Source organism: Bacteroides sp. Ga6A2 (assembly GCF_000702225.1).
GTDB lineage: Bacteria > Bacteroidota > Bacteroidia > Bacteroidales > Bacteroidaceae > Ga6A1.
On sequence record NZ_JNKX01000001.1, the window covers coordinates 173,015 to 255,637 of the forward strand.

Below are 82,623 nucleotides of genomic sequence, written 5' to 3' on the forward strand. Positions count from 1 at the left end.
AGGCAGTCGAGAAACAGTTCTCGTTCTCAGCCCTGCCGTTCAGCACCGAGGAGTTGCTTGCCTGCACGCACGATTGCGACCTTCCGGAATCGTCAGCCACATGGGTCGAGACCAACGCCGCCGTTATGGGACTTGGCAACAGCAGTTGCGGCCCGGGTGTCTTAAAGCAGTTTGCCCCAACCGAGGGCGACTATCGTCTACATTTGAAACTTTATACACGATAAACAGAAAACAGTAATGATAAACAGAAAATCTTTAGTCGGAATCCTTGCCCTCGCGCTCTCTTCGGCAGCGTGGGCAGGCATTCCGCCAACAACTCAGGTTCAGTATCTTAGCGGCCACGGCTGCGACGATATGGTTCAGTGGGACTTTAAGTGCTCGGGCGGAAACAACTCGGGCAAGTGGACAAAAATAGGAGTTCCTTCGTGCTGGGAGTGTCAGGGCTTCGGAACATTCCAGTACGGAATGAAGTTCTACGGAAAGGCCTTTCCCGAAGGCATAGCCGACGAGAAGGGCGAATACAAGTACGAGTTCAACCTACCTGCCGAGTGGAACGGCAAGGAAATATATCTGGTGTTCGAGGCTGCCATGACCGACTGCAAGGCGCAGATTAACGGCCGAAAGGCAGTTGGCTTGCATCAGGGCGGATTCTACCGCTTTACAGCCGATGTTACCGACCGCGTATTCTTCGGTTCAAAGAAAAATGTGCTCACCGTTCAGGTTAGCAAGGAGAGCGAGAACGCCGGCGTAAACCTCTCGGAGCGTCGTGCCGACTACTGGAACTTTGGCGGACTTATTCGCCCTGTTTTCATGGTGGCTCGCCCGGCTCTCAATATCCATCAGATTTCTATTGATGCCAAGGCCGACGGACACTTTACCGCCATCTGCGAACTTAACCGCGCTCTTGAAGGTGCAAAGATACGCACCGAGATTTTTGACATGAATGGCAAGAAGATGGGCAGCAACGAAACTGCCGTGAGAGGCGGAAGCGACCGCTGCGATGTAGATTTCAGCGTGAAGGGCATAAGCCAATGGAGTGCCGAGAAGCCCGTAAGATACGAGGCCCGATTCACACTTATTGATAAAAACGGAAAAGAACTGCATCTTGAGAAAGAGAAGTTCGGCTTCCGCACCATCGAGGTTCGTGCCAACGACGGACTTTACATCAACGGCATGAAGATGAAGGTGCGCGGAGTGAACCGACACAGTTTCCGTCCTGAGAGCGGTCGCACGCTCAGCAAGGCAAAGAACATCGAGGATGTCGTCCTCATCAAGAGCATGAACATGAATGCCGTTCGTCTGAGCCATTATCCTGCCGACCCTGAATTTCTCGATGCCTGCGATTCGCTCGGACTGTATGTAATGAGTGAACTGACTGGCTGGCATGGTCATCACGAGACAGCCGTGGGCAAGATTCTTGTAAAAGAGATGGTTACGCGCGATGTGAACCATCCTTCGGTGATATGGTGGAGCAACGGAAACGAAAAAGGCTGGAACGACGAGCTTAACGGCGAGTTCCATCTCTACGACCCTCAGAAGCGTCCCGTAATCCATCCGCAGGGCAACTTCGGAGGCTTTGAGACGATGCACTACCGTTCTTACGGCGAGACGCAGAACTATCTTCGCAAGCCCGAAATATTCATGCCTACGGAGTTCCTTCACGGTTTGTACGACGGTGGCCACGGAGCAGGTCTCGACGACTATTGGAAGATGATGTACAAGCATCCCCGTTGTGCCGGAGGCTTCCTTTGGGCGTTGGTTGACGAGGGCGTTAAGCGCGTTGACATGAACGGCTTCATCGACAACGTGGGCAGTTATGGATGCGACGGTCTTGTAGGTCCTCATTACGAGAAAGAGGGCAGTTACTATACTGTAAAAGAAATATGGTGTCCTGTTCAGATTGCGGTCGAAAACGGCATCATCAATATCGAAAACCGATACGATTTTACCAATCTTAACGAGTGCAAGTTCAAGTGGCAATGGGTTAAGTTTGCCGCTCAGAACGGCAAGGCAAAGAACGGTGAGTTCACCGTTGTCAAGGGCGGCGAACTGAAGGGGCCGGATGTTGCGCCTCATTCATCGGGCTCGCTCAAGCTTCCTGTAGACAAATGCGATGGGGCAGAGGCTCTCTATATCACGGCATCAGACCAATACGGAAACGAACTCTTCACTTGGAGTTATCCTGTCAAGAGCCAGCCGTGGATTGCCGGAAAGTCGGGCGCAAAGGCGCAGGCTTCCGAGGCTGATACAATTCTTACGGTAAAGGCTGGCGATGCCGAATATTCGTTCAGCAAGAATAACGGCTATCTCTTGGGTGTTAAGGCTGGCGGAAAGTCGTTCAGTTTCTCAAACGGTCCTCGTGCCGTTGTTGTGCGCCGCGAAGACCGTTCTATGGACCAGTTCTACAACCACGACGACAAGGACGCAAAGCAGAAGGAGCGTCTGTATGAACTCTTCCCAGAGGCTGCACAGTTTGTAGGCTTCCTGAAGGAGGAGAGTGGCGACAGCCTTGTTGTTACGGCTCAGTACCGACTCGGAAACATCGACAAGGCTCGCTGGGCATTTGCGCCAGACGGCTCGGTAAATCTTCAGTACACATACAACTTTAGCGGAGTTGTGGATATGATGGGCATCGCCTTCGACTATCCCGAGACAAAAGTCAAGAGCAAGTCGTGGGTTGGAAGCGGTCCTTACCGCGTTTATCAGAACCGCATAAAGGGCACACAATACGGCTATTGGCAGAACGACTATAACGACCCAATTCCGGGTGAGTCGTTCACATATCCAGAGTTCAAGGGATATTTCGATAACGTTGATTGGATGAACATCGAAACAGCCGAAGGCACAATCTGCCTGAAGAACAACACACCAGACGTATACATCGGCGTATATCAGCCACGCGACGGTCGCGACCGCCAGTTGTGGACATTCCCTGAAACTGGAATCTCGGTGCTCAACGTTATTGCGCCAGCCCGAAACAAGGTCAATTCAACCGACTTGTGCGGCCCTCAGTCGCAGGCAAAGTGGGTTGACGGTCCGGTAAACGGAAACATAACATTAAAGTTCAAATAAGAATCCCACTTTTTGGGGTTGGGTTTCGCGCCTTGATTGCCTTTCGGCTTTCAAGGCGTTTTTCTTAATTCAAAATTCATAATTGATAATTGGAGTAAGTTGAAAATTCTGAACCGATAGATAACTTTGGACTTGTAACGGACAATTTCGTCAGAAATTGTCCGAACGTCGTAGGAACGTCGTAGGAACGTCGTAGGAACGTCGTAGGAACGTCGTAGGAACGTCGTAGGAACGTCGTAGGAACGTCGTAGGAACGTGGTGGGAAGGTAGAAGGAAGATATACGCAAGGTATACGCAAGGTATACGATGGGTAGTTGAAATTCTGAATAGGATTTGCATCTTGATTGAAAGAGAATTTTGTTTGGATAACATATTTCTTCCGAAATTCCTCTTGTTTGGAAGAAATATATTACATTTGCAGCATGAATGAGGATTCAAGAGAAACATACCATACTGAAGAATACGACGAGTACTACGCTTGCCTTGATGCAAAAACGCAGGCTAAGTTCGATTATGTTGAATCTATTATAAAGAATCAGTATGTTGTAAACAAAAAGTTTGTAAAGAATCTCGAAGGCACGGAGTTCTATGAAGCAAGAGTATCAGTTGGAACCAATGAACATCGCACTATACTTTTCGCTATCGATTCTCGTTCATTTATAGAAAGTAGACGGGTGCTTTTTTTGAATTCGTTTCTAAAAAAAAGTACCAAACAATATAAAAGTGAGATTGAAAATGCAAGAAGAATTTTGAATAAATATGTTTAGGAGGAAAGGAAAATGATAAAACTTGACGAAAAGAAATTGGCTAAGCTGAATAATGGCTCAAAGCATCTGACTGAGAAATATGGAGAGAAGGGGTCTCCAAGTCGCGAGGAATTCGAGGCAAAAGCCAAGGCTTGGTATTATGCCGAATTGTTGCGCGACGAACGCAAGCGTCAGAAACTTACACAGCAGCAATTAGGAGAGCGTATAGGAAAGAAACGCGAATATATCTCGGCTCTTGAACAAGGACAGACCGACATGCAACTTTCGACATTCATGCTTATTGCAAATGCGCTTGGACTTAAGTTCTCGTTGGTTGTTGACTGATTGCTTTTGCTTTACGCGTGGCTAAGATAAATCTAAATAACACATAAAATGAAGAACATCATAATACTTGTCTTGTCTATTGTGCTTATGGCATCGTGTGCAAGTTCTAACCGTCTGACAACTCGGATTAGATATGCCAACAGAGACAGCAAACATCGCTTTTATGGAAGCGATAAGCATTACGATGCCCATTATAGTCGTTCCCCAGAAGGGAAAAGAGACAGAGAGCAAGTGTTTTATGTCGTAGATACAATAAAGATTACCGACCCTCTGATTATCAGCGAAAAGGGTAATATGTTTGTGCTGTCGCAGTCGGCTTACGAAAAGAATCCCAAAAACATCAAAAAACTTTACAGAGAAACAGATGTCTATATTGTTTGTGTGGACGAATCAGACTTTTACGATTTCTTGTCTTCAAAGCACAAGGCACGTTATCGAACCTTTCATGAACAATTCTATTCAGAAACAGAATCAGTTACAATAAACGGCAAGCAATGTTATAAGTTTAAATCGCCAGATGTGTCTTTTGTCTTAGGCTTGATAAAGGTTGGTTTCTTTAATGTCCGAATGACCCAATCGTGTGGCGATTGGTACAGACTTTATAACCGCCAATATATGAACTCTTATTACCGAATTGTCTTCCCGATTCTGAAAAAGAATAGATGTTCACTTTTTTTCTCTAATCAACTCTAAGCCAACAGATAAACCGCATACAAAGCGGCGGCAATAAGAGCCAGCAAGCTAACGAAAGAGATGATGACTGTCAGCATCATATAGACCAAAACACGGCGCTTCGAATAGCCCGTCAACTGCTTCAGCGTGATGAGAATCATCATAATTGCCATCAGCTTTAGTATTCTTGAGCTTAACAGATGCCCCGCTATCGAAAAAATGCTGTACGAGTTGGATATATACACAAGCGCCACCACAAACTCCGAGAACCTTAGCCGCTCGATATTTGGTGTGGTGCGAAAGAAAAAGAACATAGGTACCGACAGCAGAATCATAGTGAACAGATGCGACACCGTAGGGTTCGACTTGTAGAACTCGAAGAAAGCCGAGGTGTAGTGCCTCAATCCCTTCAACACCTTCTGGTTGTTTTTTATCGATATTACTACGTCGCTATTAGGGTCGATGCCTTCTTCTTGCAGAATCTTCTTCGACTCGTTATCGTCTATCATCACCTCTATTGCCGACTCTTCCTTGTGCTTCTTGTCAGGCACGAATCCCGATTCAACCAACAGCGACACGGTTGCCATAATAAAGAACATCTCGAACGGCGGAAAATATGCCGAGTGCATACCTCTCAGATAGTCGCGAATCATGTAGCCCGGTCGCAGGATAAGGTCGCGTATGCTGCGGAACATACTTCGGTTTCCAAAGCCCCACACGTTAAGAAACAACTGTATGGTGTTGGTAAACGAGAACTGTCCAATGCCGGCCGACTGACCGCAGCGTGGGCAGTAGTTGCCCACGAATGTCGTGCTGCACGATGCACACTCGTGGCTCTCGTCCGACATCGGGTCTACTCTGTGTGGCCGGTGCTGCCAGATGCGGAATGAGCGCAGCCAGATGCCTCGCTTGCGCTTGTTTAAAACGTATGATGTTGCGCTTGTCAGTTTGCTGATGCTTATCGGTATTGCTCTCATTTTTTTGCTGTAGATGTCTGCGTTATTATGTCATGCTTTGGCGTGTATGTGCCATAATTGAGTGGCAAAAATACAAAATACATTTGTTTCAAGGCAGAAAAGTGGCTTGAAAAAGATTGCCTGAAGATGATTTTAGTCAAATAGGCACGAAATGGACATAAACAAAAAACTGGCAGAAACCAAAGGCTCTGCCAGTCTCGTATATAATCACAAATTCTTATTCAGTTTAGAAAACCCATCCAAGGTGGAGTGCAGGCTCTGAGTAGAAGCCAATAGAACTGTTGCTCCAGTTGGTTTCGTGTTTTTCTGTTTTGTTTTCATATTTCACTTCATAATCCTTGGTTGCGCGTCTGGTGAATGACAAACCGAACTCAGCACCTACATAAAGCTTCTTGTAGATGAAGAAGTTTGCACCAGTGAAAGCGCTGAGGCTGAATATAGTAGAGCAATTGTCGTAATTGCTATCTCCCATAGTCCAGCCAGTTCCAAGACAAACGCCCGAAATTTCTGTGTCGCCAAGTTTTGCACCTCCGAATGTAGTCTCGATGCCAAGCTGACCACCTGCGTACAAGTCAAGACGACCAACTGAAGCAAAGTGATTTTCAATACCCAAGTCGATAGAGAATGAACCAGAGTACTTGCTTACGTCTTTTTTCTCAATCTTGTCAGATGAACTGCTGTATCCGAATCCGAGGTTTACACGAGCGGCGTTCTTGTCATTGAAGAAGTATCTTGCGTTGATAGAACCGCCATTCAACTTGATTGTGTTGAAACTGTTTGAGAATGGGTTAAAGCCAACCTCTACTGCGATATCGCCTTCCTCAGCCTCATATTGTGCGTTTGCGCATAGAGAAAATACTGCAACAAGTGCAGAAAGAATAATTCTTTTCATGTTTTAGTTTTAATGTTTTTCCTACTCTAATTCAATTGAAAATGTTCAACGGTAACGGGTTTTCGGAATCCCCTCGTCCGCCAATTGCGGTGCAAAAATAATCCACAAAATCTAACCGACAAAATTTTCTTGTTATAAAAATCTCTTTTTTTACTCAAAACTGTTTTATATTTCTTAATGATGAATCTGCAATAATTAACAAATTTAAAAATTTGAATATCCGAACCATTTGTTTGTATATTGTTTTGTGCGACAATAGCAAGGGGGTAGTAAGGGGATAGCAAGGGGATAGCAAGGGGTAAGGTTCGAGTGAGGTAGGTAATTCAAAATTCACAATTCATAATTCAAAATTTACAATTCGGGAAACTTGAAATTTGAAAATTGAAAAAGTCCTTTGCTTCTGCCTAATTTCCGCGCTCGATTTTCAGCCAGCGACCAGAGTTCGGTCGCGAAATTTCGGTAGCATGAAAAGACGCGAGTTATGCGTAATCTGGCAGCTTTTGATGTATGTGCAAAGCAAAAATCTCTATTGAGAACAGAAATCTTACTTTTTACTTGCAAATGTACTATTTTTTTTTTTTTTTTGTACCAACTTTGCGGCTTTTGCTATGAAAAAATAGGAATGTAAAGCACAAGGTTATACTCTTGTAAATAGTTGGATAATAAAAAAATATGAACAAAGATGTAATCACAAATCTTAAGAAAATGATCGACGTAAACACGCCGGTCATCTACATACACGACTACGATTTTACCCGAGTCGATTTCATACTCAAGGAAACTTTGGGTCCAGAGACCGAGATTCGCGAGTGGTCGCCAGCTTTTGGCTACCAGCAGATAAAGCAGATAAAATTAGACGATGAACTTAATCTTTTTAGAGATGAATTCGCGGCAGGCAAGGATGCAACGCTAAATGATGTGCTTAACACTTTGTTGTCGGAAGAATACTTGAAAGAGCCAACTTATCTTCTTCTGCGTGATATTCACGAACTTATCGACGACATTGAAACAAAGTCGCTGATACAGATGCTTGCTCAACGAAAGCTCTACGACTTGGATTTCGACCTTACGATTATCATCAACTCGTCGTTGCTTTATGTGCCGAAGGAGATAGAAAAATACGTTTCATTCCTCGAAATTCCGTATCCTACCGACGATGAAATAAAGATGCTGATAAAACAGCATGTCGACACCAACGGCTACAATAAGGAATTTAAGGACGAGCACATCAAGAACCTTATGCCGTCGCTGAAGGGTATGACTCTTTTCGAGATAGACCGAATGTTGGATATGGCTATGAGCTCGGGCGGTACGCTTACCGACGAGGACAAGGAGATGATTCTTCGCCACAAAAAACAGATGGTAAAGAAGTCGGGAATACTTGAACTCGTTGATTCTCCCGAGAAAATAAGTAGCATTGGCGGTCTCGAAAATCTGAAGAAATATCTCGAAAAGAAATCGAAGATAATAAAGAATATTGGCGAGGCAATAAATGCCGGCGTTACTGTGCCAAAAGGCGTTTTCATTGTCGGAATGCCCGGCTGCGGAAAATCGCTCTGCGCCAAGGCTACGGCAGCACTTTTCGAGTGTCCGTTGCTGAAACTCGATATGGGCTCGCTTATGGGCAAGTATCAGGGCGAGAGCGAGAAAAACCTGCGACAGGCAATAAAAATTGCCGAGGCTGCCGCACCGTGCATTTTGTGGATTGACGAGATTGAAAAGGCGTTTACTGGTGTAGGCGGTAGCGAAGTCCTTACGCGAATGTTCGGATATTTCCTTTCGTGGATGCAGGAGAAGACATCGAGCGTGTATGTTCTTGCTACAGCCAACAATGCTGCCAACCTTCCGCCCGAACTGAAGCGAAAGGGCAGATTCGACGAGATTTTCTGCGTAAAATTGCCCGAAGATAAGGAGCGCAAGCAGATTTTCGAAGTGCATCTGAAAAAACGCAAGAAAGAAGGCATAAACATATCTGATGCTTTGATTGAGGCGACCAAGGGCTTCAATGGCGCGGATATCGAATCGGTCGTGAATGAGGCTGTCGAGGACTGCTTTGTAAACAAGAAGGATCTAACCGACAAAATTTTGTTGGATATAGCAGAAAATACCGTTTCCATTTCAAAATCGTGCCAAAAGCAGATTAAGGATATGGATGAGATATTTGAGGAATCTAAATTTAAAACCGCATAAGTATGGAAGTAAATCAAGAGAAATTGAGTGAGATTCTGAACGATTTTCTAAAAGGCTTCGAAGAAGCACAGAAACAGAATCCGAATATCGACGTAGACCAGTATCTTGCCGAGAAAGTTGCTCAGTATGGCATTGACGGACTGCAAGAGGAGGTTAAAACCTCGTCGGAATTCATAGACGAACTCGACCGCAATACTGCAAAGGTACTCGAAGACACCAAGAAAATGCGCCTTGACAGTTGGATGGAAAAGAACATCTACGAGAATATTCCGGAGAAAGACCGCGAGGAGGTTGCAAATGGATTGAAGACAGCCGCAGAAGTTATATTAGAAGAATCAACTAAAGAATATAAGGAGGAAATGTAATGTTTGAATATACTACTTTTAAGGATGTTTTTAGTCTTCTAAAAAGCGCATCGGATATACGCGAAAGCGTAAATACTACTATTTTAGCCAAGAAGGCGGAAGTTTTTGATAAGATTAAAATGGTAAGAGAATCACAGGTAGTAAAAGACTACCTTGAAGGTGATATCACAGGCAACACCGCAGCAAAGAAACTTACTGCCGCTGCACTTGCTGTTGCCAACAAAAAAGGGTATATAAAGTTGCCCGAAAAATACTCAAATCCAGAGTCTATTGCCACAATATCTGATAAGGCATGGGATACAATTAAACTCGGGCATGATGTAGCCACAGGCAAAACAACTGCCGACACAGCTGCCGACTATATTGTAAAGAAAGGGGCAGCAATGTTAAAGACGGTTGCTGACAAAGTTATAACTCCTGCTATTGAAAAAGGAAAGGCTGTTGTTGCAAAAGCTATTACTTCTGCAATTACAGCCGTGTATCCGCCAGCAGTTGCTCTTGCACCAGTAGTGTATACTACGGTAAATTATGTTGGCGAGGGAGTTAAACAGTTTGTTCATAAGGGTATAGATAAAGTCGCTAAAGCCGCAACGCCAATACTCAAGAAAGCCATAACAACGGTAAAGAGTGGTTGGGAGAAACTGAAAAATTGGTTTAAAAGAAAAGTTTCGCCTTATAATATTGAAGATTTAGTAATAAAATGAGATACATCAACAAATCAAAGCCCATAAGGTTTAGTCTCCTTGTTGGTGGAAAGGAGTGCCTTGTCGTAGAGGATGTGAAGAAAAACTTCAATCTAAGTGACCTTTACGACAGCCTTATTAATCAAAACCTTGCGAAGTGGCTTTCGCAGATAGGCAAAACGGATTTGCTCGAAAAGATAGAGAGCATTTCCAAAACCGATATGCTTACGCAAAAGATAGGTCTATACAATCTCTTTGCGCCCAACAAACTGTCGTCAGATTCGCCAAACATAGGTACGGTCAAGGAACTTCTTGTTAAATGTTGTATCACGTTCGATGATTTAAAAGGTACACAGTATGCAAGGAATATTGAGTTAAAGAAAACCGCAATCGAAAATGTTGACGATGAAATAATTAACCGTTGGTGCGAATCTGATTTGGAACTTCTGAAGTATGTATATTCAAAGAAATCGTACAATGTTCTTAACGAACGAAATAGCAGAACGCTAATAGATAAGAAAATTGTCACCGATAAGAACTTGATACTAAAAATTGCTGTAGATAAGAATCTTAACGATATCTTAGAACGCAACTGTGAATATGATATAAGGGTCGGCGATACAGTCTTTGAGATGATTTGTGTAAAGGGGTGTTATGGTGGCGACTTCTACATTGGCAAATATCCTGTTACACAAAAGCAATGGAAAACGGTGATGGAATATAATCCTTCTTGTTTTACTCTTGGTGGTTATAATTTGCCAGTCGAAAATGTATCAGTGGATGACTGCCAAAGGTTCATCAATAAACTAAACATGATGACTGGGGAAAAATTTCGTTTGCCGGAAATCGAAGAGTGGAGGTATGCCGAAAAAGGAGGAAACAAAAGAAGTGGCTTTAAATATAGTGGCAGTAATAGTATAACTGAGGTGGGGTGGAACTGTAGCAATTCGCGCGGAGAAACTCACACTGTAGGGCAGAAGAAACCAAACGAGCTTGGCATTTATGATATGTCTGGCAATGTAAGAGAGTTATGTAAGGATAGTAAATTTGGTGGTTATTTTTCGTGTGGTGGTTCTTACGACGATTATGCAGAGAATTGTTTGATTTCTCATAGTGTAAATCCCAATTCGAGACGTGATAATCAAGGTTTACGCCTTGCACTAAGTCTATAAAACTAAAACAGCCATTTCGATGGTGAAAACTATCGAAATGGCTGTTTTTATTTATTGTTACTGCTGTACTCTTGCGTTTCTCAGTAGCCAGCGACCAGATATCGGTCGCGAAAATTCGCCTTAATAGCAAAATCAGCAAATTTTCGACAGACTATTCGTAGTACTTTTGGCGTTTTAGCCATAGTTTGAAAATGGAATCGTTGATGGCTACCGTCTGTCCGTCTATGTCTATCAAATCCTTTTTTTGCAACGATTTTTTTACCGACTGAATGTTGGGGGACGATATCAGACGGTATTTCTTTATCACGTCCTTGCGGCTGAAGCCTGCCGATATTCCGTCGGCTACGGCTCTCAGAAAATTTACTTGCAGTTCCGACAGCTGTTCAACCTCCCTTTGGTAAAACACCTTGTTCTGCTCCAAAAGGTCATCTATCGCTCCGCTTATGTCGCTGTCTGTAACGGTATTGTCGCATTTGTACCACACCAGCCACGACAAATGTTGAACGTACGACGACAGATTCTCGGTTGCCTCGCATATCGTGGCGGCTTGTTTGGCTGTTATGCTCTTGCCGCTGTCGTTGAATTTCTTGCAGATGAAATCAACCCACTCCTCGGTGTCTATTTTCTTCAGAAACATCATGTCGCCAAACTTGTAGAAAGGCATGCTCTTGTCGTTGAAGATGTTCTCCATCAGATGTTTCTTACTTCCAAACATGCAGTAGGTAACGTTCTGCTGATGCTGCCACACCGAGCGCAGCTTCTTCTGGAAGGTAACGGCATCCGAGAAGTCGGCAATCTGCTGAAACTCATCGAGGCACACCACAATCCTTATGCCTTTCTTCTGCGCAATCTTCTCGGGCAGTTGCAGAATGTCGGTTTCCGTATCGTCTTGCGGATTCCACTCAAACGAGAGCGAGAAGTCGTTCATCGGGTCTGAGCCGAACGAGAATTTCGGCGAGATGTTAGACAGAAATGTCCTTGCCATCTCTACCCATTCTTCGAGTTTCGAAGAGGTCTGCTTTATTACAGCCGATGCAAAGGAATGATAGAATTCGTACTCCGACTTGCATTGAAAGATGTCGATGAAAACGCATTTTATCTCTGTGCCCGAAGTGCTTGTACGGCTCTTGCCAATGTCGCCGATAACCTTTTTTACGAGCGATGTCTTTCCCCAACGGCGCGGCGAGATAAGAATTGTGCTTATGCCGTGCGTAAGGTTAGCGGTGAGGCGCTTGGCGTCTTCCGTTCGGTCTGTAAAATAAGAGCCTTCGGCAGCCTTGCCAAAGACAAAAGGATTCTCTTTAGCCATATTAGTTACTTTGTTGCTGCAAATATAAGTAATAACTCTATTAGTAACAAACTTATTACTAAGAATGTTGTTACTAATGAAGTTCATTCATAATTCACAATTCAAATTGACAAATTGGAGAGAAGCTTGAGAATTGAATTTTGAAAGTTGAAAAAACTATCAATGAAGGGGAAGATACGGAGATGTTACGTTCTGGTAAGCCGATAGCAAGGGGATAGTAAGCCGGAAGTAAGCCTGAAGTTTCGTTCAGGGTACGTTCAAGGTACGGGGAAGTAAGCCGGTAGGAACGGGGTAGCTACGGGGTAGGAACGGAGTAGCTACGGGGAAGGTTCGGACAAGCAAGCCAAATAATAATCGACAATTAAAATTGAAAACTTGAAATTTGAAAAAGTCGTGGTTTCTGTGCGGATTCGGGGGGGCTAATCCTTCGGGATGCCTTCGGGATTCGTTCGGGATTTCCGCGTTTCCTTGCTTCTACCGAATTTCCGCACTTGCCCTGTGGTCGCAGTTCTTAAGAAAAAGAGCTATATTAGTAGATGAAAAATGCTTTTTGATATGAATCAATTTAATGGTCTAAAATAAGATTTATTATGATTTATTTTTAAAATTCTAAATACTTTATATAAATTTGCAAATAAATTAGAGTAAAAAGAAAAATAAATAACAAAACTTGTGTTTCCAAGTAGCAATGCCTGAAGCTTTTAGATGGCGTATAGTATGAAATGAGTGGGAAGTTTATCTTTTCTACCTGTAAACACTAATCAAACAAATATGAAAAAATTATCGTTACTTTTATTGTTGTTTCTCTCTTTTGTATCTTGTAAAAAAGAAGAAGAGGAAAGAAATATATGGTATGAAGAGACTAGTTTTGTATTTCATTCAAGAGAGTGTAAATACATGTGGGCATTCAATGTTAGTAAGACTGAAAAACCATATTATGGCATAACAACTATCGAAAGAAAATACATAGGCAGCAAGCAGTCTGTAAGTGTTCAGAATTATACTCTTGAGTTCACAACTTGCAATGTAGGCATGGATGCAATAGTATATGACAATTTTAACTACAAGGAAGCATACGATTCTGGCGATGAGGAGATATTATTCAGGATTCCAGTATATAGGGCTTTATGGCACAGAGATAATCCTATGCAGGATGCTCCAGATAAAATAATTGAAGCAAAACTTTCTGCTTATTTTAATAAACAAAAAACTACACGCATGTGGATTGAGTGTGTAGATTATCGTACAACCCCAATAAAGGACATCAAAATTACAGCATCAGCTGATATAAATGATGTAAAAGCAGGCGAGTCGCTGAACAAACAGTTTCTTGTAGATGGATATCCAATGTATCACGATTTTATTATCACATCAAACAAAGACCTCATTACCGACCCAAAGAAAATATCAGACATCACTATAGACCGTTATTTGTATAACAGACCTATGGCTCCTGCTGACATGAGATTCAGATTTGTAGATGATTTTGATATCAAGGCTCCAGTTGAGACAGCTTTTACGGTCGAAATCACTACGCTCGACGGTCATGTTCTTAAGTCCGAAACTCCTTTGGTAATATTAACACCGAGAGCAAAATGAAGTTGTATACTATAAATATGGGGGAGAAGTTTATCTTTTCTCCCTATAAACCCTAATCAAACAAATATGAAAAAAATATCGTTACTTCTATTGTTGTTTCTCTCTTTTGTATCTTGTAAAATAGAAGAAGATGATGGTTTATTTCCTGAAGAAATTAGTTTTGATTTTCATTCAAGAGAGTGTAAATACATGTGGGCAATCAATGTTCGTAAAACAGAATCTAAGGTTGATGGCTTTGATGCATCATATATCGAAAGAAAATACATAGGCAGCAAGCAGTCTGTCTGTGTTCAGAAATATACTCTTGAATTCACAACTTGCAATGTCGATATGGATGTAGTAAATTATGGCGATAGTTTAAACTACAAGCAAACATACGATTCTGGCGATGAAGAGATATTATTCAGAAATCCAGTATATGATGTGTTGCGGTTCTGTGCAAACTCTATGGAGGATGCTCCAGATAAGATAATCGAAGCAAAACTTTCTGATTATTTATATAACCGAAAAACTACACGCACGTACTTTAAACACATAGATTATCGTACAACTCCAATAAAGGACATCAAAATTACAGCATCTGCTGATATAAATGATGTAAAAGCAGGCGAGTCGCTGAACGAACAGTTTCTTGTAGATGAATATCCAAGTTTTCACAATTTTATTATCACATCAAACAAAGACCTCATTACCGACTCAAAGAAAATATCAAACATCACTATAGACCAATATTTGTACTACAGACCTATGGCTCCTGCTGCCATGACATTCAGATTTGTAGATGGTTTTGATGTCAAGGCTCCAGTTGAGACAACTTTCACGGTCGAAATTACTACGTTCGATGGTCATGCTCTTAAGTCCGAAACACCTTTGGTAACACTAACACCAAGAGAAAAATGAAGTTGAAAAACGTCAGTCGTCTGATATTGCTTTTTTCTATATTCTTTACAACCGTCTTGTCTGGTTGTGTTGAAGAGATTGATTACAGCCACTACAACCAAAGGCAAGTGGTGGTGAACTGTATCCTCACAAGTGATTCTGTACAGCATCTGTCACTCACTTATTCAAACGAGTTGCACAACACCATCTATGACGAGGTGGAGGATGCAACAGCCTTGTTGTATGAGGACGGCTATCTTGTAGGTACATTCAAAAAGTCGGCCTATGCAGAATGGGTGTTGAAATACCGCCCTAAGTTTGGACGAAACTATCGGCTTGAAGTAAAGGTGGAGGGCAAAGAAACCATTTATGCCGAAACTAAGTTCCCGAAGGAATTGCGCGTGTATCGAGAATATGAAAGGGATACAATTGGAAAACTTGCCTTTAATGTATCTGGCGAGAAACCGTATTGGGTGTTCTCCTTCGACAAAGGCGAAGATACAATAATGCATCCAATAGTTATAGAAGACAGGTTTCGCTTCATCACTGAGATAGGAACTGACTGTCCTGATGCAGATGATTTTAACAAATATGTTTATGACGAAGAATTTGCTGGATTGTATGACAGATATATCAGGATAGTTCCATCTCAAATAGGACAAACGTTTAGGTTGTATGACTTGTATTCGTGTGTAGTTTTTTTCAGATGCGTTTCAGACGAATATGACAAATACTTAAAGAGCAGTCTGTTAAAGATGATGGTTTTCAGTTCGACTGACGATCCAACCCAATGGCTTGACGAGACCGTTGTTTACAACAACATCAAAAACGGATTAGGCATTTTTGGAGCGTACCATGACATCAAAATAAACTGTAATTCATACTGACATGAGAAAAATAATAATCACGGCATTTGTAATCCTGACTAATCATGTCTATTGTCAAAATAATGAAAATAAGGACTCTCTCACTCTGCAAGAAGTCACGGTTACAGCAAGCTCTCCCGTATCCAAAGGTAGCACGTTCGTATATGATGCCAGTGAGGCAGTAAGGACAATATCTGTATTAGGCGAGCCTGATGTATTGCGGCACATCAGCAGTTTTCCGGGAGTTTCGGCAGGAATAGACGGCACGTTGGGACTATTCGTAAGAGGCGGCAACAATGGAAGCAACGGGTTGTATCTTGATGATGTTCCGCTCTATGTGTCATCTCATCTTATGGGACTAGTGTCTGTGTATCCTCCCGAGGTGGTGGATAATGTCACCTTCTGTCAGGGAGGAATGTCTTCATCCAAGGGCAATTTGTCGTCAGCACTCCTCGATGTAAAGGCAAGACGGCAATACGGTTCGGCATACAGCGGTTCTGTGTACCTGTCGCCATATATATGTGGAGTGTATCAGAATCTTCCGATAAAGAAAGGTAAAACATCTTTGCAGATTTCGGGCAGAGTTACGGTCCTTCCGTACATTCTCAACTGGTTCAACAAATCAGATGATGATATGAATATCGACATCTACGATTTCTGTGCAAGATTGGACAGTAAACTGTCAGAATGTAGCACGCTGGATATGATGTTTTTCCATACCAACGACAACTTCGACTTTACTAATGAAGATGAGCGGAATTTAGGACAACGATGGAAGTCTACCATAATGAAAGTTGGATGGAGATTCTATATAAATGAGAAATTCAATCTCAAAGCCGTTGCATACCGAAATAATGTGTATTCTGGTCAGAAGTCAATCTATTTCGACGATTATAGCAATGCTGAAAAATCACACATTCAGTTATACACATCATTGACAGAATGGTGCGCGTCATCAACACTCAACTGGAATGTGTGCAAAGGACTTTCATTTGGCGGTGGTCTGTCTTCGCAGGTACAGAACTTCACGTTAGGCAACTATGAGTATATACGCGATGTAGATAGAGACAGAAGAAACGAACAGAAAGAAAAAAGCACTCTTAATGTGATATATGCCGATGTGAAATACAACATCGGGCAACTGGCAGATGTCAGCATAGGTGCAAGACAGGTGTTTCAGAACATCAATCATCGGCACAGAAGCGGAACAGACCTTCACGCCATTAGCCATTGGTACATAACCGAAAACTACGGCGTGGAACTGACCTACGACAACATGAAACAGTACTATCATGTTTTGGAAGGACTCCCTTCGGGATGGTCAATGAATCTTATGAAAGCAAGCGACAACGATTATCCTGAAGAAAAGACAAGCCAATTTTATGCCGGACTGTTTGCAGGCAAAAAGACATCTGTATATGATTTGAAAGCCACCATCGGCGGTTATTATCGTACGATGAACGGTATTATCTCGTACAAGGATGCCCGAAATGCGTTTGGCTTCCTCACTACCGAGTTGAAAGACGAAGTATGTCAAGGCAAAGGCAAGTCTTATGGCATGGAAAGTTCGGTATCCTTAATGTCAAAGAATATTCAGGCAACGCTGTCGTACACGCTGTCTAAGACCGACCGCACGTATCCTGAGATGAATAGGGGAGAATCATTCCCTTTCAAGTTTGACCGACGCCACATTCTCAACTTTGAGGGAACGTGTGTAGTTGCCCGAACCAATGGCGAGGAAAAATCGTACGAGCATAGCATCGGCTGCGCTGTCTCTTATTCATCGGGCAATCGCATAACAATACCGATAGGAACTTACAAAGGCGTAGCACCTCCATATTGGGAACGCTCAAAAGATGGACTTATTCATTCTGATGAGTTCTTCTTTCAGATATACGACCGTCAATACATGTCGGATGTCAACGTGATAAAGATGAAAGACTATTTCAGAACAGACATCTCATATTCAATGAAGAGGAGAGGAAAGATATTCACCAACGAACTCTCTTTGTCTGTCTATAATGTGTTCAACAGACACAATCCGTACACCATCTTTCACGATGAGGGAAAGTGGAAACAACTCAGCATTGTCCCAATTATGCCTTCCATAAGGTGGGGGCTAAGTTGGTGAGCAATAAGTGCTACCCCTTTTTCCCTCCCGACAGATATTCGAAGCCGAAGCGGCAGCGCAGACAATCCTTACGGTCGCAGTACATCGTTTTTAGTTGCAGAAGAGCCTGACTGTCGGCCGCCTGCGACACCTTTATTCCGCAGTCTGCCCAGCAACGCATAATGTGGTTGTTCTCGGCAGGCAGTTCCTCGAGCAGGGCGATAGCCTTGGCACATACAGCCTCGTTGCCCAGATGCTTTCCGTAGGCATAGAGCAGAGGCACGATGGTGTTTATAACCACCAGTCTGCGGCTGCTTAGCGACAGTTTGTGCTGACGGTTCTCCGACAACGTGGCAAAGTTACAATGCGTCTGCCAGTAGGTACTCACGCCGCCGTCGAGAAGTCTGAGCAGGGCATCCGTATTATCGGCGTCGAGAATGTGCGAAACGCTTATAGCCCCACGGTTGTACAGACTGGCAAGCTGCGCCAGACGGATGTGCGGAAAGTTGGCAGGCCGCATCCGCAGATATTTCCACAGATGAGGCTCTATCGGCTTCAGTCCGAACTTGGCAGAAAGAAACCTGTATTCGGCAGAAAGCCGCTTGAAGTATTCGTCATTTACGATGGCATCCTTGTAAGCCTTCGGCAGATAATTCTCGTCCAGAAATCCAGCCTGTCCAAAGAATATAGCCTCTATCTGCAACAGATTGTCGCGATGCTTGCCCAGCGCGCCGTATGGCACATTCTTGGCCCACAGTTCAAAAGCCTCGCCGTTAACCCCAAAGCCGAAGTTGCGCGCAAGCGCTATGAAGAGCGAGTTCTCCCAGTCGCTGTTCGTTGCCTTCTGATATGCCTCTATGCGCTCCGACTTGGCCGAGAGCCGTTCTATGCATAGCGAGTTGAGCCAGCCGTGTATTTTAATAGGCGGAATCTGCCCAACCGACGAGAAGCAGGCAGGGTAGTGGAGCGACTCGCTCAGTTCGCGGTATCTGTCGAGAAGATGCGGCGGACATTCGAGTTTCATCTGCGGAATATCCCTTCCGCTGCTGTTCGTAATCTTGGTGTCTATTACCGATGCTATGTGCAGAATAACATTGTCGTAAGCCTTGTTTGTGTCGTGCTGATGCCTGAACCAGTCTGACGAGCGTTCGTGAATCTCAACATTGCCAGCCCACATCACGTCGCCAATCTTTATGCGAGCCTGAAGGAAGTCGGGTCCTGCATGAATGTTAGGCTGACCGCAGTTTATTACCTCGACAGGAAGTCCGTCGGTAGTTCGTAGTTCGCTAAGCGGAAATATCTTGTGTTTCCAGACATAATACAGTATTTTTTCCATGCGCATCGGATTTTTGTTTAGGTGCTACGCTTGCAAATATATGCAAAAAAGTGTGGGTAGCAACGCTTTAGATGTCAAAAAATCATAAAAAATGCCGTAGATGTGTTAAAAACTCAAAAAAATAGTGTAAGTTTGCACATATTTTTTACGATAAAAATCATGAAGATTGCATTAATAGGTTACGGAAAAATGGGCAAGATGATAGAGCAGATTGCCCTTTCAAGAGGTCATGAGATTGTTTGCATTATAGATATCGACAATCAGGACGACTTTGAAAGCGATGCTTTCAAGAGCGCAGATGTTGCTATCGAGTTCACAGCTCCGATGGTTGCCTACAATAACTATCTGAGGGCTTTCAAGGCAGGCGTGAAGGTTGTTTCGGGCTCAACAGGATGGATTAAGGAACACGGCGACGACGTGAAGAAACTCATCGAGCAGGGCAACACTCTGTTCTGGGCAAGCAACTTCAGCGTTGGCGTTGCCATCTTTAGCGCAGTAAACAAATATCTTGCAAAGATTATGAACCAGTTCCCAGACTATGATGTAAAGATGGAAGAGGTTCACCACATTCACAAGCTCGACCACCCAAGCGGAACGGGCATCACCCTTGCCGAGCAGATAGTAGATAACCTCGACCGCAAGAACGGCTGGGAGATTGGTACGCTTACCGCTCCCGACGGCACAGTTTCGGGCGAGGCTGAACACGCAGCCGACAAACTCGTTATCGACTCTGTTCGCCGTGGTGAAGTGCCGGGAATACACAGCATAACATACAACAGCGAGGCAGATCAGATTACCATCACGCACGATGCGCACAGCCGACAGGGATTCGCCCTCGGAGCAGTTCTGGCAGCCGAGTTTACCGCAACGCATACTGGTTTGTTGACTACTGACGATTTATTCAATTTCTAAGACTGATGAATTTATTTAATAGCAATTCCGAAACAAGGAAGAAAGACCCTACAAAAAAGCCTGAGTGGATTAAGTTCTCTATCATAACACTCTTGTACCTCATATTTCTTGTGTGGGTGCAGAGTTGGCTCGGACTCATTGTCCTTCCGTTCATTTTTGATGCCTATATAACAAAGAGGATTAACTGGACTTGGTGGCGCGACTCAGACAGCGACCTCGTGCGCGGAATAATGAGTTGGGTAGATGCCATAATCTTCGCACTCGTGGCGGTCTACTTCGTAAATCTCTACTTCTTCCAGAACTACGAGATACCGTCATCATCGCTCGAGAAATCGCTTTTGGTAGGCGACTATCTCTTTGTGAGCAAGATGAGTTACGGTCCACGCGTGCCACAGACACCGCTCACCATGCCGCTTACGCAGCACACAATGCCGGTGCTTGGCTGCAAAAGTTACATCGAGTTCCCGCAGTGGGAATACCGCCGCGTAAAGGGTTTCGGAAAGGTAGAACTTAACGACATCGTGGTGTTCAACTATCCGGCAGGCGACACCGTTGCGCTCAACGTGCAAGACCGCGACTTCTATAAGTATGTTTGTCTTGCAACCGGCTATGAACTGCACAAGAACGAAAAGATTCCGCCAATGGACAGCCTTAGCCGTACAGACCAGCGCGTTCTGTTCGACTTCCTCTACAACGAGGGCAAGAAGAGCGTTCTTGCACATCCCGAGGTTTACGGCGAAGTCGTTGCGCGTCCGGTAGACCGCCGCGAGAACTACGTTAAGCGATGCGTTGGATTGCCGGGACAGACACTTCAGATAAAAGACCGCATAATTTATCTCGACGGCAAGCCGAATAAAGAGCCTGACAACGTTCAGTACAGTTATCTTGTAAGACTGAAGGGCGAACTTCCGCAGGATTTCTGCGATGAGTACGGCATCACGCTCGAAGATAGGTCTGTGTATTACAGCGATTACGGAGTAAACGTCATGCCGCTTACCGAGCGCGCCTACAACGCTCTGAAAAACCGTCCCGACCTTGTTGAGGAGATGAAACTTGCTCCGTCGACCAGCGACGACGGCGTTTATCCGCTAAACGCAAGTTACGGATGGACACGCGACAACTACGGTCCGATATGGATTCCTGCCAAGGGCAAGAGCATCGACCTTAACATCGACAATATCGCCATCTACGAGCGTCCTATCAGAACATACGAGGGCAACAAACTCGAGATTAAGGGCAATAAGATTTTCATCAACGGAAAGGAAGCCAAGAAGTACACCTTCAAAATGGATTACTATTGGATGATGGGCGACAACCGCCACAACTCGGCCGACAGCCGCTATTGGGGCTTTGTGCCAGAAGACCACATTGTGGGCAAGCCTATCGTTGTATGGCTCTCGATAAACCCAGAGAAGGGATTCCTTACCGGCATAAGATGGAACCGCCTGTTTAAGTGGGTAGATAACATTAAGTAATAAATGAAGAAAACTGCCATAGTCCTGCTTGTTACAGTAGCCTTGCTGTTTGTGCTGCGACAATTTGTCGTGGTTCCCTATTCTGTGCCTTACGAGGGCATGGAGCCTACCTTGGGCGAGGGCGAGAGGGTGCTTGTGAACAAGTGGGGCTATGGTTCATCTTCTTCGGACAAGGCAAAGACCGTTGAGCGTGGCGCAATAATGGTGTTCCACAATCCGGCAGAGAAGCCCGATGTGGCTATCGACGACCGCGCCGTGTTCATTGCGCGTATATACGGACTTGCGGGCGACACGCTGATGCTAAACCACCAGCTCGTTCCGGTTGATGTTCCGCCGGTAGATGTGCATCTGAAGAGGGTATATCACTATCCGGCATTGTGCGAGGAGAGGATGCTCGCCATTGTCGATTCGCTCGGCATAAAAGACTCGTTTGTGGGCAATGGACAGAGCAGCCACAGCCGCCAGTTCAACTACGACGAGATTCTGAAGGTGCGTGCCGCCATAAACCGTGCGTTCACCTTGGTCTGCACGTCGCCCGATGTACCTACAAACTGCTATCCATATGTTGTTCCGAAAAAGAACGGCGTAGTGCCAGTAACACTCTGGAACATAACACTTCTGTGCAATACGATAAACTATCACGAAGGTCGCAAGGCTGTTATAAAGAACGGACAGCTCTTTGTTGACGGAAAACTCACGAAGCAATACACCTTTACCCAAAACTACTATTGGGTGATGTGCGACAATATGCTGAATCTAAATGATTCGCGCCTGTTCGGACTCGTTCCGGAGAGCCATCTGGTTGGAAAAGTCTGGATGGTATATTGGAAGAAAATCAGAACTATATGACAAATATTCTTTTGGCAACCGCCTATCTTGCGCCCGTCCAGTATTACAGCAAGCTGAACAGGGCGGACATCGTCACGATTGAACTTTTTGAACATTACATAAAGCAGAGTTATCGCAACCGCTGTATTATTGCAGGCCCCGAAGGTGCGCAGTCGCTCACTCTGCCCGTAGAGAAAGCACCCAACCACGGAAGCATAAAAGATGTGCGCCTGAGCGACCACGGCAACTGGCGCAGGCTGCATTGGAATGCCCTTCAGTCGTCGTACATGACCAGCCCTTTCTTTGAGTATTATGCCGATGATTTCGCGCCATTCTACGAGAAGAAATATGACTTTCTGTGCGATTTCAACGAGGAGCTGATGCTCTTGTGCTGCCGTCTGCTCGACATCGACATTGAGGGCAAACTCCGCCATACCGATACCTATCGTTCAGACCTTGCCGACGGCGAGGTTGACTTGCGCAACGCCATCTCGCCAAAGTGCGATTTCACCGCCGATGCTAACTTCGAAGCCAAGCCTTACTATCAGGTATTCAGAGAGCGCACGGGCTTTATTCCAAACCTGAGTATCGTAGACTTGCTTTTTAATATGGGTCCCGAAGGACTTTTGTATCTGTAAATCAGAAATATAAAATCATGAATAAAGTTATTCTTAAATCGTTATTTGTACTATTTATTTGTGTCATCTCGCAAAGCGCGGTGGCGCAAAAGCCGTATGGCATTTTTGACGAAAAGACTGGTACGCTTACTTTGGGCTACGGCAAAAGACTACCCAATTGTGCTAAAGAATTAGACGAGGATGGGTTTTGCGTTGATGACGTTACTGAGGAGACGAAAAAAATAAAAAAAATAGTAATTAAGAAGTCGTTTGCTCACTACAAACCGAAGGATTGTAGCGGAAGTTTCTCTGGTTTGGTTAATTTGAAAGAGATAAAAGGACTGAAAAATCTTAATACATCTGAAACTACGGATATTAGTGGCATGTTTGAAGGTTGTGAATCTCTGACAAGTCTCGATTTGAGCCATTTCGACACTTCTAAGGTTACAGATATGAGTTTTTTATTCCATGAATGCCTTTTTCTAAAAAGTCTTGATTTGAGTCACTTCGGTACTTCAAAGGTAACAGATATGAGTGATATGTTCGAAGGATGTATGTCTCTGTCAAGTCTCGATTTAAGCCACTTTAATACTTCAAATGTAACGGATATTGGTGGCATGTTCAGTAGTTGCATAAACTTAGCAAATCTCGACATCAGTAGTTTTAAAACCGAAAATGTTACAAGTTTATCGTACATGTTCAATGATTGTAAATCTCTGACAAGTCTCGATTTAAGTCATTTCAACACTTCAAATGTCAAGTATATGGACAATATGTTCGATGGTTGCATAAACTTGGCAAATCTCAATATCAGCAGTTTTAAAACCGACAGCGTTACTAATATGGACAGTATGTTTTCAGAATGTTGTGCTCTGACAAACCTTGATTTGAGTCATTTTAATACCTCAAATGTTACAGAGGTGAATTGGATGTTCAGTGGTTGCATAAACTTAGCAAATCTCGACATCGGTAACTTTAAGACGGAAAATGTTACAAAAATGGACAGTATGTTTTCAAAATGTCGTTCTCTGACAAGTCTTGATTTAAGCCATTTTGATACTTCCAAAGTAACAGATATGAGTAATATGTTTGGTGGTTGTATCAATTTAAAATCTCTTGACATTCATAGTTTCAATACCGAAAATGTAAAAGCGATTGATGAAATGTTTGAGGACTGCAAATCTCTGTCTGGACTTGATTTGAGTAGTTTCAAGACAGATAAAGTCTTTGACATGACGGAGATGTTTTCAGGATGTAGCAGTCTGACAGCCCTTGACATTAGAGGCTTCAATACCGAGAAAGTTACAAGAATGAATAATATCTTCGAGGGTTGCAGCAACCTGAAATTCGTCACGGTAGGAATGAAATGGATGATTCAAGACGAAGACGTTGTGGTAGATTTGTTTTCCGACAGCCCGAACGTGAACCTGATACAAGTTTTAAGATGAATTTAAGACGTAATAATCGGGCGTTAAGTATAAACAGTAATTTCAGAAAGCATGAAAGATATTAGCAACATCACAAAACTAATACTTGCCATATTTGTGGCTATAATCTCGCAAAGCGCGGTGGCACAAAAGCCGTATGGCATCTTCGACAAGGCAAAAGGAACGCTTACGCTGGGCTATGCAGCCCGTTTGCCGAGGGGGGCGGTGGCAATAGACGAGAAGGCTCTGATAAGCAAGTTCGGCGAGCCGGAAACGCTTGAAAAGGTGGTGATAGACAAGTCGTTCGCCGGCTTCAGACCCAAGACGTGCGCCGAGTGGTTTATGAACTGCGAAAGTCTGACGGCAATCGAAGGACTGAGATTTCTCAACACCTCGGCAACAACGAGCATGAGAGCCATGTTCTACCGCTGCCTCAAGCTCGAAAGCATAGACGTGAGCCACTTCGACACGCGCAACGTAACGGACATGAGCCAGATGTTTTTCTGCTGTGCAAACGTGCTGAGGCTCGAAGTGGCTGGCTTCAACACACAGAAGACAACCGACATGAGCGAGATGTTCTACGGCTGCGAGAATGTTAAGGCTCTCAATGTGAGCCGTTTCAGTACCGAAAAGGTGAAAAACATGACAGGGATGTTTAACGGTTGCACGAGTCTTGCGAGTCTTGATGTGCGCAGTTTCCGCACCGCGATGGTTGAGGATATGAGCAAGATGTTCTGCAACTGCGAAAGTCTTGCGAGCCTTGACGTAAGCAGTTTTAGCACGACAAACGTAGCGAATATGCGAATGATGTTTTGCGGTTGCAAGATGCTCAAGACGCTCGATGTGAGCCGTTTCGATACATCTAACGTTGAGAATATGAGCGGCTTGTTCGCTGGCTGCGTGGGTTTTGCGAGCATCAACCTAAGCAATTTCAAAACCGGGAACGTGACCGATATGAGCGGAATGTTCGACAACTGCAAGAATGTGAAGATTCTCGACTTGTCGAAATTCAATACCGAAAAGGTGGAGAATATGCACGACATGTTCGAAGGATGCAGCAGTCTTTCGAGCCTCGACATCAGCAGTTTCGACACGCGCAGCGTAACCAGCATGAAGACGATGTTTGCCGGTTGCCGCAGTCTGAAGGAACTCGATTTGAGCCACTTCCGTACTGAAAAGTCCGAAGATATGAGTGGTATGTTTAAGGGTTGCGACGCTCTTGAACGCATCAATTTGAACAGATTCAGCACGGCAAATGTATCGACAATGCAAGCCATGTTCTATGGCTGTAAGAATCTGACAAATATCGACTTGGGCAGTTTCGACACCCGTAAGACTGGCAGTATGGCAATGATGTTTGGAGAGTGCTCAAAACTAACCACAATCTATGTTGGCAAAAACTGGAAATACGCCAATAAAAAGGCCGAAATGACCGCAGGCTGTCCAAAGATTAAATGGGTTCAGAGAAAATGAAAGGTTGGGTTTGGGCGGTAGCCGTCTTCTGTCAAGCCGAATTTCCGAATTCGGCTTTGGAAAAAATGGGAATTTGCAATTCCCACCGCTAAAAACTTTACGCATATCTTTTTGCCGCTTTGCGACAATGGGAGTATCATGAAATGATTATTCGGAATGACGCTGAAAGCGTCACCTCTCAGTAACCGCAGTATTCGTAGAATCTGCGGACAGAAATGATATGGATATTTTCGACCCTGAAAGCGGTCGCCCATTGCGACAGATGGGGCACTCTTTCAGAGTGCTTTCCGTTTATTGGTCTTATTCCGCAGGTCGTTCCGACCTACGGTTACTTAGCGAAGACGCTTTCAGCGTCTATAAGAACTGTAAGAATTATTCGGGATAGTCTCGGGTTTCATTCGGGTTTTCAGCATCTGTAATAGTAAAATCGACAGTCGGCAAGGATATCCTGAACTCGATAAATAATTGAATTATGAATAGTTTCCCTACCCATAGATGCCCTTCATAAGATTTTAGGCGAACATAGAACCTTTTGGCTATCCTTTGAATAGCTTCTCTGTACCTTTCAGCTTGCTTGGATGTACCATAGATGTACCTTTCAGCTTGCTTGGATGTACCTTGCCACTATTTTATATTTACAAAAAGAACAATTCGTATCATAATTATCCTTTACGGCTCCTCGGCAATTATGAATTGTTAATTGTCAACTGTGAGTTGTCATTTATCTCAGTTTTTTCAATTGTCAACTTTCTCTAAGTCCATTGTCAATTGTGAATTGTCAATTCTCAAGTGTATATAATCGTCGAAATCTTATCTTCCGCAAAGACCTCTTGTGCCACCGCTTGAAGCGTCTCGGCAGTCAGATTGTCGATGCGCTTGAAAAGTTTAGCCTGACTCTCGAACTTACCGTAGTGCAGAAAACATTTTGCCGCGCTCAGAATGGTGTTCTCAAAGTTGTCGGTAGCAACGCCTATCTCGCCCTTTATCTGCCTCTTTGCCGAAGCAAGAACGGCGGTAGACAGAGGTTTGTTGCACAAATTCAACAATTCGCTCTTAACCAGACGGATGCACTTCTTGTGGTCGTGCTCGTCGCAGCCAAAATAGATGCAGAATGCACCCGTATCCGTGTAGCTCGTGATGTTGCTCTCCACGCTGTAAACCAGTCCGCGTTTCTCGCGCAGACTGATGTTAAGGCGCGAATTCATGCCCGGGCCTCCTAAGATGTCGTTGAGCAGATACAGAGCCGTGCGCTTCTCGTCGTAGGCATCGAATCCTCGTCCGCCAATCATCACATGCGCCTGATGCGTGTCCTTGTCAATCACGATGTTCTGGGCAGAGTAGGGCAGAGGTTTGCTGCGTCGTTTGGCAGAGCGTGCCTTCAGATAGTCGCTCTGCTGTTCAATAGTCATACCGTACATGGCATGGTTTACTGTCTGGTTGCCATATCCGCCCATGTACTTCTGCGCCAACTTCACAACCTTGTCGAAATCAACATCGCCGCGCACAAAGAAAACCATGTTGTCGGGCGTGTAGAAGCGTTCCGTCCATCTTAGCGCATCGGCTGTGGTGTATTGCTTCAGCAGAGCCTCGTCGCCAAGGATGTTTCGTCCCAGCGGATGATTCTGGAATATCAGGTTTTCGAAGTCATCGAAAATCAGTTCGGAGGGTGAGTCCTTGTAACTGTCAATCTCGTCGAGAATCACCTCAACCTCCTTGTCAATCTCGTTCTGCGGAAAAACGCTGTTGAACACAATATCGGCAATCAGTTCGGTGGCGCGTGCCAGATGCTCCTTCAGAATGGCGGCATACACCACCGTCTCTTCCTTGTTGGTATAGGCGTTGAGGTCGCCGCCCACCGTCTCCAAACGGTTTATTATGTGCCATGATTTGCGGTGCGTAGTGCCCTTGAACACCATGTGCTCGCAAAAGTGAGCCATTCCGCTCTCCTCGGGCATCTCGTCGCGCGTGCCGGCATCTATTGCCAGTCCGCAGTAAACAACGTTTGTAGATGATGGGGTGTGTATTATACGCAGTCCGTTAGGAAGCGTAAAAGTACTGTATTGTGTATCCATTAAATGCGCTCAAAAAAACTTTGCAAAGGTACTAAGATATTTGATATTTTTTTATTGAAATACCGAAAAAAATATTTATGTTTGCGCTATGGAAAGAATAGGAGTTTACTGTTCATCTTCGGTAAAGATTGACAAGAAGTATTTTGACGCCGCGCAGCAGCTTGGCGAGTGGATAGGCTCAAACGGCAAGTGGCTTGTTTACGGCGGAAGCAACCGCGGAACAATGGGAACGCTGGCATCGGCAGTTAAACAGAGCGGCGGAAGGGTGATGGGCGTTGTGCCCACGGCTCTCGAAGAGAGAGACATAGTGAGCGACGACCTCGATGTAAACTTCAGGTGCGAGAATCTGAGCGACCGCAAGGACATAATGATTCAGGAGAGCGACATACTCGTGGCTCTGCCCGGCGGCGTCGGCACGCTCGACGAGATTTTCACCACCTTGGCGGCGCGCTCGCTCAACTATCACGGCAAAAAGACCGTGCTCTACAATCTCGACGGCTTCTGGAATCCGCTTATACAACTCCTTGCCGATATTGAGCAGAAAGGCTTTGCCAACTGTCCGTACAGCACAATGTTCTGCGTGGCAGACACCTTCGACGAACTGACAGACATTCTGTCTGAATAAAACATAATTATTAACTTGTTAAACTGACAAAAAAAGAAGTATTGGAATGAAAAAAATGATTTTAACAGCCGCTACTTTGGCTATACTTTGCTCTTGTGGTGGACAGAAGACTGAGGCTGGCGATGCTCAGGACTCACTCGTAGAGGTAACTCCAGAGAACCCAGACGAACTTCTTGATACAGCTAAGGTCGAGACCCTTACTCCAGAGGAGACAAAGGTTGAGATGGAAAAGATTCAGGCTAAGGTTGAAAGCGGCGAGGCTACTGAACAGGAAAAGACCTTGTGGGAGAAACTGAAGGCACGCTATAACGATGCTAAGGCTGCAAGCGGCAAGAACGATGCAGCTGGCGTTACAGGCGCAGCATCGGGCGCAGTAAACGATGTGTCTAAGGCTGTTGGCAAGGACGGTGCAGTAAACAAGAAGGCCGAAGAGGTTAACACCAAGGTTCAGGAGACTCAGCAAAAGGTGAACGAGACCAAGGAGGCTGCCAAGACAACCGTAAACAACGTTAAGGAAGCAGCCAATGCCTTCAAGAACTTGGGCAAGAAAGAATAATCCTTGATATTATTTTAGAGAAAGACGGGAACGACTCAAAAGGTTGCTCCCGTCTTTTTTAGCGTTAGAATGCCATTTCTGTTTTGTCGAATTCTGAAATTCGACTGAACTTGCGGGACGGAACTTCTTGTTGACGTTTTTAAGTTTTTTTACAATTCCGTGAAAAAATTTGGTGGTGTCAAGGATATTGTGTTAATTTGCTCTTAGTGATTCACAGACTATGCTTTATAGTAAGCATGTTTATAAAAAATGAATGAGGCTAATTTTTATATTTATGTCAATAGAGTAGTTCTAATGTTCTTCTCAACAGGTCACACTCGTTGTAAACCATTATTGCAAAACTGTGTTTAGAAAATGGCTATATCATTGAGTGCGAGGATGGCGGTTGATTTGCAAATCGGAAGAACCGTGAGATTTGCCTCATGTATTAATTGAATAAATAATAACAGATAAATATCTATTTTTATGAAAAGGGTATTAATGATAATTTTTGCCATATTGATGACTGTAACTGTTTATAGTCAGCACTTGAAATTTATGGGAGTGCCTATTGATGGAAATATTAATAGTTTTGCAGCCAAAATGACTGCAAAAGGTTTTACTATATCTCCAAGAAATAAATATACAGGACCGGGAGTCAGAGTTATGAGAGGTACGTTCTTTGACCAGTCTGCAGATATATGGATCAGCTATAATACCTCAACAAAGAATGTTTATAGTGTACGTGTGCAGTTTTATAGTGGTGACAGAGATGTATGCGAGTCTTTTATGAAAGATATAAAAGACATAATAGAAAGTAAATATACGTGTATATCAGATACGGGAAAAACTAACGCTGGGGACGATGTTGATATATACTTCATTGTTAATGAGGAAAAAACCTTATTAGGATATATATCGGTATTGATGATGCAGATAGTATGGATATAGGATATAATCTGAATCTTACTTATCAAGACTGGAAAAATACCGAAAAGAATGAATCAAGTAGATCTAATGACATATAACTTTTTTCACAAAAAATAGTATATAGACAATTTCCTATTTGATAATCTTCCCCGTATTGCCGAATTCGGCAACATCAATGTCGTGAGTTTGCAACTCACATTGTCGCGAAGCGGCAAAAGCCGTAATACGCGAGTTCGAGATTAATTCCAAGATTATTTTCACGAGTAACTTTTTGTCGCTCTGCGACAATGCGAATTACAAATTCGGCAGGACATGTTTTTTTCCTCTTTAACAATATTCCTCCTATGTTTTTTTAACCCAAATCGGTCATTAGAAATTTTGCCTTACATAATGTTCAGATAAGTATCCGGAGCCTATAAAAAATATAAGCAAAAAGTGCTAATGATTGACTCTGAATAATTAAACCAACTTACATTTTGCTACTTATTTTTTCTAATGACCGTTTTGGGTTTAATCTTCCTCAAAAGCCACTAATTCGGCTGGCTTGCCAGCCTTAATTCGTCGAAATGCGCTCTTCGAGATGCTTTCGTATTCCCTTGTTTTGCTAAATTGCGAGAAATACGTCATCTTTCTAAACTTCTCTATTGTTCCCTTTTTAACATGCAAAACTGCGTTTGATGGGATTGAATCGACAATAAAGTAAGAACGGTTTTTATACGAAGGAATACCTTCGAAAAACAGATGTTGAAGTTTTGGAGAACTAAATCCGAAAGTCATTGCATCGTATTGACAACAAGGAAGAACAGCCTTTGTTATTCCAGTACACCTAAGAAAACAGAATGTATCAACAAAGTGCGAAGATGGGATAAATAATTCTTCGAGTTCCACACAATCTACAAATGCTGCGCACATCAGAGAATCGACATTTTTGATGTATACGCTTTTTAGACTGGAACATTTTGCGAAGGCTGAACGTCCTATTTTGTTTATCGATTTACGAAAACGAACTTCATTTAGTTTTTTGCACATCGCAAATGCCCCATCATCAATATTGTTCACGTTGTTTAAGTCGATACGGCAGAGCGTCTCAGACTGCTGAAACGCAAACTTTGATATGTTTTTGATGCCTCTGCCACATTTGTACTTTCCATTTTTGTATGGATAATTGCTTGGTGACAAGTATATACAAGTCCGACTTTTATTCATAAGAATCCCATTATCAGAAATATACGGGGCGTTTCCGCCACATCCATAAAACCTTACATTCGGAAAGCACTCTATTATGTGGTGTTTAAACTCTTCGATATCGCAATTTACGATAACAGTATCGACGTCGGTATAAATTTTTCTTTCGAAATTAGAATCTATAGACATGGTTTTTGCGTGCAAATGTAAAAACAGACACGCAAATAATAACGCATAGAAATATCTCATACTAACTATTATTGGGGAATTTCAAAAGTTACCATAAGTAAACGATGTATGATTTCATTGATTTTCTTTAGGGGCTTTTAAGTAATTGAGAATTCTGACAGATTTCAATACAATGTTGAAGAATTAAAAGTATTTGAATTTATCATTATGTTTTTCTAGTTCTTCTAACTTGTCGTCTAATTTAGTGTGTTTTAGTATTTTACAAGTGTACCAGGCTATAAACGAAATTGTATAAAGCACCGAGAACAGAACAGCCAATCTTGATACCGGGGTGTCATATTCGTAATAAAAGACGGCAAGACATACAGAAATAGATATTGCTAACAGACATAATCTGATACGGTATTTCTTTATTAGTCTGGAGATAGAAAAATCTTTATTCTTAAAGGCTTTGTAGATGGCATAAATGTTCAGAAAAATAAATAATGCGAATAGGGTGCAATATAGAGATATTGCGTTTTCTTTCGTAATTGAAGTCCAATGCGCTGAATAACAACGCAATGAGCCAAGTAAAAGTATGATGCTGAATAAATGTCTTTTCATGCCATTAGCTTTTTTAGTGCTTGTTCTGTAATGCAAAAATAATGATTTTGTACGAAAAATATAGCGGATAATGCAAGAAAAAACAAAAAAACTCGCAACCGCGCGAATGATATCGGTGCGATTGCGAGTAAGTGTGTGTTATTTCAGTAACTCGTTTCTGCTATTTATTCGAAGAACTTCTTCCAGTCGTCCTTTGTCTTTTTAGGACCGCGCATTTCGGTGTATCCGCGCTCCTCGCGACTTGGCTTCTTTTTCTTCGGCTTGCTCTCGGCATTCTGCTTGCCGCGTGCGCCCTTGTCACCCTTGCGCGAGCCGCCTCTTGCTGCGCCCTTGTCGTCGCCGGCATCGGCAACCTCAACGCTTATGCGTCTGTCCTTGTACTTAGCCTTAGACGATGAGAATCCACGGAGCACATCCTTTGTAGCCTTCTCCTCAACCTCGAAGAACGAGAAGTTCTTCATAAGGTCGATGCGCCCAATCTCGATGCGACCCTTTACGTTCTTGTTAATGAGGTCGATGATAGTTGCTGGGTTTATGTTGTCGGTCTTTCCGAGGTTGATGAACATACGGGTAAAGCCCTCTTCTGCCTTGCGTGAGCGTGGAGCTTTTCCGTCGCGACCGTCGCGCTTGCCGCCCTTTCCCTTTGACGACGAGTCTCTGTCTGCGCCTCGCTTTTCAGAAGGCTCTTCAATCTCAGGTGCATTCTTGTAGTATTCGAGGAATCGGTTGAACTCCAGCGATACTACGCGTTTTATGATGTCTTCCTTCTCGAGCCAGTCGAACTTGCGATAGATTTCTGGCAGGAACGAAGCAATTTCCTCCTCGTTTACCTTAACCTTCTCAATCTGGTTCACCAAGTTGTAGAGCTGCTTCTCGCAGATGTCCTTTCCTGTTGGGATTGTTCCCTTCTCGAAAGTCTTCTTTATAATCTTCTCGATGTCGCGCAGATGGCGGCGTTCCTTAACGTGTATGATGGCGATGCTGATGCCCTTCTTGCCCGCACGACCGGTACGTCCGCTTCGGTGAGTGTAGTTCTCAACATCATCAGGCAGACCGTAGTTGATAACGTGCGTAAGGTCGTCAACGTCAAGTCCGCGCGCAGCCACGTCGGTAGCCACCAAGAGCTGAGTGCGGTGCTGGCGGAACTTCTGCATTGTAAGGTCGCGCTGCTGTTGCGAAAGGTCGCCGTGCAGACAGTCGGCATTGTAGCCGTCCTGAATAAGTTTGTCGGCAATCTCCTGAGTCTCTACTCGAGTGCGGCAGAAGATGATACCGTAAATGTCGGGATAGAAGTCGGCTATGCGCTTCAGTACAAGATACTTGTCCTTGGCATGAACCAAGAAATACTGGTGCGACACGTTGGCAGAGCCTTCGTTCTTAGTACCGATGGTAATCTCTTTAGCGTTGTGCAGATAGTTCTTGCTAATGCGCGAAATCTCGGCATTCATAGTGGCAGAGAACAGAAGGCACAGACGCTCGTCAGGAATCTGCTCGAAGATGGCGTTGATGCTGTCGGTGAATCCCATGTTAAGCATCTCGTCAGCCTCGTCGAGAATAACGCGCTTAACGTTGTCGAGATGCACAACGCCGCGTTCGATAAGGTCAATAAGTCGTCCCGGAGTGGCAACGATAATCTGCACACCTCGTTTTAGTGAACGTATCTGACTCTCGATAGAAGAACCGCCGTATACTGGCAGTACCTTCAAGTCGTCTATGTATTTTGAATAATCGTTAAGATCGTCTGCAATTTGCAGACACAGTTCGCGTGTTGGACTCAGGATAAGTGCCTGTGGAACGCGTTCTTTCGGGTTTACCAACTGGATAACGGGCAGACCGTAGGCTGCTGTTTTGCCTGTGCCTGTCTGTGCCAGTGCTACAAGATCATTTTCGTTACTAAGTAGATAAGGAATCACTTCCTCCTGTACGGGCATTGGATTTTCGTAGCCCTTTTCTTTAATTGCCTTGAGAATCTCCTCCGAGATACCAAGTTCTTCAAATGTCTTCAATATTTTATACAAATTAAATAATCGGGTGCAAAGATAATTCTAATTTATGAATTAGCGGTTATAACTTACTGATTATTTTTATAATAGGGACGAAAAAAACATAGCCGGCCTTCACAGGTCGGCTATGCCCAAAACAAGCATGATCATAAAATTACTTATAAATTTCAAATACTGTTGGTTAAGGTTTAGAGATTATATTTTGAAAAACATTTTACAGATTTTATATATCGTTTCTTTTACCTTGAGAAGAAGTCGAAGTTAATGTTAAAGAACGGAAAGTCGGGCTGAGGCTGCTGTTGTCTGTTCTGCTCCTTTGGCTGACTATCGGTGTTGTTCTTGTTGATGAGAATAAGTTCGATGGTGCTGCCCTGACTGTTCATCTGTATGAACTTGCGGCTCTTCTTTCCGTAGAACACAAGCGTGTTGCTTGTTGAGTTGAACGAGTTGCTGCTGTAAACCTCGTTGGCATTCTCGCTCTCCTTGCGGAAGGCGTTGTAGAGTTTTGTGAAGGTGGTATTGTCGGCATGGACAATAGTCAGCTTCTTCACCGTCTTTACTATGTTGTGCGTGCGAGGGTCTCGCTTCACAATGTTCTGCAGGTGGCAGATGTCTTCTTTCTTTTCGAGGCTGTTAACCAGTTTCTCGATGCTCTGCTGCGCCTTGCATTCCAGTCCGAATGCGGTGAACATGCAGACGGTGAGTGACAATATTTTAGAACTTATACTCATAATCATTTCTTTTAGTCTTCGTTAAGGAATTCGTTAACTCTGGCCTGAGCCTCGCTGTTGTTGATGCTGCTTGCCATAACGCTCTGTATGTTGTCGTCTTTGTCGCTGATTTCAGAGAGCTGTGCAACTTGCTTTTCAATGTTGTCGGCCTCTTTCATCGTGTTGTCAATCATCAGTTTCAGCGTCTCTTTGTCGGTTACGCGCTTTCCGTTCTGCATAACGTAACTGCCTTCGTAGGTGTAAAGTTCGTCGGCATCGTTCTTTAGCAGTCCGAATGATATGCCGAATATGAGCACGATGCTTGCCGCTATGCTTGCGGCGAACATGAAGATGCGTTTCTTCGGTTTCTTTGTATCAACCGGCTTAAGTTGTACCACCTTGGCTGTGCTGTGCTCCGCCTCGGTCAGGGCTTGTGCCGAGAGGCTTTCATCGAGTCCGCTTTCGAAGTATGCAAACATCTCCCTGTACTGGGCTATGTGTTGCGGCAGGTCTTTCTCGGTGGCGAAGAAGCGGTAGAGTTCCTTTTCTTCGTCATTCGAGGTTTCGCCTTCCATAAAGCGGTCAATGTAGAGTTCCACATTGTTGATGTCAATATGTAAAATATCACCCATAGGCATATTATTGGTTATATCTTTCGGTTTAGGAATTGGTCTCTTATTTTTTTTCGTGCCCTACTAAGATTTTGTCTTACGGCATCGGGTTTGCTTCCTATCATCTGGGCGATTTCATCAATTTCCAAGCCTTCAACGTGTTTCATTCTCAGTACCGTTTGTTGCATGTCGGGCAGTAGGCCGATAAGGCGCATCACCTCCGAGGTTTCCTCGGCGTCCATCATGTCGTTCTCGAACGACGATGTGTCGGCAATCTGCGCCATCGTGTCTTCGTCAACATCGGCCTTGTGGTCGTCGCGGATGGCATTCAGACTAAGGTTTCGGATTATGGTTGTAGCCAATGCGTCAACCGAGCGATACTGTTCCAGGCTGTCGTGAATGTTCCACAATTTCAACAGTGTGTCCTGAACCAGATCTTCAGCCTTATCCTCGTCGTGCACCATCCTGATGGCATATCTGACGAGCATAGGTCGGAGGCGCGTTGCTTCCTTTTCGAATCCCTGTCGTTCCATCTTTCATAGTGATGACACATGCGTTGCGCTTTTGTGACATCATTTTTTATATTTTTTTAAATTATTTTGTTTCGCCGCTGATTTTCAGTTCGTTGATGAGGCGCGGTGAGTTGCCCCACTTCTCGATTAGGTACAGAATGTAGCGCACGTCAACGCCGATGCAACGCTGAAGGTTAGGCTCGAAGGTGATGTCGCTGCTCATTGCCTCCCAGTTGCCGTCGAAGGCGAGACCGAGCAGTTCGCCCTTGCCGTTGAACATCGGCGAGCCTGAGTTTCCGCCTGTGATGTCGTTGTTTGTGAGGAAGCATAACTGCATAGTGCCGCTCTTTTTGTCGGCATATCTTCCGAAGTTGTTTGATTTGTACAGTTTCATCAGTTCAGGCTCTACGAAATACTGCATGTCGCCGCTGCCGTCTTTCTTAGGACCGAGGTTTTCGAATTTCTCGATAATTCCGCGCGGAGTGGAATAGTAGCCGAACACCATGGCATCTTTCGGCTCGTAGCCGCCCACCACGCCATAACTCATGCGCATGGTTGAGTTGGCGTCAGAATAGAACAGTCTGTCGCTCTGCATCAGTCGCATAGAACGGTTCAGAAGTCGTTCGTTCTTGTCTATGATGTCGGTTGCGATAGCCATATTCTGCTGAAGTTCGAACAACTTGACCATTATGTCAATGCAGATTTCAGAGGCGGCATCCTTGCTCATGTCGCATTTTAGCGTACCGCTGAAAAGTCTTCTCAAACCGTCTATCGTGCTGAAATTAGATGCGGCGTAGATGTTGTCGGCAAAAGCGTTGTAGTCGCCCTTGAAATCATTTTTTATGCGCTTGTAACACTCGGGCAGATAAGCCTCGTTGTAGTTTACCTGCTCGGCATATTCCTTCAGCATGGCGGCAAAAATCTCCTTATCGGTGTCGATGTCCATGTTGTTGTATCGGTCGGCAATCGACTTTATCTGCTGCTGAAGATTCTCGTTGTCGTTGCTGAAATCGGTATTTAGTAAGGTGAAGACGATGCCCAGAAGGTCGGACCCCTCGTAGAAAGCCTCGTTTATGAGGAACAGCGTGCGATAGTCGTTCTTCCTTTTCTTGTAAGCCTTTCCGAGGATAGGCAGAAGATTGCGATAGTATTCCGAATGGGTAGAGTCGCTCTGAATCCACTCGTGCAAGTCCTTCTCAAGAGCCTGCTTCTTTTCGATGATGTGCAGTTCCTTTATGCTGTTGTTCATGCCGATGCTGTTCTTCCAGTAGTTAGAACTGATATCATACTTAGAGTCGTACTTTATGCGCACAACAGGGTTGGCGTCCATGTGCTTGCGCCATATCTGCTGCTTCACACCGCGCATGTCTATGAGCACTTGGTTAAGACATTCCATGCGCTCCTTAATGCCGTAAGACGACAGGTAGCGGCATGTCTCGCCCGGATATCCGATGGTCATGCAGAACGAACCTTCGTTGTATCCGTCGAGCGACACGGGCGCGTATGCCTTAGCCTTCAGCGGCACGTTGTCTTTGCTGTAGGCGGCAGGCTTGTTGTCCTTGTCGGCATAAATTCTGAAGATGGAGAAGTCGCCCGTCTGTCGCGGCCACATCCAGTTGTCGTTCTCGCCTCCGAATTTTCCGACCGATGCCGGCGGAGCGAAGACAAGACGAATGTCGGTATAGTCGCGATACACGTTTATGTAGAACTCGTTTCCCTGATAGTACGAACTTATCTCGGCGCGCAGGGTGGGGTCGTGCTCCACCTCTTTCTGCTGTATTATTACAGAAATGGAGTCGATGATATGCTGGCGCATGAACTCGTTCTTGCAGTTGCCTATTGCTTCGTTCATCTCGGCAGTAATGTTGCGTGTCGAGACAAGGAAACTGACGAACAGATTCTCGATTGGCAGTTCCTCTTCGAACGACTGCGATACGAATCCGTTCTTTATGTAGTCGTGCTCCGCGCTACTCTGCTGCTGAATACTCTCGAATCCGCAATGGTGGTTGGTGAAGACCAGTCCCTCGGGCGAGACTACTACGCCTGTGCAGAATCCGCCGAAACTAACCACGGCATCCTTAAGCGAGCCGTTCTGCGTGCTGTAAAGTTGCTGCGGAGTGAGTTTCAGCCCCAAACTCTGCATTCGCTTAACGGTCTGAGCCGGAAGGTTGTTGAGCATCCACATGCCCTCGTCGGCTCTGGCAACAGTAGATGCGAGTATTATCAACAGAAACAGAAATTTTCTCATGATGTTTTTATGGTATAAGTATTTGTATGTCTGTCTCTTATTTCTTGAAGAACTTGCCAATCACAGGCAACGCCTTCAGCGGAAAGTCTTTCTTTACAAGATATGCTATGAAGACCATCAGAAGCAACGTGTTGCATGCCAGTCGTGCGGCGATGTGCCAGTCTGCCGGAACAAGATATGCCGATGCGGCATAGATGGCAGCCGTAAGCACGACGTAGCAGAAAATGTCCTTCAGCGGATAGTTGATAGGATATTTCTTCTGGCCAACGATGTACGACAGAACCATAGACGTTCCGTATCCGGCAACGCCAGCCCATGCACAAGCCATGTATCCGTATTCAGGAATGAAGATGATGTTGATGGCAATGAGCACAATGCAGCCGATGCCCGAGAAGTATGCTCCCCAGATAGTCTTGTCAATCAGTTTGTACCAGAACGACAGGTTGAAGTAAACGCCCATCATTATCTCGGCAGTCATCACGATAGGAACGACCTTCAGACCTTCCCAGTAGTCCTTTCCGATGATATGCTTTATCACGTCAAGATAGAGCATTACGCAAAGGAATGCCAGAAGCGTGAAGATAAGGAAATACTTCATCGCCTTGGCGTAAGTGTCGCGGCTGTCCTTGTCCTTCTCCTTGCTCTTTCCAAACACGAAAGGCTCGTAGGCATAGCGGAATGCCTGCGTAATCATTGCCATAATCATGGCTATCTTTACGGCTGCTCCGTAGATGCCAAGCTCAACCTTGCCCTGACTTCCGGGGCACGCAATCGGATAAATAAGCTTGTCGGCAGTCTGGTTCAGAATTCCGGCGATGCCGAGAACGAGGATTGGCCATGAATATGAAAGCATCTTCTTGAAAAGCTGCGCATCGAACACCCACTTGAAGCCTATCAGCTCAGGCCAGAACCATACAGTTATGCTTGCCGTACACAGAAGGTTTATGGCAAAGGCATATCCAACGCTCACGGCCGGATTGTATATGTGTCCCACGATGTCGGGATGAGTCTTGTACAACTCTGGCAGCCATGCAAAGTAGAGCAGGTTGAGCAGGATGTTCATGATGACGAACAGAAGCTTGAGAGATGCAAACTTTATCGGCCTTTTCTGATATCTCAGAAACGCGAACGGAATACATTGGAAGGCATCTATCGCCACGCAGATGAACATAATTGCAACGTAGTGGCGATGAGCCGAATAGCCCATGAAGTCGGCTATAGGGTCGAGAAAGGCGAGTACGCACGCCACAAACATGAGCGATGTTGCGCCCACGCTTATAAGCGTTGTTGAGTAAACCCTCATAGGGTCTACGCCTTCCTTGTTTGCAAAGCGGAAGAATGTCGTCTCCATTCCGTAGGTAAGGATTACGAGCAGAAGCGCCGTATATGCGTATATGTTGGTAATTACGCCGTATCCGCCCGACTCTACTGCGATTTTTGCCGTGTAGAGCGGTACGAGAAGATAGTTCAGAAATCGTCCGACAATGCTGCTTAGTCCATATATTGCTGTATCTTTAGCAAGTGATTTTAAGTTTGCCATTTTGTTCTTTTAAACTAATTTTTTTATCATCCGAAAAATGCGTATGCTATGAATATTGCCGCTATGATTCCGGCAAGGTCGGCAAGCAGTCCGCAGGTAACGGCGTGGCGAGTGTTTCTTACGCTCACGCTTCCGAAGTAGACTGCAAGTATGTAGAATGTAGTATCGGTAGAGCCTTGGAAGATGCAACTCAGTCTGCCCACGAACGAGTCTACTCCGTGAGTCTGCATGGCATCAATCATCATTCCTCGTGCTCCGCTTCCGCTCAGAGGCTTCATTATAGCCGTTGGCAGAGCCTCTACAAAGTCGGTATTCATGCCGCATAAGGCAATGGTGTTGCTTATGCCCTTTATCAGCATATCCATCGCTCCCGATGCCCTGAAAACGCCGATGCCTACGAGGATAGCCACAAGGTACGGAATTATTCGGATGGCGGTATTGAAACCATCCTTCGCGCCCTCGATAAATGCCTCGTAAACATTTATCTTCTTTATCAGACCGGCAACGATGAAACTAATTATTATGCTGAATAGCAAGATGTTGGCAACGAGCGTGCTCACAACCTGCATCTTCTCCTTCTCCATTCCGCTGAAGCCCCATATTATAAGCCCCACCGCGGCGCAGAGACCGCCGAGGGTGAGCATGAGTGTGCGGTTAAACAGATTTATCTTCTGGAACAGACAGGTTATCACTATTCCGGTGATGGTTGAGAAGAATGTAGCAAGCAGAATAGGGATGAAGATGTCGGTTGGCTGTGCCGCTCCCATCTGCGCGCGATACACGAGGATGCTTATCGGTATGAGCGTCAGCCCCGATGTGTTTAGCACAAGGAACATAATCATCGAGTTGCTTGCCGTGTCTTTTTTCTGGTTCAGCTCCTGCATTCCCTCCATAGCCTTCAGTCCCAGCGGAGTGGCGGCGTTGTCGAGTCCCAGCATGTTGGCGGCAAGGTTCATAAAGATGCTTCCCGTTACGGGGTGTCCCTTCGGAATGTCAGGAAACAGTTTGCAGAATACAGGGCTGAGCAGACGCGACAGAACGTTTATCACGCCTCCCTTCTCGCCAATCTTCATTATGCCGAGCCATAGCGACAGCGTTCCGGTTAGTCCGAGCGAGATTTCGAAGGCTGTCTTGCTCGACTCGAATGTAGAAGTCATCATGGCAGGAAAGACCTCGGTGTTGCCCATGAAGCACAGTTGCACCAGTCCCATAACAAAGGCAATGATGAAGAATGCTACCCATATATAGTTTAAGACCATAATCTTGTTGTTTTAAAGATGTTAAAAGTCGCTGTCGTCGAACAGACCTTTCTGCAACTTGTGCTTCAGTATGCTCTTGCCCAAGTGGCTGTATGCCAGTTCTGTAACCTCGCGGCCTCGTGGCGTGCGTTTTACGAATCCCTCTTTTATCAGGAACGGCTCGTACACTTCCTCTATCGTGCCCGGGTCTTCGCCAATGGCTGTGGCTATGGTGCTTATGCCCACAGGACCGCCGCCAAATTTGTCGATGATGGTGCAGAGAATCTTGTTGTCAATCTCGTCCAGACCGTATTTGTCTATGTTCAGAGCCTCCAGAGCATAGTTGGCCACCTCGGTGGTTATCTTGCCGTTGCCCTTAACCTGAGCAAAGTCGCGCACACGTCTCAGCAGCGAGTTTGCAATACGCGGCGTGCCTCGGCTGCGGCTTGCAATCTCGCCGGCAGCATCGCAGTCGCACTCCACGTTGAGCAGTCGTGCCGAGCGGCTTATGATTTTGGTTATCACATCGTTGTCGTAATATTCAAGATGCAGGTTTATGCCGAATCGGGCGCGGAGAGGGGCGGTGAGTGCTCCGCTGCGCGTTGTTGCGCCCACGAGGGTGAACGGATTCAGGTCAATCTGAATGCTTCGTGCCGACGGACCTTTGTCAATCATTATGTCTATGCGATAATCCTCCATCGCCGAGTACAGATATTCCTCGACCACGGGGCTGAGGCGGTGAATCTCGTCGATGAACAGAACGTCGTTAGGCTCGAGTGATGTAAGAATTCCGGCAAGGTCGCCCGGCTTGTCGAGCACGGGGCCCGATGTTATCTTCATGTTTACGCCAAGTTCGTTGGCTATGATGTTGCTCAGGGTAGTCTTTCCCAGTCCCGGAGGTCCGTGCAGCAGCGTGTGGTCGAGCGGTTCGCCTCTCATCTTTGCTGCCTGAACGAAAATATCAAGGTTCTCAACCACTTTTTGCTGACCGTTAAAATCGCTGAACTGTAGTGGTCGGAGGGCTTTTTCAAACTCTTTTTCCTTGGGCGTTAAAGACTCATTTCTGATATCAAAATTATCTTCCATGCTGCAAAGTTAGTGCTTTTTATTTGTAACTTTGTTTATTTGTTGCGAAAAATTTTAAAATGATGGTTATCAGTCGCTATAAAAGGATTTTTGAGCCATAAAAAACGCCATCTTATTATTTTTTTTAACTTTTTTCTTGGCTATTCAAAAAGTAATACATACTTTTGTAGTGCAAAACAGATTATTACAAAGAAAGATATATTTCTTTTAGGTTAAAAGAAAGGATAGCTAAAATGATCAATGCTGTTAGGTATTAAGAATGATGTGGAAGCGCTTGCAAGTGATTGTAGGTGCTTTCTTTTGTTTTGTGCTCGTACCTTATTGTCTATATTAGGTTATTTCGTGTGTCTTTTTTTGAATTAACAATTCGGGAGTTGAAAATTGAGAGTTGAAAGTTGAAAAATTCAGACAATTGAAAATTCACAATTCAGAATTCATAATTCAAAATTGCTTTCTTAATTAGAGAAAGTTGAAAATTCTGAGGCAATTCACGATTGACAACTTAGGATTTATAACGAACAATTTCGTCAGAAATTGTTCGTTTGGTATATGCAAAATAGAAGGTAGGAAGAAGGTGGGAAGAAGGTAGGAAGAAGGTAGATAGAAGGAAGGTAGATTCAAGGTGCATCCAAGTAAGCCGGAAGATACGGGGAAGAGCTTATGAGGGTAGACTAATGGTTGAGAATCGGAATAGGTTAACTCTTAATAGGTAATTGCCAATGTAGCAATTTGGTTTAGTATGGGTGGTGTGAAACTTTGGGGAAGCCTAACTACTATTTGGCGTGTAAATTGTAGAAAAAGAGTACTAATTTATCTTTTGGTAAACATAAAATGGTGTCAAGGTATAGGGAAGCTATACGCAAGGTATATGTAAGCTATATGTAGGCTATATGTTAGCTATATGTAAGCTATATGCAAAGTATAGCCAGAGTAGGAATAGACTATGGGAAAGCTGAACGTTTAAAAATGAAAGTTGGAAAAATCGGGAGTGTTTCATTCGCAGTTGACAGACCCTAAATTGGCGAGATTGTTCTTGCTTTTCGAAAAATGGCGGACTGAAAAATGGGCTTAAAACAAATATTATTTGTATATTTACCGCCAAATAGTAGTAATTTGAAAAACGGATGCATCTGCCAGTTCCAAGATTTTCATGCTGTCAGATTCGAAAATCGGGCAGAACTGAGTGGTTTAGTGGTTGATGTAGCCGCACTTTGAGTATTGGCAAGTTGAAAAAATTAAATATATGAAAATCTCAAAAAAAATAAGATACGTTTTTGATTTCGTATTTTTTACATATTGTCGTTTCTATATTGATGTATCTTCTCGAAATACTACTCCTTACGAGAATGGATGTTGTATTTATTTTGTAACATTATCAGTTTATGTAGGAGGCCTGATTTGTCTAATAGAAAATGCTATGTCTTTAGATTCTGATCTGATTTTATATACGGGATTTATATCGTTTGGTATTGGCTTGATAATAAGCATTATTTTCCCGTATCTCCATAAGGATTATTACAAGTATCTACATGAAAAATTCTATGATGATTATGGTGAAGAGGATTTGGCAATTCCTATTATTCTGACTTTAGCTCCAATAGCCTTATTTATTTATCATTTTTTATAATGAAGCAAATAATAAACACAATATTCTTCCCCATCATCAAGATACAGTCTATTATAATTGCTGATGAGAAATAAAGTAGTATTTGTTACAGGCATTAGTTTACTTGTATTGGCAATAGGTTTATTTCTGTGCGTAGATATAAGCCAAGGGGATTTTGACTTGAATGCCACCGAAGAACCGCCCACAAAAACAGCATTTTGGGTGGGTGCTCCCGACTTTGGCTGCTGGTACGACATATTAGAAATAGATTCGGCTACTCATCGTGCAAGAATAAAAGTCTATGATGATTATGATAGGCGAGTGTGGGCAGATGGGATATATGTAGATAGAAACAGAGTTCTGAATCCTTTTAGCAAAGAAAAAATAAGGCGTGAAATCGTTGATTTCGATATAAATAATGGCAATATTAAAATAAAAGAGGGCTGCGACTGTCTGGAAATAGATTCTTTCATCTATTGCGGATTTGAGATAATTCGTTAGTAGAGATTGATGCATGTGGAGTTGTTAATTGGGCATTAGGTATAAAAAAGAATGAATTATGTTACCACTTTGTAAATTTTATAGATACTTGATATACAGATTGTATAATTTTAGTGGCGATACGCCTATGGTTAACGTTATTATAACTTTGACGTTAATTCACACTATTCAATTGGTGACGTTGCTATTAATTGTTAATGGTTTTACATCTTTTACATCCATTAAAGTTTTTTTAGGAGAATGTGGAAAAAATCCTCTGTTTCATATTGCATTTATGGTATTGCATTATTTCTTGTTTTACGATAAGAAAAAATGGGGCGCGATAAGAAAAGAATTTAAAGATGAATCGCCAAGGCACAAGAAAATAGGTTTAATTGTAGTCCTTGCATATTTGTTAGGAACTGTATTTTTATTTTTTATTTTGGGCTTACGATATGATATGTATCGCGATTATTTAAAATATTTATTAATGGATAAATGAAACAAACAATATTATCAATATTCTTCGCCATCATAAGTATGGTGGCGAAGGCGTAGCTTTGCATCAATAGCAAGGCAAATGCAGCGAAGGTGGGCGACTGCTACACCGTTTCGCAAATAGCATATAGAACTGGCAAGAGCTAAAAAGTAATGTACACTTCGTTGTTGATGGAAAATCTTATCAAGAAAAGATTTTGTTGAGATAACGATTGTTATGCGATAAAACAACAGAGCGGAAAAACGAAGAATCAACTCTTCTGTTTTTCCGCTCTTGTTTTTTAAATTGCAGACAAAACAGAATTTCGAGGCGATTACGAAACCCAAAAATATTAGCGCAGATAAAATTGCTGTTTGTTTACAAAATTATTAACTTTGCGGTATCTTAAAACTTTACAAAATGGTTAAGACTTTTTTTCTAATATCTTTTCTGGCATTGTCATTGTTCTGTAGCGCGCAACCACAGACTATAAGTGCAGAAATAGCGCAAGATACGCGAACCGTATTCTTCTGCCTTGTATCTTCTGCCGAGAATTCATCGCTCGACTTTAATGCTCAATATGCTTATATCGAGGATATTGGCGATGGACGCGGATATACGGCAGGCGTCATAGGCTTTACTTCGGGAACAGGCGATATGATTGAGGTGGTGAAGCGTTATGTTGCACTAAAGCCCAAAAACAATCCGCTGAAGAAATACATTCCAGCCCTCGAAAAAGTCAACGGTTCGCCCTCGCACGATGGTCTTGGCGATGCCTTTGTAAAGGCGTGGAAAACGGCGTCTAAAGATGCCGAGATGATAGCGGCGCAAGACTCTGTCCTGAACGCTATGTATTACAATCCGGCGATGTATTATGCCCAGAAAGACGGTCTTAGCACGCTCGGCGCATTTATTTACTACGATGCGCTGGTGGTTCACGGTCCGGGTGAGGACGAGGACAGCTTCGGAGGCATTCGCAAGGCGGCGTTGGCAAAGTCGAATCCGCCGTCGGCAAAGGGCGATGAGACAGAGTGGCTCAACACCTTTCTGGCGGCACGCACGATAGTAATGAAAAAGGAAGCCGCACATTCCGACCTCTCGCGCATCTCGACCCAGCAGAAATTCATAGCCGAGAAGAATTTCAGCCTTACTCTGCCCCTTTCGTGGAATATGTACGGCGACAAGTTTATACTTACGAAGAAAAAATAAAAAAGCATAATGATGAAGACGCAGATATCTTAGTTTTTTATTTAGCCGGAGATTCTGTAGACGAATGAATTATAGTAATAAAGACATGCAAAAAAATACAGTTGAACGATATTACAATATCTATTTATTTGTGTTATATCAGCAAATAAATAAGTTTGAAATACATAAAGCAAAAATTAAATATGGCTTTTTGTATAAGGTTGCATCTTTGTTTTATAATAATAAAGCGCTTTTAAAAAGCAAATTGGATTATTATTCCAGACAAAATAGAACAGGTAGTTTTTATGATGTAAATGCAAATGTGAAAACACTAAACTATTTTGTTGTATTGATTTGTGTTATCGATATTGATTTTGTATTGTATCATGTGCTAAATTTAAGCCGGATGAGTTTTGCAAATATATTAATGTTGGGTAATGTGTTCTCATTAATTGAATATTTTAGATTGGGGTATAAATCCGATACAATACGCCAGTATAACAAAGTTTATTCACGGTTGCCAAAATATCATAAGAAATGGAATCGCTTGTGTATGTGGATTATAATACCACCTTTTGTTCTTCTCGTAATGTTTATAATTCTTGCGATTTGTAAATGAAGATAAGTTTCCCCAGTTCAGCCTAATTTGCAATTCGGCTGAGAAAAAACGGGAATTTGCCGCTCGACCAGAGGTAGAGCACGGAATTTCAGGCAGGGCTGGTAAGAAAATCAAAACCCGAACGCATCCCGAATGAAACCCGAACAAATCTATGATATTCATAGTGTAGAAAATTCGGCTAAGCCAACAAAAAAACGACCTTTGAAATTAAAGGTCGTTATAGTTTGGTGAGAATGTGTCGCCTTGTGTGAAGTCGCCGGTAGTGAGCCCCTTCTTCAGCCATTTGTGACGCTGGTCAGCGCGACCGTGGTTAAAGCTTTCGGGAACCGTGTAGCCCTGATGCTTCTTTTGCAGATAGTCGTCGCCAATCTTCGAAGCCGTGTTGAGTGCTTCTTCGATATCACCATCTTCGAGCGACTTGAAACGCTTGTTCTCAAGATGTCCCCACACTCCGGCATAGAAATCGGCCTGAAGCTCGAGGCGTACGCTTATCTGGTTAGCCTCCTTCTCGCTGACGCGGCTCATCTGCTGGTGTGCCTTCTGCAAGTCGCCGAGAAGATACTGAACATGATGTCCCACCTCGTGCGCTATGACGTAGGCGTATGCAAAGTCGCCGTCGGCTCCGAGCGTCTTCTTCATGGTAGAGAAGAATGACAGGTCGATATATACAGTCTGGTCGGCAGAGCAGTAGAACGGACCTGTTGAAGAGGTAGCGTTTCCGCATCCGCTCTCTACGGCGTTGGTAAACAGAACCATCTTTGGAGCCTGATAAGTCTTGCCCATCTTCTTGAACTCCTCGGTCCAGATATCCTCGGTCGATGCCAGAATCTGCTTTGAGAACTTGGCAAGTTCCTCCTCCTCGGCAGTAGGCTGATAATTCTGTTCAGTAGTCTGCCCGCCGCTCAGCGCGCCGCTTTGCGAAAGGTTCTGAAATACAGTCGAAAGGTCACCGCCCGACAGCAGGGTTATTACAACGATGGCAATAATTCCGCCAATTCCTGCCAGTCCAGCCTTTGCGCCGCCCTTGCCGCGGCGGTCGTCAACGTTGTCGCTTTCGCGTCTTCCGTTTAGTCTCATAGATATATGCTTTTATCAGTTTAAATTTATTGTTGAATTTTGCTGACAAAGATAGTCAAAAATAATTTTGTCTTTACTCTCTTATGTCGTATATTTGTCGAAAATTCAGAAAACTCGTGTGATATGGAACAGCTAAAGACATTGCCAATTGGTTTGCAGGACTTTGAAAGTCTTCGTAAAAGTGGATATCTTTATGTTGATAAGACAGAACTTATATACAACTTGATAGCGGGCGGAAAATATTATTTTCTGTCTCGTCCGCGTCGTTTTGGCAAGTCGTTGCTGATGTCTACCATTCATGCGGTTTTTGACGGAAAGCGCGAGTTGTTCGAAGGGCTTGCCATTGCCGACAAGCCCGATATAGACTGGGCAAAGCATCCTGTGCTGCATCTGGATTTGAATACAAACAGATACGATTCAAAGGAAGTGCTTGACAAGAAACTTGACAATTCCCTCTCGGAGTGGGAGCAAGAGTTTGATTGTGCAAGAAAAGACCTTCCTCTTGGAATGAGATTTGAGAACGTCATTCAACGTGCATACGACAAGACCGGCCGTGGTGTTGTAATCCTTGTAGACGAATATGACAAGCCGATGCTTCAGGCCATAGGCAATGAAGAACTGCAAGATGAGTTCCGCAGCACTCTCAAAGGATTCTATGGCGCTTTGAAGAGCAAGGATGGCTGCATCCGTTTCGCGCTTCTGACAGGCGTAACGAAGTTTGGCAAGGTGAGCGTTTTCAGCGACCTCAATAATCTGAAAGACATATCGATGGACAGGCGATATGTTGAGATGTGCGGTCTGACGGAAACCGAGATAAAGACAACGCTTGCCAAGCATGTTGAGCGTCTTGCCGACACCTGCGGAATGACATACGACGAGGCTTTGGCAAATATGAAACGGATGTACGACGGATATCATTTTCGCGAGAATTCTACCGGAATGTATAATCCGTTTAGCGTGCTTAATGCGCTTGATTCTATGGATTTCGGCAGCTACTGGTTCGAGACAGGCACGCCGACTTATCTCGTTGAACTTCTCCAGCGCGACGACTATAATCTTGAGGCGATGGCAAACGCCAAGGCCGATGCCGACACACTAAACAGCATCGATTCAACATCCAAAGACCCGATACCTGTCATCTATCAGAGCGGTTATCTAACCATAAAGGACTACGACCCGGAGTTTGGCGAATATACGCTCGGCTTCCCTAACGAGGAAGTGAATATCGGCTTCACCAAGTTCCTTCTGCCGTGGTACATATCGAAAGAGCGGAGCAAGTCGGCCTTCGACCTGAAGAATTTTGTGCTTGACCTCCGCGCCGGCAATACCGAGCAGTTCGTAAAGCGTCTCCGTGCGCTCTTTGCCGACACTCCATACATGCTCATCAAGGATTTGGAGAATCATTATCAGAACGTAATCTGGATAGTAAGCAAGCTTGCCGGCCAGTATGTTCAGGCTGAATATATGACAAGCGAGGGACGTATTGACCTCGTGCTCCAGACTCCGAAGTTCTGCTACGTCATGGAATTCAAACTCGATGGCACGGCCGAGGAAGCACTTGCGCAGATTGAAGACAAGCATTACACCCTTCCTTTCGAGCTTAACGGTCAGAAGATAATCCGCATAGGAATGAACTTCAGCAAGGAAACACGCAACATCGAAAATGTGGCGATTGGCTGATATTCGATATTTTGAAAAAGCAAAGCATCGGCAGGCAGGCCCCATTGTCGTGCGCAACTGCAACATCGAGAGATGAATTGTTAAAAAGAACGTCATGCCGCCATCTTTAAAACGGCTGTACATCGTACAAAAAAACGTACATATTACTTGTTGTTAAGTTAATTATGCTTATTTTTGCAAAATAGGTAAATTCTTTAAGTTGATGAAAATAAATATTTTTAAGGTTGTGCTGGCTGTGATTATTGGCTTTTGCCAGATTATGCCGATAAGTGCGCAGACAAAGGCACAGTTGTACAAGCAGTTCGGTTCGCCGTCGGGCGAGTCGTTGCCGTGGTGCTTCTGGTACTGGATGTACGGAGCGGTGAGCGAGGAGGGGATAACTGCCGATATAGAGGCAATGAAGCAAGCCGGACTTGGTGGATGCTATCTTATGCCAATCTACGGCACCGACCGTCGTCCCGAATATGAGGGCAGGGCACAACAACTGTCGGATGAGTGGTGGAAGATGATTGGGCACAGCGTTGCCGAGGCAGACAGAAACGGACTACAGCTCGGCATTCATGTAAGCGACGGATTCGCCCTTGCCGGCGGCCCGTGGATAAAGCCCGAGGAGAGTATGCAGAAGATTGTATCGGCCGACACTATTGTTAGTCGTGGCAAGAAAGCCATAAAGCAAGTAAGACTGCCTAAGCCAGAGAGCTACAAAGGATATTACGAAGATATAAAGGTTCTTGCCGTTCCTGTTATTAAGACTGGAGTGTCCGACACCATGCCGTGCCAAAAGACATACTCGGCAGGCGTAACGCTTAACAACGGAACATTCCGTGCCACCGGAAGTTGCTATATACAACTCGAATACGAAAAGGCATTTACGGTGCGCAGCGTAGAAATAACGCCATCGGTACGCAACATGCAGTCGCTAAGAATGACGATGCTTGCAAGCAACGACGGCGAAACATTCACCAAGGTAAAGGAGTTCGTACCGCCACGCAGCGGATGGCAGGACTCCGACTTCAACTACACCTTTGCCGTGCCCGAGACAACGGCGCGCTACTTCCGCTTTACATGGGCTCCCGAAGGAACCGAGCCGGGAAGCGAGAGCCTCGATGCCGCCAAGTGGAAGCCAAACCTTAAGCTGAAGAACATTGTGCTTCATCGTAGGGCGAGCATAGACCAATGGCAGGGCAAGAGCGGACTTGTGTGGCGAATAGATGCCGACAAATCTGCCAAGCCATCGCTCTTTGTAAAGACAAAAGACATTATCGACCTTACCGCGAGCCTCTCGGCAGACGGAACGCTGAATAATCCGTCTCTGCCCGAAGGCTGCTGGCGAATAATCCGCATAGGTCACACATCAACCGGACACGAGAATGCCACGGCAGGCGGCGGAAGAGGTCTGGAATGTGATAAGTTCAGCACATCGGCAGTAAAAAAGCAGATTGACGGATGGTTCGGCGCAATATACAACCATGTTGACAAAGCCGTGGCGCGCCGCGTAATAACCCGAATGCACGTTGACAGCTGGGAGTGCGGCTCGCAGAACTGGAGCAGCAACTTTGCCGATGAGTTCAAGGCAAGAAGAGGATACGACCTTATGCCTTATCTGCCCGTTATGACAGGCGTGCCGGTAGAGAGCCATGAGAAGAGCGAGCAGGTGCTGCGCGATGTGCGCAAGACGATAAGCGAACTCATCGTAGATGTGTTCTTCAAGACGGCAAAAGCCGAGGCTGAGAGATACAACTGCGAGCTGAGCACCGAGTGCGTTGCTCCGACGATGATGAGCGACGGACTTCTGCATTACTCTGTAAGCGACAGACCGATGGGCGAGTTCTGGCTTCAGAGTCCTACGCACGACAAGCCAAACGATATGCTCGATGCCATAAGCGGAGCGCACATCTACGGAAAGAACATCGTGCAGGCAGAGGGCTTTACGCAGCTTCGCGGACATTGGGACGAGACTCCGGCAACGGTCAAGTCGCTGCTCGATTGCAACTTCTCGCTCGGCATAAACAAGCTGTTCTACCACGTTTATACGCACAATCCGTGGCTCGACCGCAAGCCGGGAATGACGCTCGACGGCATTGGCTTCTACTTTCAGCGCGACAACACATGGTGGACTCTCGGCGCGCCTGCCTTGAGCCTCTATGCCGCACGATGCCAGACGTTGCTTCAGTACGGAATGCCTGTGGCAGATATTGCCGTCTACACAGGCGATGAACTCCCGTCGCGCGCCGTCCTCCCCGAGAAACTCATAACCCTTCTGCCGGGACTTTACGGCAAGGAGAAAGTCGAGGCAGAGAAGGCACGAATGAAGAACGAAGGTCAGCCGATGGACAAGGTGAACGGCGTGGGCTTTGCCAAGAACATAAACCGTGCCGAACTGTGGTGGGGCGCGCTTCACGGCTATCAGTACGACTCGATGAATCCTGATGTACTGTACAATCATGCCAAGGCAGAAGACGGCAGACTCAGACTTGCATCGGGTGCAGAATACGCAACTCTGGTCGTTGATAAATCGAACATCTCGGAAGAGACTGCGAAGAAGATTGAAGAACTGAAGAAAAACGGCTGCAACGTGATAGACTACACTCTGAACGACGGCGAGTTGAAGAACGTGCAGCCCGACGTGATTGCACCCGACAGTATGGTGTGGACACATCGCAAGGGCGAGGAGATGGACATCTATTTTGTGGCAAGCATTTCGGGCAGAAAGCGCGATGTTGAACTCAGCTTCCGCCAGACCGACCGCGTGGTTGAACTCTGGAATCCGATGACGGGTAAGACGCGCAACGACTTCGCCACAGAATGCAAAGACGGCAGAACAGTCGTAAGACTCGCACTTCAGTCGGCAGAATCGCTCTTCGTCGTGTTCGGACAGTCGGGCAGAAATGCTGAGACATCAGCCGAGCCGATGGTTCAGACCGAGCCGGCAGTCTTCGCATCAGAAGGCAGTCTGAAATTCAGCAGTCTGCCATCAACGACAATCAGCGGCAGCGCGAAGGACGTGTTCTTCGACTGGTCGGCATCATCCGACGAGAAGATAAAATATTACTCTGGCACAGCCGAATATCAGCTTAAAATAAAGCGACCAAAGACGGCTAAGGGCGCGAGAGTCTATCTCGTACTCGACAATCTTCGCGATGTGGCATCGGTAAAGGTGAACAACGCCGATTGCGGAACTCTGTGGTTCGCGCCTTGCAAGGTAGATGTGACCGATGCTCTGCAAAATGCCAAGGGAAAGACCGTCGATGTGCAGATTATCGTTCAGAACACATGGAACAATGCCATAAAGGGCGCGAGCGTTGGCAAAGCACATTTCGACGGCATCTGGACAAATGCCAACTACCGCAGCAATCCGTTCGAGCTCATTCCTGCCGGACTGATAGGCGGCATACAATGGGAAGTGCAGCGATGAGGCTGCCTTCTCTAACCGAAAAAAGTAAAAACTATAACTAAATGATATAAATGAAGAAACTTATTTTCACACTTTTCAGCGCGTTGTGCCTGAGTGCAAGCGCAACAGTCAAGCTGCCGGCTTTGTTCTGCGACAACATGGTGCTTCAGCAGCAGTCGGACGTTAACATCTGGGGAACAGCCGATGCTGGCAAAACCGTAACGATTACGGCAAGTTGGGACAAGAAGGCTAAATTCTCGGCAAAGGCGGGAAACGACGGCAAATGGAAGATTGCCGTAAAGACTCCGCAGGCCGGAGGACCATATTCTGTAACCATTTCCGACGGACAGAGCGTAACACTCAACAACGTGCTTGTGGGCGAGGTGTGGCTTTGCGCCGGACAGAGCAACATGGAGATGCCGATGAAAGGCTTCAAATGTCAGCCGGTTGAGAACGGCAATCGTGACGCGGTTCTCAGCACCAATCCAAATATGCGACTGTTTACAGTAAAGCGTTCATCATCGCTCACTCCGAAAGATGATGTTGTAGGCTCGTGGCTCATGGCAAATGCCGAGAGCGTGCGCGAGTTCAGCGCAACGGCATTCTACTTTGGACGGATGTTGCAAATGGTAAAGCCCGATGTTCCTGTAGGACTCATCGTTACGGCATGGGGCGGCTCGGCTTGCGAGGCTTGGATGGACGAGAAGATGCTCGCCGATTTTCCTGCGGCTCAGATTCCGCGCACACAAGAGGACATAAAGTCGAAAAACCGCACTCCAACTGTTCTATACAACGGAATGTTGCACCCTGTCATCGGCTACGGAATACGCGGCGCGATATGGTATCAGGGCGAGGACAACTGGAATCGTGCCGAGACATACAGCGACATGATGGCATCGATGGTTAGCGGATGGCGCGCGCAATGGGGCATAGGCGATTTTCCGTTCTACTATTGCCAGATAGCACCTTACGACTATTCGATAATTACCGAGAAAGGTCAGCCGATATACAACACCGCATATCTTCGTGAGCAGCAAGTTTTGGCTTTGCAGAAGATAAGCAACAGCGGAATGGCTTGCCTTATGGATGCCGGACTCGAGAAGGGCATCCATCCCGAGAAGAAGCAACTTGCCGGCGAACGCTTGGCATATCAGGCTCTCAGCAAGACTTACGGCATGAAGGGCGTGGCTTGCGAGTCGCCAACCTTCAAGCAGATGACGATAAAGAACGATACCGTAGACATCGTTTTCAACAACTGCGGAATGTGGCCTTACATCAAGGGCGGCGAGAGCCAGAACTTCGAGGTGGCAGGCGAGGACGGCGTTTTCCATCCAGCCAAGGCTTGGGGCGTGCGCAGTCACATTTTGGTCAAGAGCGACGCGGTTAAGAAGCCTGTAAACGTCCGCTACGCCTTCAAGAACTGGGCAGAGGGCGATGTGTTCTGCGAGGGCATTCCGTTCACATCGTTCAGAACAGACAACTACAAAGACCCACTCACCAAAAAGCAGTAGTCCAATCTTATGCGATTCTTAGTTTTCCTGATATTTGCAGTCCGCGGAATAGGCTGGAGCAACGCTCAGAAACCCTTCGTTCCGGCCGACTACATTTGGACATCGCCCAGCCGCAACTCATCCGAGAGTATGCCATGCGGAGGCGGCGACATCGGTCTGAACATTTGGACTGAGAACGGCGACATCATGCTCTACTTGGCTAAGAGCGGCACGTTCGACGAGGCCAACACGCTTCTGAAGATGGGACGAATCCGCCTGCATTTCAACAATTACAAACTTGATGAAAGCGAAAACTTCAGGCAGATTCTGAAAACCTACGACGGCTACGTGCTCATTACATCAGGCTCGCTTAGAGTAAAGATTTGGGTCGATGCCCTGAACAGCCATGCCGTAAGTGTTGAGGCTTCGGACAAGAAGGACATCGATGCCACCCTGACTTACGAAAACTGGCGATACAGGGATTTGGAGATAAGAAAAGGCGAGGGACATCAGGGCAGTTACAAGTGGGTGATGAACAAGCAGGCACACACGTTTGCCGACAGCATTGGTCTGAAAGGCAAAAACCGGCTCGAAGTGCATCATCGCAACCGCCAGCAGACGGTTTTCGACACATCCGTATCGCTTCAGAAACTCGACGGCTCTAAGGCGAATCTTGCAAATCCGGTTGGCGGAAATGTGAGTTCTGCCATCGTCCTTCTCGATGGGATGAACTTCACGGGCGAGACTGCCGACGGCACATATCAAGGCACTCCGTTCCGCGGATGGAAGGCGCGCTCGATTGCAGGAAAGAAATCTGTTGCAGCTCGAATTTGGCTTTCTGCCGGGAGCGAGAAGAACGACGTTCCTGCGAAAACAGACCATCGCAAGGCATTCGACAATACCGTGAAATGGTGGCATGCCTTCTGGCAGCGCAGTTACATCGACATTCAGGGCGACGGGGCGAATCTTTCGCGCAACTACGCGCTGTTCCGCTATATGCTTGGCTGCAATTCTGACTCAAAATGGCCTACAAAATTCAACGGCGGATTGTTTACTTTCGACCCCGCCTTGGTAACGGACAAATATCCTTTCAGTCCCGATTTCAGACTTTGGGGCGGAGGTACATTCACGGCTCAGAACCAGCGACTTGTCTACTGGCCTATGTTGAAGAACGGCGACTTCGACCTTCTGAAACCACAGCTCGATACATACTTGTATATGTATCAGAATGCCAAGGAACGATGCAAGGCTTACTGGAATCATCCCGGCGCGTGCTTTGCCGAGCAGATTGAGAACTACGGACTGCCGAATCCTGCCGAGTACGGATTCAAGCATCCGCAGTCGCTCGATGCCGGAGTTGAGTTCAACGCGTGGCTCGAATATGAGTGGGACACGGTTCTGGAATTCGTTTCGATGGCTCTCGAGGCTAACAGATATTCGAACATTGATATAAGCAAGTACGAGGATTGGATGGTCGATGCCGTGCGCTTCTTCGACGAGCATTACCGTTATCTCGCCCTCAGCCGTGGCAGAAAGGAACTCAATGCCGACGGAAAAATCATAATCTTTCCAGGCAGCGGATGCGAGACATACAAGATGGCATATAATCCTTCGAGCACGGTTGCCGGTCTTCGCACGGTTTCTTCGCAACTTGTTGAATATTTCAGAAAGAAATACGGCGATGCCGACAATCCGATGGAAGGACTCACCGCCGACGAGCGCACGAAGGTGCTGAAAAAGTTGCCTGCACGACTCGAAGGCGCGGATTTAGTCAGATATTTCAAAGGCTTGCTGAGCCGACTGCCAGACATTCCTTATCGCGAGATTGACGGCAAGAAGACTATCGCGCCAGCCGTTGTATGGGAGCGTGTGCAGAATGTTGAGACACCGCAGCTCTATCCCGTCTTTCCGTGGAGGGTTTATGGCATTGGATGTTCCGACGACAGTCTTTCCGTGGCTCTTAACACATACAAACTCGACCCTGATGCTCTGAAGTTCAGAACGTCGAAAGGGTGGAAGCAGGATGCAATCTGGGCGGCTTGCCTCGGTTTGACCGATGAGGCAAAGCAACTTGTAACCGAAAAACTATCCGACGGGCCGTACCGATTCCCAGCCTTCTGGGGACCGGGCTACGACTGGAGTCCCGACCACAACTGGGGCGGCAGCGGAATGATTGCCCTTCAGGAGATGCTCGTTCAGGAGCGTGGCGGAAAAATAATCCTCTTCCCGTCGTGCCCGCCAGAGTGGAACGTGCGCTTCAAGATGCATCTTTCGGGCAACACGGTTGTCGAGGCATCGCTCAAAGACGGCAAGGCTGAATATTCCGTCAGCCCTAAAAACCGCGAAAACGACGTAATTTTACTAACTCGCTGATTGTTCGCGTGGCAATTAGCGTAAAACAATAATAATGAAGAAGTTATTTCTGATTTCATTGTTCTGCGTATCGAACTACGCTTTCGGTATACAGAACTGTATAATTTCCGACTCCGTACACTCTGTAGAGCTCGAAGGCAGAGAGCCTTCGGCATATTCGGCTGCAACATCGGTGGCTGGATTCTATCCGATAGCCAACTCGGGCAGAGTGGTTATGAATTTCAACCACGGATGGCGATTTTTCCGAGGCGATGCCAGCGGAGCCGAGTCGGCATCTTTTAACGACAAAGACTGGGAGATTGTAAGCACTCCACATTCGGTTGAGCTTGAGCCTGCCGAGGCGAGCGGTTGCCGAAACTATCAGGGTGTGGCTTGGTATCGCAAGCATTTCACCCTTCCGAATGAGATGAAAGACAAGCAGGCTACGGTCTACTTCGAGGGCGCGATGGGCAAGCAATGGGTCTATGTCGATGGCAAACTCGCCGCAGAGCATCTTGGCGGATATCTTCCTTTTGTGGTCAACCTTTCGAAGTTTGGCGTGAAGCCGGGCGACAAGTGCGTTATTGCCGTAAAGGTTGATAATTCCGACGACAAATCATTCCCTCCCGGAAAACGCCAGTACACGCTCGACTTCTCTTATCACGGCGGAATATACCGCGATGTATGGCTCATTGGTCGCAGCGCATCGCACATAACCGATGTAATCGAGGCTGGCAAGGTTGCCGGCGGAGGCGTATTCATTCATTACAGCGAGATTTCTGAGAAGAACGCCGTGATGGTTGTCAATACCGATGTAGAGAACAGCGGCACGAAGCCGAACAGCGTGACGGTTGAAAATACGATAATCTCTCCTTCGGGAAAGGTGGTGAAGAAACTCCGCAGCAGCGTCAAACTCCTTGCAGGCAAGAGCGCGACCGTCGTTCAGCAGCTCGCTATTGCCAAGCCGCAGTTGTGGAGTTGCGAGAGTTCGCTTCTTTACAGGGTCGAGACTCGTATTCTTAACGGAAAGCAATGCATTGATGGCGGAATGACACGCACCGGAATCCGTCGCATCGAGTTCCGCGGAAAGGACGGCTTGTGGATTAACGGCAAACGCTCAACACAACTCGTCGGAGCAAACCGACATCAGGATTTTGCTTATGTCGGAAATGCTCTGCCTAACTCACAGCAATGGCGCGATGCCAAACGATTGCGCGATGCCGGATGTCGCATTATACGCGTGGCTCACTATCCGCAAGACCCAAGTTTCATGGATGCCTGCGACGAACTTGGTTTGTTCGTCATCGTGGCAACTCCGGGCTGGCAGTATTGGAACAAGAAACCCGAATTTGCCCAGAGAGTGCATCAGAACACGCGCGAGATTATCCGCCGCGACCGCAATCATCCTTCGGTAATCCTTTGGGAACCAATTCTTAACGAAACTCAGTATCCCGAAGATTTTGCTCTTCAGGCTCTTCAGATAACTAAGGACGAATATCCGTATTTCAATCGTCCCGGAGCGGCTGCCGATGTGCAGAGCAAGGGCGTACGTGCCAACTATGACGTGGTTTACGGATGGCCGGGTGATGACGAGAAGGCAGATGCGCCTGAACAATGTATCTTTACTCGCGAGTTTGGCGAGAATGTGGACGACTGGTATGCGCACAACAACGACAATCGTGCCAGCCGCAGTTGGGGCGAGCGTCCGATGCTGGTGCAGAGCCAGAGTCTGGCAAAGACTTACGACGGACTCTACCGTACCACAGGCAAGTTCATCGGCGGAGCACAATGGCATCCGTTCGACCATCAGCGTGGTTATCATCCCGACCCTTATTGGGGCGGAATCTACGATGCCTTCCGTCAGAAAAAAACGGCTTACTATATGTTCCGCAGTCAGTCGCCGGCAACATGGCACAGCGATGTCGTTTCGTCAGGTCCGATGGTCTACATAGCCCACAACATGACTCAGTTCAGCGATGCCGATGTTGTTGTTTACAGCAACTGCGATAGCGTCCGCCTCACAGCCTACGACGGCGCGCACGTCTACACTCTTCCTGTCGAGCACAAAGACGGACACATGCTCAACGCGCCAGTCGTTTTCAAGAATGTGTGGGATTTTTGGGAGGCTCGCGGATACAGTTACAACAAAAAGGCATGGCAGAAGGTTAAACTTGTAGCCGAGGGCATCATAGGCGGAAAGGTTGTGTGTCGCGAAGAACGAATGCCGAGCCGCCGAAGCACCAAACTTCGTCTATATGCCGATTATAACGGTCATGCGCTCGTTGCCGACGGCAGCGACTTCATTGTAGTGGTTGCCGAGGTTACCGACGATCTCGGTCATGTACGCCGTCTGGCAAAAGAGAACATCGTGTTCACAGTCGAGGGCGAAGGTTCGATTATCGGCGACGAGAGTATCTGTGCCAATCCGCGTGCCGTAGAGTACGGTAGCGCGCCGATTCTTGTACGTTCAACCCGAAAGGCTGGCAAGATAAAAGTGTCGGCTCGCGTTCAGTTCGAGGGCACTCACGCGCCAACATCGACAAACATCGAGTTCGAGAGCATCCCTTCTGCATCTGACTTCTGCGATTCTGACGATGCGGCGGTAGTCGGTTCTGCTTCTGTAGCAAAGAAATCTTCTGCATCCGGAACATCTCCGCAAAACAAACTCACCGAAGAAGAGAAACAAAAACTTCTTGATGAGGTCGAAAAGCAGCAGAGCGAGTTCGGAATTCAGAAATAAATGAAAAAATCCGCTTGGGTAGTTTGCTTATCCAAGCGGATTTTTTTATTGTTTGTTTTATCTTTTTGGGCATCCTGAATCAAAACTATAAGGTATAAGATGGAATTTTATTGGCAGGTAAATCAACTCGTCTATCGAACGCTTGACATTGTTTGTAGCATTTAGTGGAAAAACTGCTATAATCGAATGTGGTGCAATATTTAAATTGCAACAAGAACTTTTACCTTTGGTGTAATCTAACCATTTATATATAAAATCTTCGGTTAGATATCCATCTTTGTTTATTACAGAATAATCGTCTTTCTCAACATCATAATACAACGTACAGACCATAAGGTCATTAGATTTAAAAAGTCTCTTATTATTGGAAATAGTATAATCTAATAATAAGTCAAATCCTTTATATCTTATGTTGTAGTTTGCAAGTGTTCTTTTCTTGATGTTTTCAGCAAATGATAGATTATCCTCAATGAACCTTGTGATTTTTCGTTCCAACTTTTTGGGAGTAATGAATGATTTATAGTATATCAAAATAACGGAAAGTGGAAATATGGTAAATGGTGTCATTGGTGCAAAAATCACCTTGTCCCATTTTGGGCTATCTGAAGATATTTCTTCAATTGTTCCAAAAACGAAAATAAAAATGCTGCAAAATAGGCACATCAGAAAAAGTGCAAAAATAGGAAACTTGAGCCATTGCCATATTGAACTAAATATAAATAGGTTTCCTATTTTCTCGCTTTCTTTAATGTATTTCCAAAGCGACATTTTATCTGGTTGAATTACGTTCAATGTGTATAGATTCATTATAACATCAAATTTTAATGCAAAAATAATGAAAAAACATTATGCATAAAGCCTATCTCTATGTTTTCTCTTTGTGTTCGAATGTAAAATAATATGTCGAAAATATAAAGTTGGCGTGTTGTGTTTAAGAAAAAATGATAACTTTGCGCAGACACAAATTATTGAAATCCTGTAAACTAAGACACATGAAAAAACTTTTTCTACTCATCATTACCTTTGTTTGTGCCACCTTTGTCAACCCCGAAATCGCATCGGCGCAAAACATCGGTAATAGTGCAAGTTCCGTGCTGAAGTACGACAAGCCGGCGCGCGTTTTCGAAGAGGCAATGCCGTTGGGCAACGGTTTTATCGGAGTGATGGACTACGGCGGTGTGGACGACTGGCGGCTCGGACTGAACGAGACTACTCTCTGGACTGGCGGTCCTACCAATACGAACCCAACGCCCGATGCGTTCGGACATCTGGCAAAGGTACGCGAACTTCTTTTTGCCGAGGAGTGGGATAGTGCGCGTCGCGAACTCATGAACATTCAAGGACCAGATGCCCAGACTTATGCACCGATGGGCGATATTCACATCCGCCACATTCGGCAAGGTAAGATTGTTAATCACGGTACGGGCGAGATAGGCGGCGCGTGGAGCGGAAAGGTTTCGAACTATTATCGTGCCTTGGACTTAGGTATGGCTCTGTCGGGGCAGAGTTACACCGTCGACGATTCGGTTAATATCGATAGACTTGCTTTCACCTCGTTCCACAAAAATGCGCTGGTCATTGTGCTCCATTCCGACAAAAAAGGGATGCTCAACATTCAGGTTGCGCCCGAAGCGCCTTATCAGAGTGCCGTCGTTACTTCCGAAGGGACTGATGCCTGCGCACTCTCTGCCCAGATACCTTATATTATTGAACGTTCAGATTACGCTCCGCTTCATAAAGGACCGAACGGCGAGAACGGAATGCGCTTCAGATTCATGATAAAGGTTGCCGATACCGACGGAAAAGTTTCGACCTCGCCTTTCTTAAATGTAACCGATGCCACTCATATTGTGATGTTAGTCACGGCGGCTACGAGTTTCAACGGATACGACAAACGCCCCGACATCGACGGAAAGGACGAGAAAGCCGAAGTCCTTCGTCTGATGAACGAAGCCATCTTGTCGGCTGGCTCGGAAAAAGGCCGAAATTTTCTGAAAAAACTGATAAAACCGCACATTGACGATTTTCAGTCTGTTTACGACAGGGTGCATCTGAATATTGCCGGGGCAGAAGATAACACAGACAAACCAACCGATGTCCGCTTGGCAGAATACAAGAAGGGTGCGGACGATAAGGCTCTCGAGCAACTCTATTTCAACTACGGCAGATACTTGCTCATCTCCTCGTCGCGCGAAGGCGGTCAGGCAGCCAATCTGCAAGGCATCTGGAACAAAGACCTCTGGCCGGCGTGGGGAAGCGAGTACACAACCAACATCAATCTCGAGATGAACTACTGGCCAGCCGAGCCTCTCGGCATGAGCGAGACAACCGAGCCGCTCATCCAGTTCATAAAGCGTTCGGCGGTTACGGGAGCCGAGATTGCCAAGAATTTCTTTCATCTCGGCGGATGGGTTATGCATCATAACAGCGACATCTGGTCGCTCGCCAACCCTGTGGGCAAACGTGAGGGCGACCCTATGTGGGCAAACTGGAGTATGGGCTCGGCGTGGCTCTCGCAGCATCTTTACGAGCATTACCGTTTCACGATGGATAAGGATTATCTCAGAAACACCGCCTATCCGCTTATGAAGGGTGCGGCTGAGTTCATAAAAGGCTGGCTCATCGAGAAAGATGGACATCTTGTAACCGCGCCTTCAACCTCGCCCGAGAATGCCTATATCGACGAGAACGGAAAGAAAGGCGTGGTAACCATTGCTTCGACAATGGATATGGAGATAATCTGGGATTTGCTCACGAACCTTATCGAGGCGTCGCAAGTGCTTTGCACCGACGAGCAGTTGCGGGCCGAATGGATTGCCATGCGCGGAAAACTCATGCCTTTGCGCATTGGCAAGGATGGCAACCTTATAGAATGGTATAAGGACTGGAGAGACGAAGATCCGCAGCATCGCCATGTGTCGCATCTGTTCGGGTTGTATCCCGGACGACAGATTTCGCCGACACAGACTCCCGATATTGCCGATGCTTGCCGCAGAACGCTCGAAGTTCGCGGCGACGGCGGAACAGGCTGGAGCAAAGCATGGAAGATAAACTTCTGGGCACGTCTGCTCGATGGTAACCATGCCTACAAGATGTATCGCGAGTTGCTCACACATTCAACCCTCAACAATCTTTTCGACAATCATCCGCCATTCCAGATTGACGGCAACTTCGGAAGCATAGCCGGCATTGCCGAAATGCTTCTGCAAAGTCAGAACGACGAACTGCATCTTCTTCCTGCTCTTCCCGACAGTTGGAAGGACGGAAGCATTTCAGGTCTGCGCGGTCGCGGAGCGTTCATCGTAGACATTTCTTGGAACGATGGAAAGTTAAGTTCCGCATCGGTTACGAGTTGCAACGGAGGTGTATGCAAAATCCGTACATCTAACCGTATAAAAATAAGAGGAGCATCTGCAAAAGAAAGAATCGAAAATAATGCGTATAAATATACATTTAACACAAAGAAAGGTGCTACTTATGAAATAAAAGCAAAGTAATATAACTTAATTATATTCAATATTTTAGTGTGCTGTTTTCGATATTACGAAAAATTAGTTCAAAAAACTTGCAAAAAAAGTGAATATTATGAATGTATATTCAAAATATTATTACTAATTTTGCAGCAATTTTAGAATAAATATACAATGAGAAATAAAAATAGTCGTTTGGATGCTATCAAGATTATAATTTCTTGCAAGGAAATTGGTAGTCAGGAAGAACTGTTGCAGGCTCTTCGCGCCGAGGGTTATCAGCTAACGCAGGCAACTCTGTCGCGCGACTTGAAGCAGTTAAAGGTTGCAAAGGCTGCAAGCATGAACGGAAACTATGTTTATGTGCTGCCAAACAATACGATGTACAAGCGTAACGTCGACAACATCAACGTAACTGACGTTATGAAGCAGCGTGCCAACGGCTTTATCTCAATAAATTTTTCGGGCAATATCGCCGTTATCAAAACACGTCCGGGCTACGCAAGCAGTCTGGCATACGATATTGACGACCGCAACTATCACGAAATTATAGGTACAATCGCAGGCGACGACACAATTCTACTCGTCATTCGCGAAGGCTTCACTCCGGGTGCGGTGGTGAGGGCCCTCAGAGACATTCTGCCAAACCTGCAAGCATAGATAATAAAAATATTCGAATATAATAAAAATGGACCGTAAGATAGATATTATGGTTGCCGATGCTTCTCACGAGAAGTATGTTGACACTATTCTTGAAACAATACGAGTAGCCGCAAAGAAGCGTGGAACAGGTATTGCTGAGCGTACGCACGAGTACGTCGCTATTAAGATGAAGGAAGGAAAGGCTGTTATCGCGCTCGATGGCGATAAGTTTGCCGGATTCAGCTACATCGAAACTTGGGGTAACAAAAGTTATGTCACAACTTCGGGACTCATCGTACATCCCGATTATCAGGGCTTGGGCATTGCAAAACGCATAAAAGACCACACCTTTACGCTGGCACGCCTGCGTTGGCCTGATGCCAAGATATTCTCCCTTACAAGCGGAGCAGCCGTAATGAAGATGAACACAGCATTGGGATACGTTCCCGTAACATTTGCGCAGTTAACCGACGATGATTCGTTCTGGCACGGCTGCGAGGGCTGCTGCAATCACGATGTGCTTATGCGCACCGGACGCAAGTATTGCATCTGTACCGGAATGTTGTACGACCCAGAGCTGCACAAGGGTGAACCTACGCCTATCACATTGCCCGACGATGTGATGAAGAGAATAGGATTACAAAAAGACTAAAAAAATAACAGAGATATGGAAGCAAAGAAGAAAGTTGTTGTTGCATTCAGTGGAGGTCTTGACACCTCATATACTGTAATGTATCTTGCAAAGGAAAAGGGTTACGAAGTTTATGCTGCATGTGCCAACACAGGCGGCTTCAGCCCAGAGCAGTTGAAAGCAAACGAGGAGAACGCATACAAACTTGGAGCAAAGGAGTATGTAACCCTCGATGTTACTAAGGAATACTACGAGAAGAGTCTTAAATACATGGTCTACGGAAACGTTCTCCGTAACAACTGTTACCCTATCTCTGTAAGCTCTGAACGTATTTTTCAGGCTCTTGCCATTGCGCGCTACGCTCGCGAGATAGGCGCAGATGCCATCGCTCACGGCTCAACAGGAGCAGGAAACGACCAGATTCGTTTCGACATGACATTCCTCGTAATGGCTCCGGGAGTCGAAATCATCACTCTTACACGCGACGGCAACCTAAGCCGTCAGGAAGAGGTCGACTATCTTAACAAGAACGGCTATTTTGCCGATTTCACAAAGCTGAAGTATTCTTACAACGTTGGAATCTGGGGCACATCAATCTGCGGCGGCGAGATTCTCGACAGCAAGCAGGGATTGCCAGAATCAGCATATTTGAAGCACGTTACAAAAGAAGGTCCTGAAATCTTGAAGCTCGGCTTTGAGAAGGGCGAACTTTCATCAGTAAACGGCGTTAAGTACGACGACAAAATCAAGGCTATTCAGGCAGTAGAAGAGATTGGCGCTGCATACGGCATCGGTCGCGACTGTCATGTAGGCGATACAATCATCGGCATCAAGGGACGTGTGGGCTTCGAGGCTGCCGCTCCAATGCTTATCATCGGCGCACACCGCTTCCTTGAGAAGTACACTCTGTCAAAGTGGCAGCAGTATTGGAAGGATCAGGTTGCAAACTGGTACGGAATGTTCTTACACGAGAGCCAGTATCTTGAGCCTGTTATGCCAGATATCGAGGCTATGCTTACAAGTAGCCAGAGAAACGTTACCGGAGAAGTAACTCTCGAACTTCGTCCTCTCGGATTCCAGACAGTTGGCGTTGACTCACCAAACGACCTTGTGAAGAACAAACTTGGCGAGTATGGCGAGACTGCAAAGGCTTGGAGTTCAGAAGATGCCAAGGGATTCATTAAGGTAAGCTCAACAGCATTGCGCGCTTACTATTTGGCTCATCCAAACGAAGAGAGATAATGGTAAACGTTGGAATTTTAGGTGCTGCCGGCTATACGGGCGGAGAACTCATCCGCCTTCTGCTTAACCATCCTTTCGTAAACATTGTGTTTGCCAACAGCGAGTCGAACGCAGGCAACAAGATTACCGATGTTCACGGCGGTTTGATAGGCGAGACCGATATGGAATTTACGGCCGAAATGCCTTTCGACGAGGTTGATGTGGTTTTCTTCTGTTTCGGTCATGGCAAGAGCGAGGCTTTCCTGAAGGAACACACCATTCCCGAGGATGTTAAGATTATCGACCTCGCTCAGGATTTCCGCATAGCCGCTCCAACGCACGATTATGTCTACGGTCTGCCCGAGATACACAAAGGCTTGATAAGCAGTTGCAAGCATCTTGCCAATCCGGGCTGTTTTGCAACTTGTATTCAGTTGGGACTGCTTCCGCTTGCCAAGGCTGGCTTGCTAAAGCACGATGTTGCGGTTAATGCCATCACAGGCTCTACCGGAGCAGGACAGAAGCCAAGCGCAACAACGCACTTCTCATGGCGAACAGATAATATGAGCATCTACAAGGTATTCACTCACCAGCATCTGCACGAGATTTGCCAGTCGCTTAACAATATCAGTCCTGCCGATGCTCCGAAGGTTGTAGACACGCTTGTTGAGCAGCCTATCGAGGGCGACATCACGGTAGATTTCATACCTTACCGCGGCGATTTCTCTCGCGGAATATTCTGTACCGAGGTTGTCAAGTTCGACGGCGAGGAAGGCTCTGCCACAAATCCGTCGGCCGAGCAACTTGCCGAGTTGTACCGTACATTCTACAACGATTCAGCCTTTACTCACTATAGCGACAAGGCACTCGACTTAAAGCAGGTTGTAAACACAAACAAGGCTCTTGTTCATGTCGATAAATTCGGCAACAAGGCTGTAATCACATCTATGATTGACAATTTGCTGAAGGGCGCAGTTGGTCAGGCAGTCCAGAATATGAACATCATGTTCAGCCTCGACGAGAAAGCTGGATTGAATCTGAAATCATCGGCATTCTAAAAACAAAGAAAAAATGAATCTATTCGACGTATATCCACTATTCGACGTAAATATAGTTAAAGGCAAGGGATGCAAGGTCTGGGACGAAAACGGACAGGAGTATCTCGACCTTTACGGAGGTCATGCCGTTATAAGCATCGGTCATTGCCATCCTCACTATGTTGAGAAGGTAACAGAGCAACTTAACAAACTCGGCTTCTACTCAAACTCTGTTATCAACAAGTTGCAGAGAGAACTGGCTGAGCGTCTTGGCAAGATTTCGGGCTACGAAGATTATCAGTTGTTCCTGATAAACTCGGGTGCCGAGGCTAACGAGAACGCGCTGAAACTTGCATCGTTCTACAACGGCAGAACTCGCGTCCTTTCTTTCGAGAAGGCTTTCCACGGCCGAACATCGCTGGCTGTCGAGGTTACTAATAATCCAAAGATTATCGCCCCAATCAACGCCAACGGCCACGTTACTTATCTTCCGATAAACGATATCGAGGCATTCAGAAAAGAGATTGCGAAAGGCGATGTCTGTGCCGTAATCATCGAATGTATTCAGGGCGTGGGTGGAATCCGCGTCGTTACCGAAGAGTTCATGAAGGAGTTGCGCAAAGTATGCGATGAGTACAACACCGTTCTTGTCTGCGACGAGATTCAATGTGGATACGGTCGTTCGGGCAAGTTCTTCGCTCATCAGCATTTCGGCGTGAAGCCCGATTTGATTACCGTGGCTAAGGGTATCGGAAACGGTTTCCCAATGTCGGGATTGCTCATCTCTCCAAAGTTCACTCCGGTTTACGGACAGCTTGGCACAACTTTCGGCGGAAACCATCTGGCTTGCTCTTCAGCTCTTGCCGTGCTCGATGTTATGGAAAGCGAGAACCTTGTGCAGAATGCTGCCGAGGTGGGCGAGTACCTTATCAACAGACTCAAGAGCGAGAATCTTCCGCACGTCGTTGAGGTTAGAGGTATGGGCTTGATGATTGGCATCGAGCTCGACATCCCTTACAAGGAGGTGCGCAACAAACTGGTCAAGGAACTGCATTGCTTTACAGGCTGTAGCGGAACAAACGTGCTTCGACTGCTTCCGCCGTTGTGTCTGACAAAGCAGGAGGCCGACGACTTTATTGAACGACTAAAAAAAGCATTGTAAAAATATGAAAATTGCTGTAATCGGTGCCGGAAATATGGGCGGTGCGCTCATTCACGGATGGGCTAAGAGCGGTAAGGTCGAAAGCCTTACTATTGCCGACAAGAACGAGGCACTTCTCGATAAGTTCAAGAAAACATATCCGGGTATAAACGCCACAACCGACAACGTGGCAGCCGTAAAAGGCGCAGAAATCGTTGTGCTCGTGGTTAAGCCTTGGCTGATGCCGCTTGTGCTCGATGAAATCAAGCCATCGCTCAATCTTGATAGCCAGATAATCGTATCGGATGCTGCAAACTACACAACCGAGAAACTGGCAGAACAACTCGGCGCAGCAGGGCAGTTCTTCTATGCCATTCCAAACATCGCTGCCGAATTTGGCGCAAGCATGAACTTCTTGGCAAAGGGCAAGGACGCAAGCGACGACAGTCTTGCAAAGGTCAAGGCTTTGTACGATTTGTGTGGCGACACACTCGTCGTTACCGAGAATCTTGTTGGTCCGGGAATGATGATGGCAAGTTGCGGCATCGCCTACGTTATGCGCTACATCCGCGCGCAGATGGAAGGCGGTTGCGAGATGGGCTTCTATCCTCAGCAGGCAAAGCAGATTGCGTTGCAGACCATGCAGGGCGCAGTTTCTCTCCTGAAGGAAACCGGGTGGCATCCCGAAGAAGCCATCGACAAAGTTACAACTCCCGGCGGCGTAACGATAAAGGGCTTGAACGAACTCGACCATTGCGGATTCAACTCGGCCGTTATCAAAAGTCTGAAGGCTGGGCTTAAGTAATATAGATAAAACAAAACATAATAACAACCAACAACTAAAAACTGTGCTCCTGTCATAAAAAGGGGTGCAGTTTTTTTGATATTTTTTTAAGATTAACTTTAAAATATAAAATAATATGTTATTTTTGCACGGACAATAAGAACCTACTAATTATAACATGAATAGAAATACATTGATGGCTATGGCGGTAGCTTGTCTTTCTGTATCAGGGGCTAATGCACAGCATCTTAGCACAGAAAACAAGTTTGCTCAGCCTTTGGGAAAAGTTCTTGATGAGGTTTCAAAGAGTTTTGGGGTAAGATTAAAATTTAATGTTGATACTACAGGGCTTGTAGTTAATTACGCTCCTCAGCGTATAAGACAATATTCGATAGATGAAACTTTACTAAATATACTTGCTCCGTTCGATTTTGTACCCGTAAAGCAGAACGATAAACTCTATAAGATTAAATCCTACGAGTATTCGCGCCGCACAGACGAAGACGGCGAGCGACTGATTGCTTATTTGCAGAAACTTTATTCAAACAAAGAAGAATTTGACAAGCGCAGGGAACAACTCCGTGCCGAGGTGCGCCAGCATCTGGGCATCGACTCTGTTATGGGCAAATTCGTACAGAAACCAAACGTAATACTTTCAAAAGTTCGCAAGTACGACGGATATTCGGCGCAGAACATCGCGCTCGAGACTTTGCCGGGGCTTTACGTGTGCGGTACCGTTTACGCTCCTTCAACCAAGGGCAAGCATGCTTTGATTATCTGTCCTAACGGACATTTCGGCAACGGACGCTACCGTAAGGACCAGCAGCAGCGCATGGGCGTTCTTGCCCGAATGGGAGCCGTGTGCGTAGACTTTGATTTGTTTGGTTGGGGCGAGTCTGAACTTCAGGTGGGCAAGTCGCACCAGAGCAGCATGGCTCATGTTCTTCAGAATGCAAATGCCATAGCGTTGCTTAACTATATGCTGGCTTCGCGAAAGGATATCGATGCCAAGCGAATAGGCGTAAACGGTGGTTCGGGCGGAGGCACTCAGACCGTTATGCTTACGGTTCTTGATGACAGATTCACGGCTGCGGCTCCAGTTGTAAGCCTGTCTGCTCATTTCGACGGCGGATGCCCTTGCGAGAGCGGATTGCCTGTGATGACATCGGCTGGCGGAACATGCAACGCCGAGCTTGCTGCCGCATTCGCTCCAAAGCCATTGCTCATCGTTTCCGACGGAAAAGACTGGACAAGTACCGTTCCCGAGACAGAACTTCCTTACATCAAGAAAATCTATTCGTTCTACGATGCAGCCGACAATGTTTACGGCACACATCTTCCAACCGAGGTACACGATTTCGGACCAAACAAACGTAAGCCAGTTTACGATTTCTTTGCAAAGGTATTCGGACTTGATGCAAGCAAGATGGACGAGAGCAAGGTCACAATCGAGCCTTTCGAAAATATGTACAGCTTCGGAAAGAACGGCGAGAAACTTCCTGCAAACGCAGTCCGCTCGGTTGCCGAGATTACAAAATACTTCGACAAGCAGATGTATTTCGACCTGCGTTGGATGGCAGGACTCGACAAGAAGGCTAATGACTGGGCTGAGTCTCTTCAGCTAAACGATGCCGAGAAGACCGCAAAGGTCGAGAAGCTCATCGCAACTCACCTGAAGAGAGTAACTGAGTGGCACAACTCGCATCCATACACTACCGTGCCTGCCGGCATCAATCCGCGCACGGGCGAAACCCTTCGCAACGTAGACCGCAAGATTATTGCCGATGCCGCTCAGCCAAAGCACTATCACACCGATTTGATGGAAGGCTTGAGGGCAATCCTTACCGAACAACAGGTAGAACAAATTCTTGACAAATATACAGTAGGAAAAGTAGCCTTCACCCTAAAGGGATACAAGGCGATTGTTCCAGACATGACAGCCGAGGAAGAGGCAGAATGCCTCAGACTGCTGAAGGAGGCGCGCGAACGTGCCATCGATTTCAAGAGCATGAAGGAAATCTCTGAAATCTTTGGCATGTACAAAGACAAGTGCGAGGACTACTTCAACACGCACGGCAGAAACTGGAAGCAAATGTACAGCGCGTACTATAAAAAACTGCAAAGCGAGAAAAAAAAGGCGAAAAAGTAGTTTTTTAGAAAACATTGTATATATTTGTCAAGGCTATTTGTAGCAATTGTGAGAAATAAAACTAATAATTACATATATAACTTTATAATTAAAAACCATGAGGCGTAAAAAAGAAGTTATGCGTAGCGGACTCATCAGTCTGGCTATTTGCGCACTTTTAGCATCGTGCAATCAAGGTTTTGACAATGATGAATCATTTACAAGCGGCGTGAGCAACTCGGTTCTTGCAACACCTGCTATTGATGCTAATTGCTTCTCTACATTGACAAATTCTGATGGCACAGAGAGCGTAAAGCTAACATGGCCCGTTGTTTACGGAGCCAATGGCTATTCTGTAAATGTTTCTAAGGTCGACGACCCAACCCGTCCGATAAAGGTTATCGGCGATAGCATTGTCGATGGCTGCAGCGTAACCTTCCTTAAGGAAGAGGATACAAAGTACAGCGTGTCTGTTCTTGCTCTTGGCGGCAAGGACGGCAATACCGATTCTGAGGCTGCCGGACAGTATGTTTACAGCACATACGTTCCTGCAACTCTTATTCCAGAGGGCACCGACATTGCCGAGTACATCAACAACAACCTTCCTAACTCATCAAGCGAGGAGCAGGTGTTCGAGTTAAAGGGCGGCGCCGAGTACACAATGAATTCGCTTGCTGATTTCAAGATGAACAAGGTAACATTGCGCGGCGACAAGAACTCGCGCTCAATCATCAAGATTGGCGAGAACGGCGGTTTCATGATTCAGGCTGGCTTCAAGATGAAGTACATCAATGTTGATTGTACTGCAATGACTGCCGAAGACGGCGTTATTGGTCTTGGCAAGCTGGCAAATGCAGCAGATTCTGCAAGATGCGCATCAATCACTACCGAGGCTCTCGGTTACAAGGCTCTTGGTGCAAATCAGGATGGATATGTAATCGTCGACCCTGTTGTTATTCAGGATTGTAACTTCAAGAATGTTCCAAAGAGTTTCCTTTATGGAAACAAGAAGAACTGGAGCTTGTACGATTTCAGAATAACAGGCTGTATTGTTCAGCTTAACAATTCAGGAAGTAGTACTGTTATCAATCTTCATGGTGCAAGTAATGGACTGATTAAGAACTTCACTATCAGAAACAGTACATTCTATAATATTCAGGAGAACAGTTCTGCTTATTTCCTCCGTTACAGTAACTCTTCAAATGCTCAGCCTAAGAAGATATTCGGTGATTCTGATCAAACCGGTTCTTACGTAATAGAGCATAATACATTCTGTCGAACAATGACAGGCAAGGATTTTGCAAATAATATTTCAACTGTTAGTACTATTTCTATTTCTTGTTGCTATAATATCTTCGAGGATGTATTCCGTATTAACAAGTTAATCCACAATAATTATATAAAGACTGTTAAGGGAAATACTATATGTGGTATTACTAATGGAGTAGATTCTACAGATAAGGAAAAATATGCTACAGAAGAAGTTCAGGGCTTTACAGACTGGTCTAAGGAATTGGATTTGACTGCAACAAACGGCGGTGTCGACTTCACTCCAACAGGAAGTGTGGCAAATCAGAACAAGAGTGGCGATCCAAGATGGTATAAGTAACTACACAATATAATTGAACAAAAAATATGAATACGAAACATATAATCAGATTGTTTGTATGCATCTGCCTTATTGTTCTGGCTCTGCCGGCAATGGCACAGAAAATGCGTACTTTCAAAGGTACAGTAGTTGATGAGTCGGGCGACCCTCTGATTGGTGCTTCTGTCAAGGTGGTAGGCGCGTCAACAGGTACTATTACCGACATCGAAGGTAACTTCGTAATCGAGGTTCCTGCCGGAAAAACTATCGAAATATCTTATGTGGGCTATCTGCCAGAGAAGTTGCAGAGCGTTACTCCGGGAGCACGAATCATGCTTAAGGAGGATGCCAACCAGTTGGAAGACGTTGTGGTTGTAGGTTACGGCTCTCAGAAGAAGGCTCACCTCACCGGCGCAATCGAGACTGTGCCAATGGATCAGATTCAGGATCTTTCATCTGGCAACTTGGCATCAACCCTCAGCGGTATGATTTCGGGTGTTAGCGTAAGCGGTGGTAACGCTCGTCCGGGCGAGAACGCTACAATCTACATCCGTAACAACGACGCTCTTGCAAGCGTTGGCGGTTCATCGCTCGAGCCATTGTATGTAATCGACGGTTACATCTATCCAAACGATATAAAGGTTGGTAACACCAACGAGAACATGGGTGCAACTGCATTCAACAACCTCGACGCTTCTGAAATCGAGAGCATCTCTGTGTTGAAGGATGCCGCAGCTGCTGTTTATGGTGCTCGTGCTGCAAATGGTGTTATCCTTGTAACAACTAAGCGTGGTAGCAACGTTGGCGCTCCAAAGGTTTCGTACCGTGGTGAGATTGGTTTCACCGACGAGATGGCTCGTGCCAAGATGCTCGACGCTTATCAGTATGGTCGTCTGTACAATGCAGTAAAGGCTGCCGACCCTACAAATCTTCAGAACCTGAACAATAAACTCGACCTTTTCCAAGCAGACGAACTTGCTGCAATGAAGAGTCTTAACTACGACTTGCTCGACAAGTACTGGAGTTCTGCCTTCACAATGAAGCACAGCGTTAATGTTAATGGCGCAACAGATCGTGCTGGATACTTCGCAAGCATCTCTTACTTCGATCAGGACGGTAACCTTGGTCGCCTCGACTACGACCGCTGGAATTACCGTGTAGGCGTTGACTTCAAACTCTCTAAGTGGATGAAGGCTGGTCTTACAATCTCTGGCGACTACGGAAAGAAGAACAAGCCGAACGTAAAGGTTGGCGGTACAAACGACGAGAAGGACTACAACCTTCTGCTCACTCATCCACGCTACATTCCTGAGTCTGTAAACGGCTATGCAATTGCTGCTTACGGCGTTTCAAACGAGGAGAAGAACTCAGACCAGAATTATTCATTCTATACTCTTCAGAACTCTGGCGACTATACTCGCACAGTATCGTCAAACATCAACATCGGTGCAAACATCGAGTATGATTTCGGCTGGTACAAGCCTCTTGCTGGTTTGAAGATGAAGTTGAACTACTCTAAGAGTATCTCTACCGACAAGAACAACCAGTATGGTTCAAGTTACAAGTTGTATTATATGAATGAGCGTGCCGGAAGCGGTAACCACCTTTACACTCAGGTTGGCGATGCCGAGTCTTATGAGGCACTTATGGCATCAAGCAACTTCCTTCTTGCAAATAAGGGTGCTGAAATCTACAACGGTGGCGACAACGGCTATTTGTCAAGAAACATGAGCCGTACAGACAACTATCAGTTGAACTTCAATATTACTTATAACCGCGACTTCGGTTCACACCATGTTGGTGCATTGTTCTCAGTAGAAAGATCTGAGGCAGAGAGTGAGTATCTGTATGGTTATGTAACAAGCCCTTACTCATTCACAACTGGTCAGTCAAACTCAGTTACTTCAGAGAGCCAGTCTTCTACAACATTTACACGTTCTGAGTCTGGTACATTCTCTTATATCGGTCGTGTAAACTATGCTTACAACGATACTTACTTGTTAGAGGCTCTGTTCCGTTCAGACTCGTCTATCAAGTTCGCTCCTGAGAACTATCGCGGATTCTTCCCTTCTGTATCTGGAGGTTGGGTTCTCTCTAACGAAGAGTGGTTCAAGGACAAGATTTCATGGCTTAACTATGTAAAGGTTCGTGCATCGGGCGGTCTTACTGGTCGTGACAACACAACAGCATGGCAGTGGATGCAGACTTATGCAACAGATAAGGATAAGGGTGCTGTATTCGGCTACGGAACAAACCAGAATGCCGGAAACCACATCACTCTTAACAAGAATAATTCGGCGGTTAACCGTGATGCTCACTGGGATAAGTCGTACAAGGCAAATATCGGTGTTGACTTGAAGTTCCTCGACAGCCGTTTGTCTGTTGATGTAGACTGGTACAAGCAGTGGGATAGAGAAATGCTTCTCAACTACTCGGCAACAGTTCCGGGCACAGTTGGTACACAGAGTGCAAAGGTTAACTACGGTAAGATGAACAGTTATGGTGTTGATGTGTCATTGTCATGGAGAGACAAGATTGGCAAGGACTTCAAGTATAAGATTGGCATCAATACAGGCTACTCAGACAACAAGGTTCTTGAGATGGACTGGGAGACAGAGAACATCTATCGTCAGTTGGTTTATGGTCATCGTACAGACTTGGGTACATGGGGTATGCAGTGCATCGGTATGTTCCGCAGCTTCCAAGACATCGAGGAGTACTTTGAGAAGTACAACATCAAGTCTTACATGGGCAAGACAAAAGATCAGGTTCGTCCGGGTATGCTCATATACAAGGATGTTCGTGGTGCTCAGCAGGCTGACGGTACTTATGCCGGTCCTGATGGTATAGTAGATAAGGACAACGATCAGGTTCAGATTTCTAACCGTGCAAATCCTTACGGCTTCACACTCAACCTTTCTGGCGAGTGGAAGAGACTCTCTGTAAGTCTTCAGGCTAATGCAAGCTGGGGTGGCTACAGCGTGGTTCCTACCGCAGCGTTGAAGTTGAGCAGCGACGATGCTATCGAATATCAGAACATGCCATCGTTCTGGAACGTAGACAACATGTACTCTTACGAGGATGTTTACGATGCAAGCGGCAACCTTGTAGTTGCTGAGAACCGCAATGCAAAATATCCAAACCTTGCATATTCAAGCATCAATAGCGTAACATCTACATTCTGGAGAGTAAGCGGCGCAAGAGTTCGTCTTAACCGTCTGACTGTTGCATATAATGTTCCGACAAAGTATATTTCTAAGCTTGGTGTAAACAGTTGTAGAGTAAACATCACAGGTCAGAATCTGCTGAATCTTTACAACCCATATCCAGATAACTTCATGGATCCATCAACAACTTACGGTGCTTATCCAACACTTAGAAAGTTCACATTCGGTTTGAATCTTTCATTCTAAAAACATTTAGTTGAGAATTATGAAAAAAAATAATATATGTCTGTTTAGCGTAGCCTTTGCTGCTGCTATCTCATTCTCTTCGTGTAGCGACGACTTCCTTGAGGAGAAGAAGAACTATGACAATGTTTCTGTTGAGGCATACAACGACTTTGCCGGTGCCAGCGCACGTGTTTCCGACGTGTATGCGTGGAGCTTGCCTGATGCCAATGCAAATTGCAGTTGGAAGTACAATTGTACAGGTTTGGCAGACGACCAGTCAAAGTCAACCGAGGAGTACAGCGGTTTCAGCGTTTTTGTAAATCCTGAAAACGAACTTACATACAAGAGCGGTGAGAATCCCGTTCCTGACTATTTCCACAATCAGGGAAACAACATTCAGCAGTCTGTGTGGGGTAGAATCCGTAACATCAACGACTGTATAGCAGGTATCGAGGGAAGCACTCTATCTGCCGACGAGAAGAATCAGTTGCTCGGACAGGTTTACTTCTTCCGTGCATGGTGCTACTACAACCTTGTAAAGTGGTACGGAGGTGTGCCAATCATCACCGAGGTGCAGAATCCTGTGGCTTCTTCGGTTACTCCACGTTCAACAACAAAGGAGTGCATCGAGTTTATCTGCTCAGACCTCAATAAGTCTGCCGAGATGCTTGCACCGTTCACAACAGACGGCGGTTGGAAAAAGAACGACGACTATGGTCGTGTAACATCAGGTACAGCCCTCGCTCTTAAAGGCAGAGTGCTTCTGCTATGGGCAAGTCCGATATTCAACCGTTCAAACGATGTGTCAAGATATCAGAAGGCATACGATACAATGAAGGCTGATTTGGAGACAATCAACAGTTGCGGATACGGACTTGCAAACGAGACAAATCCGGGTGTGAACGCATCGGGCTGGGCAAGCATCTTCTCTACAAGAGACAATAACCCAGAGGCTGTGTTCGTTTCTCTCTACAACAATATAGCATCTGGTGGTACTCCTGATTATAGCCGTAATAATGGCTGGGAGAATGGCATTCGCCCTTCAAACGCACAGGGCGGTGGCGGTAAGACTCCATCGGCTATGATTGTAGACTTGTTCCCAATGAAGGACGGTAAGAAGCCGGCTAATCTTGCTACTTACACACTCCTTAACGGCTCGTCAAACTATTCTTACGACAGCGAGTATCCGTTTATGGACCGCGATCCTCGTTTTTACCGTACATTTGCATTCCCAGGTGTACGCTGGGCATTCAGCGGCGACCCAACAGGTTCTGAGAACCACAATCCATACGTTGGTCAGAACTATGAACTTTGGAATTATGTTTGGTATAACAGCGAGAGCGACCGTGACAACGTGGAGAGCGGCAATACTTACGGTGCCGACAACCTTCTTGGCAATGCTAAGGGTATGTATGTCCGCAAGCGTACCGACGATCTTGATGTAAATTCAAGTCCTCTTTACAACTTCAGCCAGAGTGTCGGCTTCAAGTATAGCGCAGCTCCTTATCTCGAGATTCGTTATGCCGAGGTTCTTCTTAACCTTGCCGAGGCTGCTTGTGGCGCAGGCGATAAGAATTATGCGGTTAGCTTGTTGAAGAGAATCCGTGCTCGCGTGGGTTATACAAGCGAAGGAAACTATGGTTTGCAGGATGACCTCACATCTAATCAGGCTGCTTGTATGTCGGCTATCCTCTACGAGCGTCAGATTGAGTTGGCATACGAAGGCAAGCGTTTTGATGACCTTCGCCGCTGGATGTTGTTTGATGGCGGTACTGGCAAGGTTGAAGGTGCTCCAAGTTCATGGACACTTACAGGCTGGGGCGGAAACACTTGCAACTATCTCGGCTTCACTCCGCTTAACGGACAGCGTCGCGACAACATGGAGTTCCGTGTAAGCAATGATATCAACAAAGGTCTTGGCGAGACAGCATGGAAGACAAGTGGTGACGAGGTTATCTCACCAGACCCACTTGCAAATGTTGCTCGTCCAGCTGCCGTAGATTTCCGTAAGTCGGCTGACGAATTCGGGAAGCAACTTTCTGCATTGAAGGAGTTCTATCAGGCAAATCTTGTCCGCAAGAAGAAGAAGGGGGATGCGTTCGACTCAAATCATGCTGAGTTGTACATCAACTTCCGACCAAAATACTACTTCCTTGGCTTCTATCAGAGTGCCATGAGCAGTAACCAGACATTGCCACAGACTATTGGTTGGGGCGATTACAACAATGGCGGTGAAAACGGTACGTTCGACCCGTTGGCTGAATAAACAGAAAAATTAGGCGATTGATAATACGGGGGCGGCTCACACTCTTTGTCCCGCCCCCTTTTTGGATAACTTTTTTATAGGATATAAATGAAACTTAAAGAATTGTTGGCTGGATTGGTGCTTGCTTCGTTTTCAACGTCGGCATACGCACAGTATCCACAGATGACAGACGAAGCTAAACAGCTTATCAAGAGATTGGAAACGGAATGGCAGGCTCACAGCGACTCTGCTTGGGAGAAGGCATTCCCTATCGTTGTAGAGGAGGCAAAGGCAGGACGCCCTTATGTGCCATGGGCTTCACGTCCATACGATTTGCGTCAGGCAAAGATTCCTGCATTTCCGGGTGCCGAGGGTGGCGGTATGTTCACTTTCGGCGGTCGTGGCGGTAAGGTTCTAACTGTAACTACTCTTGCCGATGACGGTCCGGGCTCATTCCGTTGGGCTTGCGAGCAGGGTGGTGCGCGTATCGTTGTCTTCAACGTAAGCGGAATCATCCGTCTTAAGTCGCCAATCTTTGTTCGTGCTCCGTACATCACAATCGCTGGTCAAACAGCTCCGGGCGAGGGCGTAATAATCGCAGGCGAGTCTTTTCAGGTTGATACTCACGACGTAATCGTGCGTCACATGCGTTTCCGCCGTGGCGAGACACTTGTTTGGCATCGCGAGGATTCATTCGGCGGTAATCCTGTCGGAAACATCATGATTGACCATTGCTCATGCGAGTGGGGATTGGACGAGAACATCTCATTCTACCGTCACATGTTCGACCTTAACGACGGAAAGCCAAAGCGCAAGGAGCCAACCGTAAATGTAACTATACAGAACAGTATATCAGCAAAGGCACTCGACACTTGGAACCACGCATTCGGTTCTACAATTGGTGGCGAGAATACAACATTCATGCGTAACCTTTGGGCCGATAATACTGGTCGTAACCCAAGTATCGGATGGGGTGGTGTGTTCAACTATATAAACAACGTTGTTTACAACTGGGTTCACAGAACAGCCGATGGTGGTGAGTTTACAACAATGTCAAACTTCATCAACAACTATTACAAGCCGGGTCCTCTTACTCCAAAAGATACACCAGTTGGTCATCGTATCGTGAAGTCAGAGAGCCGAAGCGTGAAGTTGTTCCCATTCAAGCAGTTCGGTCGCGTATATGCCGTTGGAAATATCATGGAAGGTTATCCTGAAATCACTCAGGACAATTGGAACGGAGGTATTCAGACAGCCGATAAGGACGGACAGATGGACGAGACAGAGAAGGCTCTTATGCGTTCAAACGAGCCATTCGAGATGCCTTATCTCAAGATTATGGGCACAGAGCAGGCTTTCAACTGGGTTCTTGATAACGCAGGTGCAACAATCCCTTGCCGTGATATCGTTGACCAGCGCATCATGGACGAGGTTCGCACAGGAAAGGCTTACTATGTTGACAAGTACGAGAAGAAGGTTAAGGACAATCCTTACGGAGATATGTGGGGCTTGCACGACAAGTCTAAGAATGAGAAGGGCTTCTTCAAGCACCGCCGTCTGCCACAGGATTCTTACAAGCAGGGAATCATTACAGACCCACGTCAGATGGGAGGCTATCCAGAGTATAAGGCTTGGGAGCCTTGGAAGGACAGCGACGGCGACGGTATGCCAGATGAGTGGGAGACTGCCAACGGTTTGAATCCTAACGACTCTTCAGACGCTAATGCTGACTGCAATGGCGACGGTTACACTAACATCGAGAAGTACATCAACGGTATCGACCCAAAGACAAAAATCGATTGGCGTAACTTGAATAACAATTACGATACTCTTGCTGCTAAAGGCAAGTTATGATTAACGACATGAAAAGATTCTTTATTTTTATTGCACTTGTTGCTTCAACCCTGATGGCTTCAGCCGTCGACTTGAAAAGCGAAGGCAGAGACACGGCTTATGTCAACACAATTATGAAGCGAAGCCAGAAGGCTGTCGATGCCCTCAAATTAAAGGACAAGAGTGTGGCACAGAACGTGCTCAACATCATTGCAAACCGTTATTTCGAGTTGAACGACATCTACGATGTGCGCGACAAGAAGTTGAAGGCAATCAAGGCAGATACCACGATGACGGCTGTTCAGAAGGCTGAAGGCAGGCGATTCGCTGAGTTTGAGGCAAGCAATGCCCTCTACCGCACTCATTTCGCATTCCCTGCGGCTCTTTCAATCTATCTGAACGATGCTCAGATTGAGACGGTAAAGGACGTGATAACCTTCAACGTCGTGAACGTGACATACAAGGCAACCCTCGATATGATTCCGTCATTGAAGGATGAGGAGAAGACTCAGATTCTCGTGTGGCTTAAAGAGGCTCGCGAACTTGCAATCGATGCCGAGAGCTCAAAGAAGAAACATGAGGTTTTCGGTAAGTACAAGGGTAGGATAAACAACTATCTCACCGCTCGCGGATATGACCTTAAGAAGGAACGCGAGGAGTGGTACAAGCGCATCGAGGCTCGCAAGGCTAAGGAAGCAAAGGGTAAGAAGAAATAATCATTTTCGATTCTGACAAAAGAGAACCGCCAAGTTTATTCAGCCTGGCGGTTCTTTTTTTATTTTTCTTCGTTCTTGTTGTCGTTGCTATTCTCGTCGCTTTTCAGGCTCTCGATATGGTCGAGTTCCTTCATAGCATACGAGCGGTTGTCGGGGTCTGCAACCATCTTTCTGAACAGCTTTTCAGCCTCGTCGAGCTTGCCGTTGTTAATTAGCGCCGTGCCCTTCATTCTCAGCAGAAACTTGAAGAACTTTACAAAATCTCTGTCGGCATTTTTTCCGTGAGCCTGCTCCTTTACGTTTTCCATCAGCATCTGAATGATTTTCAATGCTCTGAAATCCTTGCTGCTTACGAGCGTGTTGATGTATTCAATCGTAGAATTCAACTGCCTGTTGTTTGCGCAGATTTCAAGATAGAACAGAGCCTTTTTGTGCATGTGCATCTCGTTGTAGCAGAAACCCAGACGCAGACAAGTAGAGTAGAAGAGTTGTTTCGACTCTTTGTTCAGATTTTCGTATTCAATCTGTAGATGCTTGAATACGTTTTCGAGGTGAAGCACAGTCTCGAAATAGCGTTTCTGTTCAAACTGTTTCTCGCCCCAGTAAAGATCCGATGCGCAGTCCGAGTTGTTCACGTTGTATATTGCTTTCTGCGCATTTGTCAGTTCATCAATCTTGCCTTCTTTTATCTTGTCCTGAACATCTTTCCACATGTATTCGAATTCAGCCTTCCTCTGGCGTTCGGTCGTGCGTTCGTAGGCAACCACAACCGATATGGCATCGACTTTAAAATCGAGTCGTTCAAACGGATTGATGTCTGTATCGGGCTGATAGACAGACAGACGATAGTAGATTGTCTGATTGTCGTCGAGAATCAACTGAACGATGACAGGAATCATCATATCCTGATACTGAACGTACATCTCGCATTGGTTGCGAACTACGCGAGCGTCGGCTCCCTTGCCCTCAATCATTGGCGAGAGAACATCGAATTCGGCAATTTCCTTGGCATCTTTGATGTACTTAACCTCGTCGGTAACAACCTTCAGCATCCTGAAATCCTTGTCCGTTACGTTCTCGGTAATCATGTAAATCAGTTTGCTGACCGAGATGTCGTTGTCGTTCGCTCCAAATCGGTAGTCAACATCTTTTGGCTGAGTGGCGATGCTGTGTTCCATCAGCATGGCAACGCTGCAGTTGTCCTTGTACTCGGCAAACAGAGGGTCGGTAGGCTCTGGATTGTCCTTCAGATATTTCTCAATGTATTCGGCAAACAGATTCTTTATCTGGAACTGATATTGCAGAACATTGTAGAGTTGCACAAGTTGGTTGTCTAGTCGTGTGTCGATGATTCCGTCGGCAATAGACCAAACCGAAATCTCGTCCTTTTCCTGATTGTAATCGTATGCCAGTCGGGCCATCCGAGTGTGGAAGTTCATCGAGTTGCACACCTTCTTTACTGCGTTCAGATTTTTGAAGTTCGTTGTGTAGATGTCTGGAAACTCGATGGTTATCTCGTTGCTCTTTCGGTTTGCTTTCAGGATGAACATATTGTCCTGAAATCTGAATCGTAACACGAGTTCGTGCTCGTTGTTTGTGTTTTCAATCTCGTAGATTATGTTCAGCGTGCGCAGAAGTGGCATCACGACGATGCTTGCCGGCAGGCTCTCGAAAACCGTAGTCTGATTTTCAGCTGTGCTGGCATTTTTATCCGTTTTTTCCTTGTGTATGTGCGACCTGAAAAAATCTTTTATGTAATCAATTATGTCGATTCTGCTTTTTTCCATATCCTGAATTTTTATTTTGGATTTTGCAAATATAATACCAAAATTACTGAAAAGTTGCCGTTTTTGCAAATTTGTTTGCATTATTTATGTCAGTTCGGCATAAAATCAATAAAGTTCCTGTCATGACAACGTATTTACTATATTGACAGGCTTTTGATTGGCTATGGATTGGCTACCTTGATAAGACGGTACGGCTTACATACGGCTTGGGCGTGGCTTGGATGTTGCAATGAAGAAGCTATCTTCCGGCTTACTTGCTCGTACCTTCTCCGAACCTTCCCCGTAGCTACCCCGTTCTTACTCCGTAGCTACCCCGTATCTTCCCCGTACCTTGAAAGTCGCTTTTGAGGCTCTTGTCAGCATAATGATTTGTATCTTTTGCATATGTTGCGTGTTTTTTTCTGTCCGATGATTCTGAAAAACGTCTTCCGAATCTGTGAAAATCTCGTAGTGAAAGGCACATTTGCTAAATTTGAGTGTAAAATTGCTTTATTTATTATGTGTAATCTCTGCATTTTGCATAAAATCCGTAATTTTTTCAATTTTTCTCCATAAAAAGTTTGGCAGTTCGGAAAAAGGCGGTATCTTTGCACTCGCTTTCGGGAACGAGGCGAGCCGCCAAGGTCAGCGACTAGTGAAGGAAGCGAAATTAAAAAAGAGTTCATTGAAAGATTTACATAGACGAAGAAGTACAGGAGCTGTGAGCTAGTTAATACTAACTCACGGGTAAAAAACAAGATACGAACTGTCAATTCGATTTATCGGAGCTGAGGAAATTAAACAAATTATATTTTACAATGAAGAGTTTGATCCTGGCTCAGGATGAACGCTAGCTACAGGCTTAACACATGCAAGTCGAGGGGCAGCATTAA

Annotated in this window: 60 protein-coding genes and 1 rRNA gene (1 of these 61 running past the window's edge); 44 read left to right on the forward strand and 17 right to left on the reverse strand. The window is 45.6% G+C overall.

Translation table 11 applies throughout. The features are described 5' to 3' along the window. The 5 genes from T538_RS0100660 to T538_RS0100680 all read left to right on the forward strand — a co-directional run. Positions 1-224: the 3' end of a glycoside hydrolase family 2 TIM barrel-domain containing protein gene (locus T538_RS0100660; protein WP_031531663.1), read on the forward strand. 3,028 nt of this gene lie to the left of the window's left edge; only the last 224 of its 3,252 coding nucleotides appear in the window; its start codon lies off the left edge, out of view; the stop codon is at positions 222-224. A gap of 13 nt (positions 225-237) precedes the next feature. Beyond that, positions 238-3,072 (forward strand): glycoside hydrolase family 2, encoded by a 2,835-nt coding sequence (locus T538_RS0100665; RefSeq protein ID WP_031531666.1) that lies wholly within the window; start codon positions 238-240, stop codon positions 3,070-3,072. Positions 3,073-3,494: 422 nt separating this feature from the next. Further along, a complete protein-coding gene (locus T538_RS0100670; protein WP_031531667.1) occupies positions 3,495-3,839 on the forward strand; it encodes a type II toxin-antitoxin system RelE/ParE family toxin in 345 nt (114 codons plus the stop codon). A 12-nt stretch (positions 3,840-3,851) separates the two neighbouring features. Then, positions 3,852-4,163: a helix-turn-helix domain-containing protein gene (locus T538_RS0100675; RefSeq protein WP_031531668.1), complete on the forward strand. Its 312-nt coding sequence runs from the start codon at positions 3,852-3,854 to the stop codon at positions 4,161-4,163. A gap of 48 nt (positions 4,164-4,211) precedes the next feature. Beyond that, positions 4,212-4,856, forward strand: coding sequence for a hypothetical protein (locus tag T538_RS0100680; RefSeq protein ID WP_031540339.1), 645 nt, complete (start codon positions 4,212-4,214; stop codon positions 4,854-4,856). Here T538_RS0100680 and T538_RS0100685 read toward each other — a convergent pair. After that, on the reverse strand, positions 4,853-5,812 hold the full coding sequence (locus tag T538_RS0100685) for a DUF3667 domain-containing protein (protein ID WP_031531671.1): 960 nt from the start codon (positions 5,810-5,812) through the stop codon (positions 4,853-4,855). The genes T538_RS0100680 and T538_RS0100685 overlap by 4 nt on opposite strands. Positions 5,813-6,038: 226 nt before the next feature. After that, on the reverse strand, positions 6,039-6,704 hold the full coding sequence (locus T538_RS0100695; protein WP_031531672.1) for an outer membrane beta-barrel protein: 666 nt from the start codon (positions 6,702-6,704) through the stop codon (positions 6,039-6,041). 672 nt (positions 6,705-7,376) lie between these two features. Between T538_RS0100695 and T538_RS0100700 the strand changes: the two genes are divergently transcribed. Genes T538_RS0100700 through T538_RS18730 form a run of 4 tightly spaced genes read left to right on the forward strand, consistent with a single transcriptional unit; the run spans position 7,377 to position 11,114 of the window. Beyond that, positions 7,377-8,894: an AAA family ATPase gene (locus T538_RS0100700; RefSeq protein WP_031531673.1), complete on the forward strand. Its 1,518-nt coding sequence runs from the start codon at positions 7,377-7,379 to the stop codon at positions 8,892-8,894. A 2-nt stretch (positions 8,895-8,896) separates the two neighbouring features. Further along, on the forward strand, positions 8,897-9,259 hold the full coding sequence (locus T538_RS0100705; protein ID WP_031531675.1) for a hypothetical protein: 363 nt from the start codon (positions 8,897-8,899) through the stop codon (positions 9,257-9,259). Next, entirely contained in the window at positions 9,259-9,963 is a 705-nt protein-coding gene (locus T538_RS0100710) for a hypothetical protein (RefSeq protein ID WP_031531676.1), read from the forward strand. The genes T538_RS0100705 and T538_RS0100710 overlap by 1 nt, the downstream gene beginning before the upstream one ends. Beyond that, positions 9,960-11,114, forward strand: a complete 1,155-nt coding sequence (locus T538_RS18730; protein WP_051655773.1) for a formylglycine-generating enzyme family protein — start codon at positions 9,960-9,962, stop codon at positions 11,112-11,114. The genes T538_RS0100710 and T538_RS18730 overlap by 4 nt, the downstream gene beginning before the upstream one ends. A gap of 151 nt (positions 11,115-11,265) precedes the next feature. Here the strand turns inward: T538_RS18730 and T538_RS0100720 are convergent, their stop codons facing one another. Further along, positions 11,266-12,423: an AAA family ATPase gene (locus tag T538_RS0100720; RefSeq protein ID WP_031531678.1), complete on the reverse strand. Its 1,158-nt coding sequence runs from the start codon at positions 12,421-12,423 to the stop codon at positions 11,266-11,268. Between the two features lie 771 nt (positions 12,424-13,194). Here T538_RS0100720 and T538_RS0100725 point away from each other — a divergent pair. The 4 genes from T538_RS0100725 (at position 13,195) to T538_RS0100740 (ending at position 17,898) form a co-directional block, all read left to right on the forward strand. After that, on the forward strand, positions 13,195-14,022 hold the full coding sequence (locus T538_RS0100725; RefSeq protein ID WP_031540346.1) for a hypothetical protein: 828 nt from the start codon (positions 13,195-13,197) through the stop codon (positions 14,020-14,022). 66 nt (positions 14,023-14,088) lie between these two features. Further along, entirely contained in the window at positions 14,089-14,922 is an 834-nt protein-coding gene (locus T538_RS0100730) for a hypothetical protein (RefSeq protein ID WP_155992915.1), read from the forward strand. Beyond that, a complete protein-coding gene (locus T538_RS0100735) occupies positions 14,919-15,788 on the forward strand; it encodes a DUF4249 family protein (RefSeq protein ID WP_031531681.1) in 870 nt (289 codons plus the stop codon). The genes T538_RS0100730 and T538_RS0100735 overlap by 4 nt, the downstream gene beginning before the upstream one ends. Position 15,789: 1 nt before the next feature. Further along, positions 15,790-17,898, forward strand: a complete 2,109-nt coding sequence (locus T538_RS0100740; protein WP_155992917.1) for a TonB-dependent receptor — start codon at positions 15,790-15,792, stop codon at positions 17,896-17,898. Between the two features lie 10 nt (positions 17,899-17,908). Here T538_RS0100740 and T538_RS0100745 read toward each other — a convergent pair whose 3' ends face one another. After that, positions 17,909-19,213: a DUF2851 family protein gene (locus T538_RS0100745; protein WP_031531683.1), complete on the reverse strand. Its 1,305-nt coding sequence runs from the start codon at positions 19,211-19,213 to the stop codon at positions 17,909-17,911. A 159-nt stretch (positions 19,214-19,372) separates the two neighbouring features. Here T538_RS0100745 and dapB point away from each other — a divergent pair, with 159 nt between their 5' ends. From dapB to T538_RS0100775, 6 genes are read left to right on the forward strand one after another with little or no spacing between them, the layout of a single operon-like run. Beyond that, complete coding sequence (gene dapB, locus T538_RS0100750) at positions 19,373-20,125, forward strand: 4-hydroxy-tetrahydrodipicolinate reductase (RefSeq protein WP_031531684.1); 753 nt, start codon at positions 19,373-19,375, stop codon at positions 20,123-20,125. Positions 20,126-20,130: 5 nt separating this feature from the next. Then, the gene (lepB, locus tag T538_RS0100755; RefSeq protein WP_051655775.1) at positions 20,131-21,600 is read left to right on the forward strand and encodes a signal peptidase I; all 1,470 of its coding nucleotides are present in this window, start codon (positions 20,131-20,133) and stop codon (positions 21,598-21,600) included. 3 nt (positions 21,601-21,603) lie between these two features. Beyond that, positions 21,604-22,449, forward strand: coding sequence for a signal peptidase I (gene lepB / locus T538_RS0100760; RefSeq protein WP_031531686.1), 846 nt, complete (start codon positions 21,604-21,606; stop codon positions 22,447-22,449). Further along, the gene (locus T538_RS0100765) at positions 22,446-23,066 is read left to right on the forward strand and encodes a WbqC family protein (RefSeq protein ID WP_031531687.1); all 621 of its coding nucleotides are present in this window, start codon (positions 22,446-22,448) and stop codon (positions 23,064-23,066) included. The genes lepB (T538_RS0100760) and T538_RS0100765 overlap by 4 nt, the downstream gene beginning before the upstream one ends. Before the next feature lie 17 nt (positions 23,067-23,083). Next, positions 23,084-24,493 carry a BspA family leucine-rich repeat surface protein gene (locus tag T538_RS17470; RefSeq protein ID WP_051655776.1) on the forward strand — a complete coding sequence of 470 codons (1,410 nt, stop codon included), beginning with the start codon at positions 23,084-23,086 and terminating at the stop codon, positions 24,491-24,493. A 51-nt stretch (positions 24,494-24,544) separates the two neighbouring features. Continuing rightward, positions 24,545-25,945 (forward strand): BspA family leucine-rich repeat surface protein, encoded by a 1,401-nt coding sequence (locus T538_RS0100775; protein ID WP_051655777.1) that lies wholly within the window; start codon positions 24,545-24,547, stop codon positions 25,943-25,945. Positions 25,946-26,730: 785 nt separating this feature from the next. Here T538_RS0100775 and T538_RS0100780 read toward each other — a convergent pair. Then, positions 26,731-28,017 (reverse strand): M16 family metallopeptidase, encoded by a 1,287-nt coding sequence (locus tag T538_RS0100780; RefSeq protein WP_031531691.1) that lies wholly within the window; start codon positions 28,015-28,017, stop codon positions 26,731-26,733. Positions 28,018-28,105: 88 nt separating this feature from the next. Here T538_RS0100780 and T538_RS0100785 point away from each other — a divergent pair, with 88 nt between their 5' ends. From T538_RS0100785 to T538_RS0100795, 3 genes are all read left to right on the forward strand, one after another. Further along, positions 28,106-28,642 carry an LOG family protein gene (locus tag T538_RS0100785; RefSeq protein WP_031531692.1) on the forward strand — a complete coding sequence of 179 codons (537 nt, stop codon included), beginning with the start codon at positions 28,106-28,108 and terminating at the stop codon, positions 28,640-28,642. 55 nt (positions 28,643-28,697) lie between these two features. Continuing rightward, entirely contained in the window at positions 28,698-29,198 is a 501-nt protein-coding gene (locus T538_RS0100790) for a hypothetical protein (protein ID WP_031531693.1), read from the forward strand. Between the two features lie 465 nt (positions 29,199-29,663). After that, the gene (locus T538_RS0100795) at positions 29,664-30,128 is read left to right on the forward strand and encodes a hypothetical protein (RefSeq protein ID WP_155992921.1); all 465 of its coding nucleotides are present in this window, start codon (positions 29,664-29,666) and stop codon (positions 30,126-30,128) included. Between the two features lie 489 nt (positions 30,129-30,617). On the opposite strand, the gene T538_RS0100805 is transcribed toward T538_RS0100795, so the two are convergent. From T538_RS0100805 to ruvB, 9 genes are all read right to left on the reverse strand, one after another. Further along, a complete protein-coding gene (locus T538_RS0100805) occupies positions 30,618-31,481 on the reverse strand; it encodes a leucine-rich repeat protein (protein WP_031531695.1) in 864 nt (287 codons plus the stop codon). Between the two features lie 767 nt (positions 31,482-32,248). Next, entirely contained in the window at positions 32,249-34,090 is a 1,842-nt protein-coding gene (locus tag T538_RS0100815) for a DEAD/DEAH box helicase (protein WP_031531698.1), read from the reverse strand. 236 nt (positions 34,091-34,326) lie between these two features. Beyond that, positions 34,327-34,824, reverse strand: coding sequence for a DUF5024 domain-containing protein (locus tag T538_RS0100820; protein WP_081834813.1), 498 nt, complete (start codon positions 34,822-34,824; stop codon positions 34,327-34,329). Positions 34,825-34,829: 5 nt separating this feature from the next. Further along, complete coding sequence (locus T538_RS0100825) at positions 34,830-35,429, reverse strand: hypothetical protein (RefSeq protein ID WP_031531700.1); 600 nt, start codon at positions 35,427-35,429, stop codon at positions 34,830-34,832. 14 nt (positions 35,430-35,443) lie between these two features. Beyond that, positions 35,444-35,941: an RNA polymerase sigma factor gene (locus tag T538_RS0100830; protein ID WP_031531702.1), complete on the reverse strand. Its 498-nt coding sequence runs from the start codon at positions 35,939-35,941 to the stop codon at positions 35,444-35,446. A gap of 61 nt (positions 35,942-36,002) precedes the next feature. After that, the gene (locus T538_RS0100835; protein ID WP_031531703.1) at positions 36,003-38,168 is read right to left on the reverse strand and encodes a S46 family peptidase; all 2,166 of its coding nucleotides are present in this window, start codon (positions 38,166-38,168) and stop codon (positions 36,003-36,005) included. 37 nt (positions 38,169-38,205) lie between these two features. Then, positions 38,206-39,708: a lipopolysaccharide biosynthesis protein gene (locus tag T538_RS0100840; protein WP_031531704.1), complete on the reverse strand. Its 1,503-nt coding sequence runs from the start codon at positions 39,706-39,708 to the stop codon at positions 38,206-38,208. 26 nt (positions 39,709-39,734) lie between these two features. Beyond that, positions 39,735-40,967 carry a nucleoside recognition domain-containing protein gene (locus T538_RS0100845; RefSeq protein ID WP_031531705.1) on the reverse strand — a complete coding sequence of 411 codons (1,233 nt, stop codon included), beginning with the start codon at positions 40,965-40,967 and terminating at the stop codon, positions 39,735-39,737. Positions 40,968-40,988: 21 nt separating this feature from the next. Next, positions 40,989-42,032 carry a Holliday junction branch migration DNA helicase RuvB gene (ruvB, locus tag T538_RS0100850; protein WP_031531706.1) on the reverse strand — a complete coding sequence of 348 codons (1,044 nt, stop codon included), beginning with the start codon at positions 42,030-42,032 and terminating at the stop codon, positions 40,989-40,991. A 1,690-nt stretch (positions 42,033-43,722) separates the two neighbouring features. On the opposite strand from ruvB, the gene T538_RS0100860 reads away from it, so the two are divergent. The 3 genes from T538_RS0100860 (at position 43,723) to T538_RS0100870 (ending at position 45,805) form a co-directional block, all read left to right on the forward strand. Continuing rightward, a complete protein-coding gene (locus tag T538_RS0100860; RefSeq protein WP_031540375.1) occupies positions 43,723-44,139 on the forward strand; it encodes a hypothetical protein in 417 nt (138 codons plus the stop codon). A gap of 127 nt (positions 44,140-44,266) precedes the next feature. Further along, positions 44,267-44,620 carry a hypothetical protein gene (locus tag T538_RS0100865; RefSeq protein ID WP_155992923.1) on the forward strand — a complete coding sequence of 118 codons (354 nt, stop codon included), beginning with the start codon at positions 44,267-44,269 and terminating at the stop codon, positions 44,618-44,620. A 396-nt stretch (positions 44,621-45,016) separates the two neighbouring features. Next, a complete protein-coding gene (locus tag T538_RS0100870) occupies positions 45,017-45,805 on the forward strand; it encodes a chitosanase (RefSeq protein WP_051655778.1) in 789 nt (262 codons plus the stop codon). An 805-nt stretch (positions 45,806-46,610) separates the two neighbouring features. Here the strand turns inward: T538_RS0100870 and T538_RS0100880 are convergent. Next, entirely contained in the window at positions 46,611-47,480 is an 870-nt protein-coding gene (locus T538_RS0100880) for a KPN_02809 family neutral zinc metallopeptidase (RefSeq protein ID WP_031531715.1), read from the reverse strand. 123 nt (positions 47,481-47,603) lie between these two features. On the opposite strand from T538_RS0100880, the gene T538_RS0100885 reads away from it, so the two are divergent. The 5 genes from T538_RS0100885 (at position 47,604) to T538_RS0100905 (ending at position 59,136) form a co-directional block, all read left to right on the forward strand. Beyond that, entirely contained in the window at positions 47,604-49,160 is a 1,557-nt protein-coding gene (locus T538_RS0100885) for an ATP-binding protein (RefSeq protein WP_031531716.1), read from the forward strand. A gap of 202 nt (positions 49,161-49,362) precedes the next feature. Then, the gene (locus T538_RS0100890) at positions 49,363-52,575 is read left to right on the forward strand and encodes a glycosyl hydrolase (protein WP_031531717.1); all 3,213 of its coding nucleotides are present in this window, start codon (positions 49,363-49,365) and stop codon (positions 52,573-52,575) included. Positions 52,576-52,625: 50 nt separating this feature from the next. Next, positions 52,626-54,065, forward strand: a complete 1,440-nt coding sequence (locus T538_RS0100895) for a sialate O-acetylesterase (protein ID WP_031531718.1) — start codon at positions 52,626-52,628, stop codon at positions 54,063-54,065. Positions 54,066-54,074: 9 nt separating this feature from the next. Next, positions 54,075-56,417, forward strand: a complete 2,343-nt coding sequence (locus T538_RS0100900; protein ID WP_031531719.1) for a DUF5703 domain-containing protein — start codon at positions 54,075-54,077, stop codon at positions 56,415-56,417. Between the two features lie 34 nt (positions 56,418-56,451). Beyond that, a complete protein-coding gene (locus tag T538_RS0100905; protein ID WP_081834814.1) occupies positions 56,452-59,136 on the forward strand; it encodes a glycoside hydrolase family 2 protein in 2,685 nt (894 codons plus the stop codon). A 57-nt stretch (positions 59,137-59,193) separates the two neighbouring features. On the opposite strand, the gene T538_RS0100910 is transcribed toward T538_RS0100905, so the two are convergent. After that, positions 59,194-59,943 carry a hypothetical protein gene (locus T538_RS0100910; RefSeq protein WP_031531721.1) on the reverse strand — a complete coding sequence of 250 codons (750 nt, stop codon included), beginning with the start codon at positions 59,941-59,943 and terminating at the stop codon, positions 59,194-59,196. A 185-nt stretch (positions 59,944-60,128) separates the two neighbouring features. On the opposite strand from T538_RS0100910, the gene T538_RS0100915 reads away from it, so the two are divergent. The 13 genes from T538_RS0100915 (at position 60,129) to T538_RS0100975 (ending at position 79,964) form a co-directional block, all read left to right on the forward strand. Beyond that, positions 60,129-62,633 (forward strand): glycoside hydrolase family 95 protein, encoded by a 2,505-nt coding sequence (locus T538_RS0100915; RefSeq protein ID WP_031531722.1) that lies wholly within the window; start codon positions 60,129-60,131, stop codon positions 62,631-62,633. A gap of 147 nt (positions 62,634-62,780) precedes the next feature. Beyond that, positions 62,781-63,266, forward strand: coding sequence for an arginine repressor (locus tag T538_RS0100920; RefSeq protein WP_031531723.1), 486 nt, complete (start codon positions 62,781-62,783; stop codon positions 63,264-63,266). Positions 63,267-63,294: 28 nt separating this feature from the next. Beyond that, positions 63,295-63,900 carry a GNAT family N-acetyltransferase gene (locus T538_RS0100925; protein ID WP_031531725.1) on the forward strand — a complete coding sequence of 202 codons (606 nt, stop codon included), beginning with the start codon at positions 63,295-63,297 and terminating at the stop codon, positions 63,898-63,900. Positions 63,901-63,915: 15 nt separating this feature from the next. Continuing rightward, the gene (locus T538_RS0100930; RefSeq protein ID WP_031531726.1) at positions 63,916-65,121 is read left to right on the forward strand and encodes an argininosuccinate synthase; all 1,206 of its coding nucleotides are present in this window, start codon (positions 63,916-63,918) and stop codon (positions 65,119-65,121) included. After that, positions 65,121-66,158 carry an N-acetyl-gamma-glutamyl-phosphate reductase gene (gene argC, locus T538_RS0100935; protein ID WP_031531727.1) on the forward strand — a complete coding sequence of 346 codons (1,038 nt, stop codon included), beginning with the start codon at positions 65,121-65,123 and terminating at the stop codon, positions 66,156-66,158. The genes T538_RS0100930 and argC overlap by 1 nt, the downstream gene beginning before the upstream one ends. Positions 66,159-66,171: 13 nt before the next feature. Beyond that, positions 66,172-67,299 carry an aspartate aminotransferase family protein gene (locus T538_RS0100940; RefSeq protein WP_031531728.1) on the forward strand — a complete coding sequence of 376 codons (1,128 nt, stop codon included), beginning with the start codon at positions 66,172-66,174 and terminating at the stop codon, positions 67,297-67,299. A gap of 4 nt (positions 67,300-67,303) precedes the next feature. Beyond that, on the forward strand, positions 67,304-68,083 hold the full coding sequence (locus T538_RS0100945) for a pyrroline-5-carboxylate reductase family protein (RefSeq protein WP_031531729.1): 780 nt from the start codon (positions 67,304-67,306) through the stop codon (positions 68,081-68,083). Between the two features lie 157 nt (positions 68,084-68,240). After that, positions 68,241-70,211 (forward strand): DUF3826 domain-containing protein, encoded by a 1,971-nt coding sequence (locus T538_RS0100950; protein ID WP_031531730.1) that lies wholly within the window; start codon positions 68,241-68,243, stop codon positions 70,209-70,211. Positions 70,212-70,308: 97 nt separating this feature from the next. After that, positions 70,309-71,799 (forward strand): DUF4992 family lipoprotein, encoded by a 1,491-nt coding sequence (locus T538_RS0100955; protein ID WP_031531731.1) that lies wholly within the window; start codon positions 70,309-70,311, stop codon positions 71,797-71,799. Between the two features lie 26 nt (positions 71,800-71,825). Further along, a complete protein-coding gene (locus tag T538_RS0100960) occupies positions 71,826-75,191 on the forward strand; it encodes a SusC/RagA family TonB-linked outer membrane protein (protein WP_031531732.1) in 3,366 nt (1,121 codons plus the stop codon). 19 nt (positions 75,192-75,210) lie between these two features. Continuing rightward, complete coding sequence (locus T538_RS0100965; RefSeq protein WP_031531733.1) at positions 75,211-77,436, forward strand: RagB/SusD family nutrient uptake outer membrane protein; 2,226 nt, start codon at positions 75,211-75,213, stop codon at positions 77,434-77,436. 87 nt (positions 77,437-77,523) lie between these two features. Then, complete coding sequence (locus T538_RS0100970) at positions 77,524-79,269, forward strand: polysaccharide lyase (RefSeq protein ID WP_031531734.1); 1,746 nt, start codon at positions 77,524-77,526, stop codon at positions 79,267-79,269. Positions 79,270-79,277: 8 nt separating this feature from the next. Further along, complete coding sequence (locus T538_RS0100975; protein ID WP_031531735.1) at positions 79,278-79,964, forward strand: DUF3826 domain-containing protein; 687 nt, start codon at positions 79,278-79,280, stop codon at positions 79,962-79,964. Between the two features lie 59 nt (positions 79,965-80,023). On the opposite strand, the gene T538_RS0100980 is transcribed toward T538_RS0100975, so the two are convergent. Further along, positions 80,024-81,751 (reverse strand): hypothetical protein, encoded by a 1,728-nt coding sequence (locus T538_RS0100980; RefSeq protein ID WP_031531737.1) that lies wholly within the window; start codon positions 81,749-81,751, stop codon positions 80,024-80,026. Between the two features lie 794 nt (positions 81,752-82,545). Between T538_RS0100980 and T538_RS0100990 the strand changes: the two genes are divergently transcribed. Continuing rightward, positions 82,546-82,623, forward strand: a 16S ribosomal RNA gene (locus T538_RS0100990); the annotation flags it as partial.

Bases quoted from the DNA above. Each gene is read 5' to 3' on its own strand.
- T538_RS0100665 (WP_031531666.1), top strand. From the start codon at position 238: ATGATAAACAGAAAATCTTTAGTCGGAATCCTTGCCCTCGCGCTCTCT.
- T538_RS0100670 (WP_031531667.1), top strand. From the start codon at position 3,495: ATGAATGAGGATTCAAGAGAAACATACCATACTGAAGAATACGACGAG.
- T538_RS0100675 (WP_031531668.1), top strand. From the start codon at position 3,852: ATGATAAAACTTGACGAAAAGAAATTGGCTAAGCTGAATAATGGCTCA.
- T538_RS0100680 (WP_031540339.1), top strand. From the start codon at position 4,212: ATGAAGAACATCATAATACTTGTCTTGTCTATTGTGCTTATGGCATCG.
- T538_RS0100685 (WP_031531671.1), bottom strand. From the start codon at position 5,812: ATGAGAGCAATACCGATAAGCATCAGCAAACTGACAAGCGCAACATCA.
- T538_RS0100695 (WP_031531672.1), bottom strand. From the start codon at position 6,704: ATGAAAAGAATTATTCTTTCTGCACTTGTTGCAGTATTTTCTCTATGC.
- T538_RS0100700 (WP_031531673.1), top strand. From the start codon at position 7,377: ATGAACAAAGATGTAATCACAAATCTTAAGAAAATGATCGACGTAAAC.
- T538_RS0100705 (WP_031531675.1), top strand. From the start codon at position 8,897: ATGGAAGTAAATCAAGAGAAATTGAGTGAGATTCTGAACGATTTTCTA.
- T538_RS0100710 (WP_031531676.1), top strand. From the start codon at position 9,259: ATGTTTGAATATACTACTTTTAAGGATGTTTTTAGTCTTCTAAAAAGC.
- T538_RS18730 (WP_051655773.1), top strand. From the start codon at position 9,960: ATGAGATACATCAACAAATCAAAGCCCATAAGGTTTAGTCTCCTTGTT.
- T538_RS0100720 (WP_031531678.1), bottom strand. From the start codon at position 12,423: ATGGCTAAAGAGAATCCTTTTGTCTTTGGCAAGGCTGCCGAAGGCTCT.
- T538_RS0100725 (WP_031540346.1), top strand. From the start codon at position 13,195: ATGAAAAAATTATCGTTACTTTTATTGTTGTTTCTCTCTTTTGTATCT.
- T538_RS0100730 (WP_155992915.1), top strand. From the start codon at position 14,089: ATGAAAAAAATATCGTTACTTCTATTGTTGTTTCTCTCTTTTGTATCT.
- T538_RS0100735 (WP_031531681.1), top strand. From the start codon at position 14,919: ATGAAGTTGAAAAACGTCAGTCGTCTGATATTGCTTTTTTCTATATTC.
- T538_RS0100740 (WP_155992917.1), top strand. From the start codon at position 15,790: ATGAGAAAAATAATAATCACGGCATTTGTAATCCTGACTAATCATGTC.
- T538_RS0100745 (WP_031531683.1), bottom strand. From the start codon at position 19,213: ATGGAAAAAATACTGTATTATGTCTGGAAACACAAGATATTTCCGCTT.
- dapB (WP_031531684.1), top strand. From the start codon at position 19,373: ATGAAGATTGCATTAATAGGTTACGGAAAAATGGGCAAGATGATAGAG.
- lepB (WP_051655775.1), top strand. From the start codon at position 20,131: ATGAATTTATTTAATAGCAATTCCGAAACAAGGAAGAAAGACCCTACA.
- lepB (WP_031531686.1), top strand. From the start codon at position 21,604: ATGAAGAAAACTGCCATAGTCCTGCTTGTTACAGTAGCCTTGCTGTTT.
- T538_RS0100765 (WP_031531687.1), top strand. From the start codon at position 22,446: ATGACAAATATTCTTTTGGCAACCGCCTATCTTGCGCCCGTCCAGTAT.
- T538_RS17470 (WP_051655776.1), top strand. From the start codon at position 23,084: ATGAATAAAGTTATTCTTAAATCGTTATTTGTACTATTTATTTGTGTC.
- T538_RS0100775 (WP_051655777.1), top strand. From the start codon at position 24,545: ATGAAAGATATTAGCAACATCACAAAACTAATACTTGCCATATTTGTG.
- T538_RS0100780 (WP_031531691.1), bottom strand. From the start codon at position 28,017: ATGGATACACAATACAGTACTTTTACGCTTCCTAACGGACTGCGTATA.
- T538_RS0100785 (WP_031531692.1), top strand. From the start codon at position 28,106: ATGGAAAGAATAGGAGTTTACTGTTCATCTTCGGTAAAGATTGACAAG.
- T538_RS0100790 (WP_031531693.1), top strand. From the start codon at position 28,698: ATGATTTTAACAGCCGCTACTTTGGCTATACTTTGCTCTTGTGGTGGA.
- T538_RS0100795 (WP_155992921.1), top strand. From the start codon at position 29,664: ATGAAAAGGGTATTAATGATAATTTTTGCCATATTGATGACTGTAACT.
- T538_RS0100805 (WP_031531695.1), bottom strand. From the start codon at position 31,481: ATGTCTATAGATTCTAATTTCGAAAGAAAAATTTATACCGACGTCGAT.
- T538_RS0100820 (WP_081834813.1), bottom strand. From the start codon at position 34,824: ATGATTATGAGTATAAGTTCTAAAATATTGTCACTCACCGTCTGCATG.
- T538_RS0100825 (WP_031531700.1), bottom strand. From the start codon at position 35,429: ATGGGTGATATTTTACATATTGACATCAACAATGTGGAACTCTACATT.
- T538_RS0100830 (WP_031531702.1), bottom strand. From the start codon at position 35,941: ATGGAACGACAGGGATTCGAAAAGGAAGCAACGCGCCTCCGACCTATG.
- T538_RS0100835 (WP_031531703.1), bottom strand. From the start codon at position 38,168: ATGAGAAAATTTCTGTTTCTGTTGATAATACTCGCATCTACTGTTGCC.
- T538_RS0100840 (WP_031531704.1), bottom strand. From the start codon at position 39,708: ATGGCAAACTTAAAATCACTTGCTAAAGATACAGCAATATATGGACTA.
- T538_RS0100845 (WP_031531705.1), bottom strand. From the start codon at position 40,967: ATGGTCTTAAACTATATATGGGTAGCATTCTTCATCATTGCCTTTGTT.
- ruvB (WP_031531706.1), bottom strand. From the start codon at position 42,032: ATGGAAGATAATTTTGATATCAGAAATGAGTCTTTAACGCCCAAGGAA.
- T538_RS0100860 (WP_031540375.1), top strand. From the start codon at position 43,723: ATGAGAAATAAAGTAGTATTTGTTACAGGCATTAGTTTACTTGTATTG.
- T538_RS0100865 (WP_155992923.1), top strand. From the start codon at position 44,267: ATGGTTAACGTTATTATAACTTTGACGTTAATTCACACTATTCAATTG.
- T538_RS0100870 (WP_051655778.1), top strand. From the start codon at position 45,017: ATGGTTAAGACTTTTTTTCTAATATCTTTTCTGGCATTGTCATTGTTC.
- T538_RS0100880 (WP_031531715.1), bottom strand. From the start codon at position 47,480: ATGAGACTAAACGGAAGACGCGAAAGCGACAACGTTGACGACCGCCGC.
- T538_RS0100885 (WP_031531716.1), top strand. From the start codon at position 47,604: ATGGAACAGCTAAAGACATTGCCAATTGGTTTGCAGGACTTTGAAAGT.
- T538_RS0100890 (WP_031531717.1), top strand. From the start codon at position 49,363: ATGAAAATAAATATTTTTAAGGTTGTGCTGGCTGTGATTATTGGCTTT.
- T538_RS0100895 (WP_031531718.1), top strand. From the start codon at position 52,626: ATGAAGAAACTTATTTTCACACTTTTCAGCGCGTTGTGCCTGAGTGCA.
- T538_RS0100900 (WP_031531719.1), top strand. From the start codon at position 54,075: ATGCGATTCTTAGTTTTCCTGATATTTGCAGTCCGCGGAATAGGCTGG.
- T538_RS0100905 (WP_081834814.1), top strand. From the start codon at position 56,452: ATGAAGAAGTTATTTCTGATTTCATTGTTCTGCGTATCGAACTACGCT.
- T538_RS0100910 (WP_031531721.1), bottom strand. From the start codon at position 59,943: ATGAATCTATACACATTGAACGTAATTCAACCAGATAAAATGTCGCTT.
- T538_RS0100915 (WP_031531722.1), top strand. From the start codon at position 60,129: ATGAAAAAACTTTTTCTACTCATCATTACCTTTGTTTGTGCCACCTTT.
- T538_RS0100920 (WP_031531723.1), top strand. From the start codon at position 62,781: ATGAGAAATAAAAATAGTCGTTTGGATGCTATCAAGATTATAATTTCT.
- T538_RS0100925 (WP_031531725.1), top strand. From the start codon at position 63,295: ATGGACCGTAAGATAGATATTATGGTTGCCGATGCTTCTCACGAGAAG.
- T538_RS0100930 (WP_031531726.1), top strand. From the start codon at position 63,916: ATGGAAGCAAAGAAGAAAGTTGTTGTTGCATTCAGTGGAGGTCTTGAC.
- argC (WP_031531727.1), top strand. From the start codon at position 65,121: ATGGTAAACGTTGGAATTTTAGGTGCTGCCGGCTATACGGGCGGAGAA.
- T538_RS0100940 (WP_031531728.1), top strand. From the start codon at position 66,172: ATGAATCTATTCGACGTATATCCACTATTCGACGTAAATATAGTTAAA.
- T538_RS0100945 (WP_031531729.1), top strand. From the start codon at position 67,304: ATGAAAATTGCTGTAATCGGTGCCGGAAATATGGGCGGTGCGCTCATT.
- T538_RS0100950 (WP_031531730.1), top strand. From the start codon at position 68,241: ATGAATAGAAATACATTGATGGCTATGGCGGTAGCTTGTCTTTCTGTA.
- T538_RS0100955 (WP_031531731.1), top strand. From the start codon at position 70,309: ATGAGGCGTAAAAAAGAAGTTATGCGTAGCGGACTCATCAGTCTGGCT.
- T538_RS0100960 (WP_031531732.1), top strand. From the start codon at position 71,826: ATGAATACGAAACATATAATCAGATTGTTTGTATGCATCTGCCTTATT.
- T538_RS0100965 (WP_031531733.1), top strand. From the start codon at position 75,211: ATGAAAAAAAATAATATATGTCTGTTTAGCGTAGCCTTTGCTGCTGCT.
- T538_RS0100970 (WP_031531734.1), top strand. From the start codon at position 77,524: ATGAAACTTAAAGAATTGTTGGCTGGATTGGTGCTTGCTTCGTTTTCA.
- T538_RS0100975 (WP_031531735.1), top strand. From the start codon at position 79,278: ATGAAAAGATTCTTTATTTTTATTGCACTTGTTGCTTCAACCCTGATG.
- T538_RS0100980 (WP_031531737.1), bottom strand. From the start codon at position 81,751: ATGGAAAAAAGCAGAATCGACATAATTGATTACATAAAAGATTTTTTC.